We start from the raw sequence: 115,343 nt of genomic DNA, 5'->3' as shown, positions 1-115,343 counted from the left end.
GACGGGGACGGGCGAACCCGTGGTCACGACGTTCGAACACGAGCGCGTCGACACCGACGCGACCCACGGTTCGGGTTGTGCGCTTTCTGCCGCCATCGCGGCGCGACTCGCGCGCGGCGAGGGCCTCGAGGCAGCGGTCGAGGGCGCGACGGACTTTCTCTCGAAGGCGATCGAACGCCACTACGACGTCGGGCGGGGGCCGGGAGCGGTCAATCACTCCGTCGATCGGTAGCTGACGGGCCGTGATTCAGCCGGTTTTTACGGATCGGGAGTCTTACGGCGACCATGGTCGAGAACCCGTTCGACGCCGAGATTCGCGTCGGTGAGGTCCTGGAAGCCGAAGCGTTCCCCGAGGCGAACAAGCCGAAGATGACCAAGCTCTGGATCGATCTCGGAGAGGAGGGCGGCGAGATTCAGTCGGCCGGACAGCTGGACCACCACTACGATCCCGAGGAACTCGAGGGGCGGCAGGTGCTGTGTGCGACGACCCTGGGCTCGGTTCGGATCGCCGGGTTCGAATCGGAGGCGCTGACCGTCGGCGTTCCGGACGAGGACGGATATCCGGTGCTCGTCGAACCGAAGTCCGACGTGCCCCTCGGCGGGCTGTTGTTCTGATACGGCCGCGAGTCAGAAATAGCAGTAAAGCTATCCGTCCGGCGAGAGCACGGCCAGTATGGACGACGATCCGTCACCGGCCCCGGGACCGTCGGCCGAGGGAACCAACGTCGAGGGCGAGTCACCGCAGATCGAGCCGACGGTCGAGACCGAAGAGGCGACGATTACGGACGACGCCGAACTCGAGCGCACGCTCGGACTTTCTGGCGGGTTGGCGATCGGTATCGGGACGATGATCGGCGCGGGCATCTTCGTCTTCCCGGGACTGGCTGCGGGAAACGCCGGCCCGGCCGCATCGGTCTCGTTCGCCATCGGTGCCGTCGTCGCGTTACTGGTCGCGTTGCCGGCGTCGGAACTCGCGACGGCGATGCCGAAAAGCGGCGGCGGCTACTACTTCATCTCGCGCGGACTCGGGACGCTCGCCGGGACGGTCGTCGGTCTCTCGTTGTGGTTCGGGCTGGTGTTCGCCACGGCGTTTTACCTCGTCGGATTCGGCTACTACGCCGTCGACACGCTGGCCGAACTGGGTATCGCGGTCGGAGCGGAACTGGTGATCCCGATCGCGTTGCTGTTCGGCGCGGGCTTTACCGTGTTGAACGTCACGGGGACCGAAAACGCGGCGAAACTCCAGAACGGCGTCGTCGCGCTGTTGCTGTCGATACTGATCGTGTTCCTCGGTTACGGCGGGCTCGATGCTGCCGGGCTCCTGGGCGAGCCGACGGCTCCCGAACGGTTCGCCCCGGCAGGAATCTTCCCCGTGTTCACGACGGCGGCGCTCGTTTTTACCTCGTATCTCGGCTTCGCACAGGTGGCGACCGTCGCCGGCGAGATGAGAGATCCGGGCCGGAACCTGCCGCTGGCGATGGTCGGATCGGTGCTCATCGTCGGCGTCCTCTACGTGGTGACGATCTTCGTCGCGACGAGCGCGTTCGGAAGCGAGCAACTCGAGCAGTTCGGCGAAACCGCGATGGTCGAAGTCGGTCGCCACTATCTCGGGCCGATCGGCGCGTTCGCGATCGTCTTCGGCGGCCTGCTCGCCACCATGTCGAGCGCCAACGCGTCGGTGCTCAGCACGTCTCGAGCCATCTACGCCGTCTCCCGTGACGCGCTCTTGCCCCGGCGAGCGAGCCGGATCAACCTCCGGTACGGCACGCCCCACGTCGCACTGGGGCTGGCCGGCGGGCCGATTCTGGTGTTGACGGCGACCGGGCGCGTGCAACTGCTCGCCGAGGTCGCGTCGTTCCTCCATCTCATCATGTACGGACTGATCTGCGTGGCGCTCATCGCGTTGCGTCGCGACGAACCGGAGTGGTACGACCCCGACTTTCGGGTTCCCGGCTATCCGGTCGTCCCGGCGCTCGGCGCGCTCTGCAGTGTCGCTCTCATCGGGTTCATGCAACGCGAATCGCTGTACGTCGGCGTCGGAATCATGCTCCTGACCGTCGGGTGGTACCTCTACTACGCCCGCGACGTCGAGCTGAAAGGTGCACTATGACACGCATACTCGTTCCACTGGCGATACTCGAGGGAGGATCGGTCTCGGCCGGGCTGACGGAGTTGCTCGAGCCGATGAACGTGACGGTACTGGGCTATCACGTGTTGCCCGAACAGACGCCGCCGGATCAGGCGCGGCTGCAGTACGAAGAACGCGCCACGGACGCGCTCGAGGACCTCGCGACGGAGTTCGGGGCGGAAGACGGGACCGCCGACTATCGCCTCGTCTTCACTCACGATCGCAAGCAGACGTTCGATCGAGTCGCGGAAGCGACCGACTCGCCGGTGTACGCCATTCCCGGAGCGACCGGCCCCATCGATCGCATCCTCGTGGCGCTCACTGGCGACGTCGCCGTCGAACGGATCGTCTCGTTCGTCGCGGAACTGATCGGGGACCACGAGATCGGCGTCACGCTCTTTCTGGCGACCGACGAGGAGGCCACCGGTCGGGAACTCCTCGAGACGAGCGCGCGAGCGCTCGCCGGGAACGAAATCGACGTTCGAACCGAACTCGCGGTCGACCAACCCCCGCTCGAGGCGCTCGCCGCCGCCGCCGTCGACCACGACGCCATCGTCATGGGCGAACGCGCGCCGTCGCTCCGGACGCTCGTCTTCGGCGAGGAGGCCGAACGCGTCGCCGCCGAGTCGGTCGGGCCGGTGCTCGTCGTTCGACACCGCGAGGACGACGCAGATCGCGAGGATCCAGCGAGTACCGAGGAGCGCTGATCGACCGATCCCCGAAAACCGTTTGCGCGTCGCTGTCGCGAAATCAGGAGTCGCCGCCTCCGTCCTCTGGATCGGTCGATTCGTCTCCGTCCTCGACCTCGAGGTACTCCCCGCGGATGACCAGAACCGGATCGACGGTTTTTCTGGCGAGTTTCTTCGCCCGGTCGCGGAAGATGAACCGCCGAATCGAGGGGCGACTCTCGCCGACCACGAGGAGGTCGTACTCGCTCGCCACGTCCAGTATCTCTCGCGTCGGCGAGCCGTCGACGCTGAGCACCGTGTCGACTCGGTCGCGGTCGATTCCGTGCTCGATCAGTTCCTCGGTCGCGTCGTCGAGGAGTTCGGTACCGCGATCGCGGTCGTCTTCGTCGGAGACGACGTGGAAGAAGGTCACCTCGAGGTCGGTATCGGCCACGAGGGCGGCGAGTAACTGTGCGATGTACTCGAGGTTGACGTCGCTTCGGATCGCGACGAGGACCGACTCGAGAACGGGTGCCGGATTGACCAGCAGGACGCCGTCGCAGTCCGTCTCCACGGCGACCCGTTCGAACGTCTCGAGGCGGTCGTGCGTGAAGACGAGCCGAGTCGAGACGTCGAGACACCCGGCGTCTTCGAACGTTCGCTGCACGTCGTCGAGCTCGCTTCGCATGCGTGGTGCGTACTGGTCACGGGCCTGGTCGGTCCCGGTCTGATCGGGAATCTCGCGATAGCCGAGCAGAACCACGGGAACCGACGCGAACGCGTCGACGATCGTCCGGGGAACGGACTCGCCACCGAGGACGTCGATCGGGATCAGCACGCGATAGTCGCGGGGTGGTGCCATTGTGGGGGCTCGTCTCACGAGATAGGACGGCGACCGTAATAGAACCCGGTACGAACGCAGCGGTGAGTGTCACGACTCCCGATACGTGGTACGTGCCAGGGGCTTTTAGACCGACGGCGGCTCGCCTCGTTCATACTGTCGGTCAGCACTATTCGACGATCGGTCGCTCTCCTGCGGCCGTCTTCGACGGCGACGGCCGCGAATTCGCGATCGACATCTCACTGACTGCTGTCCGACAGTATCACTTCCACCGCGGATCCCGCAGGGTTTTTGTCGTGGCCCGCCAGTCACCGCACATGACCGAGGCGACGGGTATCGTCGGGGAGTTCCTCTCGCTCAAAGCGGAGACCGACGCCGACCTGCTGGCGATGCAGTGTGGCGACTTCTACGAGTTCTTCGCGGACGACGCGGAGGTCGTCGCCGACGAACTGGACCTGAACGTCTCTCAGAAGTCCTCGCACGGCTCGTCGTACCCGATGGCGGGCGTCCCCGTCGACGACCTCACGCCCTACCTCAAGGCGCTCGTCGAACGCGGCTATCGCGTGGCCGTCGCCGATCAGTACGAGACCGACTCCGGCCACGCCCGCGAAGTCGTCCGCGTCGTCACGCCGGGCACGCTGCTCGAGACGACCGACGCGGACGCCCAGTACCTCGCGGCCGTCGTCTGCGACACCGTCTCCTCGAGCGGCCGCTCCGGGGGCGCGGGCTACGGACTGGCGTTCGCGGACGTCACGACGGGGCGCTTTCTCGTCGCCGACGCCGCGGACCTCGAGGCGGCGCTGACGGAGCTGTACCGGTTCGACCCCGTCGAGGTGTTGCCGGGGCCGGACGTCCGATCGGACGACGACCTCCTGTCGGCGGTTCGCGAGCGCGTCGACGCGACGCTGACGTTGCACGAGACGGAGGCGTTCGCGCCCAAACGCGCCGGCCACGCGGTCCGCGAACAGTTCGGCCGCGAGACGGTCGACCGCCTCGGCGTCGGCGACGTAACGCTCGCGGCCGCCGGCGCGGTTCTCTCGTACGTCGAGGAGACCGGCTCCGGCGTGCTCGCGTCGATGACGCGCATCCAGACCCATCACGACGACGACCACGTCACGCTCGACGCGACGACCCAGCGCAACCTCGAGCTGACCGAGACGATGCACGGCGGCAGCGACGGCTCGCTGCTCGCGACGATCGACCACACCGAGACGAGTGCGGGCCGGCGACGCCTCAAGGAGTGGTTGTGTCGGCCGCGGCGGTCGCTCGAGACGCTCGAGCGCCGGCAAGCGTCGGTGGCCGCGCTCTCGTCGGCCGCCCTCGTTCGCGACGAGCTACAGGACGCTCTGGGGGATGCGTACGACCTCGAGCGGCTGGCCTCGAAGGCCACCCACGGCAGCGCCGACGCGCGCGATCTGCGTTCGGTCGCCGAGACGCTCGCCGTCCTCCCAACGATCACGGACGCGATCGCGGACGCGCCCGAACTCGCGGACTCGCCGCTGACCGAGATCGTCGAGCGGCCGGACCGCGAGCGCGCCAGCGAGTTGCGCGAGACGCTCGAGGCAGCGATCGCGGATGACCCACCGTCGACGGTAACCCAGGGCGGGCTCTTCCAGCACGGGTACGACGACGAACTCGACGAGGTGATCGAACGCCACGAGGGGCTAAAAGAGTGGCTCGACAGTCTCGCCGAACGCGAAAAGCGCCAGCACGGCCTGTCACACGTCAGCGTCGATCGGAACAAGACCGACGGCTACTACGTCCAGGTCGGCAAGTCCGCGGCCGACGGCGTCCCCGACCACTACGAGCAGATCAAGACGCTGAAGAACTCGAAGCGCTTTACGACCGACGAACTCGAGGAGAAAGAACGCGAAATTCTCAGGCTCGAAGAGCGTCGCGGCGACCTCGAGTACGAGCTGTTCGAGGAGCTCCGCGAGGAGGTGGCCGAGCGGGCCGAGTTGCTTCAGGACGTCGGCCGGACGCTCGCGACGGTGGACGTCCTCGCGAGCCTGGCGACCCACGCCGCCGAGAACCGCTGGGTCGAGCCTGCTCTTCACGAGGGCGACCGCCTCGACATCGATCAGGGTCGCCATCCGGTCGTCGAGCAGACGACGGAGTTCGTGCCGAACGACGTGGCGATGGACGAGAGTCGGTGTTTCCTGGTCGTCACCGGCCCCAACATGTCCGGGAAGTCGACGTACATGCGACAGGTCGCCTGCATCGTCTTGCTCGCACAGATCGGCAGCTTCGTGCCGGCGAACGACGCGGAAATCGGCCTCGTCGACGGCATCTTCACTCGCGTCGGCGCGCTGGACGAACTCGCACAGGGGCGATCGACGTTCATGGTCGAGATGAGCGAACTCTCGAACATCCTCCATACGGCGACCGACGACTCGCTGGTGATCTTGGACGAGGTCGGTCGCGGCACTGCGACGTACGACGGCATCTCGATCGCCTGGGCGGCGACGGAGTACCTGCACAACGAGGTTGGGGCGAAGACGCTGTTTGCGACCCACTATCACGAACTGACGGGCCTCGCCGAGAACCTCCCGCGGGTCGCCAACGTCCACGTCGCGGCCGACGAGCGAGACGGCGACGTCACCTTCCTCCGGACGATCCGCGACGGGCCGACCGACCGGTCGTACGGCATCCACGTGGCCGATCTTGCGGGCGTTCCGACTCCCGTCGTCGACCGCGCTCGGAACGTCCTCGATCGGCTGCGCGAGGAGAAGGCCATCGAGGCGAAAGGCGGTGGATCGTCGGAACCGGTACAGGCGGTCTTCGACCTTCAGAGCGGAACCATGCAGACGGCGAGTGGCGGATCTGGACGCGAAACGGCCGCGAAAGCCACGAGTGACGGCGGAACCACAGCGGAGCCGAAGGAAACTGTATCCAACGGGACCGGCGACGAATCGGTCGGCGCGGTGGCCGAATCCGATTTCGATCCCGAGACGCGGGCGGTTCTGGACGAAGTCGAGTCGCTGGACGTCGACCGGACGCCGCCTATCGAACTCATGTCGAAGGTCCAGGAGTGGCAAGAACGGCTCTCGGAGCCCGACGAATGAGGGGATGAGAGCCCAGTAGTTCACACGGGAAGTCCTCACTGTGTACCGGTGTGACGCGAGCGGTCACCGGTCACACCGGTAACGACTGCCAGCGGACCGTATCGGAAGCCGCCGCACTCGTGAGCGTTCTCGAGCGGGGCAACCAGGAATTGATCCGCTCGAATAGCACAAAATAGTTATATTCCTGTGAGTAGAAAAATACGTGATGAAAGTCCCCGCTCTCTCACGCCGCGCCGTAATCGCAACCGGTGGGCTCGCCGCCGGAGCTGGTATCGTCGGTGGCGCGTGGTTCGGTCGAGATCGAACCGATGACGGGCCCGGTGCTAGATCGTTCTCGGCTGGAACGGTACCCGGCGGAATAGATCGACTCGTTCACGCTCGAGTCGGCGAACTCGCGGACGACGACACCGCACGGGAAGCCACGACAACGATCCTCGAATCGGCTGCGTTCGCCGACGTGCCGGAGTCGCTCTCGGCGATCGTCGGCGGCGAGACGGAGACCGACGTCGATCCGTCGGGGCTGAGAAAGCTGGTGCTTTGTGGAAACGACGCCGACGGATCGGTGGCGATCGTATGGACGACGTGGGGGGAAGCCGATCTGCTCGAGGAACTCGAGACCGTCGCCGGCGTGACGGCTGAATCGAACGACGACGAGGCCGTCACGTACAGCCTCGGTGAGTCGACCGTGGCTTCGCTCACCGACGACGCGTTCGTCATCGGTGCCGAAGCGATGAGCCGGGCCGTCGTGGACGTCTGGCACGCCGACGCCGACCCGCTCACGGGCGATCTGTTACGAACGTTCGAGGGGGCGACGACGGACGCGCCCGTTCGGTTCGCGTTCGCTACCCCCGGCAGCGATTGTCCGGGACCGCTCGTACCCGACGACGACATCGCCGAGGCCGTCGAGTACGCGTTCGGATCGGCACACTCCGCAGATGGGGAACGAATCGTCGACGCGAACCTGTGGACGAACTCGCTCGACGCTGCACGCGACGTCCACGACGAGATCGGAGCCACACTGGACCGGGACGGCCAGAACGACGCGGACGATCCGTTCGACCCCCCGGAGGTGCGCGAGTACGTCGCGCTCGAGCGGGACAACCAGGTGGTGACCCTCGAGTTCAGAAGCGAGACGGCGGCGTCGCTGGCGTTGGTTAGATCGTTCCTCCGCACCGTCGGCTGTCCGGTTCGGTCCTGATACCGGACGCGTCGTTTCTAACAGTACCTGGTGTAGCTGAACGACTTATCGTCGCGGTGACTGTTCATCCATCCGATCCGAGGGAGGCGAAGCCCCCAGCGAAGATCGACGTCGATGTTCAGGGCGGTCGTGGGGATCGGCATCCCGCCACAGTCGGTGTCGTAACGCGAGACGCTGCCGACCTCGAACACCGCGGGATACTTCGCGGATTCGGCTCTCGAGCTGGTGATCTTGAACTCGTGGTCCGAGCGGCCGGATCTCTTGGTCGTCCTGTCCCGGAGGTACGCGCCGTTCATCGTAACGCTGCTGTTGTACCCGATCGAGAGGCCGGGATCTTTGCTCAAGTCGAGTCCCATACTCACCCCACGGGTCGTACTGACGTCTTCGACCTGTCCTTCCGGATCCGTACTCACAAGCAGGTCGTCCGTATCGACCGTGTTCCACGGTTGGTCCCAGTCGAGGTACACTCTCGCTTCCCGATTCCGCCAGCCAGTATGAACCGTGCCCGACGTACAGTATTCGTCGAATCCGTCCTTGCACAGCTCCCGGCCTGGTTCCATCCGGATCTTCGACCGGGCCGCGATCCGATCGTCCTCCCACGAGTTTCTGACCTCGTTGGTGAACTCCACGGCCCCCGGCTTCGCGTCGGAGATCTCCGTATCGGTGAACTCCTCGTGGTAGATATCGTCGGATCCGAAATACGACCAGTCGCTCCAGTCTACGTCCCAGTCGTTCTGGGTCGTGGCGTCCTCGGTGGATACGGCGTCCGTCGATCCCGCCCGCTCGAGCAACTCGTCGGCTTTCGAGTCGAGCCTCGAGTTGCCCGCCGACCGTACCCCGGGTCCGTCGGGAATGTATCGCTCCGGCCCGGCGGTTACGAACTGCTCTCGAACGTTCCCGGCATCGTCGGTCAAGATATTGTATCCGACGATACGAACGTCGGAAAAGCTCTCTTCGACGTCGAGATAGAGCCGCGACGACGATTCGGAGTCCATCGTGGTCCCGCCGTCGGAATACGAGTCTCGTAGGTCGTCGACGGCCGATCCGTCGACGGGTTCCTGTACGCTCCCGCGGAGCGTCTCGTAGGTACTGGGCGGGTTCTGGAGGCTCTGCTGTCGTGCAGTTGCACTCCCTGCCAGCGTAGCCGATGCACCGAGTGCGCCCACGCCGATCATTTTCAGTGCCGAGCGCCGATCTAGCGGATGGTTATTATCATCCATAACTGGTTGGGCTACAATACTGTATATATATCTATTGTATAATTATATACATTCCAAACTATCTCGAGTTGTATTCGAGAACGCGTCGCTCGAATCAGCGCCGGTGATCGCCAGCCAACGAGTAGCGAACGATCATCAATCAGCACGTTCGCCCGCTCTACAGCGGGATCCAGTTCGAACTGATTCGAGGAAGAACGGTCAAGTGCTTCGGAGCAGACTCCCAGGCAGTTCACCGCTGAACCCGTTTCGCGTCGGTCGACGCGAACCCCACCGAATCGCCGAACAGAGGTGTTTTGGCCATACCGCCGAAAGCACAGCCGAGATGGACCTTTCACGAGCACTCGAGGGAATGACAACCCCTCTCGTGACGCCTTTCGACCCGGAATCGGACGAGATCGACGAAGCGGCGCTCGAGGACGTCGTCGATCACCTCCTCGAGAACGGTATCGACGGCCTGTTCCCGTGTGGAACCACGGGCGAGTTCGCGAGTTTGACGCCCGATGAGCGAACGCGGGTCACCGAACTCGTAGTGAAGCACGCCGACGGAGAGGTGCCGGTGCTCGCGGGTGCGGCCGCGACGACGGTACCAGAGACGCTCACCGCGATCGAAGACGCCGCCGATGTCGGAGCCGACGCCGCCGCGATCGTTCCGCCGTACTTCCACACGGCGAACGCTCCGGCCGGCAACCGGCAGTTCTTCGAGTCGGTGGCCGACGAGTCGCCGCTTCCCCTCGTCCTGTACAACATCCCGACGTGTACCGGCCTGCGGATCGAACCCGAGACGCTCGAGTCGATCGCCACCCGCGAGAACGTGATCGGAATCAAAGACTCGAGCGGCGACCTCGAGTACTTCCGGACGGCCGTCCGTCGCACGCCGGAGGAGTTCCTCGTGCTTCAGGGGTACGACGCGTTGCTCGTGCCGGCGCTCCGGATGGGGGGCGACGGCGGGGTAAACGCGCTGTCTCACGCCGCGCCGACCCTGTTCGGCGAGTTGCTCGAGGCGGCCGACGAAGAGCGCGGACTCATCTTGCAGGACGCCGTTTCGACACTTTTCGAACCCTGCAACGAGTACGGGTTCGCGCCGGTCACCAAAGCCGCACTCGTCCACCGGGGAGTGATCCCCTCGGATTCGGTTCGGCCGCCGCTCGTCTCGGTCCCGGCGGACGGTCGCGAGGCGATTGAGACGGCGACCGACGACCTGCTCGAGACGGCAAGTCGGTCCGACCACGCGTAACACCTATTGAGGGGCGGCCGCAACGACAGCCCAGTATGAACGGGGACGGAGCGCGTATTCTGGCGAAAGCCGGTTCGCTCGAGGATCGTCGAAGAGACACGTTCGTCCGCGGGTGGCGATGACCGACGAGAGAGGGACCGGCGACGACGGCACCGAGATCCGCCAGCTCGACGAGGACACCGTCGCGCGAATCGCGGCCGGCGAGGTCGTCGAGCGGCCCGCAAGCGCCGTCAAAGAACTCGTCGAGAACAGCCTGGACGCCGACGCCGACAGCGTGGACGTCGCGGTCGAGGCGGGCGGGACCGAACTCGTCCGGGTCGCCGACGACGGCCGCGGGATGTCCGAAGCCGACCTGCGAGCCGCCGTCCGCCAGCACACGACGAGCAAGATCCAGAGCCTCGAGGACCTCGAGTCCGGCGTCGCCACCCTCGGCTTTCGCGGCGAAGCGCTGCACACGATCGGCTCGGTTTCGCGGACGACGATCCGGTCGCGCCCGCGGGCGGACTCGGGTGACTCGGGGACGGGGGCCGGAAGCGAAGCTGACGTCGGGACGGAGCTCGTCTACGAGGGCGGCGAGGTCGTCTCCGTCGAGCCGACGGGCTGTCCCGAGGGGACGGTCGTCGAGGTCGAGGACCTCTTCTACAACACGCCAGCCCGCCGGAAGTTCCTGAAGACGACGGCGACGGAGTTCGCCCACGTCAACCGCGTCGTCACCCGTTACGCGCTCGCCAACCCCGACGTCGCGGTCTCGCTTACCCACGACGGTCGCGAGGTGTTCGCGACGACGGGGCAGGGCGACCTCCAGGCCGCCGTATTGGCCGTCTACGGTCGCGAGGTCGCTTCGGCGATGATCCCCGTCGACGTCGACGAGGAACTCCCACCCGGCCCGCTCGAGTCGGTCACCGGACTGGTTTCCCACCCCGAGACGAACCGCTCGAGCAGGGAGTACCTCGCGACGTACGTCAACGGCCGCGCGGTGACCGCCGACGCGATCCGGCAGGGAATCATGGGCGCGTACGGGACGCAACTGGGCGGCGACCGCTACCCATTCGCCGTCCTCTTTCACGAGGTTCCCGGCGACGCGGTCGACGTCAACGTCCACCCGCGAAAGCGCGAGGTGCGATTCGACGACGACGACGCGGTCCGCCGACAGGTCGACGCCGCGGTGGAGGCGGCGCTGTTAGAGCACGGGCTGCTTCGCTCTCGTGCGCCCCGCGGTCGATCCGCGCCCGGCGAGGCGGCGGTCCGACCACAGGGGTCGCGGGACTCAGGTCAGCCCGCAAACGCTGGCGGCAGCGAATCTGCACCGGGGACTGCGGACGCCGAAGCCTCGAGGTCGGCGGACGACGATCAGCACGTGACTGCGACGGACGACACTCAGCACGTGGCGGACGAAACCGAACCGGAGACGTCGACGAACGGCGACGCGAGCGGATCGACGGCGTCGGGGTCGCCCGCGGACGCGGACTCGACAGCCGACGCGTCGTCGCTCGAGACCGACGCCGCTACCACCTCGAGCACTCGGTCGTCCGGGGCGACGAAGGCGGAATCGACGGCGAACACGAGGGCGGAGTCGTCGACCGGACTCGACTCGACCACCGAGGTCGCCAGCAGGGGCGGTTCGACCGACGACGCCAATCACGAAAGCGGGATCGACGACCTCGAGCCCGACCGGAAGTTCGCCGCCGCGACCGAGCAGCGAACGCTCGCGGGCGAACCGGTCGCCGACGAGCACACCGAGTACGATTCGTTGCCCCCGCTTCGCGTGCTCGGACAGCTCTCGGAGACGTATCTGGTCTGTGAGACGGCCGACGGGCTCGCCTTGATCGACCAGCACGCCGCCGACGAGCGGGTGAACTACGAGCGACTGCGGTCGGCGTTTGCCGAAGATCCGACCGCACAGGCGCTGGCCGAACCGGTCGAACTCGAGCTCACGGCCGGCGAAGTCGAGGCGTTCGAAGGCTACCGCGAAGCGCTCTCGCGGCTGGGCTTTTACGCCGACCGGATCGACGACCGAACGGTCGCGGTGACGACCGTCCCCGCGGTGCTCGAGGAGACCCTCGAGCCGTCGCAACTGCGGGACGTGCTCGCGTCGTTCGTCGACGGCGACCGCGAAACGGGCGGCGAGACGGTCGACGCGCTGGCCGACGAGTTCCTCGGCGATCTCGCCTGTTATCCCTCGCTGACCGGAAACACGTCACTGACCGAGGGGTCCGTCGTCGACCTGCTCGCCGCCCTGGACAACTGTGAGAACCCCTACGCCTGCCCCCACGGCCGGCCGGTGATCGTCCAGTTCGACGAGCGAGAGATCGACGAGCGCTTCGAGCGGGATTATCCCGGCCACGGTGGGTAGTAGCATCTGGAAACCGTCGACGGAATCGGTTATTTCGAAAAGAACGACGAAATCGATCCTGCTCGGCGAATCGAACGTCTCGTCGGGTCGGCGGGATGAACCTCGTCCTCGAGAAATCGAAGGGACCGACCGATCGGGTCAGCTCCGATCGGAACTCCCTGTGAACCTGTCCCGAACGTTCCCCGTGATACATGCCTCTGACTTCGGGACCGCTTTTCACTCTATTTCGAAACACTATCAATGTTCGTGGATCAGTCGGACGATGCGATGCGAACTCACCCCTGTCGACTGCCGTTCGAGCCCACAACGGTACGTCGATGGCGGTCGTAGCGGTATGCATGACGACCCGTCGACTCGATGGATCGAACGCCGGCGGGCAGTTCCTTCGGACTGCGCTCGGACTTTCGGTCCGCTACAACGAACCGATTCACATCGAACACGTCCGCGGCGACCGGCCGACACCGGGACTCGGTCACCAGCACCTCGCCACCCTCGAGACGGTGGCCGAACTCTGTGACGCCGACGTAACGGGAGCACAACTCGGCTCGGAGTGCGTCGAATTCGACCCGAATCGTTCCGTCGATGATCGTAGATCCCAGCCGGACGGCCGCCAGGAGAGGCCGCTCGAGGGAGGGCGCTATCGCGTCGACATCGGAACGGCTGGGAGTATCTCGTTGCTGCTCGACGCGTTGGCCCCCCTCGCAGCCGTCCTCGAATCGCCGCTTTCGATCACGGTGACCGGCGGAACGGACGTGAAGTGGTCGCCTCCTATCGATTACCTCCAGTACGTAAAGCTCCCGCTGCTTCGTCGGTTCGGTCTCGTCGCCGCCTGCGAGGTCGACCGCCGCGGATTTTGTCCCGACGGCGGCGGTCACGTGACGCTCCACCTCGCACCGTCGCGGTTCGACCGAATCGACCTCGTCGACCGCGGACCGCTCGAGGGCGTTCGAATCTACTCGACGGAGGCCGTCACACTGGCCGACAGCGACGTCGCGTCACGGCAAGCGGACGGAGCGCTCGAGCGCCTGCGACCGTTTTTCGACGACCGGCGGACCGAGGCGGACGCTGACCGGCGGCCGGAGGCGGACGCGGACCGACGGACCGAGGCGGACGTGGGAGGCGGCGAACTCGTCCCCATCGAGCGCCGTGAGACGACGGCGGCGAGTGACTGTCCGGGCACCGCGATCGTGATCAGGACGGATCACGAACACACAATCGGGGGGTTTACCGCTCTCGGCGAGCGCGGGAAGCCGGCCGAACGCGTCGGCGAGGACGCAGCCGACGCGGCGATTCGGTATCTCGAGGGGAACGCAGCCGTCGATCGCCACATGGCCGATCAGCTGCTTCCGGTCCTCGCGCTCGCGGGCGGCCGAATCCGAATTCCAGCGATGACCGATCACGTCGCGCTCGGAGCCGAGTTACTCGAGTCCTTCGGCTCCAGCGTCGAGTGTGAACGCGATGGCGACTCTCATCTCGTAACCGTCTCCTCGCCGTGAGGATGGCTCGAGTGAAACGGGCGAGCAACGGGGTGAGAACGGGCGGCCAATGGATGATGAATGACATGACTTATACTTCGGCCAAACGTTGAGCGACGCATGACCACGTCACGGACGACCGGTCGACCACGGAGGGCCGACCGGTGAGCGATCTCGTCACCTTTGGAGAGACCATGCTCCGGCTCTCGCCGCCGGACGAGCGACGACTCGAGGACGCCGACGAGTTCGAGGTGCTCGCCGGCGGCGCAGAGAGCAACGTCGCGATCGCCGCACAGCGCCTGGGAATGCCGGCGACCTGGCTGTCAAAGGTTCCGGAATCACCGCTCGGCCGACGCGTCGTCAGCGAACTCCGTGGGTACGGTATCGACACCGACGTCGTCTGGAGCCATCGCGGGAGACAGGGAACGTACTACCTCGAGCGTGCAGGCACGCCGCGTGGGACGAAAGTTATCTACGACCGGGACGACACCGCGTTCGCGACCGCCGAAGCCCGCGAATTCGACGTCGATCGCGTCCAGAACGCCCGCGTCTTCTTCACGACGGGAATCACGCCGGCGCTCTCCTCGACGCTTCGAGACACCACGGCCAGTATGCTCAAGGCGGCCCGGCAGGGCGGGACGACGACGGCGTTCGACTTCAACTACCGGCGAAAGCTCTGGTCTCCGGAGGAAGCCGAGGAGACGCTGACCAAACTCTTTCCGGGCATCGACGTCCTCGTGATCGCCGCTCGCGACGCCCGATCAGTACTCGGGTTCGAAGGCGATCCACGTCAACTCGCGCACAAACTCGGCTCCCAGTACGAGTTCGAGACGGTCGTCGTCACCCGCGGGTCCGAGGGCGCGATCGGCTGGCACGATAGCGTCGTTCACGAACAGGGTGCCTACGAGACCGATACCGTCTCGAAAATCGGAACCGGGGACGCGTTCACCGGCGCGTTCATCGCCCGCCGGGTGAGCGGCGACGACGTGCCGACGGCGCTCGAGTACGCCGCGGCGACGGCAGCGCTCAAGCGGACGATCCCGGGCGACGTCGCGCTCGTCTCCGAAGAAGAGGTCGAGGCAGTCGTCTCCTCGGGTGGTGAAGAGCTGTCGCGGTGACGGTATCCATCGGTCGTCGAGCGTCCGAACGGTCGTAGACACCCGCAAACGGACCCGATCGCGACGAGCGGCCTGCCGAGTCGTGAAGCGGATTCGATGGGGTCGTTCGTGATGGTCGAAGCGGACACGGGTCACCGGGTCGCTGCTCGGATCTCCCCACAATCCGGCCCCGAGCTTTTGGATAGCCGTCTCGTACACTCCGTATGGCTCGAGAGGTTCGGCAGGCGACGACCGGCGACGCGGAGGGGATCCACAAGACCGCACGCGCGAGCTGGCACGCAGCCTACGACGACGTTCTCGGTCCGGAAACGGTCGACGAGATCGTCGACGACTGGTATGCACTCGGCGACCTCGAGTCGTCGATCGCCGACGCGAGCCGCCGCGACGATGCGATGTTTCTGGTCGTCGACGCCGATGGCGAGGACGCCGCATCGGCGGTTCTCGATCGGTGTCGTGGATTCGCTCACGTCGTTCCCTGGCCCGAGGAGACGTCGGTGGCGTATCTCGTCCGGCTCTACGTCGATCCCGACGTCTGGGGTGAGGGAACCGGGACCGAACTGCTCGAGTTTCTCGAGAACGGCCTCGCGGATCGGTTCGACCGGATTCGCCTGGCCGTCCTCGCCGACAACCGCGTCGGCGTCTCGTTTTACGACGGGACGGGATTCGAGTGCGTCGAGACGAGAGAAAGCGAACTGGCGAACGGACTCGAGGAGTACGTCTACGAAAAGCCGATCTGAACGTCTGTGGCGGTGCGTCCCCGCTCTTTTCGTTTTTCTTATCCGAAGACCGCTGCGCGAGCGGTCGCTTATACTGTCGGACAGAAGTCAGTGAGAAGTCGGTCGCGAATTCGCGGCCGTCACCATCGGAGACGGCCGCAGGAGAGCGACCGATCTTCAAATAGTTCTGTCCGACAGTATTACAACGTTTTCTCGGCTTCGGCTTCGTCGACGACCTCGACTCCTCGGTTGTTGACCGCCATCGGATCGAGGCCAACTTCCTGGAGGAACGTCTTGTACTCGCGTTCGCACTGTTCGGCGTCCTTTTGCTTGTCGCTCGCGCGATCGCAGAGTTCGACCAGGGTTTCGGGGACGTCGTTCTGGTAGACGATCCAGTGGTTGATCAGATCGGAGAGGCGGCGGATCGGGCTGGTGAAGTGGCCGTAAATCTCGAAGTTCAGCGCGTGATGACCGCCGAACGGATCGTTCATGTACCGGGCACGCGGCATCACCTTCATCACCGCCCACTGGATCTTGTCGAGTTGCCGACCGGGGGCCTCCTCGAGCGTCGCGTTGACGGCTTTGCGCGGATCGTCCCAGGTGTCGCCGGGGATCGAGACGCCGTCTAGGTCCTGGATTTCCTGGAGCGCCTTCGACCACTCGTCGGGGCTGGGCTGAGGGTGGACTCGATACATTGCTTCGACGCCGCGGCTCCACATCAACTCGTGCGTGACGGCCTTGTTCGCTTTCAGCATGCACTCCTCGATGATGGTGTGGGCACGGTCCCGGGAGGGGTTCAGGACGAGCGAACCGTCTTCCTTGCGCTGTTCGTGCATCCGGTCGGCGAGTTCGTGGACGAGGGCGTTTTCCTCGTGAAGCGGCGCGTCGGGGTCCTCGAGGCGGTTTTCGGCCTCGCCGTAGGTGAGTCGTTCGTCCGACTCGATGACGGACTTGTAGATGTCGATCGTCTCGTAGGTGAGCGTCTCCTTGTCGAGGTGCATCTCGACGGTGTGGGCGAAGCGCTCTTCGTCGGGAACGAGCGAGCAGACGGATTCGGCGAGCACCGGCGGCAACATGTGGATCGTGTAGCCAGGGAGATAGACCGTATTGCTTCGCTCGACTGCCTCGGCCCACATCGCAGACTCGGGGTGAACGTAGTGGGTGACGTCAGCGATGTGTACCCAGAGGACGAACTCCTCGTCTCGCTCCTCGATGGAGATGGCGTCGTCGAAGTCCTGGGCGTCGATCGGGTCGGTCGTCCACGTCGTTAGCTCGCGGAGGTCCTCGCGGTCGTCGATCGCTGCGTCGATGTCGGCCTGAACGTCGCCGGTTAGCTCCGTGGCCTCCTCGAGTACCGCTTCGGGGAACTCGTCTCGGATTTCGAACTTCTCGAACAGTTCCTCGCGCTTGTTCTCCAGGTGACGGGAGAGGTCCTCGGAGATTTCGATGGGGCCCTGGCCTTCTGCCGTACCGGCTTCGGCCTGTTCGTCGTCGCTCATGGGGGGGTCTACGGACGTGGGTGTGAAAGTCGTGTCGGGAAAGGTCGATGCACCACGGACCGATACGGATTGTCGTACCGATTACCGGCGCACCCGCCCCCCAGATCGCAGGTGTGCCGGAAACGACGTACTGTAAATCGTATGAATGGATCAGCATCGTCACAATCATGAATGGATCTGCACCGTCACAATCAGGAGTGTGTCGCGATCGTGCCGGAAATCGGGACAACTGAGAGGTCAGGACTCCTCTTCGACCGTTCCGTAGCGGTCCTCGACCGCTGAGATGTATCCCGAAAGAAACGACTTCTGGCCCCGTTCGCCGGCCTCGAGTTCGACGAGGAGGTCCTCGAGTTCGTCTCGAGGCTGGCGACACAGGTCTGTATAGCAGTCTTTACAGAGGTGTTCGAACGTCTTATCCTCCCGATCCCAGCGATCACCGTACTTGTCGTACTCGCGGGCTGTCGATCGGGAGACCTCGTCCCCGCAGGCGAGACACGTGACCGTCGCCGTGCGATTTCGGGAGGGCCACATGGATGAACGAACGCCGTGCTACTATTTAGCAATTGTCACACGTTTCCGAGTCGTTCACAGTCAGTTCGGCCGATCAGTTTCCACGGGACCACGAGGGAATCGCTCATACGGATTGCTGTAACGATTCGCCGGCGCGACCGTAGGGTGGGACGCGGTCGCGCCGGTAATGACTTACAGTAAACCGTATCAGGAGTCGTCGAAGACGACGCTGGAGGGGGTTCGAACGGGGACTACCCGAGTTCGTCGATCAGCCCACCACCGTCGGCGTCCTCGGTCGCCCGCCGATAGTATCGCACCCACAGCATCTGGAGCGGGGCGATCAACAGGGGGACGAAGTAGGCGACGGAAACTGCGACCGCTGCGACGGGAATCGACAGCGCGAAGACGGTCGGCGTGATGAGCCCACGAATCGTAACCATTCGCGCGGTTCGATCGTCGATCCGGTCGTCGGTGAATCCCGCTCGAGCGGCGTAGCTCCAGACGGCCGTCAACAGTACGCCGACGAGAACGAAGTTGACCGCGTACAGCGTCCAGGCGAACGGCGTTCCGTACAGACCGAGCACCTCCGTCGGGTACGGAAGGAACGATATCGAAAGCAAAAACAGCAGGTTCAGCCACAGTAGGACCCGATCGTGGCTCTCGATGTATCGAAAGAGGTTGTGGTGGACGATCCAGTAGATGCCGACGACCACGAAACTGAGCAAGTAGCTGACGAGCAGCGTCTCCTGGTCGGCGATCGCCCCGGGAAGTGCCGCCGCCGGGACGTCGGGAACGTCGAACTGCAACACCAACAGCGTGAGCACGATCGCGAACAGCCCGTCACTCAACGCTTCCATCCGGTCCGTTCCCTCGCCGCCGAGCGTCCTGACCATACGGACCAGTCCACTCGAGGGACCGAATAATCACCTTCGCGTTTCACGCGGTGGAGGGTCGGGACGAGAGACGTCCCGCGGTGTCGCGATCGGTTCGACCTGGGACGAATCTAATCCGTTAAATGCGTCCGGAGGGAAGCAGTCGTATGCAGGTCAAGTCTCGACACCACCTTCGAAGCGACGCCGTCTCGGACATAGAGGAGACTCTCGCCGATCAACTCGGCGTTTCTCCGGACGGAGACGCCTACGAACGCGTCGAGTTCGAGGACACCGACTGGGAAGTGATCCTCATCGACGGCGAGCCCCAGGTCGCGTACTTCGACGAGGATCCGTTCCTGACGGTTCGCGGGGCAAACGCCTACGAGCCCGACGATCGGGTCGTGACTGTCGATACGGGCGCGATCTCGTTCGTCAGCGACGGCGCGGACGTAATGCGCCCCGGAATTACGGCGGCGACCGACGACATCTCTCCGGACGATCTTGTCGTCATCGCAGAGGAGTCTCACGGAAAGGTACTCGCGATCGGGCGCGCTCGAGTGGACGGGACCGAGATGGTCGGCGACGAGGGAAAGGTCGTCGACTCCTTGCACCACGTCGGCGACGACCTCTACGAGTTCGCGGGTTAATCCGACGAGCGTTCGGGTCCGATTCCTATCCATCCCCGTGACTGTGTCTGACGTAAGAACTATACTCGCCGCGACAGTGCCTACAGGCAATGGGAATTATGAGCAAGATCATCGGCGGGGATCAGTCCCGAACCGCCGAGGATTACGTCGAACTGGATCTCGACGACGTCGCGGCCGATTCGGCCGGCGCGAGCATGCAGGTACACATCGCGGAGGTCGGCGGACAGGCCGACGCGATCGACATCAAGGAAGCGATCTACGACGGCGACATCGTCATCGCAGACGTGACACGCCTGCGAACCAAAGACAGCACCGTCGAGCACATCGTCGACGAACTCCGCCAGGTCGCACAGGAGGTCGACGGCGACATCGTCCGGAAAGGCGACGATCAGATGATCATCACGCCCACCGGCATCCGGATCAGCCGCGAGAAACTCGGGCAGTCGTTCTGATCGCCTCGAGGGAATCCCTCATACGGTTTACTGTAAGCCATTGCCGGCACACCCGCGACCCAGGCGGCGGGTGCGCCGGTAACCAGTTACAATAATCCGTCTCAGCCAGCGGGACGAGTTTCCTCCGTTCGACGACGGACTCGAGCGGAGCGGCCGTCCGATTGGAACCGGCGGTGTGCGGAGTCGATTGGCCGTGTGAGTTCGATTCCGACGGGGAGGCCGGTGTCGCCTCCGGCGATCACCGCGGTGCGTCCGCGGCACCGACCGCGAGGCCGAACCCGTTCGCCCGATTCGGCTGGTGTTTCCACCCGGCGGGAATAACGGTGCCGTGTTATCCCGTCACGGCCGGTAGATCCGTGTATGTCAGGATTTCGTGCGACCGTCGTGATCCACGATCCCGCGGGTTGTCCGGTAGCGGGCGTGTCTGGGGCCGTCGAGGAACCGATCGACTCGGTGACGCGGACCAGATCGACGGCCGACGACGTCGTCGTCGAGGAGTTCGGCGTCAGCAAAGACGGCAGAGTCGAGGAACACGACCCGGTGGACGACGTCGAACTGACCACGGTCCAATCGAACGACCGCGAATCGGTGTACCGGTTCGAACGCGAATCCACGGCGGACTGCGCCTGCGAAGTCGTCGAGGACACCGGAACGCCGATCACGTCCGTCCGCGCCCAGGACGGGTCGTTACTGCTGTCGTTTCATACCCTCGAACTCGAGGAGATCGCCGAAATCGTCGACGATCTTCGAGAACGGTTCGACGGCGTCCTCGTCGAGGGGCTTACGCAAGATCACGAAAGCGCGTCGAAAGATCCGGTCGTCGTCGACCGAGACGTACTGACCGGACGCCAGCGCGAGGTCCTCGAGACGGCCCAGCGGATGGGATACTTCGAGTACCCGAAAGGAGCGAATGCGACGGACGTCGCGGACGAACTCGGCGTCGCTCGCTCCACGTTTACCGAGCATCTGGCCGCCGCACAGACGAAGCTGATGGGAGCGATCCTGAAAACATAACGGGACTGATCTCTTCTGCGGATACCGGTAGACGAATGTTCAATTCTCTGTCGGAACCAGCCGTTCAGCGGTGTGACGAGCGCGAGCAAACGCAGACATCGGACGCGTTCGGCCGTGAAGGCGACCAAACGACAATACTTTTCCATCGGGATGCGAAACTCCGAGTATGGTTGACGACCTCAGGAAAGGACTGGAGGGAGTTCTCGTCGCAGAGTCGGAACTCAGCTCCATCGACGGTGACGAAGGTCGACTGATCTATCGCGGCTACCGTATCGAGGATCTCGCCCGAGGCGCAAGCTACGAGGAGGTCCTCTATCTGCTCTGGCACGGTCACCTCCCGACGGCTGACGAACTCGAGGCGTTTTCCGACGCGCTGACCGGGGAGCGATCGGTCAGCGAGGACGTGCTGGTGACGATGGAACGGCTCGCCGACGCCGGCGAACAGCCGATGGCCGCCCTCCGCACTGCAGTCTCGATGCTCTCGGCGTCAGAACCCGAAACGGACGCCGACCCCGACGACCTCGAGGCGACGCTGCGAAAGGGACGGCGAATCACGGCGAAGATTCCGACCGCGCTCGCGGCGTTCGAGCGGTATCGCCTCGGCGAGGAGCCGGTCGATCCCGATCCCGAACTCGGCCTCGCATCGAACTTTCTGTTTATGTTGACCGGTGAGAAGCCGGACGACGTCGCAGCCGAGGCGTTCGATCAGGCGCTAATCTTGCACGCGGATCACGGGCTGAACGCGTCGACGTTTACGTCGATGGTGATCGGTTCGACGATGGCGGACATCTACAGCGCGGTGACCGGCGGAATCGGCGCGCTCTCCGGGCCGCTTCACGGTGGAGCCAACCAGGACGTCATGGAGGTCCTGATCGAAATCGACGAGAGCGATCTCGATCACCGGGAGTGGGTCGAACAGGCGACCGAGGAGGGACGACGCATTCCCGGCTTCGGCCACCGCGTCTACAACGTCAAAGATCCACGCGCGAAGATCCTCCAGGAGCGCAGCGAGGAACTCGCCGCGGAGGGCGAGGACAAGTGGTACAACTACACGACGACGATCGAGCAGTATCTCACCGAGGAGAAAGGGCTCGTCGAGAAGGGGATCGCCCCTAACGTCGACTTCTACTCGGGATCGGTCTACTACCAACTCGGCATCCCGATCGACATGTACACCCCGATCTTCGCGATGAGCCGCGCCGGCGGCTGGATCGCCCACGTCCTCGAGTACCAGGAGGACAACCGACTCATTCGACCGCGGGCCCGATACACCGGACCGCAGGACCAGGAGTTCGTCCCGCTCGAGCAGCGATAACGGCCACGGTTCGACACGGGACGTTACTCGCTGAGTTCCCTGACGAGCAAGGAGATACCGATCAGCGAGCCGAACATAACGACCAGATTGAACGCGGCGTGGATCAACGGCTGGTGTCTTGGTTCGACCCAGAGGTCGATCGCGGCAGTCACGCTCCAGTAAAACTGGATCAGGGCGACGAATGCGAGCAGCGAACAGATCGCCAGCCCGGCCCAGGCGAGGAACTGCCGGACGCGCCCCGATCCGAGTCCGGAGTCGCCTCCGTCCGGTGATCCGGTCCGGGACCGCGAGCGGTCTGCGTTCGATTCGATCGAGTCGTCGGTCTGTGTCGGCGTATCAGTCATCGTTTCCTCCGTATCGCTGCGAGTGCGAGTACCACTGCAGCCCCCACGGTCGCGCCGACGACGCCGAATCCGGGCGTCGAGTCGTACTCGTCCTCCGTATCGAGGTCGTCGTCGACCGGTTCGGGACGGTCGCTGTCCGCTTCGGCTGCCTCGAACCCGTCGTCGGTCTCGAAGTCGCCCGTATCGAGGTACGATTCGGTGTCGGTTTCGTTCGCAACGACGGATTCCGGGCGGAGATCGGCGACGCCCCGCTCGGTCGCCACGATCGTCCCGTCGAGCCAGAGCACCGCGTCGAGGTAGTAGCTGTACTCGTCGGTGACCTCGAGCGTCGCGGTCGGCGTCGCCGTCTCGCCGGACTCGACGTCCGAAATCGGCACCGTCTCGGAGTCAGCGACGATGTTCGAATCGGCCTGTCGAGCTTTCACCTCGAGTTCGAGCGAGTCGGCGGTCTCGTCGCCGGTGTTGGTGAGATAGCTCGTCACCTCGAGGGTCGCGTCGTCGGCCGACGTCGATTCGATCGAGTACTCGATCGCGGGGACGGTCGCGAACGCGCCGCCGTAGTCACCGCCGAAACGGTGGAACTCGAGGCCTGTGTCGGCGTACGCCGGCGTCAACGAGTCGACGCCGGAGACGCGGTGGGTCCTCGACTCGGTCCGGGTTCCGTCGACGTAGACGAGCGTCTCGATCTCGTGGCTCCCGTCGCGCGGGACGTCGATCGTTTCCGAAACCGTCGTCTCGATTTCGGCCTCGAGCGTCCCGACCTCTCGTTCGGTCGTGTCCTCGAGAAGCCCCGTGTCGGTGTTCGTCGCCCGGTGGACGACGGTCACGTTCTCGACGGGACCGCCACGCGCGTAGAGGTAGGTGTCGACGGCGAGCGTCGCCGACTCGCCGGAGACCTCGTCGGCAGCGATCGTCACTTCCTGGAGCGTTGCCTGGGAGTGGACCGACGCGTCCGCGTCGGGATCGGCGGGATCCGCGATCGCACCGGAGAGGGCGAGAGTCGTGAGCGCGGCGACCACGACCACGAGCGCGGCAACGGCAAGCGCGTACTCGCGGTTCATGACGGCTGATCTCGACCAATCATATAAGTGCTTTGTGTAATTCTGCGTGAACGAACGGTCGCCGTCGAACTCGGCGCAATCGGAAAGTGACGTCGGCTCGAATACGAACCTGTGTACGTCTTCGTCTACGGAACGCTGACCGAACCCGAACGGGCGGATACGGTACTCGGTGACGACCGGTACGAATTCGATGGAACGGCGACGCTCGAGGGACTCCAGCGCGTCGAGGGCCAATACCCGACGCTCGCTCCGGGCGGAGGCGTCGACGGTCGACTGCTCGTCGTCGACGAGGCGGGTCTCGAACGCCTCGACCGGTACGAGGGCGTCGACGATGGGCTGTACGTCCGCGTCTCGGTTCCGGTAGTCGACCGCGACGAGTCGGGGCACGTGTACGTCGGTCGACCGGATCGACTCGGCGTCGCCAGTCCCGTCGAGTGGCCGGACGCGGAACCGTTTCGGGACCGCGTCCGGCGCGGCCTCGAGCGTTCGAACGCCGTGGTACGCCCTCACGAATGACGACCGTCGTCCAGTCGTCTGACGAGGAGATCATCGCCGCCATGTACTGCGATTACACTTTCACTCTGGAGGGACAGGGTTTATATACTCCGCGTTCCCCTCTTCACTCGCACGTCACACGCCGTGCATCCCTGTATTCCCACCGGTGCTGTCCGCGTTCGACAGCCCGCTTCGTTCCGTCGGACGGACGACGGCCGACGGCTTCGATGAATTCGGTCGAAGCCCGTACTCCGTTCCGTTCGACGGTTTCACGTCACATCTCCCGAGCAGTGGCGCTTCGATACGGTCCGGTGCCCGTCAGTGTCGTGCGAGCAGGAATGGGACGGGATTTCCCCGGCAAGTCGGTACAGCGATCCGTCTGAAACGCGTTCTCGAGAGCTGCTACGCTGCCCGACACTATTACCGTCCGCGGCGAGTACACGGGGGTATGCTCGAACTCTCGGACGTTCTCGACGCCCGCGACCGGGTTAGCGAAACCTCCAGACACACGCCGCTGGAGTACTCTCACACCTACTCGTCGATGACCGGAGCCGAGGTGTTTCTCAAACTGGAGACGTTTCAGCGGACCGGCGCGTTCAAGATCCGCGGTGCGACGAACCGGATCGCGACGCTGACGCCGAAACAGAAAAGCGCAGGCGTCGTGACCGCGAGTGCGGGCAACCACGCACAGGGGGTTGCACTCGCCGCGACGCGAGTCGGCGTCGATTCGAAGATCGTCATGCCCGAACACGCCCCGATATCGAAAGTCAAGGCGACTCGAAACTACGGTGCGGAGGTCGTTCTCGACGGCACCGACTACGACGAAGCCACCGAGCGGGCCCACGAGATCGAACGCCAGGAGGCGCGAACCTACGTCCACGCGTTCGACGACGAGATGGTCATGGCCGGCCAGGGAACGATCGGCCTCGAGATCGTCGAAGACTGCCCCGACGTCGATACCGTCGTCGTTCCGATCGGCGGCGGCGGGCTGATAAGCGGGATCGCCACCGCGATCAACGAGCAAAAACCCGACGCGCGCGTGATCGGCGTCCAGGCGGAAGGTGCCTCGAGCGCCGCCAGTTCGCTCGAAAAGGGGGAACGCGTCTCGCTCGATGGGGTCGACACGATCGCCGACGGAATCGCCACGCGAACCATCGGGGAACGGACGTTCGAGCACATCCGCGAGCACGTCGACGAGGTCGTCACCGTCTCGGATCCAGAGATCGCCGTCGCGATGGTCTACCTCCTCGAGCGATCGAAGGTGGTCGTCGAGGGGGCGGCCGCGGTGACCCTCGCCGCGCTCCTCTTCGAGAAATTTCAGTTCGACGAAAACGAGACGATCGTTCCCGTTCTCTCGGGCGGGAACATCGACCTCAACACGCTCACGAACGTCATCGTCCGGGGTCTCGTCGAGACCGGACGGTACCTGCGGATTCGAACCGTCCTCGCCGACCAGCCCGGAGCGCTCGAGCAACTGCTCGACATCTTTACCGCCCATCGGGCGAACATCTACGCGATCCACCACGATCGGACCTCCCGAGACGTCGAGATGAGCGACACCGAAGTCGAGATCGACCTCGAGATGCGCGGCCCGGATCACGTCGACGCGTTTCTCACGGATCTCCGGGAGGCCGGGTACGAGGTCGACGTGTTGGTCTAATCGACTGGCGGCGGGGCGGATCCGGCCCACCGGGTCAACGAAACGGGACCCAGCTCTCCGCTACGATTTCGATCTCGGTCGCCGGGGTGAGGCCGGTCCCATCCAGTCTGCTTCCGTCGTCTTCCGCCTCGTTACTTGCGCCGTCTCCACTCTCATCACCCTCGTCTTCGCCACTCCCAACATCCTCGTCTTCGTCACTCCCGACATCCTCGTCTTCGTCACTCCCGACATCCTCGTCTTCGCCACTCCCAACATCCTCGTCTTCGTTATTCTCGCCGTTGCCGGTTTCGCCGCCGTTTTGCTCGTCCTCTGTGGCTGGATCGCCGTCTTCGGTCGTCCCGTTGTCGTTCTCGTCGTCCGGACGGCGATATCTGAGGACGTGATCGTCGCCCAGCCGACCCGAGAGTTCGTACGTGGCGTCCCGCACGACCTCCTCCCCGGGGATTTCGTAGGGGACCGAGATCAGCTCGTCGGGGAAGAGCGTCATCACCAGCTCCTCGCCGTCGACGCGCATGCCGTTCGGCCGCACGTCCACGTGTGGGCTCTCTTCGTACTCGTCGCTCCAGAGGTTGATCCACGTCTCTCCCGGGTGGTCCTCCGGCTCCGCGCGCAACTCGAGGGTGCCGAAGGGGCGAATCCCCATGCTGACCAGTTCGATCGGCCCGTCGTCGACGTTTTCGACGGTGAGTTCGATCACGCCGGGGGAGTCGACGCGGATCGCCGGATCGACGACCTCGAGGTCGAACGAGATCGGCGCGTCGTCGACGGGGTCGCTCGAGGCGTCGACGACGGTGTACTCCGTATCGGCCATGCAACCGGCGAGCGTCGCGGTCGACGCGGCGACGGTACCGAGAAGCGTTCGCCGACGGAGCGTCGACCGTCGCTTCCGACCGCCGACGCGGTCCACGCTGGCTTTCCCTTCGGCGGTCACATCGGGTTCGTCATTCCGTCCGTCGTGACCGGCCGTCATCGCAACTCACCTCCGTCTGCCGCCTCCTCCGTCTGTGCGACGAAGATCGACTCGACGGAGGGCTCCTCGAGATCCGCTCGTCGAATCGCTACGCCCGCCTCCTCGACGGCCGCGATCACGTCCTCGCGGCGGTCTGTCGACTCGAGTCGAACGACGACCGTGTCGGCGGCTGGCGCAGTCGCCGTCGTGGCCGAAGGTGTCGGTTCGCCGTCGACGTCGGCCGACGGTGGGCCGGCCTCCACAGAAGACGACTCGTCGCTCGAGGGGGCTCCGGCCATCGCGACCGATGCATCGACGACGCCCGAGACGCCGCTCGCCGCCCGACGGGCGCGCTCGGGATCACCGTCGACGACGAGTTCGAGTTCCGTCGTCACCGGCGCCTCCGCGCGTAACTCCTCGAGAGTTCCCTCCGCGACGAGTTCGCCCTCGTGGAGAATTCCCATCCGATCGCAGACGAGTTCGACCTGGCCGAGGACGTGACTCGAGAAGAAGATGGTCGCGCCGCGCTCGTTTTCCTCGTGGGCGATCTCGCGGACCGTGCGGACGCCGTGTGGATCGAGCCCGGAGAACGGTTCGTCAAGAATCAGCAGGTCGGGTTCGCCCACGAGCGCCATCGCGAGCGCAAGCCGTTGGCGCATCCCCCGGGAGTAGCTTCCGGCGTCGTCGTCGATCGCTTCGGCGAGACCGACCCGCTCGAGCAGCGCTTCGGGGTGGTCGTCGGTCCCTTTAGTGTCGATCACGAGTCGCAGGTGGTCGCGGGCGGTCCGGTTCTCGTAGACGCTGAAGCCATCGGGGAGAATGCCGACGCGCTGGTGGACGTCGACGACGTCGGCGCGGGGATCCAGTCCGAGGACGCGGATCGAACCCTCGGTCGGTCTGACGTAATCCATCAGGAGGTTGATCGTCGTCGACTTGCCGGCGCCGTTGGGGCCGAGGAAGCCGTAGATCTCGCCCGATTCGACGGACAGCGAGAGGTCCTCGACGGCCGCGTCGGGGCCGTAGCGCTTCGTCAGACCTTCAGTTTCGACGACCAGTTCGTCGCTCGCGTGCTCGAGCGTTCCGTCGTTGCCCGTCCGGTCGGACGCACCGCCGTTTTTCGTCCGGTCGGGCGTACCGCCGTTTTTCGTTCGCTCGATCCCGTCGTCCCCACCGTTTGCGGGACTCACGCGAGATCACCCTCGTCGAAGCGGAGGTAGGCGATCGACAGCGGGACCACGATCCACGCGACGAGGATCACGACGCCGCCCGCCTCGTGGAGGTAAAGCGGGGCAGTCCCGGGGTCGAACGCCTCCCCGACTGCGAGGGCGTTGGAACTGTGGCTGGGTTGCAGGGCCCAAATTGCGCTCGGGTGGTGCCAGGCGGAGTTTCCGGCGTCGAGGATGCCGTTCGTCGCGACGTTGTACGCGCCGGTCGGGGAGAGTCGATCCATGAGAAACAACCCGCCCTCTGCCGGCGGATCGTACGGGTTGACCGGGACGCCCGCGAGCCGGGAGTAGATCCCCGGCACGAACATCTGCCAGCCGATATCGAGGAGCAGTATGAATCCGATAAACAGCATCGCCGCCGCCGTCGTCGTTCGACGGACGATCGCCGAAACCGAGATCACGATCGAGACGAGCGCGAGGAGATAGAGCACCGTCACCGCGAAGACCGCCAGATACCGACGCGGCGAGAACAGGCCGTACTGGACTACCCCGGCGGCGGTGACGATCCCGAGCGCGAGAACCATCGGAATCGCGATCCCCGCGAGTCGGCCAACGACCTTTCCGGCGAGGATCTCGCCTCGAGTCAGCGGCAATCCGAGGAGGAGCTTCAGGCTTCCCGACGCCCGCTCGCCGGCGATCGCGCGGTAACCGAGGATCACTGCGGCGATCGGGACCACGATTCCGCCGGCGAACTGGAGGAATCCGATCGTCATGTCCGGGCCGAGTTCGTTCCAGACGGTGTAGGAGGGGCGATACGTCCACAGCAGGAGAGCGAGCGCGAGCAGCCAGACGCCTTTCGACCGAAGGAGGGCCCTGGCTTCCTCTCGCGCGAGCGGATACCATCGCATTAGCTTCCTGTGAACAGTGGAGCGTGATAAAGGAGATCTATCGTTCTCGAGGTCGGAAAACGGAGTCGAGAACACCGATCGAGGGCGACGATCACCGTGAAGTCGTGTTACAGACGGTCGACGATAGCGTTCGTCACGTCCTCGGTCGAGGCGTCGCCGCCGAGGTCCGGCGTCCGCGGCCCGTCCTCGAGAACGCCTTCGACGGCGTCGCGCACGCGAAGGCCTTCCTCGTCGTGGCCGAGGTACTCGAGCATCATCGCGGCGGAGACGATCGTCGCCGCGGGGTTGGCGACGCCCTCGCCGGCGATGTCGGGGGCCGACCCGTGGACGGGTTCGAACAGCCCGCGATCGGGGCCGATGTTGGCGCTGGGGAGCATTCCGAGGCCGCCGACGAGTCCGGCTGCCAGATCCGAGAGGACGTCGCCCGCGAGGTTCGGGCAGACGACGACGTCGAACTGGGTGGGATCGAGACAGACGTGGGTCGCGAAGGCGTCCATCAGCACCTCCTCGGTCTCGACGCCGCGTTCGTCGGCGACCGAGACGACCGTATCACGAAACCGGCCGTCGGTCTCGCGCATCACGTTCGCCTTGTGAGCGACGTGGAAGCCGTCGTAGTTGCCCTCGTCGACGAACTCGCAGGCGAACTCGGCGAGTTGCTCGGAGGCCGAGGACGTGACGACGCGGGTCAGCGTCGAGAGATCGTCGCTCAACCGATCCTCGTGGCCGGAGTAGACGCCCTCGGTGTTCTCGCGGAGAAAGACCAGGTCGGTCTCGGGTCGAAGCGCGTCGACGCCCGGGTACGCCTTGGCGGGTCGGACGTTGACGAACGAGTCGACGGCCGTCCGAAGTGGCAGGATGACGTCCGCTGCAGTCTCGCCGGCCGCACCGAACAGCGTCGCGTCCGTCGACGCCGCCAGTTCGTACGTCTCCTCGGGAAGCGCCTCGCCGGTTTCCGCTTCGACGTGGTCGCCCGCGTCGGCCTCGTGAAACTCGAAATCGATCTCGAGCGAGTCGAGAACCTCTACTGCGGCGGGTATCACTTCCTGTCCGATGCCGTCGCCGGGAATGACGGTGATTTCGTCTGTCATGCCCGAACGTCTGCGACACGCCGAAAAGAGGGTATCGATGTCTCGAGCGCGAACGGCGCCTCGGGGGAAGGAGGCGCTCGCCCGGACAGTACCCCGTATCAGTCGCCCGTCGCGGCGAGGAGTAGCCGGAGGTTCGTGCCGAGTTGGGTCGCCAGCGCGCGCGGAAACCGCCGCCGCGAGCCGGCGAGCGCGTCCCGCAACGCCTCGTCCGCATCCTCGAGGATCCCTTCGCCGTGACCGAAGAGGATCCGCTCGGGCTCGAGGTCGCCGAGGGCGTCCCGCGGCGGAAACAGCCGGTGGGAGAGAACGATGCCCACTCGCTCGTCGCCCGCCGTGTATCCGGGCCCGGTACCGAGCAGGTCCGGGACGATCAGCGTGCCGTCGTCCTCGCGGTAGGCGACCGCCTCCTGCCACATCGAGAGCGGTTCGAATCGCATAATTCGAAATCCGGAGTCGCCGAGCGTGGTTTCGAACCGCTCGACGGGCGCACCGGTGCGCTCTTCGACGCGGTCCATCCAGCGAGGGACGAAGACGGGAACGTCGTGGCGGCTCGCAACGGCTCCAGCATCCCTTGCGTGGTGACTACAGAGCACCGCGACGCCGACGACGGGGCCGAGGTCCGCCAGGCGTTCGTCGAGTCCCGGGGCGTCTACCGGATCGATCACCCAGACGCCGTCGTCGGCACGAACCGCGTGGCTGGCTCGTCGCCCCGTCTCGTCGGGATGGGCGAACCAACCGAATCCGTCCTCCCACCGATCGATCTCGTGTAGTTCGTCCGATGGAGATCGGTCGTAAACTGGCATTCTATATCAGTGACACGTGTACTGTTCGAGCCCTCATATGTAAAATCGGTGCAAGGCGTTCTGCATCGACGAACTCGTCCGAGAGCGCCTCACCGACGAGGCAGTCCCGGTCAACGTCGGCGTCTCCCTGGCCCCGTCGAAGAAGGCGACCGGATGGTTCGCGATCCGGGTTCGGGTTTATATACGAACGGGCAGGTACGACTCCTATGTCTCCGGACGGCACCCCATCGCTGCGTTCGATCGTCGGCGAGTTCGGCCTCGAGGACGTGTTCGACGTCGATCTCCTCGAGTTGGGATCCGATGACCGCTGTTCCTGTCGTCCGACGTTCGAGGGCGACAGTCTGGTTCTCGAGGCGACCGATTGCGACGACGACGGCGATATCGCCGGGTCGAGTCGCTGTCGGCGGACCGTCGTCCAGTTGCTCACGGAACGCGACGTCGACGCGATCACCGTTCGAACCCACGGCCTCGAGTATCGGTACGACGACCGTGCGGTGGCGCTTTTGTCGGCCGCCGGTCGGTTCGTCGAACTCCTCGGGGACCGCGACGAACGACTCGCGGCCGCTGCCCACGAGGATCCGCTTTCCGTCGCGACCGAACTGACTCGTCGCGTCGGACCGATCGCTGACGTCGGTCTGGAGTCCGGGTTAACGCGGATTGGCAGACAGATATCGAATTCCGAGGACGTGTTCCAGTCGACCGTCGGACTACGGATCGCGTACTACTATCTGGACCGAGAGGTTCCCGACGAGGCGACGCTTACGGACGTGACGGAACTCGAGACGGGAAGCGTCGTGCGACTGTACGACAGGCCCGACAGCGTCCCGCTGTACGCCCTCGACACCGTCGATCTCTCGCTGGCGGCGGCGAAACGACGCGACCTCGTCGACGGCTACGGGCGATCGCGAACGGAGCCGTAGACGGAGACCGCGCCGCCTCGAGAGCGATCGAGCGCAAGAGCGACGACCCGATCGATCCGGAACTGACTGCGATTCTGTCGAAGCACACGAAAGGCTACGGCGTTCTCGAGGACCTGTTCGCGGACCCGCGAGTCACCGACGTGTACGCCACGTCGCCGGTCTCCCGAAATCCGATTCGGGTCGTCGTCGACGGCCAGTCGGCGACGACGAACGTCCACCTGACCCCCGACGGCGTCGAAGCGCTCGCCTCACGCGTCCGCCGGACCAGCGGCCGAGCGTTCTCCCGTGACGCGCCGACGGTCGACGCGACGGCGAACCTGGTCGACGGTACCGGGATTCGAATCGCGGGCGTCACGGATCCCGTCGCCGACGGAATCGCCTTCGCTTTTCGGGAGCGAGCCGACGACCAGTTTACGTTGCCGGCGCTCGTCGAGAACGGGACGATGTCGGCGGCCGTCGGAGCGTTCCTCTCGGTCGCGGTCGAACGAAACGCTGCGACACTCATCGCGGGAACGCGGGGGTCGGGAAAGACCACGCTCCTCGGAACGCTTCTGTACGAACTGACGCCGGATACGCGTACGGTCGTCATCGAAGATACGCCCGAACTGCCGGTTCGATCGCTCCAGGCGGTCGACAGGGACGTCCAGGCACTTCGAACGGGTACCGGAGAGGGACCGGAGATATCTCCGGCGGACTCGCTCAGAACGGCGCTTCGGCTCGGCGACGGTGCGCTCGTCGTCGGCGAGATACGCGGCGAGGAAGCGCGCGTCCTCTACGAGGCGATGCGCGTCGGTGCAAACGCGAACGCCGTGCTCGGAACGATCCACGGCGACGGTGCCGAAGACGTGTACGAACGAGTCGTCTCGGATCTGAAGGTCGAACCGTCCTCGTTCGCCGCGACGGACCTCGTGGTCACCGTCCAGTCGTATCGAACGGATCGGGGTCGCCGCAGACGGATCTCGCGGGTCGAGGAAGTGCTGAAAAGCGGAGACGAGATTCGATTCGAGGCGCTTTACGATCTCTCGGCGGACGGAAATCCGCGGGAAGTCACCAGCGGGAAGCGAGCGGCGGCGACCGGGCGCATCGACCGCGGTGAGAGTCGGCTCGTCCAGCGGCTGGCGGAGCCAGACGAGAGCTACGCGGACGTCCGCCAAGCGATCGCGGATCGAACAGCACAGCTCGATCGGCTGGCAACGGACGGCCGAACGACCCCGCGGGAAGTCGCCGCGGCGTACGGGAGTCGCGGCCTCGAGTGATCCGGTGATGTATCCGATGATCGTAATGCGAGCGTTCGCGTCGCTGTATCCCTGGACGGTCGACCCGAGCGACGAACTCGAGGAGTCGATTGCCTTTCTCGACGATCGAATCGAGCCGGAGACGGTGATCCGGGCCGGATACGGTGGCGGCGGCGTCGCGGCGATTCTTCCGTTGCCGCTGTTTCTGACCCCGTTGCCCGAACTCGTCGTGATCGGGGTCGTGCTCTGTCTCTCGATCAGCGTCGTTCACGGGATTCACTCGGCTCCCCACCTCGTCGCTGCGTTCCGGCGAACGGAAGCGCTCGGGGACACGCCGAACCTCATCGGACGGGCTGTCCTTCGCATGCAGGTTCAACCGGCGCTCGAAAGCGCGGTCAGGTTCGCAGCGGAAACGGGTCACGGTCCGCTCTCCGTGAGTCTCGGTGCCCACGTCGACCGGTCGATGGGAACCCCCCGGACCGGACTCCTGACGTTCGCCGACGAGTGGTCCGAGCAGTTTCCGGCGCTCCGGCGATCGGCACACCTTCTCGCGACGGCACAGGATGCCCCCGAAGCCGAGCGAAATCGCACACTCGATCGATCGCTCGCCGCGATACTGAACGGAACCCGCAATCGGATGGCAGCGTTCACGTCGTCGATTCGCGGACCGACGACCGCGCTGTTCGCGTTCGGCGTCATGCTTCCACTCGCGCTGGTCGCTCTCGTTCCCGCCGCCCCGATGGCGGGCATCTCGGTCAATATCTGGACGTTCGTCGTCGTCTACAACCTCCTGTTGCCTCTCGTGCTCGTCGCCGCGAGTCTCCGACTGCTCGTCAGACGTCCGGTCGCGTTTCCACCGCCGACCGTCGGGCGGGATCATCCTCGCGTCCCCGATCGGCTCTGGATCCGGAGTCTGTGGGGCGTCCTCACTGCGCTCGTGGCATACGCGCTCGTCTCCGCGTTCGGTCCACCGCATCTCGCCTCGCTTACGGCCGTCGGTGTCGGAGCCGGAACCGGACTACTCGCCGTGTATCGGCCGATACTCGAGGTCAGACACTACGTTCGCGACGTGGAAGAACACCTCACCGACGCGCTCTATCTCGTCGGTCGCCAGGTCGCCGAAGGCGAATCCGTCGAGTCGGCGATCGAACTCGCAGCCGACCGCGTCCCGGGCGAAACGGGGACAGTCTTTACGAACGTTGCGGGACTTCAACGCCGACTCGCGATCGGCGTCGAAGAGGCGTTTCTCGGCGAGTACGGTGCCTTGAAAAACGTCCCGAGCGATCGGGCACGCGGAACTGCAGCATTGCTCGCGATCGCCGCAAACGAGGGGCGACCAGCCGGCCGAGCGATCGTCGCGATGGCCGACCACCTCGAGGAACTCGAGGAGGTCGAGGCCGGGACGAAACGCGATCTGGCCTCGGTGACCGATACGCTCGACAGTACCGCAGCGTACTTCGGCCCGCTGGTGGCGGGGGCAACGGTCGGTCTGGCCGGAATGATCACCGGCGATCTCCTCCATCTCGCCGACGTGGCGGCGTTACCGACCGACACACTCGGCATCGTCATCGGACTCTACGTCGTGACGCTGTGTTTCATCCTGACGCCGCTGTCGATCGCGCTTCGTCACGGGATGGATCGAGCCCTCCTTGGGTATCACGTCGGACGGGCGCTCCTCTCGAGCGTGGTTCTTTACGTCCTCACGGTTACGCTCGTCGGAGCGATCGGCTGATACTCGCATTGCGCTCGTCAGCGAACCGAGCCGACACCGACGACGGAACGGAGCTACCGTTTATATACGAATACGAGGCAACCGCGGGACATGGATCTGGAAGCGCCCGTCGACGCGTGGTACGTCTGGTTCGGGGTTTCGGCGGCCAGCGTCGTTATCGCTGGCGTCGTTCTGGGACTGCCGACGGGCCCACCGCCCGATGCGAGCGGAGCCGCGAACTCCGTCGACAGAATCGCAGGGAGCCCGTACACCGCCAGTACCGTCCACGAACACGATGCGGCGGAACTGCGACTCCAGGAGGGGACGACCATCGAGTTGCGAAACGAACACGGACGGGCACACTCGAGTCTCGCATACGGTACCGTCGTTCTGATTACGGACGACGACCGCCTCGAGAACGTCACCTACGGAACGGCGTTTACCGACGAGTTCGAATCCGAACTCGAGCGAGCCGACGTCGACGCCACCGCCGAGTTTCTCGGACGGATCAACGAGTCTCACGAAACCACCGACGGCGAGTGGTATCCGGCCGGCGAACGCCTGGTCGTTCGAACGGTGACAGCCCAACCCGACGACGCCACCACGAAGCCGCGAGTCACCGCCGAAGTAACCGAGGGGCTCATGGGCGAGAGCACGACCTTTGCTACCGGCGTTCGGTTCGATTACGACGGAGAGGGTAGCAAGCGGGCCGACGTCTCCGTGGAAGGCCAGGAGTACGGCTCACCAGAAATCGTCGAACGGGGTGAATCGACGTGGTTTCGTGACGGGAACGACTCGACGACACTCAGTCTCGAGCCCCTCGAATCGGTCGCGATTCCGCTGACGTTGACCGCCGATTTCGACGACGGCGTCACGTGTGAGGCGACCGGAATCTCCGAATTTGGCGAGGAGATCGTCCTCTGTGAGGGAACCGATCCGGAGGATCCCGACCAGATAGCCGACGAAACGACCCAGATCACCGCCGACGAATCGGCGGGGGAGTACCGTGTTACGCTCGTCGTCGCGGAATAGCGGACAGACAGAACCGCTCGCCGCTCTGGTAGCGATCGGGCTCGTCTGTACGGGCGTCGTCCTCTACACCGGCGTCCTCGCCACCCTCTATCCGTCAACGACCGCGAGCGATCCGGCCGACGCGACTCTCGAGCAGGTCTGGAACGCCGTCGGATCCGACGGCGTCTACCACGAGACGATCGATCGGAGCGACCTTCACGAGGGGGTCGAACTGCCGGACGGCTACACGGTGGTGATCGAAGTCACGACCGTCACCGACGAGGGGCGAACCATCGTCGTCGACAGCGCCCTCGTCCGTGAGGACGGCAGCATCCAGTACGATCGATCGGACGTCGAACGGCCCGAAACGACCGGAACCGCGAGTCGATCGGTCGGCGTCCAACTCGAGGCCGATCCGGCCGGCGACGTCCGCGGCGGAACGCTTCACGTGGAGGTATGGCGCTGATGTGCGTCCGGTCGTCCAGCGAACGGACAGAGACGAGTCCTCCGAACAGAGCCGGCGACGATCCCCGGAGCGACGGCTTTCGTCGGCGTAATCGCGCCGTTAGCACCGTCGTCGACGTCTCACTCTGTCTGCTCTGTATTACCGCATCGATCGGCGTCATCGCGGTCTTTCTCGCCGAAGACCTCGATCGCCACGATCCACAGATCGCCGACGAGACCGCACAGACGATCGCGACGTCGACGACGACGGTCGAGTACTCGATCCAGTCGGTCGAACGCCACGATGATACCGGCGTCTTCGACGACGCTCAGTACGACGACGATCGGTACGAACGGGTGAAACACGGACCCCTGGCCCAGTTGCTCGCCTCGGCGGCCATCGCGAGCCTCCACCTCGATGGAGAGCCCCTCTCTTACGCCGGCACGGAGTTTCGCGAGGCGGTCGACGTCAGCGTCGGAAGTGAGTTGATCGGCGCAAACGACAACGTCCACGTCCTCGCGACCTGGGAACCCTACGAGGATGCGTCGATCCGTGGGGAGACCGTCGCCGGCGATCGGCCACCCACGGACGCCGACGTCAGTACCGCGACGTTCACCGTCGCAAGCGACTTTCCGTCGGTCTCCGAGGCCGAACTCGAGGGGAGCTACGACGCCACAAATCGAAGTTTCGACCGAACTGCGGAGCCGATCGCCGACGCTATCGTTTCAGGGATGTTCCCGAACGAGTCGACGACGATCGCCCTCCAGGGTACCAATCTCGATCGGGATCTGGCCCTGTACGAGTACCATCGAACCGGCGATGCACTCGGCGTCGAGTACGATCCGGAATCCGGGGCCCTCAACCGGACCGACGTCAACGTCTCCGCCGCCAACGAACGACTGGTGGAAAACCTCACGGAGACGATCGCGAACGATCTCGAGCGAACCTACGACGAGGAGATCGACGACATCGAGACCGAGATCGACGCGACGTACCCCGAGGACGAGGCTGCGGTGGCAGAGGGCGTAGAAGACGTCGTCACACCGACCGTTGGGACCGACGAAGTGACGATCACCGTGCGGGTGTGGGACGAATGAAACGGACCAGCGAATCCCGTCCGTCGACGGTGTCGGTTACGCTCGATGAACGCGGCCGTATCCCGTTTGCCATCATCGGCGTGCTGTTGCTGGTGACCAGCGTCACGTCCGTTGCAGTTCTCCAGTCACGAGTGCCACCGGAGCCCGCAGTAGACGCCTCACTGGCGATGGATCGCACCTCCGCGACGGCTCAGACGGTCGTTCGAAACGCCGCCGCCAACGCCGCCGAGCAGTCGGCACGGGAGCCGTTGATGGACCCGAACGAGAGCCATTCGTGGGGCCAGGCGATCGCGGCCACCGATTCGAACGATCCACCCAGATGGATCGGCGAGATGCCGGGTGAGTATCAGGACGGCCGACACGACGTCGATCCCGACCACGCGTTCGGACGGTATCTCAAGCTCCGGATCTACAACGCAGTCGAACGCGACCTTCACCATCTCGACGGCGAGTTCCGGGGAGATACGACGACGAACGTCTCGCTCCCACCGCTTGAGGAGAATCGGAGTTCGGCTGTGGACGCGATCGATCGCGTGAAACTCGATCCCGGAATCGACTCCGAGAACGACCTCGAGCCGGGACAGCTCGAGGTGACGATCGAGGACGTCGAAATAACGGTCGAACGGAACGGACAGCGGGTCGCCCACAGAGTCGAAGACGTAACCGTCGTCGTCGGAACGAACGTCTTCGTCCTCCACCAGAAGACCCGCGAGTACGAACACCAGCTGAACATGAACGTCGTCGAGGGCGGACTCGGAGATCCGACCAGCCTCAACGGCTTCGGGCAGCACTTCGCCGCACGGATCTACCCGCTCACCTGGGCACGCGGACTCGCCCAGTGGGGTGGCGCACCGATTTCCGAGGTGATGGCGAACCGACACACCGAGGTGATGGCCAACGACGCCGCATTCGACATGCAGGAGTCGACGTTCGGGACGGCCGATCCGAATCAGGAGGCGGTCATGCGAAACGCCTGGGGTTGTCTCGCCGCTCAGGACGCCGAAGAGCTGTACGAAGGCCAGACCGGTGACGAACCCGTCGTCACCGATGCCGAAGACTTCTGTGCTGGACTCGAGTATCTCTACGGCGATCAGAACGCGAATCTGGCTGAGCCGATCGATACGAGAGAGGTCATGGAGTCGACGGCGAACGCCGCGGGTGAGGGGGCGGGTATCGACGCGGAGCAGACCATCGACGTCGATCCGTTCGCCGACCTCGCGTACGCGCAGACACTCGCCGAGATGGAGATGACCGACTCCATCGAGGACGTACACCGCGTCGAATCGCAGGCGGACCTCGAGACCGGCACCGACAGGCAATCCCTCCCGAGCGGTTCCAGACCGGCGCTCACCGACTCGAGCAACTGGACGAGGACGACCGACGAGTTGCGGACGGATTCGGACGTGTCGGCGGTGTTCGAGGAGGGCGACCCCGACACCGGCGAGGCGGTAACGAGCTACTCGTCCGCGACGGTCGTGGTGACTCAGGAGCACACGCGAGACCTTGCGTGGAGTTACGACGGCCCGGAGGACGTGAACTCGCCCGTGACGGTCACTCGAACGTCGTCTTCGACGTACGAAACCGAGATCGACGTACGTGCCAGCCATCCCGACAGAAGTGCCATCGAATATCGCGGCATCGAGAACGGGTACGACGAATCGGCCGCGGACGAGTGGCCCCACAGTCTCCCCGACGGCTACTTCGAAGACGACGGTGGCTGGGAGACGAAACTCGCAGAGAACGTTACACTCGACAACTACGCCGCATTCCCGGACGAGAGTACCGAGGCGTTACTGGGCGTCGATCCACACGGCGACGTCGAGGCCCAACTCGAACGCCAGGTCACGAACGCCGAGGACATTCGAAGCGAACGGGACCTCCGAAACCGTCTGTCGGTAGCCGACGGGGATCGGACGACCCACGAGGCGGATACGTCGACGGAGTTGATCACGGCGGCGATCGCCCTCGACCTCTACTACATCCGCGCACAACTCCAGCATGAGACGGATACGGTTACGTTCGAAAACGGGGACCTCTTGACCGGCGATCCGTTCGGCGAGTTGAACGAGGAAATCGACGATCAACTCGTCTACCACCGGGTTCCCGATCGATATCCGACGGTCGCGGATAAAGCTCGAGTCGAAGCGCGCCAGACCTACGTGGACAACGTCAAAGGACAGATCGGGATGGCCAGCGATGCGAACGGAAAGGTCCAGGACGAACTCGACGATCGGCTCGGCGACGAACTCGATGCCGGTGACGACGTCCTCGAGGGACTCAGCGATTTCTCCCGCGAAGTGGCCGGCGGCGACACGGAGTACGAACCTGCGACCGTCGACTCGCCTTACAGCGACGAGATGGAGTATACGCCCGCCGGCTCGCCGACGTACCTCTCGCTCGAGCAGGTCGAGGCCGAAGAGGTGCCGGCGACCGGCAACGCGACGCACACGCCGCTTGCAGCCCGGAACAACAACTGGTTCGCGATTCCGTACAACGAGATGGAACTCGGCGTTATCGGGGACATCTTGAGTTGGTTGTTCGAATCTGACGATTCAGCTTTGACGCTTCGAATGGCAGGTGAACTTCTCGAGGCTGCGAGGTTGGCAGACGTTTTGCTCGAGGAAGAAGACGAGAAACTCGTCGACAACGAACAGGCCTACGAGGACCTGGAGGAAGCTGTCGATGAGGAAATTAACGATCTTGCTCTGGAAACGACCCGCGAACTCAATAAGTTAGAACACGGAATCGACCTGGACGAGGATCGAACCGAATACCTTGTAGACGAGGGAATCGACGAAATTGGGGATGGAACACCGGGTCAACAGGCAGCGATGCTCGGGAGCGGAGAGGGAGTTGATTACGTCGAACGACACGTCAGGGAGGAGATCGACGTCGACAACCACGGCGAAAACCCCTACGACAACGGCGAGGTGTTCAAACAACACGCAGGTGCGAGCGTCAACTACGCGTTAACCGAGGCAGTAAATCAGACTACTGTTGATGGGTTCGAAACGACTAACGTCGATTATCTAAACGAGAGCGTTCGCGACGAACTCGAGGAACGAAGCGAGGAAGTGGTCGCCCAGCGAATGAACGAAACGATCGACGAAGCCGACCTCGAGCACGACTGGTTGCGAAACAACGAGAGTGGCTTGTTGGACGAAGATGGCGATTTCAACCTCTCGCCGAACCGCGTTCCGGCGGGGTTACCGATCGTTCCGTTGCCCAAAGGGTGGGTCGCGACGACGAACGTCTGGGACGTCGAGGTCAAAGGTGAGTACGCCAGATTCGAACTCGAGTCGAATACGGGAACACCGTCGACGGTACAGGGTGAAAACTACGTCCGCGAAGAGGGGCGGGTGACGCTTGGCGGCGACCACGTCGGTTCGACGAGACCGATCGCTTTCGAGTCACGAACGATCGTCATCGTCGTCGTCCCACCGCAACGACTCGGCGTCGGTGATCGGACCGGTGGCTGGGCTGAAGAGTCCGAAGGATGGCCAGAAACAGGTTCAGATCGGTGATCTTCTACGACAAAACTCCTCCATAGTAGTGCTTTCCGCGGTATTCAAGCTTCTTCGAGAGCGTATAGGTGGTGATCTCTAGACGGAAGATAGGCAACCCTATCTGCGACGGAAAGAGTCCCACCAATCGTTTCGTCTTTGTCGGGTGTGAATGACCAATGCACCCCTCCATCGGACCGATCGAGTCCATGTAGAGTTTTGCCGTCAATAAAATAGATCATGCTCTCCGTGACAGCAGGTTTCTGTTGTAACTGGAATTCGTAGTCGACAGACCACTTCTGTTCGCGGCTATTAGCATCTATGGCGTAGACATGCCCATCCCGCGAGGGCAAATAAATTGTATCATCAGCCACAGACGGTCCAGCAGAGATAGAATCATCAGTTTCAAAAGTCCATTTTTCTTCGCCACTTTCTACATCAAGTGCATATAGTTTTGAATCCGTACTCCCGGTGTAAAGCGTTCCGTCCACCACTGCAGGCGTTCCGTTCGACATGTGCTCGGTGTTTTCGTTTTCAAACTCCCATTTCCGTTCCATCTGCTCGAGGTCATGGGCGACAATAGAACGTCGTCCACCACCGAACAGGACTCCATCTTTGATCGCGGGTGCTGTTGGGGTCTGGCTGTAACCCTCGAATAGAACTGAAGATGTTCCAGAAGTGCGATCGGTTTCGATGAGCCAACCAGAGTGATATGTATAGATTACATCACCATATGGGGCCGGACTGTGTGCCGAATTTCCGAGTTCTTCCGCCCACAACTGTTCGCCAGAATCAGCCTCAAGCGCATGAATTTTATCTGGAACACCATGGCTCGAGACGTAGACGACTCCATCAATGACTGTTGGAGGAGAGCTCACTCGTTGATTCAACTGGGTAGCCCATTCGATTTCTCCCGTCTCAGCATCGACTGCATAGAGATATCCGTCACGACAGCCAGCGTACACGATTCCATCTACAATCGCTGGACTCGAGACGAACCGATCTCCACCCTCGAGTCGCCAGCGAACCGTCACGTCATCGACTGGCCCGTCGCCGTCCGGTTGGTAGCCGGTGTTCTGGAGGTCCGCGCCGAACATCGGCCAGTCGCCGTCGGAATCCGATCCGAACTCGAGGAGTCCGTCGTCGGACGTCCCGGTGTCGTCGGTATCGTCGGTTGTTTCTTCGTCGCTCGAGCAGCCGGCGAGTATCGTCGCTCCGGCGGTGCCAGCACACAGTCCGAGCCACGTTCGGCGGTTCGTGTGTCGTCTCCTACCCATACTTACAATACTATACGATTTAGAATAAAGTTTATTATTCCTGGAACACACTCCGTAGAAACATCTATCAAATACACAGCTATGATATCTGAATTAGTTATTAGTATAGTTGGGTATTCGACTCGTGTCCCAGTAGAGCTAACAGAGGGATGTAAAACGCTGCCCCTTCCCAACCGAATCGATCGATCGCGTCTTTACTCGCCTCACGAGTGATACCGTCGGACAGAACTATTTGAAGATCGGTCGCTTTCCTGCGGCCGTCGCCATCGGAGACGGCCGCGAATTCGCGATCGACTTCTCACTGAGTTCTGTCCGACAGTATGAGCGAGGCGCTCTCGCTGTCACTCGAACGCCACGCCAGCACGCCACGAAATTGGACGAGAACTGCCCACGCGGTGTACGGATCTCGAGGTCGGATGGAGAACCACACCAATCTGGACGATACGGTGTGAAAACTCTCGGCCGGGAAATCGAGATACACCGAGACGAGTGGGGTTGCGGATCTGGGCTCGACAGCCATGCCAATATCGCGCCAGGAGCCCGAACCATACCGTTCCACCGAGGCGGAGTTGCTGTACAGCCCCTCCGATCACACTGAGTGCAACCTGCGTGACGAACGGCATTCGACGGACCAGAACAAAACATACACCATCTGTTAGTTATGTCCAAGTATCAGTGAAGACATGCTTTAGCACATCAGAAGAAGGGGCAAACTGCTGAACGTGATTCCAGGTAAAACTGCGAACCGTGCTAAGACTACACCCGCACAGTGGTACGGGAGAACGTACACTGACCCGCATAATCCGCATACGGGGGGAAATCAGTTGATCGAGTCCGAAGCTCAACTGTATTCTTGCTCCTGTACCTTCTCCATAGACCATTGGCATGAATTCGATTGCCTGCTATCGAGTTCCGGTCGAAACGGCCGGCGGACTACTCCTCGCCGAACGCCCCGCGTTCCTCGAGTTCGTCGATGTCTGCGTCGTCGTAGCCCAGTTCCTCGAAGACGCTCCGGTTGTGTTCGCCCAGTCGGGGTGGCGGTGATTCGAAGCCGCTGTCGGCTCGAGCGTAATTGAGCGGATGCTCGACGACCGGAATCTCGCCGCGGTCCGGGTCCTCGAGTGTCGTCGTCGCCTCACGCGAAGCGGTCTGTTCGTTGTACAGCGCGTCTTCGACCTCGAAGACGGGACCGGCCGGGACGCCGGCGTCCTCCACGAGGATGGACATCCACTCGTCGGTCGTCCGCTCGCGCAACGTTTCCTCGAGTTCCGCCTCGAGTTCGTCCATGTGTTCGACGCGGTCGCCGTTGGTTTCGAACCGATCGTCGTCCGCGAGTTCCGGTCGGTCGATCGCCTCACAGAGGGTTCGCCAGAGTTTCTGGTTGAGACAGGCGACGTTGAGGTAGCCGTCGGCGGTCTCGAACGTCTGGTAGGGTGCGAGAACGGGATCTTTCGTCCCCATTCGGGAGGGAGATTCGTCGGCGAACACTTTCCCGGCCTGTTTGGTGAGCCACGGGAGAACCGCATCGAGCATCCCGAGATCGATGTACTCACCTTCGCCGGTTCGTTCGCGCCGATACAGCGCGTTGGAGATCCCGAAGGCGGCCCACATTCCGGTGATGAGGTCGGTCATCGGCAGGCCGACTTTTACCGGCCGGCCGTCGGCCTCGCCGGTGACGCTCATGACGCCGCTCATTCCTTGGATCATCAGGTCGTACCCGGGCCGTTCCCGCCACGGGCCGGTCTGACCGAACGCCGAAATCGCACAGTAGACGATCTCCTCGTTGTGCGACCGGATCGTCTCCTCGTCGACGTCGAGCCGTTCGGCGGTGCCGGGCCGATAGTTCTGTAGAAAGACGTCGGCCTCGCTGACGAGATCGTAGAGTGCCTCGCGACCGGCCTCGCTTTTGAGGTCGAGTTCGACGCTTTGCTTGCCGTAGTTGACCGTCCAGAAGTACGGCGATTCACCGTCGATAAACGGCGGTCCGGAGTGTCGGTTGTCGTCGCCGACGCCTGGCCGTTCGATTTTCACGACGTCCGCTCCCTGATTTGCAAGCATCAGAGAACAGAACCCGCCGGTGACGAACGTCGTGAGATCGACGACGCTGACGCCCTCGAAAATGCGATCGTCGGTTGCCATGTGCTGTCGCAGTGATAGGCGCGTCGGGAGAAAAACCTTCGGTCCGCGGTCGTTCGGAGACTTCTGCGAAACGACGTTCGCCGAACTTTCGACAGGTTGCTGCGCGATCGATCACGTTCTCGAGTCGACTGTTAGATCGGACAGAGAAACGACATTCGACCTGGTGACAAAAGCGTTCGTGACCACGTCCCAAGCCACGTAGTGGGCCCGAAGCGGCTCACGAACTGTCGCCGTCCTTCTCCGCCGTCCGACTGCGAGTTTGGGTACCGTCCTGGCCCCCGTTTCGATCCCGTTGGGCCCTGGCAGTCTCGATCGCAGGCTCGAGTTCGTCGTACAGGGCGGCTGCGTCCTCGGGAAAGACCTCGATCGGTTTCGGCTGGCTGTGCGTGTGAATCCGGACGCGGTCGCGGTGGCGGTACGACCGATAGATACTCCAGAGGCCGAACAGTGCGAACGCGATCCCGAGTATCGCATTTTGGGGAATCGAGTAGAGTCCGAAGAGAACGAGCGCGCCGCTTAAGATAGCCAGAAACCAGTTGAACGTCTCGTTCGAAACCTCGCTGACGTTCGTGTAGGGAACGCTCGTCAGTTCGTCGGCCGAGGTGACCAGCAGTCGTGATTCAGTGACGGCAATTTCGCCGCCGCCACGAAGGGTGCCGCGGTAGTGCAACCGTTCCCCACGCTCGAGCTCGAGACCTCGTCTGCTCGACATTGGCGGTACTGCGTCCGGCCGACTATTGAACGTTTCCCCGTGGCCGAAACTCCTGGTCGAAAACTCCCGATCGAAATAACCCTTCGGAAAAGATACCCGAAAACCCCGTCAGTTGGAGCCAGTCGCGATGGTGTCTGTCTACCGGTGGCCCCGCAAACCGTCCGCAGGCACACAGGAATATGGGGCCACAGGCCGTATCATACGGTTTACTGTAAGTCACTGCCGGCGCACCCGCGACCCGGGCGGCGGGTGCGCCGGTACACAGGTACAGTAATCCGTATCAGTCGGCGCTGTCGACCGGCGCGGGTTCGTCGGAGCGGAACCGTTCGAAGACGGTCTGGAACTCCGATTCGTCCTCGGAGAGGTCTTCCCACTGGGCCAGTCCGCGTTCTTCACGCGACCCGCTTACGGTGTTGTCGAGGATGAAGGCGATCAGTCCACCGACGGCCATCGTCGTCGAGCCGATGACGAAGATCGTATCGGAGACGACCTGTTGGCCGAGGACGGGACCGATCACCGCCGCACCTTCTGCGAGGGCCTGGAAGTCACCGGGACTCTCGAAGTTCGCGAAGTAATTCGGTAACGCGAGTCCGAGGAATAGCGCGATACCGATAATGAAGACGTTTCTCGAGGCGTCGAGATCGACGAACTTCAGGTTCGACAGTCCGACCGCGGCGATCTGGCCGAACATGGCGATATACAGCGCGCCGACGATCGGACTCGGGATCGAGACGATGAGCGCGCCGAACGGACCGAGGAAGCCGACGATGAGCATCACGATCGCGCCGATTTGGACGACGTAGCGCGAGGCGACGCCGGTGATACCGATCGCGCCGATGTTCTCCCCGTAGGAAGTCGAACCGTTACCCGTCCCCATGATGCCTGCGAAGATGTTGCCGAGACCTTCCATCCCGATCCCGTGATTGATGCGCTTCTCGCTCGGCGCACCGAGTCCCGAGATGCGGGCGACGGCGTAGTAGTCCCCGATACTCTCGACCATCGAAGCGACGACGCCCGCGAATATCCCGATCGCGAACGCGAGCGTGAACTCCGGTATCCCCCACTGGAGCGGATAGATCGGCTGTACCAGCGGTGCTTCGGCGATCAGCGAGGTGTCGATGTAGCCGAGACTGCTTCCGTCCTCGGCGACGTGTGTCTCCTGGGTGTAGATCCCGGCTGCCGTCAGAATCCCGGCGAGTATCCACGCAGTCGCGATTCCGAGTAAAACCGGGAACAGTTTCGCGTACCGGCTGTACTGATCGAGGTACTGCGAGAACAGGATGATCAGGAACAGCGTCAGCCCGAGCAGCCACCAGTTTTGGCCCACTCGAGTCACGTCACCGACGTCGACCAGCGAGAGACCGATCAGGACGATCACCGGTGCGATCACGACCGGCGAGAGGTAGTACTTGAGCTTGCCCAGCAGGCCGGAGTAGCCGAGAACCACCTGGATCAGCGCGGCTGCGATGATCGCTCCCTGTAACTGGAGGATCGTCGTCTCCCACGGGCCGCCGTGTGCGAGGATGATCGCAATCGCCGGCGCGAGCAGTGCGAACGTCCCCCCCTGGACGATCGGGTATCGGTTTCCGATCGTCGTCTGTGCGAGCGTCGCGACTCCGGAGACGACGAAGAACGTCCCGACGAGTCGGGCGGTCTCCGCCGGCGGCATCTCCATGAGTCCCGCCAGGATCAGCGGAATCGCGACGGTCGCACCGATCATGGTGAGATAGTGCTGTACCCCGAGGAAAATCGATTCACCGAGCGGTGGCTTGTCTTCGATACCGTACTCGACGAACGACGCCTCCTCCCGCGAGACGTCCCCGCCATCCGTTCTGAGTTCGTCCGATGTATCGCGTTGGTCTGTCATGGATTCGCTCCCTGAGTTAGCTCGCACACTGTGTCGAGTGTTCACACCCGCACAGGTCTACGAAGTAAAACCAAAGCGTATACATATAAAGATACCGCCGGTAAACCGCGTGCGGGCGCCGTTCAACCGTCGATTATATAAATAATCAGTGACCTTTCACGGGTGGAAAGAGTGGCAAATGAGTAACACCGGGAGAGAACGTCCCGTCAAGGAGACGTATCACCGGCTCACCAGGCGGGAAACGGTGACTTTCCAAGCGTTCAGACGGCGACTCACTCGAGTGTGATCACCGGGACCGCGGTCAGTTCGTGCTAACGTGGCCAGGTAGTTCGTGCTGTTGCGGCCAGTTCGCGCTGATACGGCCAGTTCGTGCGAACACGAGTCGTTTCGTCCGACAGTATATTACTGTTCGAGTACGTCCGTTTGGCTGATGGTCTCTCAGCCTGAGTACGCAGTCGCGGCTGAACTAGACGTGATGGTCGAAACCCGCGACGGCGTCGAACTGGCGACCGACGTGTACCGGCCCGCGGATCCGGACACCGGCGAACCGATCGACGAGCCGAAACCCGCGCTACTGGACCGGACACCGTACGGCAAGCGGGGGCGAATGGAACGTCACGGCGAGTGGTACGCGAAACGCGGCTACCTCGTCGCGATCCAGGACTGCCGTGGCCGGTTCGAAAGTGGCGGCGACTACTACATCTTCGTCGACGAACCGGAAGACGGCTACGACACCGTCGAGTGGCTCGCCGACCGAGAGTACTGTGACGGTCAGGTCGGAACGTTCGGCACATCCTACGGCGCGTGGGTCCAGTCCGCGCTCGCAACGCAGGATCCGCCCCACCTCGAGGCGATGTTCGTCAACCAGGGCGCGGCGAACGGCCGGAAGGCGACGTTTCGACACAACGGCGCGTTCGAACTCCGCTGGCTGTGCTGGGCGTACACGCTCGGCGGCGGCTTCGCAAAGGGCGCGCTCGAGAACCCCGAGATCCAACAGCGGCTGGCGAACGTCGACGTCCGAGACGTACTGGCGAACGGCCCTGTCCAGCGGGGTCAATCGGCGCTCCGACACATTCCCGACTACGAGGAGTGGGCGTTCGATATCATGACTCAGGGGGCGGCGAGCGACGAACTGTGGCAGGAGCCCGGGATCAACTTCGAGGCCTACTACGACGAGATGGCGGACGTGCCGACGGTCTACGCCGGCGCGTGGTACGACTCCTACACGAAGGCGACCTGCGACAACTTCGTCGCCCTCGCCGAGCGCATGGAGAGCGACCACTACCTGTTGATGGGGCCGTGGACCCACGGCTGGAACAGCTATCCGCTTCCCTCGTGGAACAAGTCCTACTCGGGCGAACTCGAGTTCGGCGAGGCGGCGCTGCGAGAGTACCAGGAGACGCGGCTGCGCTTTTTCGATCACTACCTGAAGGGCAAAGATACCTGGAGCGACCAACCGACGGTCCAGTACTTCCAGATGGGAACCGGCGACGGCTCGCAGACCCGCGATGGCCGACTCTTCCACGGCGGTGAGTGGCGCTCTGGCGAGGAGTGGCCCCTTCCGGACACCAAGTTCGAGACCTACTACGTCCACGGAGATGGGCGACTCTCGACGGACGCACCGACCGCTGAGGAGTCCTCGACGACCTACGAGTTCGACCCCAACGATCCCGTGCCGACCATCGGCGGCAACTGCTCGTCGTACATCACCTACGAGCCACGCGAGGAACCGATCCTCGAGTACCCCCTGAGCGAGCGCAAGATGCAGGATATCACCGGCCGAGGCGGGTTCGACCAGCGGACGCGCCCGGACACGTTCGGTGCCGACGAGCCCTACGGTCCGCTCGAAGAGCGAAACGACGTGCTCGTCTATCGGACGGAGCCGCTCGAGGAGGACCTCGAAATTGCGGGGCCGATCCGGGTTCGGGTGTACGGCTCGACCGACGGCCCGGACACCGACTTCACGGCGAAGCTGATCGACGAACATCCGCCCAGCGACGAACACCCCGACGGCGCGGCGATCAACCTCTGTGACTCGATCTGTCGCGGGCGCTATCGTGGCTACCGCGACGAACCCGACCTGCTCGAGCCGGGCGAGGTGTACGAGTTCGAGATGGAACCGTATCCAACCGCGAACGTGTTCAAAGCGGGGCATCGAATCCGCCTCGACGTCTCCTCGTCGAACTACCCGCGCTACGACGTCAACCACAACACCGGCGGTCCGCTGTACGGCGACCGCGAGTACCGGACTGCGACGAACACCGTCTACCACGACGCCGAGTTCGCGACCCACGTCGAGTTGCCGGTCCAGCCCAGAAGCTGATACGGTCTGCTATGAGTCTTTACCGGTCGATCGTACAACGGTGGGTGATCGACCGGCAATCAGTCATAGCAAACCGTATGAAACGGGTATCGACGAACGGCGATATCGAGCGGTGACTCGGCGAAAAACTCGACTCGAGACGACCGGTCACTCATACGGTTTACTGTAGATCGTTTCCGGTGAGACCGCCGCCCGGGTCGCGGTCTCACCGGTAAATCGCTACAGTAAACCGTATCACGCCAACGGCTGGCCAAAGTATATGTTTCTCTACGTCAAATGTCAGCTATGGTCGAACGAGTTCTGGTACCAGTCGACGGCTCGGATCGGTCCAAAGACGCACTCGAGTACGCGGTTGAAACGTTCCCCGACGCACAGATCACGGCGTTTCACGCGATCGAGGCGGGACAGGGGGATCTCGGGACGTTCTCCGGAATGACCGGCGACGTCCCGGACGACGAACCCGAACTCGAACACTCGGAGGACCTCCTCGAGGCGGCCCGTCGTCGCGCCAAAAAGCAGGGTGTCACGATCGAGACCGAACGCGGACGCGGTCGGCCCGACAGGTTGATCGTCAACCGTGCCGAGGATGGCGATTACGATATGGTCGTCATCGGTAGCCACGGCCGTGACGGTGTCGCGCGGGTGCTACTGGGCAGCGTCGCCGAAAAAGTCGCACGCCGATCGCCGATTCCTGTGCTCGTCGTGCGTTGACTTCCGGCGAGATATCGTCGCACGCCGAAGAGGGAGTCGATTACTGCTTTTCGAAAGCGACGCACCGACAGACGCTCGATTCCCCGCCCCGGAATCGCCACGGGAAGGTGCCGATCTGGACGCGCTCGTTCAGCAGTGTCTCGGGAACCTGGGCGTTCTCGACGTGGATGATACCCTCCGGGAAGAGTTCGGTGTGCATCAGCTGGTACCCCTCCGGCGGGAAGATCTCGTCCAGGTCGTCGACGCCGAGATGGTCTCTCGCCTCCGCCGCGAGTTCCGGTCGAATGTCGCGGACGACAGTGTTCATCGGGTGATCCGCGCTCCCGCAGTCGAGGATCAGGTAGTTGAGATCCATCTCTTTACACCACTCTGCAAACTCCGCGTTCGGACCGGGATGTTTACAGAAAAACCGGTGTGGATCCGCGTTCTCCCTGTGCCAGGCGTACTCCTGATAGCCCGTATGGACGAACAGGATGTCTCCCTCCTGGACGTCACAGACGTCCTCAATCATGTCGCTCGTGTAGACGTCGTAGTCGCCGACCTTCTCGGAGATGTCCGCGACGACGGCGTCCCCGACGAGTTCGTCCAGCCCCACGGATTCGATGTCCCGTCCGCTGGCGACGAAGTGTTTCTCGCCGTCGAGGTGGGTGCCGGTGTGGTTCATGAACTCGATCTTCTGTCCGTTTACCTTCTCGGTGTCGAGGCTCTTTTCGTACCACACCTTGGGATTATCGTAGGTCGGCCACGCCGGCGTATCCTGCGACCACGGCTGTGTCAGGTCGTACATCTCGTAGCCATCGAGCATAAACGTCAATTCTCGGCCGCTCACTTAAACCTACGTGGCGCGACGGTCGAACCGGCCGCCCCATCGAACCGATTCCCGGTCACGGTGACCACGATCGCCGGTCACAGTGACCAACATTTATTAGTACGGTTGGGAAACTCATATGGTGTCTGTGTGAACGACCCATGACTCTCCATACCAATCACCGGCACCGTTCCCGGGCCATCCGTCGGCTGGCCCCTCTCGAATTCGCACGCTCTCACGCCCCGAGTCCATGAAACCGGCGCCGTTTACCCACCACCGGCCGGAGTCACTCGAGGAGGTCCTCGAGTTGCTCGTGGAACTCGAGGAGGCCGAACTCCTCGCCGGCAACCAGTCGCTCGGTATCGTGATGGCGAACCGGCTGGCGACGCCCGACCATCTCGTCGATCTGAACGGCGTCGACGACCTCGCGTACGTCGAGGAGACCGACGACGAGGTTCGGATCGGCGCGATGACCCGCCACCGGACCCTCGAGCGGTCGGACCTGCTCGCGGAACGCCTGCCGATGCTCCCCGAAGCGGCGGCCCAGATCGCCGGTCCCGCGGTTCGAAACCGGGGAACGATCGGCGGCAGTATCGGTGAGGCGGACCCTGCTGGAAACTATCCCGCGGCGCTGGTCGCCCTCGAGGGAACCCTCCACCTGCGCTCTGGCGACGGCAGCCGAGACGTCCCCGCTGACGAGTACTTCATCGCGTACATGTTCACGGACCTCCGCGAGGACGAACTGATCGAGTCCGTCTCGGTGCCGACCGATCCGTTCCCGCCCGCTCGAACGGGCATGGCGTTTCTCGAACTCAAGCGTGCAGCACAGACCTGGCCGACCGTCAGCGCGGCGACCGCGATCAGGGTCGACGATCCGGACGCCGACGACCCCGTCCTCGAAGACGTCCGGATCGCGCTGGCAAACGCCGCCGACGTTCCCCTCCGCGTGCCGGACGCGGAGGAGGCCCTGGTCGGTGAACCGCTCTCAGATGCGGGCCTCGAGGAAGCCACAACACTCGTCACGGCCGCGGTCAAGCCGGAAGGCGAGATGCACGCGGATCGGGAGTACAAAGAGGAAGTGGCCGGCGAGTACGCCAAACGCTCGCTCGAAACGTCCTACGAACGCGCGATCGAGACGCAATGACGGTCTCTGCCGTCGAACCCGAAATCCAATGTTAGAATTTACCGGCGAAAACGAGATGGAACAGTCGCCCGACGAACTCTGGCCGTACTTTACGGACACTGACGTGCTTGCCGAGTGTGCACCGGGCTGTAAGGAGATGACCCTCGAGTCACCTCACGAGATCGAAGCGGTACTCGCCGTCGGCGTCGGGAGCGTCAAACCCGAGTTCGACGTCGACGTCGTCGTCACGCGTGCCGACCGGCCGGACGTCCTCGAGATGCAGGCCGTCGGTCACGCCCCTCGAAACGAGTTCGAGACGACCGCCGAGATGGAGTTACGGGAGACCGACGACGGCGGAACGACCGTCGTCTGGTCGGCGACTGCCGACGTCTCGGGGACGATCGCGAGCCTCGGTGGCCGCGCGCTCAAAAGCGTCACGAACCGACTCGTAAAGAAGTTCTTCGCGGACCTACAGGAGAAAGCGGACGAGGGCGTCGAGGCGACCGCCGAACTCGAGGCCGCACCCGAGGACGTCACGCTCGAGAACGACGGCTAAACGCCCCGGTCGAACGGCTGAACGTCACGCTCGGACGGCTCTGAACCGGATGCTCGAAATCGACGGCTAAACGGGATGCTCGGACGCTAAAGTCCCGCTCGAGAACGACGCCGAATTTTCTCACAGGTTCGTTTCCGTCGCACCTCTCCGATCGAGATTGGTGATGGCGGACGTTCGACTCCGGGCTACTCCTCGGCGTCTCGGATCTTCGATCGCAGGTGGTCCGGCGCGACCGGGATCCGGTCCGCAGGTTCGTCGAGCGATAGCGGCTCGAGGGCGGCGTTGATGGACGTGGCGATGCTCGCCGGTGCGTCGATCATCCCGCCCTCGCCGACGCCTTTCGCGCCCGTCTCGGTGTACGGCGACGGCGTCTCGGTGTGTTCCATCTCGATCTCGGGAACGGTCTCGATCGAGGGCAGGAGGTAATCGAACAGCGTGATCGCCTGGGGCTGGCCGTCGGCCTCGTAGCCGAACTCCTCCAGCAGGGCCGCGCCGACTCCCTGGGCGATGCCGCCGTGGGCCTGCCCCTCGACGATGGTCGGGTTGAGCATGGTTCCACAGTCCCGGACCGTGTGGAATTTAAGGATCTCGACCTCGCCGGTCCCGACGTCGACCTCGACGATAGGCGCGTTCGCGCCGAACGCGGCGGTCGGGTAGACCGGGAACTTCCGGCGGAACGCCTCGTCGAACTCCTCGTGTTCGAGGGCCGGATGGTCGTAGTTGTAGCTCACGCGGGTCAGTCGCTCGTCGCGCTCGGCGTCGAGTTCCGCGAGGTCGGCGAGCGAGAGCGAATCGCTGCCGTCGATCAACTCGACGGTCCCGTCCCGGTAGGAGACGTCGTCGGCCGGGACGTCCCAGTGGTCGGCCGCGAGTTCCTCGGCGCGTTCGACGAGCCGTTCCGCGAGACCGACCGTCGCGCCCGAGAGCATGACCGCCATTCGCGAGGCGGCGCTGCCGTACTCCGTCGGGGCGTCGACGCTGTCGAGGTAGTCGACGTCGATCTCGCTGGGCAGGATCTCGAGTTCGTCTGCGAGCAGCTGTGAGACGAGCGTCTGGTGGCCCTGCCCGGACGAGTCGGTCGCCAGATACGCGCGGACGGTGCCGTCCTCGCGGAGTTCGGCGCGCAGGTGTTCGGGCAGTTCGTCGACCTCCTCGCGCGACCTGCTCTCGAGCGCTTCGCGGTTGGACCGCTGTCGGTCGGTCCAGTCGGAGCCGCTGACGCCGGGTTCGATGATGACGCTCGTCTGGACGCCGCGGTACTTGCCCTCCTCGCGCTTTTCGGCGACGACGTCGGGATCGAGCAGCCCGCCGTCGCGTTCGTCCTCGATGATCTCCTCGATTCGATCGAGCGTCGCGGGGTAGTCCCCGGAGTCGTAGACGTTCTTCGAGGGGAGGGTGTAGGGCATCTGATCCGGCGTGATCAGGTTTCGACGGCGGAACTCGGTCGGGTCCATCCCGATCTCCCTGGCCGCCGCATCGACGACCATCTCGAGGGCGTAGATGTGGGGATCGACGCCGAAGCCGCGGTAGGCGGTCTGTGAGGTCTTGTTGGTGAGGACGAGGTCGTACTCGTAGGCGACGTCGTCGATCACGTAGGAGTTCGTCACCACGGACAGCGGCTTCAGCACCTGATTGATCGGATATCGGGGGAACGCGCCGAAGTCGTCGACGAACCAGACGTCGAGCCCTCGCATCGTTCCATCGTCGTCGACGGCCATTCGGATCTCGTACTCGCGGTCCGAGGAGTGTACGTCGCCGCCCTGGAGGTTCTCGATGCGGTCCTCCTCGAACTTGACCGGGCGATTCAACTGCTGGCTCGCCATCGCGGCCAGACAGCAATAGCGGTGGATGGCGATCTTCGTCCCGTAGCTCCCGCCGACGTCCGCGGGTACGTTCACCCGGACGTCGTCGGCGTCGTAGCCGAGCGTCTCGTAGATCGTGTCGTCGACGAGCGTGTGCAACTGGATGTTGCAGTCGACGTCGAAGCTGTCCGTCTCCTCGTCGTACGTCGCGACGACGCCTGCGGTCTCGAGGGGGACACCGGAGATGCGCCCCCACGAATACTCGCCGGAGACGACGTGATCGGCGTCCTCGAACGCCGTCTCGGGGTCGCCGAACTCGATGCGTTCGTGGTCGACGACGTTCGTCCCGATCGACTCGTGGACGACCACCTCGTCTTCGCGGGCGGCCATCCCGTCCGCGACGGCCTCGAGAGTGTCGTACTCGACGGTCACGAGGTCGGCGACGTCTTCGGCCGCGTACCGGTTCGAGGCGACGACCAGCGCGACTGGCTCGCCGACGAACCGCACCTTTTCGTCCGCCAGCGACCACTCGGGGAGTTCGACGGCTTCGCCGCTCGCTCCGATTTCGATGCGGCCGACGCCGGTCGGCATCGGATTGTAGTTCGCCTTGAGATCCTCGGCGGTGAGCACCAGTTCGCAGTCGGGGTGGTCCTCGGCCTCGCTCGCGTCGATGTCGACGACTTCGGCGTGGGCGTGCATGCTCCGGACGAGCGCCATGTGCAGGCAGTTCTCCGGCGTCACGTCGTGGATGTACTCGGCTTCGCCGGTCAGGATGCGGTGGTCCTCGACGCGGGGGAGCCCCTGGCCGGTGAACGACTCGGGCTCCGACTCCGGTTCGGCGTCGGCCTCGGTCGGCTGTGACTGGGACACGATTACTCCCTCATCTTCGCCGCCGCGCGTTCGACGGCCTCGTAGATGTTCTGGTAGCCGGTACACCGACAGATGTTGTCCGCGAGCCCGCGTTCGATCTCCTCGCGGGTCGGATCGGGGTTCTCCTCGAGCAGTTCCTTCGTCGCGACGACGAAGCCGCTCGTACAGAACCCACACTGGAGCGCGTGAGTCTCGTGAAACGCCTCCTGTATGGGGTGAAGCGAGCCGTCGTCGTCGGCCAGCCCCTCGACCGTCTCGATCTCCGCGCCGTCGGCCTGGACCGCGTACGAGAGACAGCTCTTTACCGCCCGACCGTCCTGCTGGACGGTGCAGGCACCGCAGACGCCGTGCTCGCAGCCGACGCGGACGCCGTTGAGACCACACTCGGTCCGGAGAAAATCGGAGAGCTTCAATCGGGGTTCGACCGCGGCGGTCACGGACTCCCCGTTGACGGTGACGGTGATCTCCCTGGGTTCGGGAGCGTCGTACTCTCCTGTGCTATCCGTACTCATGGATACGTACTACGTCTCTCGAGCGGGGCATAAACGTTGTGCCGAGACAGCGGCGGAAACGTCTCGACGCGACGACGGGCTAGACTCAAGTAGATCGCCGAGAGAGAGGGGATATGGTCGAATCGACCGTAGACCTTCGAGTAGTCAACGCACGAGTTGTCACGCCGGAGGGGACGATCAGCGGCGGCGTCGCGGCGGACGACGGCATCGTCGTCGGCGTCGGGACCGAATCGAACCTCCCCGATGCGGAGCACGAGATCGATGCCGACGGGAACTACCTGATCCCCGGCTTCATCGATCCCCACGTCCACTGGGGACTCTCCCGGTACGAGTACGAGTACCACGAGGGGTTAGAGCACGACTTCGAGACCGAAACGCGAGGGGCGATCCACGGCGGCGTCACGACCGTCGTCAACTTCCTCTTACAGAAGGAGCCGTATCTCCCCGATATGGAGTTCTTCAGGCGGGCGGGCGAGGAAAACTCCTACATCGACTTCGCGTATCACGCCATCGTCCACCAGGACCACCACGTCGAGGAGATTCCCGACCTGGCCGAGGCGGGCGTCCGGTCGTACAAGGTGTTTTTCAACTGGTACAAACACGCCTCCCCCGAACTCGGGATCGACCACTCCGATGCGGGGCGGGTCTTTCGGGTGCTCGACGAGGTGTCCGATATTCCGGGCGGCGTCGTGATGTTCCACGCCGAAAACGAGGACCTCGCGATCGAACGCCGGAACGACCTCCAGGAGGAGGGGCGAAACGATCTGCCAGCCTGGACGGAGGCCTCACCGAACGTCGCCGAGGCGATGCAGATCGAACAGATCGGCCAACTCACCGAGTACACCGACTCGCGGGCCTACGTCGTCCACATGAGTACCGGCGAGGGCGTCGACATCTGCGAGCGCTACCAGCAAAAGGGAGTCAACCTCCACGCCGAGACGTTGCCGGCGTTTCTCTCACACACCTACGAACAGGAAGACCTCGGCGTCTGGGGGAAAATCTCGCCGCCGCTTCGCGGCGAGGCGAGCAAGAAACGCCTCTGGGAGGGCCTTCGGACCGGCGTCGTCGACTACCTCGGCACCGACCACTGCCCCCACAAGATCGAGTTCAAGGAGAAAGGCGAGGGCAAACACGGCGATATCTGGGAGGCGATTCCGGGCGACAACAACGGCATCGAGTACTTCCTGCCCGTCATGATGAGCGAGGGCGTCAACGAGAACCGCATCAGCATGGAGCGACTCGTCGAAGTCTGTGCGGCGAACAACGCAAAGCGCTGGGGGCTGTACCCGCGAAAGGGGGCGATCGCCGAGGGATCGGACGCCGACATGGTGATCGTCGACCTCGAGAAGAGCGCGGTCGTCGACGACGACTTCTATCACACCATGGAACCCCGCTACTCGACGTTCCACGGCGAGGAGCTAACCGGCCTCCCGACCCACACCATCGTTGGCGGCGAAGTCGCCGTCGAGGACGGCGAACTGCTCGTCGAACCCGGCGACAGAACGTACCTCTCTCGCGGCCCGGAGGGCGTCACGCTAGAGCACGATGGGTGAGCTCGTCGGCGTCCTCCTCGCGGGCGGGATGGGGACCAGGTACGAAGAGGGCAACAAACTGCTCGCGACGGTCCCGGGAGACGACGAACCGATCGTCCGTCGCGCCGCGCGCTCGCTCGAGACGGCCGTCGACTACACCGTCGCGGTGCTCGGCTACGAGTCCGATGCCGTCGCACGTACCATCACGGGTGCGGTCGACGAGACAGTGTACAATCCGGACTACGAGCAGGGACAGAGCACGTCCGTTCGAGCAGGTGCTCGGACGGCACGCAAACGCGGCGCGGATGCGGCGGTCTTTCTCCCGGGAGATATGCCCTGTGTCGATCGAACAACCGTCGATCGGATCGCCACCACACACCGCGAGACCGATTCGGACGTCGTCCTTCCGACGACCGATGGGCAGCGGGGGAATCCGGTGTTGTTCGATTCCGCGATGTTCGACGAATTGCTCGAGCTCTCGGGCGACACCGGCGGTCGGGTTCTGTTCGACGACGCAGACGTTCGTCGCATCGACGTTGCGGACGCTGGGATCCACGTCGACGTGGATACGGTTGCGGATCGCGACCGGCTCGACTGTAACGGCGACACTCACGGTTCGACGCCCTCCTTCTAGTATCGTTCGGCGATGCTGAACGCGATTGTCGGCTGTCTCCGGACGACTCGATCGACTCCCAGACACGAATTGGTCGGTGATCCGTTCTCCTCGAGATTCGCCGGTCGATTCGAGAGCAGACCGGTGACACGGTCGTCCATTCGAGACTATACCGTCCCTCGATACTGAACATTTATATCGGTGCGCATACCATTGGTATGGTATGGCGAAACAGGAGTCGATCGGGATACAGGCGGTCGATCGGGCGTTCGACATCGTGGAAGCCCTGACCGAACTCGACGGTGCTGGGGTTTCGGAACTCGCGAGACACGTCGACTTGCCCAAAAGCACCGCACACAACCACCTTCGGACGCTCGAGCAGACCGAGTACGTCGTCCACGAGGACGGCGAGTATCGAGCGGGCCTGAAGTTCCTTCGGATCAGCGAAACCGCTCGCAAGCAACACGAACTGTACCAGGTCGCCCGGTCCGAGGTCGATCATCTGGCCGAGAAAACCGGCGAGATATCCGCGCTCATGACCGAAGAGCACGGTCGGGGCGTCTTCGTCTATCGGAGTCGTGGCTCCGAAGCTGCCCGTATCGACACGTGCGTCGGCGACCGGGTCCCCATTCACTGCACGGCACTGGGGAAAGCCATCCTGGCATTTCTCCCGGCGGACCGTCGAAACGAGATCGTCGAGCGACACGGCCTGACGGCGGTCAACCACAACACGATCACCGACCGCGACGTTCTCTCCGAGGAACTCGAAGACATTCGAGAACGAAAGATCGCGTACGACGACGAAGAACGGTTGAACGGGTTGCGAAGCGTCGCTGCCCCCATTCTCGACGGATCGAACTCGGTGATCGGCTCCATCAGCGTTGCCGGACCCACACACAGAATGCAGGGCAATCGCTTCGAGACGGAACTCCCCGAGACGGTACTCGGCATCGCCAACGTCATCGAGCTCAACATCCAGCACGCGTAGTACCGTTCGACGATGCTGAACACCGGACGTGGGGGCTGGGGTCGCGTTACCGGCGACGTTCCCCAGCGGCCAGCGCACGATCCGTGACTCCTTGCTCTCAGGCGGGTAGACGATGGGTCTACGACCGGTTCAGTTGTCTGGTGGTCTCGGTTCCGAAACACTTAGTTTACGAATGTATGGGTGTAATGTTCCGTCGGCACGTATCGCCGGAGCCGGGACCAGATGATTCTCTGCTGACCGAATCACGAAGTCGTACTGATAAGGGGAACAAACCCGGACGAACGGGGAGTGTACACAGTTCCACAATAGAATACGTCTGGATAAAGTACATGAGTTCAATATGTCAAAACGCCACCGGTCGACGGACAGTGATTTCCTCTTCCGAAACACCCAGTTCGCGGTTGTTTCCGGATAAATATCTCAAAGATCGGAAATAGCCACCATGCGCTCCTCGACCTTCTCTTGCGTTCGAATTTCTCCTGTCGAAAGATCGTACGAACGACACCCGCTGTGAAATCGGTCGAACGTTGTGTTGCCGCTTCGACGAACGAGAGCAGTGGGACGCAAGAACCATCGAGAAGTCCGTATGCGCTGATTTTCAGCGGCGGGCAGGTAGCGAAGAAGTCCGATCGGGAGAGGGTGAGGGGTATCCGAAGACGACGAGGGTAGCAGGGTGACCGTCGATCACTGGATTCTATCCAACCGCGTACGCCTCACCAGTAGTATCACTCCGATTACTGTTCTGTGGATCGACGATTCCGATCCGAGTCGGCAGTTTTGCGAACTGGTCGCGTCCGGATACCGGTTCGCGACCGCAGTTAGTGAACGCTCGACCGAGCGTACCGGATCGGTTCGAAACGCACCGATCACCCGAATACGACGAACAGTCGGTCCGATGGGCGCGTGAAAATACGCCCGACGGTGGCGGTCACTGCTTGACACTTCCGGACGTGAGTCCGTCGACGATCGGCTTCTGGAAGAGGATGAAGATCACCACCAGCGGGATCGTCGCAACCGTGGAGGCGGCCATCATCTGTCCCCAGTACGTCTGTGTCTGGGTTTCGAACCGCTGAATTCCGATCGCAAACGGCGTCACGTCGCTCGAGGCGAGGACGGACGCGAACAGGACTTCGTTGAACGCGGTGAGAAACACGAACATCCCCGTCGCGGCGATCCCTGGCGCGGCGAGCGGGAGGACGATCCGTATCAACGCCTGAAAACGCGTACAGCCGTCGACGCGCGCTGCGTCCTCGAGCGATGCAGGAATGTTCGCGAAGTACCCACGGAGCATCCAGATTGCAAACGGGATGGCGAAGGTGGTGTAGACGAAGATCACGCCGTGGTAGGTGTTGGTCATCGGGAGTCCGACGTTCGTCTGTACGTTGACGAACAGCAGGTACATCGGGAGCAAGATGAGCACGCCTGGGATCATCTGCGTGCCGAGAATCGCACCGCCGAACGTCGCTTTGCCCGGAAACGAAAAGCGCGTGAACGAGTACGCCGCGAGGCTCGCGATGAACAGCGCGAGCGCGGTCGTCGTCAGCGCGATGATCAGGCTATTGATGAAGTAATCGACCAGCGGGAATCGCTGCCACATCAGGACGTAGTTCTCGAGGTACAGCGAGTCGAGTAGCAGATTCGGATTCGTCGAAACCGCCTCCTCGCGTGGGCGCATGCTGACGACGAACATCCAGTAGATCGGAAAGAGCGCAAAGATGAGTACCATCGCCATCGCGAAGCGTTTCGTTAGTCCGACCAGCACGTCCTCCAGGTCGCGGTCGAGCGTCGTCCAGTCAGTCATCGCCTTCACCCTCGAACGTTCCGCTGACCGCGTACTTGTAGTAGATCAGGGCGATACCCATCGCGAACAGGAAGAGAACGACGCTCATGGCGCCACCCAGTCCGAACGCGTAGTTCTGGAATGCGTAGTTGTAGATAAACAGCATCGACACCTCGCCGGATCGGGTCGCACTCTGGCCGAGCAACACGAACGGAACGGTGAAGTTGATGAACGACCACAGAATCAACAGCAGCGAGATCACGACGCTGATCGGTTTGAGCTGTGGAAGCGTGACGTATCGGAACTGCCCCCAGCGGCCCGCACCGTCGATCCGAGCGGCTTCGTAGAGGTGATCGGGTATCGACTTGAGCGCCGCGTACAGCATGATCGTCGCCCAGGGGAAGTTGATCCAGATGTTTACCAGAATCATCGAGTAGATGGCGTTGGGGCCGATCAGCCAGACGAGCGGATCACTGATGACACCCGCCGACAGTAACACGTGATTGATGATTCCGGTGTCCGACAACAACATCATCCGCCAGACGAGCAACACGACGACGGCCGGACAGATCCACGGCAACAGGACCAGGATCCGCGCGACCCCGCTCCCTCTGAACTCACTATCCAGAAGTATCGCTGTGAGCAACCCGAGAGAGTAGCTCCCGAGAACGGTTCCGAGAGCGAATATCGCCGTCTGGCGCATCGAGAACCAGAATCGCGATCCGACGGTCGTATCGAAGTCGAACAGCTGTCCGTAGTTCTCGAGCCCGATAAACGGGGCGTTGTACCACTGTGAAACGTAAACAGCGTCGATCTGCATGATGCTGATGAGAGCTCCCCAGAGGATCGGGAGGAAGTGAACGATAGCCATCATCACCGCTGCCGGCAACAGCAGTTTGTACGCGTATCGAGTTTTCTCGTCCTCCGATACACGATCGGTGATTCGCCGTACGAAAACCCGGGTTCGGGCTCTCATCGTCGTGTCTGAATCCATGAGTGTTCGAATGAATGCGTGAGGAGTGTTGGACTATTCCTCCTCGAGTTCCGGATCCGCGTCGTCGATGATCGACTGCACCTGCCCGGCCGCTTCCTCGAGTTGGGCCTCGGTGTCACCGGGCTCCCAGTTGCCGGTCGCCGCGTCGGTGATGATCTGTTGCATCGTCGAATTGAGCACGTTCTCGATCTCACCCCAGCCGTAAAACTGCGGGAACGTCCGACCCGTCGGCAGAATCTCGTCTCGGAACGACTGGAAGATCGGACTCTGGAAGGCGTCGTAATCGAACGATTCCTCGACCGCAGGCAGCATCGACACCGTCTCGGCGAGTTCGGCGTTAACCTCGGGTCGTGCCAGGTAGTTGACCCACTGTGCGGACTCTTCCGGGTGATCCGTCCAGGGGTGGATGCCGACCAGTTCCAGGCCGTAGAAGACGGCCGATTCGCCACGGGGGCCGGCCGGGAGCGGATTCGCGGTGAAATCGTCGGTCGAGACGCCGTCCTGATCGGCGTACTCGAAGATAAACTGAAGCGTTCCCCACGTACTCGCCATTCGCTGATCGATAAACGCACTCTGGGCTTCGTCGGTTCCCCACTCGGACGCGCTCGATTCCATCACGTCGTGTTCGTAAAACAGGTCCTTCCAGAAGTTCGCCGCCTCGATACCCTCCTCGTGGTGAAACAGCGGCTCGGAGTAATCGTCCGAGAGCAGGTCGCCGCCGTTTTGCCAGAGCATCGTCGAGAAGAACTGGCTGCCGGCGTTTTGGAGCGTCGAGAGCCCGAAGAGGTATTGATCGTCGTCGTCGTTTTCCTCGTTGAACTGCTCGCCCATCTCGATCAGTTCGTCCCACGTTTCGGGACTGCCGCTCAGCCCGGCCTCCTCCATCATCGGTTCGTACTGGATGTGTGCTCGCGGCCCCCAGTACCACGGCGAACCGACGATCATCCCATCGTACTCCGCGATTTCCACCGGCGGCTCGAAGTACGTGTCCGTCCCGACATCGATGTCGTCGATCTCCCGGAGGTCCATCCAGCCGTTCGCTTCGGCTTGCTGTGGGAGCCAACTCGAGGCTATCTCTTCCACGTCGGGCCCCGATCGACTCGTGATACTCGTGAGTTGCTGGGAGAACGCACCGTTCCACCCGATCAACTCGACTTCGACCTCGACGCCGGTTTCCTCTTCGAACGCCTGCGTGTGTTCGTCGAAGAAGTCCTCGAATCCCGGTGCGTCCATAAAGCGCGCCGAGATCGTCACTGAACCGCCGGTGTCGCCGACACAACCGGCGAGTCCGAACGCAGCTGTTCCCCCGGCGGTGGTTTTGAGAAAATGACGTCGTCTAACTGTGTTGTTGGCTGTCATACCACACCCTACAATTTACCCAATAGTATTTAAAAATACTGCTGATAGATGGTTATATATTCACAGATTACTACTGGATCGAGCGGTGACTGGCTACTGACGGCTCACATCTCGAGCACAGGAACCGGCTGCACAGTGTTTGATTGCGTTGGCAGTGTCGATACAGCCACCACAGACGAGGAGAGATCGCCTTCTATAGTGGCCGTTGAACGTCACTGCACAGATCTCACCTGTGAAGCAGTTCAATCGCCGTCTGCGCTCACCTGCGTACCTGGAGACGGTGCCCGCGTACTTGAGGAGATACAGAGGGAGACGAGCGCGACGACGATCCCGAGACCAGCTAACGCTCCGTACATCTCCTGCGGACCGACGAGGTCGACGAGGCGGCCGGCGAGCAGTTCGCCGATCGCCGTACCGGAACTGACACCGCCGACCATCAACAGGCTCTGGGCGGTCGATTTCAGCCCCGCCGGCGAGAGGGAATAGGCGAGGTTCACCGACGCCAGATTGAAAAGCGCATAGCCCGCTCCAAGCAACACCTGTGCGAACACGATCAGCGTGACGCTTCCGGTCGTCCAGAGGACGACGTACGTAGTCGTATAGAGGCCGCCCGCGATCACCATCAGTCGGCGGTAAGATCCGCCTCGGCGCGCGATGTAGATGAACGCAGCCGCTTCTGCGACCGTCTTGATCAGCCACGCGACCCCCGTGATCGAATCCGGGTGCCCGACCGACCGAACGTACACCGAAAAGAACGCGGAACTGGCGGGCGTCATCAACCCGAGTGCGAACGCCGCCCCGAGCAATAACAGAAACTGCCTGTTCAACAGCGGTCGGATCGCCTCGAGTGAGAGGTCGTTACCGAGGGCGTCCGGTTCGTCGATCGGTAACAGAACGAGCAGACCGACGACGAGGGCCATTCCGGCGCTGTACGCGAAGAAGATGAGATCCGTCTCGAAGATTCCGATGAGATAGCCGATCCCGAGGCCGACGATACCGAAGGCGATCGAACCGTAGGCACGGACCCCCTCGTAGGACATTCCCGTCGAAAGCACCAACGCGTTAGCGATCGGCGTCACGGGCGCACGAAAGGCCGCGAACAGCACCGTCCCGACTACGATGACGCCGAACGTCGCGGAGACGAGTGGAGCAAGCGGGTACAGAAGGACCGATATCCCCGCGACGATCGAGGATACGTAGAGGATGAGTTTGCTCACACCCTTCCAGTCGGCGATAATACTCCACACCGGCTGGGCCAGTATCGTACACAGCGGGAAGAGAAATCCGACGAGACCCATCTGCGTTCCCGACATTCCGATATCCTCGAGAAAGACGTTCCGGAACATAACGTAGCCGCTGTAGGACGCGAACAGCAGGAAATACAGGAGTTTGAACCCGCGCTGTTCGTTCATCGTTTGCGCCAGATCAATGACTGACCGGTGTCGTTTCGGTACTCGAGCGTATCGCTTCCCATCAACTCGAGTGACAGTCTCGGTCAGGACGGGTTAAGAATTCGGTTGTGGGCAAACCCGGTGGAGTTGGATTTCGATAAGTGATTTAAACTCGAATCGAAGGTCAGATTTGACTTCTCGTCATTAGTTTGTATTATCACAGAACATTATACGGAAGTTCCATCAATCTTGAACCTCAGTTAGAGGTGTTGGAGCAATAAAGAACCCCACAACGACGAGTATTTGGACTATATTGGTTTTTAGTCCCTTATACTCTATCTATCAAATCGATAAATTGTCGATACACTTTCCGATTCGCATGGAAGAGAATACGGTACACAGTAGATAGTGTGTGAAAATTCCAATTATCATGTATATCTCCGAATCGAAGTAGAATTATAATTCTTTAGACATTGGATGGCGAACACTCTATGTCACACTTCGTGTCCTCGAGCACTCCGAGTGTGCTAATTTCTAACATCGGATGTCACTAGTTGTATTCAATAAGGCTCATCAAATTTCAATAGTCACTTGAACGCACGAGACGTGTGCTTAACAAGTTCCTCAGGGAGTACGACTGAGATAAGGACGCTTCAACAGAAAACGAACTAGTCCAGATTACTAACGAAACCTACGCGGTTTATATCGAGAAAAACTCCACCAATAGTAACAACTGAACCGATTCACACACCGATCGCCGATCCGTCTGGTGATTGGTGTGCAGTGACGTTCAATGGCTACTATATCCACTGTGCTTTCGACTCTACGAGAAACAGCAAAACCCAGTCAACTGGCGAAAGAACTCGTCAATAAGCACATCAAAGTCGAGGATTCTTTTATCTGAACATCACGTTCGCGATTACAGCAAGCATCAAGATTATTCCCTGAGCAACAAGTTGCGCCTCGGTACTGACGCCCATTAGATTCAGACCGTTGGACAGAACAGCGAGAATAAGTACACCAATCAGTGTGCCGTACATATGTCCTTCGCCTCCAAACAGGTCAGCCCCTCCGAGAACAACGGCTGCAATGGGTGGAAGAAGATATCCAACTCCCATGGTGGGAGTGGCCGATCCAATGCGACCGAGCATAAGCAAACCAGCAAGCGCTGCAAAGCCACCGGATATCATGATGACGCCCATCCTGATTCGCATTACATTAACACCCATCCTCGCTGCTGCTTCCCTGTTGCCTCCGACTGCGTACACATGCTGTCCAAATCGAGTATATGAGAGAATAAGCTGACCCAACACAATACATGCTATGAAAACAATGACAAGAACCGGGACGGATAATATTGACTCTCCACCGAAGAACACTAATTCACCAGGAAGTGATAGAACAGGCCTACTGTTCGTAGTTATAAGCCCAAAGCCACTAGCGAGAAAGAGCATCGCAAGTGTTGTCATAAATGAGGGCACATCAAATCGACTCGTAATGTAACCGGAAACACCGCCGAGGCCAACACCGACGAGTAGACCAATTATGATTGCAACGAGTGGAGGCAATTGTGGCCACATGAGCATTCCCGTTGCGAGCGCAGCTATTAACAATCCGACAAATTGCATGATTTCTGCCACACTCAGGTCGATCTCGCCACAGAAGATGGCGAAACTCATCCCGATCGCAAGAACACCGATTATCGCAGATTGATTCAGTACGTTAATCTGGTTAGAGACTGTCAAAAAGTTTTCAGTGTATATCCCAAATAAGGCATACATTCCAATAAGACCAACAATCGGCGCATGTCTTCCGATCGAGCTTGAATCGATGTTCGCGAACCGTTCACCAATGGATTGATTTCCTTCTATCATTGTTTACCTTCTATGGATTAAGCTGTTTGTTGAGGCTGTCCTGCAACCATACGACTGACTATTTCGTCACGTTCGGCATCAGATGGAAGCACACCAGCATTCGTCCCTTGATACAGTATCTGCATCCGATCAACCACCCGCTTGACAATTTCGAAATTATGTGATATGAGGATTATAGAAATACCCTGCTCACGTAGCCCTTCAATCAGGTCAATAACCTGTTCAGCACCTTCAACTGACAGCGCACTTGTCGGCTCGTCAAGAATTACGATATCGGGATCAGAAAGGAGAGTTCGTGATATCGCTACTAACTGTCGTTCACCTCCGGACAGGTTTTTTACCTTCTCGTCGGGAGAAATATCGATATTAACACGATCTAGTAGTTCTTCCGTTCGTTGTTTCATCTTCCCTTTGTCCAAGAATGGAAGGATACCACCGACGTGTTGGACTTCTTCTCTACCGAGGAATATATTTTGGGTCACAGTCATATTGTCAGCGAGAGCTAGATCCTGAAATGCAGTCTCGATCCCTTTATCTTTAGCATCACGCGGGTTTGATAGATTGGCTGCCTCACCCTTGATCCGAATTTCGCCACTATCAGGCTGTGTCACCCCTGACAAGCACTTGATCAGTGTTGACTTTCCAGCCCCATTATCTCCGACAAGTCCGACAATCTCTTGACTGTTTAGTCGAAAATCAACTCCATCTAAAGCTGTCACTTCACCGTATGTAACTGTGATGTCTTCTGCCGTTATCAGTACCTCTCTATCGGGCATATATTCTTCGTCGGGGTAATCCTATTAAATAGTTTCTATAACTCTCTGCCACGCATCTGCCAAGGATTCTCACCCACTCAATTGAAATAAATACCCACAATGGTCACAACGGTATGGGTAATGTAGCGAACCTATAGGACGCGAGAAACTCAAGCGAAGAGTTAGATTCTATGGCACGCTATTGGGAGGTGGTGAATCTACACGACTGCTCTGTGGACACCCTTAATCACGTTTAGAGAGGGGGCTAGCTAGACAGCTCGACTAAACTCATCCCAGCGCTCAGCGTTTACATTTCTGCGTCAGGGAAGAATTCGGCGAGGTAATCTTCGGCGTTTTCCGAGGTCACTCGGATTCCAGGGATCGGGTAGTAGTCCTGAATGTCGATATCATTTGCAACCATGAGAGCCTTCTCGATGCCAAGTCTGGTCATGTTCTCTGGCTGCTGTGCGATACTGCCATAGTACTCATACTCATCAAACTTGGTGACCCAGAGTTCAGATCCATCGATGCTGGTGGTTGGAAGTGGTCCCATGTCGCTGCCTTCTAATGCTTGATATGCACCTTCGGCCATAAAGTCGTTGTGTGCGTACACACCGTCAATATCCTCTCCGTGACGAGTGATCATATCTTCCATTGCATCAAGCGCTTGCTGTGCTGCCCAGTCAGCATGTTCGTCACCGATTACGTCAACGGAGGAATCCTCCAGCGCTTCTCTAAACCCGGAGTGTCGTTCTCTTGTACCGACGTCACCCGCGGCTCCCTGGAGCTCGACCACATTATAAGAGGACTTATCGTAAGCATCATCCAGGAATTCGAGCAGGAGTTCACCCGCCCGTCGACCTAGCTCGATGTTCCGAGACGCGATGTATGTATCGGGCTCAAACTCGGTTATTTCTGTGTCAATATTGATTACTGGAATATCCTCTTCGCGGTACTCTTCAAGTGCGGGATTAGCCCCTGTCGGACTGACTGGGTTGATAATCACGGCGTCCGGATCACGGGAGAGAAAGGTTTCGAGTTGATCTATCTGGCTAGACTCGGACATTTCTGCATTGAACGTCGAACCGTCTAATGAAGGAACCTCAATGCCTGCCCCTTCGATCTCGCTGGCCTCCAAGTGCGACGGGTGATCGGCCAGGTCAGTTTCGACAGCCTGATGGAATCCATCCTCTTGACGGGCAAAAAACGGCACTCCAAGCGTTTTATTTGCAAATCCAATCAACATCGTATCATCGTCACCGTTATCGGATCCACCGCCATTTCCTGAGGATTCATCCCCATTTACTGGGGATCCATCACTATCCTCGTCGTCATCACCAACACAACCGGCCAAACCACCAAGGGCCACCGCCGAACCGAGTGTTAACAATTTGCGTCGTCGGTACTTGTGATCATTATCGCTAGGGCCTACCACCATACACACCACCAGATACATTCCACACATATATAATCTTTGATTTGGACGAATGCTGTCATCGGTATTGACTTGCCTACGGAGTAGACTGAGTACTCAAAGAATTCGATCATCGTTGTGGTCAGTTGATCAATTCGGCAATCTAACGGTGTTCATCGGCCGACTGAGTTCCTCTACTACGTTGCCAATATCAGTAGTACTTTGCAGTGGTTTTCATCGGGAGATATTCCTCGAACCACCAGACCGAACAACCTACCTGCAACATGGCGCAATACCGGGGTCTTGCTGTCATAGTTAGTTTACGCGCCGGAAGCGCCATCGATGCAAGTTATGCTGACGTGTGGTTTTTGATTCTTCCCAGGTCGGCTGAGTTGCCCATTCTGAATCAGCCGTCCTTCGTAGATAGAAGTGCTTTCGAGTATTCCCACCCCACCTCAATATTATTGAGATGTCGGCCTCTTTCAGGTGTGTCGCTTCCAACTGAATCGCACGATTCGATGGTCTCGAATTACACATGTACATGTGTAATTTCTGGGTCGACCTGGAACCGAGAATATAAACGATCAGGGTTACACGGACCAGTAGCGGTAATATCAACATAGTTGAGATGAGTGGTCACACGCATCCCTACTTCTATAGCAAAATTGCATTCCAAATACCTGATACGGTAGACACTCACCGTATTACATGGGCACATATGTAATTTCCAGGAGTTACTCGTAAATTCTGGCCAGGAAGGCCATACATATAAGCAATTGATTTGTAGTACCCCTCAATATAGTTGAGATTGCCTTCTGTGTGTTTTTGTTTTACCACCTTTGATCTGGAGTCGGTTCGGTGTTTGCTGTGCCAGCCGGAATCCCTCTCAACCCGAAAGGTATAAATACTGGCAACATGCCGGTATAGTTATGGCTTCAGATGAGCCGCAGCCGCCCCAATATAGAGGGGTATCCGCTCGATCACGGAGTGTTGACCGATCAAGTATTCGAATAATGTTTGATCGAGCAGCTGATTATGACGGGGATCTCGTTCACCTCGAAATCGGCGAACCAGATTTCGATACGCCAGAACATATTGTCCAAGCCGGAGCTCAAGCCGCTGAAGCGGGTAAAACGGATTACACCGCCAATGCGGGTCTATTGAATCTCCGCGAGGCAATTGCTCGACATGGTAAACTCGGAGCAGATTATAACCCTGCCACAGATATCGTCGTGACGAACGGCGGTATGGAGGCGTTGTACCTCGCGATGCTGACTGTTGTTGATTCAGGAGATGAGGTCATTATTCCAACACCTGCTTGGCCAAGTTACCAAGCACAAACGAAGATGGTTGGCGGGGTTCCGAAAACAGTCCCACTATCCGGTGGTTCATTTGAGATCGACCTTGACACAATTGAGGAGACAATCTCGGATGACACAAGTCTCGTCGTTCTGACCCGCCCGTCGAATCCAACAGGTAGAATATATGATGCCAGTAAGGTAGAACAGATCGCCGATCTTGCAGAAGAACACGATGCGTATCTCCTCGTTGACGAGGTTTACAACACCATCGTATATGACGACGAGTCGGTCGCAATCGCCGATACAATCGGCAAAGCCGATCACCTCCTAATTGTAAATTCCTGTTCCAAACGATTTGCGATGACTGGATGGCGAGTTGGCTGGCTTGCAGGCCCCGAAGATGTCATCTCACAGGCTACGAAACTCCACGAAAACACCACTGCTTGTGCGTCGAACGTATCCCAGCACGCTGCAATCGCGGCACTAGAGGGGCCAAAAGAGCCAGTCCGTCGGATGAATGAGAAGTATCGTGAGCGCCGGGATCGTGTCGCCGACCGTGTCGATTCACTTCAAGGGGTCTCATGTCCCGTTCCCGAGGGAAGCTTCTATGCCTTCCTTGATATGCGAGATACAGGCCTGTCAAGCGAAGAAATATCCGAACGGCTTCTGTTAGACCACGGCGTCGTCACTGCCCCAGGGAGCGGGTTCGGTGATGCTGGTGACGGGTTCGTTCGGATCAGTTTTGCGAACAATATCAACCGCGTCAATGAAGGACTTGATCGTATCGAAGCGTTCCTGAATGAAGTGCTCTAAACTCCAGTCTGATTAATTATCATTACTTGGTCGCGAGTTCGTGGACCGTACGAGCGAACACCTCTGTTCCTGCGACAACGTCCTCCCACCGAGTGAACTCGTCTTCAGAGTGGCTTTTCCCGTCGACACTCGGAACGAAAACCATCCCTGCGTCGGTGACATCGATCATATACATTGCATCGTGCCCCGCTTTACTCACCATTTCGGTGGCACTGTACTCTCTGTCCTGGGCCGAGCGCTGGATTGCTTTTCTAATTCGTGGACTGAATGTCGAGGACGACGTATGATACACCTCTTCGAACGTCACGTCGACGTCCTCTCGGTCAGCGGCTATCGTTAATTCCTCTTTTAGCCTGCTGACAGCTTCGTTCCTAGCATCGTCATCATAGCTTCGGATATCAAACTTACACACCACCTCTCCAGGAATGATATTGGTCGAATTTGGTTGGACAGTCACTTCTCCTGCCGTTATGACCGTGTCGCTTGGGAGCTTTGCAGGAATAGTATTTGCGTTTCCGATCCCACGACTCGCAGCGACCATGGCGTCCTTCCGATCGTACATGGGAGTGGTTCCGGCATGATCTGCCTCACCCTGGAACGTGGCGTTCAGCCACGACAATCCGACAATTCCAGTGACAATTCCAACATTTGTTCCGCGGCGTTCTAATTCGGGTCCTTGTTCGATGTGTAATTCGAGGTAGGAATCAATATCGAACGGTTCACAGGGTTCAGTGCCGTCATATTCGATCCGCTCTAACTCTTCTTTGACCGTCGTGCCATTGTCATCAGTGGAACTCAGTGCTTCGTCTAAGGAGTACTTGCCGGTAAAAACGCCAACGCCCAGCGGTGCGAGATCAAATCGCGCCCCTTCTTCGTTCGTCCAGTTAACCAACTCAATGGGATGTCGCGTCTCGATTCCCTCCTCCTCAAATGTACGGAGCGTTTCGAGCGCTGCTATAACCCCTAACTGGCCATCGTACCGACCGCCATACGGTTGAGAATCGAGATGGGACCCAATGAGGATCGGATCCGCATCGGGATCAGTGCCTTCACGCCGGCCGAAGATATTGCCGACCCTATCGATCCGAACTGATGCATTGACTGCCTCCAGGTCCGAAATCAAGGTATCTCGAGTCTTCTTATCAGCATCGGAAAGTGCAAGTCTGTGGAGGCCTCCGTCTTCAGTTCCGCCAATTTCGGAGTATCGTTCGAACGTTGATCGGAGACGATGCTCGTCTAGTTGTATGTCCATACCAATTGGCGATTTCCACCCGTATTAAAAGTAGTGGAAGAAGGAAAACGATGTGCCTTACCCCTATTCGGTGATTCTGTCTTCCCATTGTGTGCATTAATGATGATAAACGGGGGGCGATATTTTTATTATACATAGGTGATAAGTGCCAGGTATGCCGGTAGACACGGTTATTAAAAACGGAACACTAGTTACCGCAGACAGTATATTAGAAACTGGAATAGCGATCGACGGAGAAAAAATTGTAGCGGTCGGTGACGAATCAACGCTTCCCAATTCGTCGCAAACAATAGATGCAAGCGGTTATCTCGTGCTACCGGGTATCGTCGATCCACACGTCCATTTTGACGGGACGAATCCGTTCATCGATGACCCCCTAGAAACGTACGATACTGGTAGCGCTGCGGCCGCTCTCGGAGGAGTAACGACAATTATCGATTTTGCATGGCAGGGGGCCGAAAAAGGGGCAGACGACCCTGAAACGGGGACGTTGTTAGACGGGATTGAGTATCAAAAAAGCACAGCAGGCGAGTCCCTGATCGACTATGGCCTTCATGGGACGATAATTCGAGAAGACCCAGATCTTTTTGAAGAATTGTCAGAGGTTATTGATGAAGGTGTAACGTCGTTCAAGATGTTCTCGGTTTACGATTGGGGGGTATCGAACGGGTTCATGGGGCGAGTATTCGATCATCTCTCTAACTTAGACGCTGTTGCTGTTCTACATACTGAAGATGAATCCGTCTGCGAAGAGCAAACGAAGATACTCAAAGAACAAGATCGAGGTGATCCCACAGACTATCCTGATTCCCGACCCGACTATGCCGAAGCGATGGCTGCGGATGACGCACTCCGAATGGCCATGGAGGCCAACTGCAAGTACTACGGGATTCATACGAGTTGCCAGAAGGCTGGCGAGGTGATCAAACGGTATCGGGGCGAATACGGAAGCGAGCTTGTTCGTGGTGAAACGTGCACGCATTACGCCGCGCTTGATGACTCGGTCTTTTCCGAAATCGGAACCCTCGCACAACTGTCGCCTCCGATCAGATCGCCGAGTGACGTGGAGTCAATGTTCGAGTATCTATCGGAAGGGACGTTAGATGTTGTGTCTACCGACCACGTTGCATATACTCGTGATAGGAAATCCGTAGAAAACTGGTGGGATTGTCCGTACGGTGCGAATAGCCTACAACGATCGTTGCCCGTATTTTACGATGAAGCTGTCAATCGCAGAAACTACTCGCCATCCTTTGTCGTCAAAGTGATGTCAACACAGCCAGCCCAGATCTTTGGTTTCTCGAATAAGGGTACACTCGAACCGGGAACTGATGCTGACCTCGTGTTCTTCGATCCAAGTAAGCGTCATACGATCACATCCGAAGATAATGCATCTAAATCGGATTATTCAATCTATGACGGGAGAACGATTCAGGGTAGCGTCACTCATACGATGGTCCGTGGAGAGTTTGTCGTCCGTGATGAACACGTCGTCGGAAGCCCTGGTCATGGAAAGTACGTTGCTCGCGAAGTCCCAGATTGGCAGAACTAACATCACAATCAACAACCAGTATCCAGTAATAACTTATCACAATGATAAAAATCAAAGCTATAAACCCAAATACGACAGAAGAAATGACGCAGAATATCCAAGAAGTTGCCAACAAATATACTTCACCAGAGACAGACGTTGTTGGCGTCTCTCCTGACCATGGCCCAGAGAGTATTGAATCGTACTATGACGATTATTTGTCTATTCCTGGAGTGCTAGAAGAAATTCTAAAATCAGAGCGGGAAGAGGATTCGGCATATGATGCATATATTAATGCTTGCTGGGGAGATCCCGGTATCAATGCTTGTCGCGAGATTACCTCAAAACCGGTCGTCGGGATTGGAGAGGCGTCCATGTATATCGCAAACATGCTTGGGGCAAACTTCTCTGTAGTTACCGTTCTTCCTCGAGCACGAAATCTTACCGAAGGAACAGTAAAGAAGTCAGGACTCGAAGATAAGTGTCAATCTGTCAGATGCACAGATTTAACAGTTGTTGAAACAGAACACGATCGAGAAGCTACTGTTTCGGCACTCCTTGAAGCGAGCAAAGACGCGATTCGCGAAGACAACGCAGAAGTCATTTGTCTGGGGTGTGCCGGAATGGGGGGCCTGGATCGTGAGCTGGAAGCGGAACTACCAGTTCCAGTCATCGACAGTACTGCTGCTGCCTCCGTGCTTACTGAATCACTAGTACGGTTAGGAAAGACTACAAGCAAAGTGATGACATATAAACAACCAGAATCGAAGCGCATCGAGGGGTACGAACAGCTCTACCAATTCTAATAACTCAGTCAAGAATATAGTAACAACTGGAACTAATTGCACACTGATCGCACCGCTCACGGGTAACTGCGTTCCCCGTTCGAATCATCGCGGTTCTCGCCCGTGTCCACTCGCTCACGGTTCCGGTCGGTAGCCGTTCGCCAGTCCGCGGTTCTCGCTCACTTCGTTCGCTCACGAGTCGTCCCTCCCCGCTCGCTGTTCCGCGGTTCTCGCTCACTTCGTTCGCTCCGAACCGCGTACGCTCCGAACCGCGTACGCTCCGAACCGCGCGCTCGTCGTGCGATCAGGTGTGCGGTGACGTCCTGTGGCTACTATAGTTGCATATCTCACTCTAACGCAGGCATTACTCAGAATCAATTATAATTGTATTTTAACTCGATTATATTTATCGACTCGTTTAAGTATTCCGCCAACTCACTGATTCGATCGTCGTGGAACCGATTCTTTGGTCCCGAAATCGACAGAGCACCAGGCGCCTCCTCAGACGATTGATCCAATATGGGCGCCGCTATCCCTTTTACCCCCAATCGACGTTCCTCATCCTCGATGGCGAATCCCCTTTCACGGATTTCATCCAACCTATCAAATAGCGTAGATTCTTTCGTAATCGTATATTCTGTTGCCTGTGGCAGACCGTGCTGAGAGACGATCTGTTTCACCCGCTCATCGGACTGTTGGGCAAGAAGAACCTTCCCAAGTGCAGTCCAATGCATATTCGTATATTCGCCGATTGGGGGATTGTCATATATCCCTTCTTTCCCTTCAGATTTGTAGATTAACACTCGCTGTCCGTCTTCTTCTACGCCCAGGTCCACAATTTCTCCAGTCTCTTGAGCTAGTTCGTCAATCTTTTTTCTTGCTGTCTCAAATATGGCTGATCTTTGTCTGTACTCCCCCCCATAGTGGAGGAACATGTAACTCAAGTCGTACTCGTTATCGGTTCTGATAACAGAACTTGATTTGACCAGAGTTTGTAAATAAATATGTGTCGTGCTCCACGGGAGATCCAATTCTTCTGATACTTCTGAAACGGTCATTGGGCCACTATTCTTCAAAAGTTCCAGAATTTCGAACCCCCGTAAAACAGAAGTTATCTCCCCCTCCGAATCTCCGGTGTCGTTTCCGGCCATATCTTCTAAACGGGAATAATATACTTTTCTCTTGCGGACCAGGGAAATGGATTACAGCAGATCCTGTGGAACTGCAGATGGTTTGATCGGCCACCCATATCAGTACCAGAGAAAGTATAGAGAGTTATAGTAGCCACTGAACGTCATTGCACACCGGGTCCGGGACGGATCGGCGATCGGGTGTGCACTGACTTCCGGTGGCTACTATAGCAACAACTGATAGCGTGGATTCGGTTGGTGCACGGTGGTCGTTAGTTCGGAAGTATGCGACCGCCACGCGAGATGCGAGCGGGTAAAGTGTCTCGACCCCGTGAAGCCGATAATGAGTGACACTCGAGGCCCGCTGCAACCGGATCGCCCCGACGTCGACCGCCCGTTCGAGGTCGACGCACCGTTCGATCCCGCCGGGGATCAACCGGAGGCGATCGCGGAACTCGCGGAGGGGTTCCGTGCGGGACTGGACGAACAGACGCTGCTGGGAGTGACCGGATCGGGGAAGACGAACACCGTCTCGTGGGTGATCGAGGAGATACAGAAGCCGACGCTCGTCATCGCACACAACAAGACGCTCGCGGCCCAGCTGTACGAGGAGTTTCGGTCCCTGTTTCCGGAGAACGCGGTCGAGTACTTCGTCTCCTACTACGACTACTACCAGCCCGAGGCCTACGTCGAGCAGACCGATACGTACATCGACAAGGACGCTTCGATCAACGACGAGATCGACCGGCTCCGTCACTCCGCAACCCGGTCGCTGCTCACCCGCGAAGACGTGATCGTCGTAGCGTCGGTCTCGGCGATCTACGGCCTCGGTGATCCGCGTAACTACGTCGACATGGCGATGCGACTCGAGGTCGGCGAGGAGGTCGGCCGCGACGAGTTGTTGAAGCGGCTGGTCGACCTGAACTACGAACGAAACGACGTCGACTTCACGCAGGGGACGTTTCGCGTTCGCGGCGATACGATCGAGATCTACCCGATGTACGGCCGGTACGCCGTCCGCGTCGAGCTCTGGGGTGACGAGATCGATCGCATGATCAAGGTCGATCCCCTCGAGGGCGAAGCCAAAGGCGAACAGCGGGCCGTCCTCGTCCACCCGGCCGAGCACTACTCCATTCCGGAGTCGAAACTCGAGCGCGCGATGGACGAGATCCGCGAGGACCTCGACTCTCGCATCTCGTATTTCGAACGCAAGGGCGATATGATCGCGGCCCAGCGCATCGAGGAACGGACGACGTTCGACCTCGAGATGATGGCCGAAACGGGCTACTGTTCTGGAATCGAGAACTACTCGGTGTATCTCTCGGATCGGGAGTCGGGCGAGGCTCCGTACACGTTGCTCGATTACTTCCCGGAGGACTTCCTGACCGTCGTCGACGAATCTCACGTCACCCTTCCCCAGGTTCGCGGCCAGTACGCCGGCGATAAGTCACGAAAGGATTCGCTAGTCGAAAACGGGTTCCGGTTGCCGACGGCGTACGATAACCGACCGCTGACGTTCGAGGAGTTCGAAGAGAAGACGAACCAGATGCTGTACGTCTCGGCGACCCCCAGCGACCACGAGCGCGAGGAATCGGATAAAATCGTCGAACAGATCGTTCGGCCGACACATCTAGTCGATCCTGCAGTCGAGGTCTCGCCGGCGAGCGGGCAGATCGACGACCTTCTGGACCGGATCGACGGGCGGATCGAACGGGACGAGCGGACGCTGGTGACCACGCTGACCAAGCGGATGGCCGAGGATCTCACCGAGTACCTAGAGGAGTCCGGCGTCGACGTCGAGTACATGCACGACGAGACCGACACGCTAGAGCGCCACGAGATCATCCGCTCGCTGCGACTCGGCGAGATCGACGTTCTCGTCGGGATCAACCTCCTGCGGGAGGGGCTTGACATTCCCGAAGTGAGCCTCGTTGCGATTCTGGACGCCGATCAGGAGGGCTTTCTCCGAAGCGAGACGACGCTCGTCCAGACGATGGGGCGGGCCGCCCGAAACGTCAACGGCGAGGTCGTCCTCTACGCCGACGATCCCTCGAACGCGATGGAGTCGGCGATCGAGGAGACCCAGCGTCGCCGCCGGATCCAGCAGGAGTACAACGCCGAACACGGCAACGAACCGACGACGATCGAGAAGGAAGTCGGCGAGACGAACCTTCCCGGATCGAAGACCGACACCTCGAGCGTCTCCGGCCAGGACCTCGCCGACGAGGACGAGGCCGCCCGCTACGTGGCGGACCTCGAAGAGCGGATGGAGGAGGCCGCGAGCAACCTCGAGTTCGAACTGGCCGCGGACATTCGGGATCGGATCCGGGAGGTGCGCGAAGAGTTCGACCTCGCAAGCGACGAGGACGAGGGAATCGCCCCGCCAGCCGAGGAATTCTGACCGGATGAGGGGGCCGAATCGATCCGGCCCCTTGTCGCATCAGGTCGGCTTCGTGCCCCGCTAGCGCGCTTCGTCGAGTTCGACGAACGACTGCGGGTCGACCGACGGCCAGACCGTTAGTCACTTCTCCGCGGTACACTCTCGCGGGACAACCGTCCACCGGTCGGTTCGGTCGTCGTACGGACGACGATCGACCTCGAGGTCGGTCGACGGTCGGGAGTACGCCGTCGCCGTCTCCAGACGTTCCCGCCGCTGCGGTCGTCGTAATCGCGTGCTGTGTCACTCCAGATCATCGGACCGACACCGTCTACGGTCGACTCCCTTTGACTCGAGCCGTCGACTCGGTCACAATCGGCGCGTCCCGGAGGCGGCTCGCCGAGAGTCGGCACAGCCACCGCTCCACCGGATCCGCGTTCGGTGGCGTCTCGAGGGTGGGAAGGCCGTCGACGGGAACGAACGTAACCGCGGTTCCGGACGGGGTTACATCGAGCAGGAGATACCCGCCCGGTGGCGTACACAACGGCGGGGCGACGACCTGCCGGATGCCACCGGATCGGACCGCATCGAGCGTGTGGACGTGTCCGCACAGCGCCACCGCGACGTTTCGACGACGACAGATCGCCAGCAGCCCCCCGTGGTTGGTGACCGGATCGGTGATCCGCGTCTCCGCTGGCGCACCGTCGGCCGCGCCCCGAAGGTTCGCGACGGGGCCCGGAAGCGCGTGGTGGAGCGCAACGATCGACGGGCTCGACGCGGACGCGAGCGCCCGATCCAATCGCCGAAGCTGTCGGTCGGTCACTCCCCCACGGCTGTCGATTCCGACGACCGTCACGCCCCCGATCCGTTCTACGACCGGGGAGGGCCCAGCTTCTGCGTACGGCTCGAGTCGCGGGGAAATGGGGGAAGGGTCGTGGTTCCCCGGCACGCCGACGACGCTCCCCTCGAGTCGCCCCGCGGCGCGATCGAACGCCGTCGCCGCAGCCGCCGATCCGTCCGTGAGATCGCCGAGGAAGACGACGCCGTCGGGTGCCAGCCGGCGAATATCACGGACGGTCCGTCGCAAGACCGCTTCGCGTCCCGACGACGAACTCGTTTCGGGCGAGTCGAGCGTGAGGTGAACGTCGCTGACGACGGCGATTCGAGTCGATCTATCCGTTCGTGGGGTATCGAATCGGGCGATCGTTCGTCGGTCGGCGATCGCGTGACGGTCCATACGGGTTCGCTCCGCGCTGGAACCAAACCCGTTCGTCTTCACCTGTTCGTGCATTGAGTTCGACGTCGAGGCGAACGGTGCAATCGATCGGCTCCGTCAGTCCGTTCAGACACCGCAACAGCGTCGACTTGCCCGATCCTGAGACGCCAAGAACGATCACGAACTCGCCGTCGGAAATCTCGAAGGAGACGTCGTCGAGCGCGTCAGTTCCGGCGATCGCGATCCGGTCGTATCCCGCGACGTACGGCCGATTCGATCCGTCGTTTCGTGACCTCGAGGCCCGTCAACGTCGCATCCACGGTAACCGAACGGGTCCGGTCCGAGACCGTTCCCGTGGCGGCGATCAGCCAATCGTCGTGCGGGTAGAGATACATCGAGTGTCCCGACTCGAGGTCCTGTGATCTGGCCCACTCCTTCGGGAGCGAAACGACGAACGTCGAGTTGCCGGCGAGTTGAACCTTCCGTTCGACCGGTTCGAACTCGTTCGAGAGTCGTCCCTGACTCATCAGTAGATCAGCTCGTCGTCGTTCTCGACCACGTACAGCGTTCGAGCGGCGATATTCACCGCGTGATCGCCCACCCGTTCGAGATCGCGAATCGTCAACAGCATTCGCGAAACTTCCTCGAGGAGATCGTCGTCGACAGCGTCGATCCGGACGAGGTCGCGAGCGACGATGCGACTCGCACGGCCACAGAGTTCGTCGATCTCGTCGTCGGTTGCGGCGATCTCGTACGTCGCGTCGGCATCGTCCGTCGCGTACGCCCGCATGGCGTCTTCGACCAGCATCACGGTTTCGGTGCCGATGTGGACGACGTCGATCTCGGGGTAGCGATCCCGATCGCCTCGCTTCGCGTACTCGGCTAAGTTGACCGCGAGGTCGGCGATCCGCTCGAGGTCGGTGATGATCTTGAACGAGGCGGCGACGAATCGGAGGTCGCCCGCGACCGGCTGCTGGAGCGCAAAGAGGTCGATACAGTCGCTCTCGAGGTCGAGGTACAGTTCGTTGATCCCGTGATCGCCCGCGATCACGCGATCCGCGAGCGCGGCGTCGGCCGTCTCGTAGGCCTCGAGCGCCCGGCGCAGGCGCTGACAGACGACGTCGCTCATCTCGAGGACGTCCTCTCGGAGGGCCTCGAGCTGTTCTTGGTACTCGATTCGCGCCATGGATCAGCCGAACTTGCCGGTGATGTAGTCTTCGACGCGGTCGTCGGCTGGGTCCTCGAAGATCGTCGCGGTGTCGTCGAACTCGACGAGTTCGCCGCCGGTGAGAAACACCGCCGTCTTATCGGAGATGCGAGCGGCCTGTTGCATGTTGTGGGTGACGATGACGACCGTGTACTCCTCGACGAGTTCGTCGATCAGGTCCTCGATCTTCGACGCCGCGACGGGGTCGAGCGCGCTCGTCGGCTCGTCCATCAGGATTACTTCCGGATCGGTCGCGATCGCCCGCGCGATACAGAGACGCTGTTGTTGTCCGCCCGAGAGGTCGAGTCCGCTCGAGTCGAGTTTGCCCTCCACTTCGTCCCACAGCGCTGCGCCGCGGAGTGCGCGTTCGACGGCGTCGTCGAGGTCGAGTTTGTCGTCAAGCCCCTGAACACGAAGCCCGTAGGCGACGTTGTCGTAGACCGACTTGGGGAACGGGTTCGGTTTCTGGAACACCTGACCGATTTTGCGCCGCAGCGCGACCGGGTCGACGTCGTCGTCGTAGACGTTCTTCCCGTGGAAGTACAGTTCGCCATCGACACGACAGGCGTCGATCTGGTCGTTCATGCGATTGATCGAACGCAAGAACGTCGACTTCCCACAGCCCGACGGACCGATGATCGCGGTGACCTTGTGTTCGGGGATTTCGATCGAGACGTCCGAAAGCGCCCGTTCGTCACCGTAGTGGACGTCGAGACCCCGGGACTCGAGGACGGTCTCGTCGGGTCGATCGGTACGCGTCGTGTTCTCGGTCTGTACCTCGGTCGTAATCAGCGATTGTTCTTCGGTCGACATGTTAAATCTCCGTCTCGTACCGGTGGCGGATGTAGATCGCGATCAGGTTCATGACGAACAGGAACGAAAGCAGCACCACGATCCCGGTCGCGGCGAGGTGGATGAAGTGCTGGCTCGGTTCGTTCGCCCAGTTGTAGATCTGGGTCGGCATAGCGCTGAATCGGTCGAACGGTCCCCTGGGCATCCGGTTGATGAAGATCGCGCCGACCATGATCAGCGGAGCAGTTTCGCCGATCGCGCGTGCGAGAGCGAGGATGGTTCCAGTCATGATGCCGGGCATCGCCGCCGGGAGCACGACGTTCCGGATCGTCTGCCACTGGGTCGCACCAGTCGCCAGCGAGCCGTTTCTGACGCCGTCGGGGACCGCCCGCAGCGCCTCCTGTGCGGAGACGATGATGATCGGCATGACGAGCAAGCCGAGCGCGATCGCCCCGGCCAGCAGGATCGGTCCCATACCGACCCCGTTGACGAACGCCGCCAGCCCGAGCAGTCCGTAGACGATCGAGGGGACTCCCGCGAGGTTCGCCAGGTTCGCCTCGATGAGTCGCGTGATACGATTGTCCGGCGCGTACTCCTCGAGGTAGATCGCGGAGCCGACGCCGACGAAAAACGCCAGGAATGTGACCAGGACCATCAACATGATCGACGCGACGATCGCGCCCCTGAACCCGGACAGTTCCTCGCGGCGGGAGCCGTCTCGGGTGAGGAAGTCGACGAGGTTGATGTTGTACTCGGTCAGCCCGACGTAAAGGTCGGTGGCGACGTCGAACAATAGCAACGCGAGCATGACGACGCCGAACATCGACGCCGCGAAGATTATCCCGAGGAAGATCCGGTTTTTCCGGTGCTCCCAGCCGAGGTCGACGTCGGCGAACAGGTCGTGGTCCGTTTCGGAACTCATCGGTACTCCTCCTGGAATCGGCGTTTGAACCAGTCGTTTAGTAGGTTCATACTCAACGTCATGACGAACAACAACAGGCCGACGGCGAACAGCGACTGGTACTCGACGGTTCCGACGGCGGTCGTTCCGCGCGCCATCTTCACCATGTACGCCGTCATCGTCATGATCTCGGCGAAGGGGTTGGCCGTGATCTGAGGTTGCATCCCGGCGGCGAGCGTGACCGCCATCGTCTCACCGATCGCCCGGGAGACGGCGAGGATGTACGACGCGAAGACCCCCGAAATCGATGCCGGGAGAACGATTCTCGTCGAGACGTCGAACTTCGTCGCGCCGAGGGCGTACGCACCGTTTCTGAGATCGTCCGGCACGGCCGACATGGCGTCCTCGCTGATCGAGGACACCATCGGAATCGTCATGATACCCACGACGAGCATTCCCGAGAGCAGGCTGTACCGGCCCATGTTGATGTCGAACACCGTCTCGGCGATCGGTGCGACGATCATCGGATTGATGAACGCGATCGCGAAGTAGCCGTAGACGATCGTCGGAATCCCGGCGAGGATCTCGAGGGTCGGCTTGAGCTTCGAGCGAACGCCCTTCGAGGAGTACTCCGAGAGATAGATCGCCGTCGCCGTCCCGATCGGGATCGAGACGAACGCCGCGCCGACGGTGATCGCGAGCGTCCCGAAGACGATCGGTAACACGCCGTGACCCGGCGTCGCGTGGTCTGGAGCCCACCGCGTTCCGGTGAAGAACTCGGTGAACTTCACCGTTCGCTCGACGCTCGCTCCGAGTAGCATCTCGGTGAGTTTCGCGCCGAAGAAGTAACTCGCCGCGTTGTCGATCAACACGAAAAAAATCGCAAGCGTGGTCAGGACCGTGATCACGGCACAGCCAAAGAGGAGTCGGCGGACTCGCCGGTCGGTCGCATTATCTGCACCGACCGCCCCGTCGCCGCGTATCCCCGGCCCTGATCCGTCGGTTACGTCCGTACTCATTGGGTTGGGAAGCTAGTCGCGTTGGACGGTGAGGTCGTCCGGCGATGCGCCGACCTGGTCGAGCCAGTCGTCGATCTTGTCGTGGTTTTCCGCCTGCGCCTCGTCCGTCGTCGCGTAGAAGCCTTCGTCGCGAGCGAAATCGTGTTGGCCGTTGGTGTAGAACCGGGCGAACGAGCCAATAAGATCCGTTCGTTCTTCGAGGCTCGCGACGTTAACGAACGCAAACAGTGGCCGGGCGAGCGGCGAGTACAGCCCTTCTTCGATGTTTTCCTGCGTCGGAAGGTAGAACTCGCCGTCGGCGTCGCTCTCTACCGGAACAGCTTCGATCGGCTGGTCATCCTCGATCTCTCGGAGGTATCCCAGTCCACCCCAGCCAAAGCCATGTTCGTTGTCCGCGACCGCGGCCATGATCTCGTTGGTCTGGCTCGTCGCGGAGTAGTCGTCGCGAACGTTCCCCATCTCGCCGTTGATCTCGCGAGTGAAGTAGTCGAACGTCCCGGACGCGCTGTCGCGGGCGTGCAGTTGCATCTCCTCGTCGGGCCACTCGTCGCGAACGTCGCTCCAGTGAGTGATTTCGTCGGTCGCTTCGAACTCCCAGATCAACTGGAGTTCGTCGAGCGTGATATTGTCGACCCAGTCGTTCGCGGAGTTCTTGACGACCGAGAGGCCGTCGAGGCCGACCTCGAGGAAGCCGTAGTTGACGTCGTTTTCCTCACAGAGATCGATCTCCTCTTCGGTAATCGCTCGGCTCGCACTCTGGACGTCGGAGTTAGCCCGGCAGAACTCCTGAAAGCCCGCGCCAGTACCCTCCGGCGCGACGTCGACGAGGACGTCCGGGAACTCGTTCGAGAAGTTCTCGCCGGCCCACGAGGTGATCGGGGCGACGGTGTTGGATCCGGACGCGTCGATGGTACCCGAGAGATCACCACCCCCGTTTCCGCCACCACTGCCGCCGCCGTTTCCACCGCCGTTGCCGCCGCTTCCGCCGTCGTCACTACTACAGCCAGCGAGGCCGATGATCCCCGCCGTCGCGCCGATAGCCACGAAGTTACGCCGCGATACCCCACTGAAACCGGTTCGACCGGACTGGTTGTCCGTCATCGAATAGACGACGATCGAACGCGAACAAGTAGGCTTCTAATATCTATATATCCGGATACTGCGCACGATATGGAGCTATGTACCGGACAGTATATCTGCCATTACTGATCGAATCCAGAATGCCCACAGAAGCATTTAACGGGACTATTGGAGAGTTTCGCGATGAGAATTGGTAACGACGAAACGATATCGAAATACCCCCTCGGTCGAGGCCACCCCCACACTATTGATTCCTATATATTCATACGTTTGCGAGAAGCCCTCCCACAGAATCCGTTTCTGATGGTCCTACTGCACGATAGCACACTGTTTCGAGGTCGGGAGCCGAGGCCGTAACCGGACGACTCTATAGATTAAGACAATTTATATGCAATCCGTAGTAAGCGCGCCGTATGGAGACCCGAAAGGTCCAGGTGACCGGCGGATCGACGTACACCGTTTCGCTCCCGAAGACGTGGGCGACGGAAAACGACGTCAGCAGCGGAACCACCGTCGAAATCTACTCGGAGGAGGATACGTTGCTGGTGACGCCACAGAGCGACGAAACCCATCAGGAAGGAACCCTCGACGTCTCGAGTCTCGAGGACGAACAGCTGATCCGGGCCGTGATGACGATGTACGTCGGTGGATTCGACGTTATCACGCTCGAGGCGGGCCGTATCACGACCGACCAGCGCCGGGCGATCCGGAGCGCGATCCAGGGGCTGATCGGCGTCGAAATCGTCGAGGAAGGCTCGGACCGGGTGGTCGTTCAGGATTTGCTCGACTCCTCGGAGCTGTCGATCGTCAACAGCGTCACCCGGATGCGACTCATCGCGGCGTCGATGCTCGGGGACGCGGTGACCGCGCTCGTCGAGAACGACGACGACGTCGCCCGCGACGTCATCGAGCGCGACGACGACGTCGATCGGCTCTGGCTGGTCGTCTCCCGGATCTTCCGTGCGACGCTGCGTTCTCCCCGCGCAGCCGAAGAACTCGGCGTCCACCGCGAGGACTGTTTCGACTACCACTCGAGCGCCCGCCAGCTCGAACGGATCGCCGACCACGCCGTCAAGATCGCCCAGCTCGCGCTCAAACTCGAGGAGATCCCGGAAGACGTCGCCGACGCGTTGCTCGACCTCCACGCGGACGTCGCCGACGTAATCGAGAAATCGATGGACGCGCTGTTCGCCGAGGAAGCCGACCAGGCGAACGATCTCGGCCACGACGCCCTCGAGTCCGTCCTCGAGATCGACGAACACACCAGACACATCGACGATCTGTTACGCGAACTGGATCCGATTCAGGCGCAATCGCTCGGGCTCATCCTCGATTCGCTCTCTCGGAGCGCCGACTACGGCGGCAACGTCGCCGAGACGGCGCTCCAGAAAGCCGCACCACGTCCGTAGTTTCCGTGTCCTCGACTGGAACCGAAGGCGTGAGTCAGTCGGGCGATCGAAGTCGAGGCACGATTCGTCGTCCCGCTCGATTGCGCCGACTCGACGCCGACCCAGTGTGGTTCCGATCGTCGAGACTGTGGATCTTGGTGGTAGGAAATATAGTTGTCACCGCGCGTCATCCCACACCTGATCGCCAGACTGATCGGCGATGGGTGTGTACATCGTTGCAGTTGTTACTGTAGACGAGTCGTCTCGAGAACGGCGGCTCGGGAAAATCCCTCGTCACACGGGGCTCGGTGGGGGTAACTCCTCGTCACTGCCGCCGTCTCGACGGAGGCCCTCGAGGGGTTTCGCTCTGTCGCTTCGGCGTTGTGGCTCACCCGCACTGTCGCTTCGGCGTTGTGGCTCACCCGCACCGTCGCTTCGGCGTTACGGCTCGCCCCCGGTGGACTCGCCGTCCCGCCAGGACTCGAGGCGCTCCAGCGTCTCGGCGACGGCGCGAATAGCCGCGGGCTCGAGGCGGCCGTCCTCGGTGACGACCTCCTCGACGCAGTCGGCTGGCGTCACGTCGAACGTCGGGTTCAGGACGTCGATGGCGGCGTCCCCATCGTACACCGCCGTCTGATCGCCCGACTCGAGGTTCACGCCCTCGCGCGTCGAGACCTTGTCCGTCGCGGCGACGGCCGTCACCGGGACGCCCTCTCGAGCGGCCGCGACAGCGAGCGTTCGGGTACCGGTCTTGTTCACGACGGAGCCGTCGGGGAGGACGGTGTCCGCGCCGACGACGACACGGTCGATTTCCTCGTCCGCGAGGACGTGAGCGGCGGCCGCGTCGGTGTGTACCGTCACGGACGCGTCGACGGCCGGATCGCTCGCCAGTTCCTCGGCGACGTCGACGCCCTCGCGTGCCGGCCGCGATTCGGCGACGAACAGCCGAGACGGGGTTCCCTTCCGGATCGCCGCACTGACCGTTCCCGACCGCGAGAGGGTCGCGATACGGCCGTCGACGCGATCCGCCGCGTTCGCCGCGGCGTCGGCGTCCGCCGCGAGCGCTCGGTCGATTCCGTCGACCGTCGACGCGAGGACGGCCGGCGCACCCTGCTCGTCCCTGCCGTCGGCTTCGTCCGCTTCGGCCATCGCACGGCTCACCCTGTTCCGGAGGACCGCCATCGAGGGCCGCGCCTCGAGCAGTCGGGCCGCGAGTGCGGCGAGTTCCTCCCACTCGCCGGCCGGATCGACGTTCGTCGGGTTCGCGTCCGACCGATTCGCGTTCGTCGGGTTCGCGTCGTCCGTCGTTCGTTCCGAGACGAGCAACCCCGCCCTGTCCCGAAGGACCTCGAGCGCTCGGATCGAGAGCGACGCCGCACCGTGGTCGTCGTCGGCCGCGATCGATCGAACCGTCGGTGCGACCCGTTCGTAGGCCGTCCACAGTCGAGGGACAGTCTCGCGGTCGCCGCCGTGATCCCCACTTCCAAGATCGTCTACGAGCATCTCCGTCGGTTGAATCCACTCGAACGCGTCGTGTTCCTCGCTCAGTTCGACCGCTCGTGAGGTGCAATCGAACAGAGAGGGGTGGACGACCCACTCGCGCTCGAGTGCCGGATCCTCGACCGAGACCGGCCGACCAGACCTGACGAACGAAACGTCGTCCTCGAGGCCGGTCTCCTCGGCGATTTCGACGCGAACCTGTTCGTCGGGATCTCCCTCGGCGTATCCGGAGACGCCGCCCCACCGGCCGGCGTAGGTTCCGACCGCGTCGCTGCGACGCATCAACAGCACGTCGCCGTCGTTGCGGAGGAACGCGGTGACGACGTGCGTCGGTCCATCGTCGCCGTCTTCACCCGCTAGATCGTTCATGTGCCACCACACGAGTGCGCTCGCTGATACGGTTTACTGTACGTCATTGCCGGCGAACCCGCGACCCGGGCGGCGGGTGCGCCGGGACACAGGTACAGTAATCCGTTTGAATCGCTTTCGGAGGCGGACTGTCGCAACCCCGGGCCGAGCGCGCCTCGAACGATCTCCGGCCGGTGACGGGGACGCTTTAAGCGTCTCGGCTCGAAAGCGGACGTATCGATGGCAAGCGAGGAACTGACAGACGACGGGGCCACGCCCCGATCGAAGCGCAGCGACAATGCGGTCCGGGTCGGCGTCGACGTCGGCGGGACGTTCACCGACGTGGCGCTCTCGATCGACGATCGCCTCGTCACCGCCAAGGTGGCGACGACCGACGACCAGCACGTCGGCGTCCTCGAGGGCGTCTCGAAAGCCTGCGACGACGCGGGGATCGATCCGGGCGACGTCGAGGACTTCGCCCACGCGATGACCGTCTCGGTCAACGCCCTCCTCGAGCGCGACGGGGCGAAGACGGCGCTCGTCACCACCGCCGGCTTTCGCGACGTCCTCGAGATCGGCCGCCAGGATCGGCCGAGCCTCTACGACCTCGAGGCCGAGAAGCCCGAGCCGTTGGTCCCCCGCGAGCGTCGGTTCGAGATCGACGAACGGACGACGCCGGCGGGCGTCGAGAAACCGGTCGACGAGGGTGACGTCCGGGAACTCGCAGAGACGCTTCGCGAACGGGACGTCGAAGCCGTCGCGGTCTGTCTCCTCCACGCCTACGCGGATCCGACGAACGAGCGGACCGTCGCGAACGTTCTCCGCGATCGGCTCGCAGTTCCGGTGTCGGCCTCCCACGAGGTCCTCTCCGAGTTCCGCGAGTACGAACGCACGTCGACGACAACCGTCGACGCTTACCTCCGGCCGGCGATCGACGGCTACGTCGGACGGCTGGTCGAGGAGGCCGCCGAATTCGGCCTTCCGGCCCCGTGGATCATGCAGGCAAACGGCGGCATCGCCGATCCCGAGACGGTCCGCGAACGCGCCGTTACGACGACGCTGTCGGGACCTGCGGCGGGAGTCGTCGGCGCGGCGGCGACGGTCGACGAGACCGCGGTCGAGGGACTCGTCACGTTCGACATGGGCGGCACCTCGAGCGACGTCAGTCTCGTCCGGGAGGGGCGGGCCGAACGGACGACCGAGGCCGAGATAGACGGTCTCCCGATCAGAACGCCGATGGTCGACGTCAACACCGTCGGCGCGGGCGGCGGCTCGATCGCGTGGGTCGACGACGGCGGTGCGCTCCGCGTCGGGCCACGGTCTGCGGGTGCCGAGCCCGGGCCCGCATGCTACGGCCGCGGCGGAACCGAGGCGACCGTGACCGACGCGAACGTGGTTCTCGGGTACATCGGTCCCGACACCGCGCTGGGCGGCGAGATGACCCTCGACGTCGAAGCCGCTCACGCCGCCCTCGAGGGGCTGGCCGACGAGGCGGGCCTCGAGAGCGCGCTCGAAGCGGCCCACGGCGTCTACCGCGTGGCGAACGCGACGATGACGAGGACGATCCGGAGCGTAACCGTCGAGCGCGGCCACGACCCCCGCGAGTTCGCGCTCGTCGCGTTCGGCGGCGCGGGGCCGATGCACGCCGCGGCGCTGGCCGACGCCCTCGAGATCGACCGCGTCGTCGTCCCGCGGCCGAGCGGCGTGCTCTCGGCGTTCGGCCTCCTCGCGGCCGACGAGAGCTACGACGCCGCCCGAACGGTAGGTCTCGCTCTCGACGGGACTGCGAGTGAGCGGTCGGGGGACAAAGCAGCCGACACCTCGAGCCCGCGAGCGGAGACCGACGCGGGTCCGGAGAGAGCCGAGCGGGACGCCGTCGAGCCCGTCTACGACGACCTCGTCGCAGAGGTTCTCGCGAACGCCTCGGACCCCGGCCGGGCACGCCTCGAGCGAGCGGCCGACTGCCGGTACGCCGGTCAGAGTTTCGAGTTGACCGTCCCCGTCGGCGACCCCTTCGACGCCGACGCGGTCGCAGACCGCTTTCACGAGGCCCACGAGCGGACGTACGGCTACGCGATGGACGAATCGATCGAACTCGTCACCCTCCGGGCAACGGCGACCGTCCCCGGGACGGAACCGGCCGTCGCCCACGACGGCGACGGCGGCGCGCTCGTCGGCACCCGGCAGGTGCACTTCTCGGAGACCGGCGCGTGGGAGACGACCGTCTACGATCGCGACGGGCTCGAGGCGGGAACGACGGTATCGGGACCCGCGATCCTCGAGCAGGCAGAGAGCACGACCGTCGTCCCGCCGCAGTGGTCGGGTGAGATCGACGCGGACGGAGCGCTCTTTATGACGCGAGGGGAGGTGGCCGACCGATGACGGGACCGGATCCGGAAGACCGGACGGGGACGGAGACGCCGGGTTCCGACACGAGCGGCGACCTCGATCCGGTCACGCTCGAGGTGCTTCGCAACCAGCTCGAGGGGATCGCCGAGGAGATGGGACGAACGCTCATTCGCGGTGCGTACTCGCCGAACATCAAAGAGCGCCGAGACTGCTCGACGGCGCTGTTCGACGCCGACGGGCGGATGATCGCACAGGCCGAACACATTCCGGTTCACCTGGGCGCGATGCCCGCCGCCGTCGACGCGGTCCGCGAGTGCGATCCCAGCCCGGGGGACGTCTTCGTCCTCAACGATCCGTTCACCGGCGGCACTCACTTACCGGACGTGACGATGGTCTCGCCGCTCGCGCCGGCGGGCGGGCGGCCCGACACGGAGGGTGGCGGGACCCGCGGCGAAAACGGCACTGCAGATGGGACAGGTGGAGACCGGATGGACGGTGACGAGACGGACGGAGACGAGGAGGACACCGAAGACGACGATAGCGTGCCCGATATCGTCGGTTACGCCGTCTCTCGAGCACACCACGCGGACGTCGGCGGGGCGACGCCGGGGAGCATGCCCGCGGACTCGCGGGAGATCTACCAGGAAGGGATTCGAATCCCGCCGATCCGCCTCGTCGCCGACGGCGAGGTCCGCGAGGACGTCCGATCGCTGGTGCTGGCGAACGTTCGGAATCCGCGGGAGCGACGTGCAGATCTTCGGGCCCAACTCGCGGCGAACGACCGCGCAGAGACCAGACTCGCCGCGCTGTTCGACGAACACGGCCGAGAAACCGTCCGGGACGGCTTCGACGCAGTGATCGAGTACTCGCGCGAGCGGATCGAATCCGAAATCGAGGCGCTTCCGGACGGCACCTACGAGGCGACCGACGTCCTCGAGGGCGACGGGGTGACCGACGAAGATATCGAACTCGAGGTCGCGGTGACCATCGACGGGGCGACGATCGACGTCGACTTCGAGGGAACCGCAGATCAACTCGAGGGGAATCTCAACGCGCCGCTTTCGGTCGCAAAGAGCGCGGTGTACTTCGTCGTCCGATGTCTCACCGATCCGGATATTCCGCCGAACCAGGGCTGTTACGAGCCGATACGGGTGAGCGTGCCGAAGAGGTCGTTGCTCGATCCGCAGCCGCCAGCGGCGGTCGTCGGCGGCAACGTCGAGACCAGCCAGCGGGTGACCGACGTCGTCTTCGCCGCGTTCGCCGAGGCCGCACCCGATCGCGTCCCCGCACAGGGACAGGGGACGATGAACAACCTGACGATCGGCGGGCGCGACGACTCGTTTACCTACTACGAAACGATCGGAGGCGGCTTCGGTGCTCGCGCCGACCGCGACGGGATGGACGGCGTGCAGGTCGGCATGACCAACACGCTCAACACGCCGGTCGAGTCACTCGAGACGGAGTACCCGCTCCGGGTCGATCGGTACGCGCTCCGGCCCGACAGCGGAGGCAACGGAACGTATCGAGGGGGACTCGGCCTCGAGCGCTCGGTCACCGTCGAGACGGACGCGACGGTGTCGCTGCTCACCGAGCGGCGACGATACGGGCCGAAAGGCGTCGCGGGCGGCGAGGACGGCGCGCCCGGCGAGAACCTGATCGACGGCGAGTCGGTGCCGGCGAAGACGACGGTCGATGTCGACGCGGGAACGACCGTCACCGTCCGGACGCCGGGCGGCGGCGGTCACGGGGATCCGGCCGACCGCGAGGAGTGACGGTCGCGAGTCGACACCAAATCGGGTGTGCGTGCGTCACGCACATTCGAACACGTATTTTATCCTTCGGCTACACGTTTCAGACATGGTCCCGCCGATCACTCGTCGCGCTCTCGTCGTCACCGCAGGGGCCGCCGTCGCTCTCGGAGGTTGTCTCGAGGCCGAATCCGGATCCGAGTCCGAATCCGAGTCCGCAGACGCGGACGCGGACGGTGACGACTCGGCGGAGGCGGTGGACTGGCGGGAAACGACCCTCGAGGACGTGACGACCGGCGCGTCGTTCACGATCGCGGGCATCGATCAGCCGGTCGTGGTCCACACGTTCGCACCGTTCTGTCCGACCTGCAACAGCCAACAGGAGGAGATCGCCGAGAGCCACGCGGCGGTCGGCGACGAGGTCCGGTTCGTCGACCTCGTGATCGACGGCAACGACGATCCAGCGGATATCAGAACTCACGCCGAGGAGAACGGGTACGAGTGGACCTTCGGAGCCGCTCCCGAGCCGTTCACGGAGGCGCTCGTCGACGAGTTCGGACGGGAGATTTCGGTCCACGCCCAGTCGCCGCTGGTCGTCGTCTGTCCGGACGGAACGACCGGGACGGTCGAAAAAGTCGCGTCCGCAAGCGAGATACGGAACGGGATCGACGACACCTGTCCATGACGCTCGCCGGGTTCGTCGAGCACTTCCTGCTCGGCGTCGCGACGCCGCTTACCGCGGCCTGTGTGATCCCGCTCTATCCCGCGTTTATCGCCTACCTCGCGAGCACCGACGGCGGCGAGCGCAGTCGGTCGGTGGCGCTTCTCGGTCTCCTCGTCGTCGCCGGCGTACTCGCGTTTATGGCGGCCGTCGGCGTCGTGTTCACGTACGTCCTTCAGGAGTCGGTCAACCGGGTCGTCGCGGACGTCTCGCCCGTCGCGTTTGCCGTCCTCGCGGTCGTCGGGGGGGTCTTGCTCGTCGATCCCACGCGATTCTCGAGGCTGCCGTCGTTCGAGCCGCCACAGTCGCGCTATCCCGCAGCGTCGGCGTTCAGCTACGGATTCTTCTTCGGCGCGATCGTACTCCCCTGTAATCCGGCGACCATCTCGCTGTTTTTCGCCCGCTCGCCGGTGCTGTACGACACCCACCTCGAGAGCGTGCTCGGATTTCTGGCGTTCGGGCTCGGCATCGGTGCGCCGCTTCTCGCGTTCGCGCTCCTTTCCGAACCGTTCGGCCGGCGGGTAACGAGGACGCTCGCCCAGTATAGCGGCCCGATCAACCGCGCTACCGGCGGAATACTGCTCGTAGTCGCCGGCTACTACCTCGGGTTCGTCTTCGAGGTCATCCCGCAGGTGGGCTGATCACCACCGGCTCCAGCTCTCATACGGTTTACTGTACGTCGGTACCGGAGACCGGGCGCGCCACCGCGGTGCTCCGGTAACCGGGGACAGCAATCCGTATCACACCGCCACCATTGGCCGGTGACGGTGCGTTTTTCACGCCGCTCGCCCACCCTCCGATATGCACCTCGAGCCAGTGAGGGATCTCCCCGAGATCAGAAACGGTGACGACCTCGCCGATCTGATCGCGGATCGGGCTACCCTCGAGTCGGCCGACGTACTCACCGTCGCGAGTACGATCGTCTCGAAAGCGGAGGGACGAACCGCGGACCTCGACGACTACCCCGAAAGCGGTCGCGCACGGGAACTCGCGGATCGGATCGAAGCGATCACGGGCGAAGAGAAAGATCCGCGCTTTGCACAGGCGGTCCTCGAGGAGAGTACGGAGCTACTGATCGACGCACCGTTCTTGCTCACCGAGACGCGCTTCGGTCACATCTGCGTCAACGCGGGGATCGACCGATCGAACGTGCCGGATCACGATCTCCTCCTGTTGCCGAAGCGACCGACCCACAGCGCCGAACGGATCAGAAACGGGCTCACGGAGCGCGGAATCGACGACGTCGCGGTGATCGTCACCGACACCTGCGGCCGGCCGTTTCGCCACGGCCAGCGCGGCGTCGCCCTCGGCTGGGCGGGGATGCCCGCGAGCCGGGACTGGCGCGGCGAACGCGACCGCGACGGACGCGAACTCGGCGTCACCGTCCAGTCGGTGGTCGACGAACTCTCGGCGGCGGCCAACCTCGTCGCCGGTGAAGGAGCCGGGGGCACGCCCGCCGTCGTCGTCCGGGACTGGGAGTTCGGCGACCTCGAGGGAAGCGACGAACTGTTCAGGTCGGTCGACGACGATCTCGTCCGACAGGCACTTCGCCGCTGGGAGTGGAGGGGAGACGAATGACCGAACCCGACGGGACCGAGATCGGTTCGACCGACGCGCCCACGTGGGGTATCGAACTCACGCCCGAACACCCGCCGGACCGGGTGGCCGAAATCGCGGCCCACGCCGAATCGGAGGGGTTCGACGTCGCCTTCTCGAGTTGTCACTACTTCAATCGCGATCCGTTCGTGGCGCTCTCGCGGATGGCCGGCGCGACCGAGGAGATCCGACTCGGGCCGGGCGTCGTCAACCCCTACGAGTGCCACCCGGTGAAACTCGCCGGGCAGGCGGCGACGATCGACGAGGTGAGCGACGGGCGGGCCGTCTTCGGCGTCGGGGCCGGCGACCGGTCCACCCTCTCGAACCTCGGAATCGACCGGGACCGACCGCTGCGCCGGGTCCTCGAGACGTTCGACGTCGCTCGTGATCTCTGGGCCGGCGACACCGTCACCCACGAGGGGACGTTTACCGCACGGGACGCCTCGCTCAACCTCGAGCCCGCGGAGATCCCCGTCTACGTCGGCGCGCAGGGACCGCACATGCTCCGGATGAGCGCAAAGCACGCCGACGGCGTCCTGATCAACGCCGCTCATCCGCGGGACCTCGAGTGGGCGGCAGATCAGATCGCCCAGGGAAAAGCGGATCGACCCGCCGAGCACGGCGAGTTCGAGGCGCTGGCGTTCGCGAGCGTCAGCGTCGCCGCGGACGAAGCCGACGCCCGCGAGGCGGCACGCCCCCCGGTCGCGTTCATCGCCGGCGGTGCGGCCGACCCTGTCGTCGAACGCCACGACGTCGACCCCGACGCGGTGAGCGCGGTGAGCGAAGCCTTAGAGCAGGGGGACCTCGGAGCGGCGTTCGACCGGGTGACGCCCCCGATGATCGACGCCTTCTGTATCGCGGGAACGACGGAAACCGTCGCTGAACGGTTCGAAGCGGCCCTCGAGTACGTCGACGGAATCGTCGTGGGATCGCCGTTAGGCCCCGACCTCGAGGACGCCGTCTCCCGCGCGAGCGAGGCGCTCGAGCGAGCGACCTGACCCAAACGCCGGAGAATTCGATTTATACGGACCGCTTTCGTCTCTACCGGTGAAACAACGACAAGTCTACCGACTCAGCCGGAAACAGGGGCAGCGATCCGTCTCAGTTCGGGGTGAGGAGGCTGCCGACGGCCCCGAGCGTCAGTGCGCCGAAGACGCCGAGCGAGAAGACGATAATGAGCGTCCCAGCCAGGACGAGCAGCGGCGCGAGCCCATCACCCATCGCGACGTCGCTGAAGAGTTCGTTCATCTCGACGATGTTGTCCACGATGACGTTCAACGCTACGGCGGATTCCATGTGCGGGGATTGTCGTCGGTGGTACTTGGCCGTGCCGGTCCAGCTTCGCGACGGACGGTGTCACTGTGATCCGACGTCAGACGGTCTGTTGTCCGTCACTGCCGTCCGAGCGCGACTCCGTCAGACCTGGCCGTCGGTCGAACCGTATAAGCCGGCCCCGTCCGTACGTCGGCGCGTGACCGAGGACGCGACGCTCTCCGAGTTCGGCATCGACTCGAGCGACGAGGACGACAGCTTGTGTGCCGAAGACGACGGCTCGTGTGCCGGGGGAGACGGTGAGAACTCGAGAGACGTCGAATCCGATGGCGACGATACGAGCGATAGCCGACCGGAAACGTCGCGTTCGACGTACGCCTGGGGGACGTACACCTGTGGGAACTGCCAGGACGAAACCGACCGTGTCTGGCGCGAGGACGGCGGATTCGTCTGTTCGGCCTGCAAGGAGTGGTAGCCATCGGTCGGTTCGGGTTCACATCCCCACGTTCCGGACGCTGTCGTTCGTCTCCCCCGAACATTTATATCTCAGTCGTGGTTCTGTAAAGGTGCAATGGCGAAAGGTACGGTCGCATTCTTCAACGACACTGGCGGTTACGGGTTCATCGAGAGCGAGGATTCGGACGAGGACGTGTTCTTCCACATGGAAGACGTCGGCGGTCCCGATCTGGAAGAGGGACAGGAAGTCGAGTTCGACATCGAGCAGGCCGATAAGGGCCCGCGCGCAACGAACGTAGAACGACTGTAGTATCCGTCCAGACTGAACTTCCGGGCGAACCGATACCCACCTCGAGTTCGTCCGGATAGTCGACGTCTGGAACGGGACGAGTCGGTCCGGGCGAACGAGAGAGTACCGGCTTTCGGCTCTCTCACCGGTATCGGTAGCGACTGCGTTTTTCGGCTCGAACGAGGGGGTATTCTTTTCACCGTCAGTGCCGTAGCCACACCGAACGTACGTACCCGTGTTTCCACCGGCAGCCGTTTCGGTGGCACAACGCATATGGTACGCAATCACCGAACACGGACGAACGCGAATCGAATCGCCGTCCGGAAACGCCCTCCACGCAATCGATGACTGACGTCGACCCGACTCACGACATGACCGCCGAATCGCCCACCGACGACCCACTCTCTGTCTCGAGCGCCGCGAGCCTCTGTCGCGACCTCGAGGCGAACGTCTCCCGGGTTATCGTCGGTCACGACGACGTGATCGAGCACGTCATCACCGCCATCCTCGGACGCGGCCACGTGCTGCTCGAGGACGTTCCCGGCGTCGGTAAGACGATGCTCGCCCGCTCGATCGCGACGTCGATCGACTGTTCGTTCCGTCGCGTTCAGTTTACCCCGGATCTCCTCCCGTCGGACGTAACCGGCGTCAACGTCTTCAATCAGCGAACCCGCGAATTCGAGTTTCAGGCCGGCCCCGTCTTCGGAAACATCGTACTCGGCGACGAGATAAACCGCGCGCCGCCGAAGACACAAACCGCGCTGCTCGAGGCGATGGAAGAGGGGCAGGTCACGGTCGACGGCGAAACCCGGACGCTGCCGAATCCCTTTACCGTCATCGCGACCCAGAACGCCGTCGAGCCGAATCGAACGTACGATCTTCCGTTCGCCGAACTCGACCGGTTCATGAAGAAACTCCGGCTCGGCTACCCCGATCCGGACGAGGAAACCGAGATGCTCGAGCGGACGGTCGGTCATCACCCGATCGAGTCGCTCGAACCGGTCACCGATCGCGAGACGGTCGTCCGTGCCCGCGAAACGGTCACGGGAATCCGTATTGAGAAACCAGTTCGGGCCTACGCCACCCGCCTGGCCGGGTACACCCGAGAGAACGCGGAGTTCGGCGTCAGCCCCCGCGGGACGATCTCGTTGCTTCGGGCGGCCCAGGCGCGAGCGGTCACCGACGGCAGGGAGTACGTTATCCCCGACGACGTCAAGCGCGAGGCACCGGTGGTGCTTTCCCACCGAATCCAGACGACGGATCGCGGCCGTGATGGCCGTGACGTCGTCAGGGAGGGTCTGGAACGCGTTCCGGTCGAGGAGGTAACTGAGGGATGCGACTGACGAGACGAGGCTGGACCGCCGTCACCGTCGTCGGCTTCGCGCTCGTAATGAGCTGGCAGTACGGCCCGCGGTCACTGAACGCCGTGGTCGTCCCGACCTCGATCGCAGTGGTCGCGGGACTGCTCGCGATCGGCCGAATCGGCGCTCCGACCGTCGGAAAACCCGGCGTCGACGACGGATTCGTCGGCGACGTGCGGACGGTGCAACGACGGGTCGAAGCCGACGAGACGATGTCGGCGACGATCGAGGTCGACGTCGGCGACGGGCTCTCGACCCCCGAGACCACCCGACTCGAGACGACGCTCGAAGCGGGCGAGGAGACGCGACTGGCGTACGATCTGACGCTCGAGAAGCGGGGGAAACAGTACGTCGGCGGGGTGTCGATCACCGTGACGGACGTTCTCGGCCTGGTCGAGCGCCGATTCGACTACCGGTCGGCTGCGTCGGTCGTCGTCTATCCACGCGTTCGCGACCTCCGTGGAGGCGGCGTCGATCGATTGATGGCGCGATCCGCGACGGCGGCTCGCGGCCATCGGGGGGAGTTCGACCGGCTCCGCGAGTACCGCCGCGGGGACCCCCTTCGGGACGTTCACTGGAAGTCCGCTGCCAAGCGACCCGACGGCGGACTGCTCGTCACGGAGTACGCAGACCAGACACACGAGGAAGCGGTCACGGTCGCCGCCACGGCCGCGTCGGGTCACGAAGAGGAACTGGCGACCGCCGCCGCCAGCGTCGTAGACCACCTGCTCGAGGCGGGAGCCGAGGTCGGCCTCGCGCTTCCGGGTGACGACCAGCCGGCGGGGTCGGGGCGGAAACACCGGCGGACCCTGCTGGAGATGCTCGCCGTCGTCGAGGCCGGCGAACTCGACGACCGGACTCGGGCCGACGCCGACGTTCTCGTCGAGGCCGACGTCGGAGGAACGACGGTCGTCGTCGACGGCGAGGAGATTCCGTTCGATCGGCTGTGCGCCGACCCGGAGAGGGGGAGCCCCGAGGACGCCGACCGTCGTCCAGCACATCTCGCGGAAGACGATCACGAAACGTCCGGAGACAGCGAACGAGCCGACGACGATCGACGGGGGGCACTGGCGTGAGTTCCGGTCACGGATCCGATCCGGGAACCCGCGGGTCGACGGTGCGGGTCGATGCCGACGGAACGGTCGGTCCCAGTGTCTTCCGACTGCTCGCGCTCGGGTGCGTGTTGGTCCTGACGGCGTCGTACGTAAGCGTCCTCCTCGACGTGACGCGCGTCGTCGGCGGCTCGCGATCATTGCTCGCTCTCGTCGCGACCGTGCTCGTCGGGGCGACGGTTCTGGCGCGGGCGATTCGGCCACGAACTGCGACGATCGCCGCTGCCGTCGCCGCCGTGGTCGGATTCGCCTACTACTTCGAAACGAGCGGCGTCGGCGCTGTGACCATGGTTTCGCAAGCGGGCGCAGTCGTCGAAGACGCGTTACAGATCGCGACCGGTCTCCCCGTGCTCCGAATGATCGACGCGGGCGTCTGGTCGCTCGCGTTCGTCCCCGCCCCGGTCTTTCTCTCGTGGTATCTCGTCTTGCGCGGGCGGTACGGGGCGAGCGTGATCCCCGGCGGCGCCGCGTTACTGTTTCTCGTCCTGACGGGCGACGCGGGGACGGGAGTCACGTTACTCGGCACGCTCGGCGCGATCGGTGCCGTCGGCTTCGGCGAACTCGAGCGTCGCGGTGGCTCCGTCGCCCAGGCCGATCTGATCGCGGTCCTCTTTGCGCTCACCGTCGCGCTCTCGCTTTCGGTGACGTTCGTCCCGGCCGGACCGGCGACGCCGTCGACGGCGGGTGGAACGACGGACGGAACCCTCGAGGGGACGGTCGACTCGGCCTCGGAGCGATCGGCGATCGCCGGTCAGGTCGATCTCTCTCCGGAAGTCAGGTTCACGGTCGAGTCGGAACGGCCGTCTTACTGGCGGACGGGAGTGTACGATCGGTTTACCGGCGACGAGTGGGTCCGAACGGGGATCGAGCGACCGTACGCAGGTGAACTCGCGTCGCCGCCAGGAGCGACCGATCGCCACCAGCACGTCGTCACCGCGGAGACCGAACTAGGGGTCATGCCAACGGCACCGCACCCGGTTTCGATCGAGGGAGACGTCACCGACTACACCGAGGTATCCAGACACGGTCAGGTTCACCCCACGACGACGTTGATCGAAGGCGACAGCTACGTCGTCGAGAGTGCAGCCGTCGATCGCAACCCCGACCAACTGCAGCGGGCCGGAACCGACTATCCACCGGAGGTTCGAGAATACTACCTCCAGACGCCGGAAGGAACCTCGAGCGAGTTCGAGGAACGGACGGCCGAAATCACGGCCGACGCCGAGACACCGTACGAAAAAGCAGCCATGATCGAGGGATACATGCGCTCGTCCTACGAGTACTCGCTCGACGTCGAGAAGCCGGACGGCAACGTCGCCGAGGAGTTCCTCCTCGAGATGGACGAGGGCTACTGCGTCTACTTCGCGACGACGATGGTCCAGATGTTGCGAGCTGAAGACGTCCCGGCCAGGTACGTGACGGGATACACGAGCGGCGAACCGGTCGACAACGACGAGTATGCCGTCCGCGGGCTCGACGCTCACGCGTGGGTCGAAGTCTACTTCCCCGAGAAGGGATGGGTCGCGTTCGAACCGACGCCGAGCAGCGAGCGCGATTCGGTCCACGACGAGTACCTCGAGCAGGCCCTCGACGGCGCTGAAGACGAAGACGAGGAGGTCGAAGACGACGCCGACGAGCCCGACGCTTCGACAGACGAAGACGAGGACGGGGACGAACCGACCGACCCCGAACCGGACGAGGACGAATCCGACCAGCCACCGGACAACGACACCACCGACGGCGACGAGGGCGATCCGGAGTCACCGCCGGAGGCCCCCGCCGAGCTCATCGACACGTCGACCGAACGCGACGACGAAGACGAACGCGAGTCGATCCTCCCCGACGTCACGATCACGCGCGAAATGGCGACGATCGCCCTCGTTCTCGCAGGTGGGCTGGTTGCCGGCGTCCACCGGACGGGCGCGACGGCGAACGCCCGGCGGACGATCGGGTTGTTCTGGCACGGACGGCGCCGCGATCCCGACCGTGACGCCGAACGCACTTTCCGTCGACTCGAGGGACTGCTCGCACGCGAGTACCGCCCTCGCCGACACGACGAGTCGGCACGGGAGTACCTCGCTGACCTCGCAGAAAAACGGGACGGCGGGCTCGCGGCCGATCCGCGCGCACAGACGGTTCTCGAGTGTTACGAGCGTGCGGTCTACGGCGGTGGGGTCGATCGCGATGAAGCAGACGCGGCGATCGCAGCCGTCGACGAACTGGTCTGGCAACGCCTGTCGATCGGCGACTGATACGGGTTACTGTACGCCAGTACCGAAGACCGCGGAACAGCACTCGGTTGCTCCGGTACACAGATACAGCAATCCGTATCGTTCGTACCGTTTGCCCCCGGTGTCGTGCGAGCGGCGATGAGTCGCCCTCTCACGGTTCATCGGGACAGTTTACCGTATCAGTCGGCGGTACACTCCTCGATGGTTCAAAAAGAACCGCACGACGGCGCGCAGGTCCCGATAGTGTTTAATATGGCCATTTCGTACTGACGGACGTAATGTCGGAAGTCTGCTCGACGTGCGGGCTGCCCGAGGAACTCTGCGTCTGTGAAGACGTGGCCAAGGGACAACAGCAACTCACCATCCGCATTGACGAGCGCAGATACGGAAAAGAGGTAACGATCATCGAAGGATTCGATCCGAAGGACGTCGACCTCGACAGTCTCTCGTCGGATCTCAAGTCCAAGTTCGCCTGTGGCGGCACGGTCGAAGACAGCCACATCGAACTCCAGGGCAACCACTCCGGCCGCATCGAGGATTTCCTTCGGGATCGCGGCTTCAACGTCGCATGAGCCCGCGATGATCTGAAACGACTTCCGATCCCAACGCACGCATCGACGTCTGACCGCTCCCGTTTTCCGGACAGCAGCCGATCGAAAGCTGCGTCTTACCGATTCGACGTCTCACGAGACTGTCCGTATTCGGGTTCGGACTAGAACGGTGATTCGGTTTCTGCGCTCGAGTCGTCCGTCTCGACCTCGCGGGCGAGTCCGTACTTCATGCCGTACTCCTCGAGTCCGCCCGCCATGCTCTCGACGGTGGCGTCTGCGCTCCCCTCGTAGGAGCCGATAAGTTTCGCTGCCTGGACGCTTGCCTTGCCGTGCGGGCAGACGGTCACGATTCGATCCGCGTCCTCGAACTCCTCGATGCGCGCCGTGAGTTCGTGAAACGGGACGTTCTCGCTGCCGGGGATGTGGCTGTGTTCGAAACTTCGCTCGTCGCGAATGTCGACGACGTGTACGTCGGCATCCGCCTCGAGGAGTTCGTTGACCTCGTCTGTCGAGATTTCGCCGTCCATCACGCCCACGTTCGAACTCCGTCAGGTTAAGACCACTGTTGGCTTCGGTCGGCTACGATAGTGAGAAGAACCCCATGGTTTACTGGGAGTCGTTACCGGAGCGACCGGGTGCTGTTCCGCGGTCGCTCCGGTACGCAGTTATAGTAATCCGTATCAGAATCCGTCGAGTCGCGTCTGCCCGCTCCCGTTGCTCGCGTCGACGTCCGCCAGCTCGGCCGCCCGCTCGAGCGCCGCCGCGAACGTCTCCTCCTGGCTTCGGTCGTACAGCGTCGCCGCCGGGTGGACACAGATCAGGAGTCGTCGAGGCGTCCCCTCGATACGGACGTCCTCGAGCGAGCCCGCCTCCTTCGTGACGGCGACCGACCGGTCCAGGAGGTGTTCGGTGGGTACTTTCCCCAGCGTGACGATCACGTCCGGATCGAGACGATCGATTTCGGCCTCGAGGTACTCCCGACAGTTCTCGAGTTCGTCTTTGGTCGGGTCGCGGTTCTCCGGCGGTCGACACCGGACGCAGTTCGTGATCCGGATCCGGTCGCGGTCGAGTCCGACGATCCGGAGTTGCTCGTCGAGTACAGAGCCACTGCGACCGACGAACGGTTCACCCTCTTCGTCTTCCTGTGCGCCGGGTCCCTCGCCGACGAACAGGACATCGGCGTCCTCAGGCCCCGCCCCGTTGACGATCTGACTCCGAGAGTCGACCAGCTCCGGGCAGCGCGTACACGCACTGACACGGAGGTCCTCCATCGATCCCATACCGGTAGGACAGACGGCCGACTACTACGTCTTTCGGGTCCCGACGACGGACCGATACGGATCGGTCTGATCGGACAACCCGTCGTGACGATCGGTCCCTCGAGTGCGGTCGGTATCCGAGATCGCGAGTTCCAGACCGCCGCCACACCGACTGCTGTCCGCCGGTCTTACACTCGATCGTTCGACGGCGCGTACCGATCCGCCGCGCGTGCGGCCAGTCGCGCGATGCGGATCGGCTCCGGCCGACCGCCCGCCGACGTGAACGCCCTCACGACCTCCTCAGCTTCTTCGAATTCGCAACCGACACACCGGACGTAGACCGTCTCACCGTCGATCGACACCGGCCGACGGTCGGGAAGTTTCCGGTAGATCTCGAGGCGGGCCTCGAGTTCCCGACCGGAAAACGCCTCCCGGAGTCCGGACTCGAGGCCGTCGCTCGCTTCGAACGTCACGGCGATCGCTGGGCGCTCGCACGCCTCCCGGACCCGCGAGAGGTCGACGACGTTGTACCATGCGGGGGCGATAGCGCCGAGCAGGACGTACCGGGCGTCGGGTCGCTCGAGGTCGGCGACGAGCGTGACGACGGCGTCGGTGGCGTCTGTGCCGCCGACGGTGCAGGGTTCGTAGGCGAGTCCGTCGAGCACGCCATCGGCACGCACGACCGCCCCGGCGAGCGTGCTGTGGTCCCGACCGCCCCGGTACGATTCGGCGACGCCCAGCGCCCGCACCCCGGACTTCATCACCCGTCGTCGTCTTTGATCTCTTTCAGTCGGTCGAGTAGTTCGTCGCTCGAGGCTCCGTTTTCGAACTCGATCGTTCCGTCGTGACTGCTTTCTCCGGATTTGACTCCGTCGTCTTCGTCAAAATCAGCGTCCACTTCCTGTTGCTCGGATTCGTCGTAGCTCCCGAATCCCATACACGATTGTCTACGGGCCTCCAGTTGAAAAATTCCGCGGTGATGGGTGTGGGGCCGTCGTTCGTGAAAAAAAAGAGAGTCGAGAACGCGTCGAGAAATCGTTGCCACCACCGTCCGCTTCGAACAGCACCATTTTGGCGTCCGCTCTCGAGTGTCCGACTATGGAAGTTCACCACGTGACCGACGATGCGGAGACGTTCACCTGCAACGCGTTTCTGGCAATCGGCGAGCAGACGACGCTCGTGGACGCGGGCGCGTGGGACGGCGTCGTCGACGAGATCCGATCGCATACGGACCGCGTCGACGCGATCGTCCTGACTCACCAACACGGCGATCACGTCGAGCAACTCGAGGCCGTCGTCGACGCCTTCGATCCGGACGTCTACGCCTACGCACATCACCCGGCGCGGACGGAGTCACTCTCGGACGGGGAGACGGTGCCGATCGGCGACGAGACGTTCGACGTGGTCTACACGCCCGGCCACGCGGACGATCACCTCTCGTTCGTCTCGGAGTCGTCGCTGTTCTCCGGCGACGTCGTGGTCCACGACGACGGGGCGTTCGATTACGGCAGTTTCGGCCGCACCGACATGGCCGGCCAGTCCCGCGAACGGCTCATCGACAGCATCGAGACGCTACTCGAGCGGTTGCCCGACGGCGTCTCTCGGATGTACGCCGGTCACGGAGACGTCTTCTCCGGTGACGTCCGTGACGTCGTCGAGACGGCCCTCGAGCGCGCCAGGGAACGAAAACCGAAGTACGACGATTGAAGCAAACGATTGAGACACCGATCGTACAGCGCCGGCTGGCGAACGGGTGTGCGACGACGACCAGCGATCCGTCTCAGTCGTCGGCCTGATCGTCGCCGGCGACGTCTTTCGAACTCTCGAGCCAGCCGTCGATGTTCTCGCTCACGTAGTCCTTTCCACCCCAGCCGAAGGCGATGCCGATCGCGATGGCGGCGGCGAGGCCGAAGGCGAAGGCGAACGCCTGCGCGAACGTGTAGAGGATGGCGACGGGGACGCCCATCGTGTCGAGACCGATGACGACGACGACGAAGTACAGAAACACCTTCGTCCCGGCGGCGAGAGCGGCCGAGAAACCGGACTCGCGAGCGACCTCGGAGCGCCGAACCGTGTTCGCGACGTGGTCGGCGACGAAGAAGCCGACCAGCAGGATGACGACGCCGGCGACCAGCGACGGCAGGTACGAAATCGCACTCTCGAGCCAGGTCGTCACGAACTGGAGTTCGATCCACTCCGCCGCTGCGAAGATCGCGATCAACAGGACGTAGTACTTCACGATCGCCCCCAGCGCGTTCGACACCGCTCCCTCCTCGTCCGGGAACAGCGGCCCGAACGGGGTCTGGCGAACCTTTTCGTCGAGTTCGATTCGGCGGGCGGTTCGGCTCACGATCGGCTGGAGGAACGTTCCGACGGCGAAGCCGGCGAGGACGATCAGAATCGCCGCAAACAGCGTCGGCAGGAAGTCGATGAAGTTGACGATGTTCGCCTGGATCTGCTCGAGGACCCCCTGGATGAAAAGCGGTTGCATCTATCGGGCACCCCCCGAGACCGGCGCGCGCGCTACTTCTTCGATACGAGACAGTCCGCTAATCGTGAAATTCATACTCGATGGATGTAACAGAAACGGATTAACTCCTTTGATCCGATCCGACAGTCGGCTCAGGCTCGAGAAACCAGTCGAAATTCGATCGAGCGTCTCGACCGGCTCGGTGTCGAATATCTGTTAGGTAATAGTTGCCAGCGAGAAAGAGACGATTCCGAAGGGACGAGACGGCGAACTCCCGTTACGCTGCTCGGGCTTCTTTCGCCTTCGGTCGAAGGTTTCCGTAGCCGCACTTGCGGCAGTTGTCGGCGTCTTTCGGGTTGCGGGCGTTACAGCGCATACAGATCATCTTCTCGAGCGTTCGTTTCTCAGCGGCGTCGAAACTGGCCATACCCGCCGTTGGACCGACGCGCATTTAACCGCTGTGATCGCCGTCTTCGTCGGCGAGGTAGTCGTCCTGGACGGCGACGACCTCGCTCGAGTCGGCACACTCGGCGTACCGACGAAGCGGCTCCTCGTTGAGGGTCAGAAACGTCTCACCCCACCGGAACGGCTCGAGGATCTCGGCCGCACGCTCGGGTTCGCCGAGGATGGAGAGCGCGCCGGCGAGCGCCTCGACGGTGGTCAACTGGAACGGGCGGCCGTAGTTGACCGGGTTCGCGGCGACGAGAAAGGGGAGCGCCCGATGGAGGCCGTTCATCCGAAACGAGGCCGCTTCGGCTGACTCCCAGGAGCAATCGAGCGCCACCAGCGTTCCGAGACCGTCTTCGACGTCCGCCGGCGAGAGCGCCTGCTCGGCGTGGGGGTTGAGGACGACTCCGTAGGGAACCTGATCCATCGTCCGGTAGAGAATCGCCTCGTCGAACTTCTCGAGGCGACGGGCGGTACACTTCTTGGGATCGTCGTCCCCCTCGTAGTAAACGTGACACTCCACGAGCGTTCGTAGGGGGAGCCGGAAGAAAAGCGCCGCGGACCGCCGCGGGTGACGCCCTCTCGACGCCCGGGTACCGCCAAGAGCGTCGCTCTCTCGAGTCGCGGCGAATCGTTACTCCTCGTGGATGGACTCGCCGCGGTTGAGTCGCGCGGCGATGGTGAACGTCTGCTCGGCTTCCCGCCGCGTCGGGGTGTGTGCAGCCAGGTATCGGGCGGTGGCGACGAGGGGAACGGAGCGCCGGCGCTCGAGCATCTCGTCGTCACCGTCGTCACCCGAACCGGCCGCGGCCTCCGCGAGGTCGAACTGGCGAAACGCCGCCTCGACGTTCTGTAGCGTGTGAAATCCGGCGTCCTCGCACAACAGCGCGTGACCGAGCGTTCGCTTCAGCGAATCGGGGTCGCCGCCGCAGTCGAGGAACTCGGCGACCAGTCGTCCCGCCTCGTTCACCTCGCCGTCGACGTCGAACGTCTCGCGCAGATCCTCGAGGACGCGGTCCGGATCCCGGCCGCTGTCCTCGTCACCCGGCTCCGGAATCGGCGCGGGCGGCGTGTTGAGAAAGCGATCGAGGTACACCGAGAACGCGGCGTCGAAGACGCCGCGATAGAGTTCGATCGCGTCCGTCCGGCGGGTCGCCACGTGGACTGCGTTGGCGTAGGTGAACGTGTGGTGGACGGTGTTCCAGTCGCCGAACTCGTTCGCCGTCCCGAACTGGGCGACCCGCGTCGCGGCCGCGTGAGCGACCTCGGCGGCGAGTTCCTCGCTCGTCGCCCCCTCGGGCACCGCCGTCGCGAGCGCGTCGACGATGGCTTCGGGGTCGTCCTCGAGCAGGATCGACTGGAATCCGTCGGGTCGGGACCAGGACGTTCCCGCACCCTCGTCGACCAGTTCTTCGAGACCGCTCGTCTCGCCGACGTCGCCACCGTAAACGTCCTCGAGCAGGGCGACGAGGTCGACCGGCTGTCGCCACGACGACCGCTCGTCGCTGCGCGTCGCACTCGCGAGCGGTTCGACGAGCGCCGCGAGCGCGTCCCCGGCGACCGACTCCGACGCCGCACGCGAGTCGGCGGTCGTCGCTCCGCCGCCGACGTGCTCGAGCGTCTCGAACGCCGTGTTCGCGAAGTCGAGGACGTGGCCGTCCGAGAGGTACGGGTGGTCGGTGGCCGCCGAGAAGACGAGTTCGGCGAGTTCCGCTTCGCTCCGGCCCGTCGCGACGGCGGTGCGGAGACAGCGTTCCGCCCCGTCGCGGTCCCGAACTTCGATGCAGTCTCGGAACCACGTCTTCAGACGGTCGAACGCCACCTCGTCGGTGGAAAACGACGGCTGATCGAAGTTCGGCGGCTCGCCCGCACAGTCGTCGGCGACGTGTCGGACGCCGGTGTACAGCGCCCGCTTTCGATCGGTTGGCTCGAGGTCGTCCATCAGGTTGGCCATACATCCGAGGATCGTCAGGCCGGACCCCCAGCCGGACTCCCTGTATCCGGTGCCGAACGAGAGCGCCGTCGCCACGGGCTCCCGGTAGTCGACGCCTGCGTCGAGCAGTCCGATCGTCGATTTCGCGACGACCAGCCGCACGTTCTCCTCGAGTCCCGTCTCGAGGCGGGCGGTCCAGTGTTCCTCGGGCGGCAGGTCCCGGGGTGGATTCGGATTCACGTAGACGGTTCCGTCGCGAACCTCGACCGGATACGTCGGCACGTCGTCGGCCCACGGATCGAACGTATCACCACAGGAGAGTTCGAACCGCGCGTGGTGCCAGTGGCAGGTGAGAACGCCGTCGTCGACGGTTCCCTCGACCAGCGGAAACCCCATGTGTGGACAGCGGTTGTTCACGGCCCGGAACTCGCCCTCGTGGAAGAAGACGGCGATCGGCGTGCCGTCGATGCTCGTCAGCTCGCGGCCCGACTCCGTTATCTCCTCGACCGACCCGATCGGCTCGAAGTCGTCTGTGGTCGCCATACGACATCGAACACGTCGATCGACGTAAGGGTTCGCTGAACGCCGTTTTTGTAGCTGAAGATGTATTTTCCAGCGGGCGGGCCGTATATGGTACGCTTTTGAACGTGGCCGCGAAACTGCGATCCATGGACTCCGTCGACATCGTCGAGCGGTACTACGACGCGCTCGACGAGCACGAGTACGACGCCCTCGAGGAACTCCTCGCGCCGGGATTCGTCCAGCGACGACCCGACCGAACGTTCGCGGATCGCGACTCGTTCGTCGAATTCATGCGAGAGGACAGGCCGAATCCCGACACGACTCACGAACTGGTTTCGATCGTCGACGGCGGGGAGACGGTCGCAGCCCGGGGCCGGGTGCTCGAATCGCGTACCCAGTTGTTCGAGTTCGCCGACTTCTTCGAACTCGAGGACGGGCGGATCGTCGAACTCGAGACGTACTCGCGGTGAGTTTGGAGCGGAACCGCTCTCCGAGCGCTTGCTATTCCGCAGAATCGCCCGTGAGCCCGGCCAGGGAGTCCTCGCCGATCTCCTCGAGGACGCGTTCGTGAAACGCCTGCAACGCGGCGCTTTCGTCCTCAGCGAGGACGACGTCGCTCGCAGAGAGCGTCGCGAGTCCGAACGCACGAGGCGTCGGCGAATCGAGGAGCCGTCGCTCGAGATCGATCTCTCCGTCGTCGATGGCTTCGACGATCTCCTCGATCTCCGGGACGTTGAGTTTGTCGTCGAGGAGTTCGCGGTAGGTCTCTTCGATCACCGCGAACTCCGACAACTCCTCGGCGAATCCGAGCAGCATCTCGCTCGAGACCTGCTGTTCGCTCGCGGACTTCTCGTAGCCCTTGTAGCGTTTGAGGATCATCAGCGACCGCGTCGCGTTGATCCGGAAGTACCGCTTCAGGAGGTCGGTGCCGGCGAGTGACGCGCGGACGTCCGCACGGACCTGATCGGCCTCGAGATCCGCGAGTATCCCCTCGAGGTCGACCTTTCGGTTGAGCGGCATCGAGAGCACGAAGCCGTTGTCGGCGACGGCGACCTGTACGTTCGCCGTCGCCTCCTGTGCACACCGGTAGGCGAGCAGCCGCGAGAGCCCGTCGTTCACCCGCCGCCCGTACGTCGAGTGGACGTAGTAGCGCCGTTCGTACTCCTCGCGGTCGCGTTGGACCTCGATCGCGAGTCGATCGGTCGTGCTGACGCTCTCCGGGCCGGCGTACCGGAGCTGGTACTCGAACAGTCGGGAGATCGCCCGAACGCTGTCGTCGTCGAGCGGAAACTCGCGCAACCAGGCGCGGACCCGCGGCGGGCCGCCCGCCTCGTAGTGCTCGAGCAGTTCCCCCTGGAATGCGAGGATCTCTCGAGCCAGATCGTACGACAGGGGCAATCGTTCGGAGTACCAGGAGGGAACAGTCGGCGACGCGCTCGTCCGGTCGGCGTACACCTTCGATCCGCGGCGGTAGCGGTACTCGAAGTGGTCGCCGCCGAGGACGAAGACGTCGCCTTTCTCGAGCGTATCGAGGTACTCCTCGTCGAGTTGGCCGACCCACTCGTCGCTCGCGCGGGTGTGGACGTCGCAGGTGAACGAGTCCGGAATCGTCCCGATATTCGTCATGTAGATCATCCGCGCCAGGCGGCCGCGCTTGCCGATCAGCGTTTCGCCGACGGGAAACGCCTCGTAGTGGTGTTCGCCGTCTGGTGGGTCGTTCTCGTCGCGCCAGATCTTCGCGTAGACGTTTTTCTCCTCCATGCCGCCGTACTCGGCGGTGAGATACCGAATCAGCGACTCGTACTCCTCTTCAGAATAGTTCCGGTACGGGTAGGCCCGTCTGAGGGTCGCTTTCAGCTCCGCCTCCGGTCGAACCTCCGCGATTGCCATCCCGTAGACGTGCTGGGCGGCGACGTCCTGTGCGTTCTCGGGGATCGACACCGAATCGACGAAACCCTCTTCTGCCTTTCGGAGCATGACCGCACACTCGAGCAACTCGTCCCGGTCTAACGCGATCACCCGCCCCGTCACCGTCTGGCCGACCCGGTGGCCCGCGCGGCCAACCCGCTGGAGGAGCGCCGCCACGCTCTTTGGCGACCCGACCTGGACGACGAGGTCGACGTGGGGCATGTCGATCCCCAACTCGAGGCTCGTCGAGGACGTGACGACGTCGAGTTCGCCCTCCTTGAGCCGCCGTTCGATCCCCTTCCGGACGTCCTTCGAGAGGCTGCCGTGGTGACAGCCCGAGTTCTCCTCGTCGTAGGCGTCGAAGCGCTCGCGCAGGTTGTGCAACACCCGTTCGGCTCCGGATCGCGTGTTCGTGAAGACGATCGTGTTCGTGTGCCCCTGTACGTGCTCGTGGAGCATCCGGTAAAAGCGGTCCTGGACGACTTCGCGGGGCGTGTTGACGAGGTCGTCGGTCGGACACTCGAGGCACAGGTCGAACTCGCGGGCGAATCGGGCGTCGACGACGTCGTACTCGCGCGGTTCGAAGCTCGCTTCGCTTCCCGTCTGCTCGCGGGACTGCGATCCCGATTCGCCCGCCCCAGTGGAGTCGTGCGACCGCTCGCAGCCGACCAGAAACTCGGCCACGCGGGAGAGCGGTTCGATCGTCGCCGAACAGCCGATCCGCGTGATGTCGTGGGTGACCATCGACTCGAGTCGCTCGAGGCTGACCGAGAGGTGGGTCCCGCGTTTTCCCTCGGCAAGCGAGTGGATTTCGTCGACGATGACGTACTCGACGGTCCGGAGTTTCTCGCGAAACTTCGGCGAGTTGAGCAGGATCGCGAGCGTCTCTGGCGTCGTGTTGAGGATGTGTGGCGTCTCCTCGAGCATCTTCTGACGCTCGCTCGAGGGGGTATCGCCGTGGCGGATCGCGTGGCGAATCTCGCCCATCGATCCGCCCCGTTCCTCGACGATCCGTTCGATCCCCTCGAGTGGGACCTCGAGGTTGCGGTGGATGTCGTTCGCGAGCGATTTGAGCGGCGAGACGTACAGACAGTACACCGAGTTCTCCAGCCCGTCAGCGGACTCGCGGTCCCGGCGGTAGAGTTCGTCGATGATCGAACAGAAACTCGCCTGCGTCTTGCCGGATCCCGTCGGTGCAGCGATCAGCGTGTTCGTCCCCTCGGAGATCTTCGGAATCGCGCCGCGCTGAGGTGGCGTGAAAAAGCCGCCGTTCTCGGGGACGAACGCGCCGAACTCCTCGATCCACCACTGCGTTACCGCGGGCTCGAGCAACTCGAGGACGTCGCCGTCTTCGATCTCGACGGCGTCCGGATCGAACGGGAGGTCCTCGTCGGAAACCGGCAACTCGAGGCCGTCGAACCCAGCCATTGTCCCCGCCTGGGGTCCCGGCGGGTAAGAGGGTTTGGACAGCGGGGTGAAAGTGAAGCCGAGACCACGTGGGCGGTGAAGATCAGTCGCTCACGTCGGGAGCGGACGGGTTGGGATCGGCGGGAACGACAGACCGATCCGACAACCCCGGAGACGGCTCCCGACCGATCGAAGTCGTTTCCACCATCGCACTCCCGTACGTGTTGGAGTCCGTATCAGACCGACGCGGCCGCGTCCTCCGTCGGGACTCCGCTTCGCAGACGATAGAGGCCGAACCCGAGAAATCCTGCTCCTGCGACGATCATCGAAACGCCGAGAACCGAGGCCAACGAGGACTGGGTGAGGCCGGAAACGGCCATGTATACACCGAGAGCGGCGAACCCGACGCCCTGAAACTCCCACCACTCGATCGTCCGTCCGGCGACCGTGAGCCGGTCCGAGACTCCGGCGAGAACGAACGCGACCCCGCCGACGAGAATCAACGCGCCTGCAACGACGAGGGCAACGCTCGTCGGCGACGTGGGATCGGCGGCGATCACATCGGCGGTGTCCGGCACCGACCAGAGGAAGAAGACGACGATCAGGGCACCGAGAAGGAGACTCCCTCGACGATTGGATCGAGACATACGTCGCTCAACCGCGTGGGTAACAATAAAATTGGCTACCCATCCGCGCAGATATCGACGAAGTTTCGCAGGATCCGAAGCCCGGTCTCGCCGCTCTTTTCGGGGTGAAACTGGGTGCCGAAGACGGTGCCGTCGTCGTTGGCGACGATGGCGGGAAACTCGCGTTCGTAGTCGGTCGTCGCCACTGTCGCGTCCTCGTCGTCGGGATTCGCGTAGTAGGAGTGGACGAAGTAGGCGTACTCGCCGTCGACGGACCCGCCCGCGGGCCCGTTCGCCCGTCGCGCCTCCGATGTGACGCCGTCGACGCCCTCTACCAGTGGGTGGTCCCGCTCGACCGAGAGTTCGTTCCAGCCCATGTGTGGGACCTTCTGGCCGTCCGCAAAGCGGACGTTCGTTCCCGGAATCAGATCCAGCCCACGGACGGCCGACTCGCCCTCGTTGTCGCCCTCCTCGCTCGTGGTCAACAGCATCTGCATCCCGAGACAAATACCGAACAGCGGTGTCTCGCTTTCGGCGACCGCGAGCAGTTCGTCGCGGATCGGATCGGCGTTCTCGACGCCCTCGCGGAACGCGCCGACGCCGGGGAGGACGACGCCGTCGGCCGTGGCGAAGGAGTCCGGATCGTCGGTAATCTCGACGTCGGCACCAGCCCGCTCGAGGCCGCGGGTGACGCTTCGAAGGTTCCCGAGCCCGTAGTCGACGACGACCACGGAGGCGAGGGTTTCCTCGCTATCGGACGTGGTAATGCTCATACCGATACTCGAGGCGGTGTGCTAAAGTGCGTTACCTTTCGTGCAACGGGAGGTGACTCGTCACCCGTCGGGTCAACTCGGCAGGGGATACATATAGTAACAACTGAAACGATTTACACATCGATCGCCGATCCGTCTGGCGATCGGGTGTGCAATGACGTTCACTGGCTACTATAAACCGGACGGTGCGCCGAACGGTTGAAGGGACCGACGCCGAACTATCCGGTATGGAACTTACGGGAACGATCCTGCGGGGGCGGGAGTTCGACGCGATCGAAGGGCGACTCGTCGTCGGCGACGACGGCCGAATCGCGTCGATCGAAGAGGAATCGGTCGAAAGCTCGGACATCGTCGTTCCGGCGTTCGTCAACGCCCACACCCACATCGGCGACTCGATCGCGAAAGAGGCTGGCCGCGGACTCTCCCTCGAGGAACTCGTCGCCCCGCCGGACGGCCTGAAACACCGTCTGCTTCGGGAGGCGACGGAAGCACAACTCGTCGACGCCATGCGGACGTCGCTTCGGTTCATGGAACGAAGCGGTACGGCGGCCTGCCTGGACTTTCGCGAAGGCGACGTCGACGGCGTTCGAATGCTCCGGGAGGCCGCCGACGGTCTCGAGATCGACGCGCTCGCGTTCGCCCGCGGCTCGATCGACGCGATGGAGGTGGGCGACGGGTTCGGTGCGAGTGGCGCAAACGACGACAGCTTCGACCGGGAGCGAACGGCCACCCGCGAGGCCGGAAAACCGTTCGGCATCCACGCCGGCGAGGTCGACGAGAGCGACATCAACCCGGCGCTCGATCTCGACCCGGAGTTTCTCGTCCACGTCGTCCATCCCAAAGAGATCCATCTCGAGCGAATCGCAGACAGTCGGGTTCCGATCGTCGTCTGCCCGCGGTCGAACCTCGTCACCGGCGTCGGCCTCTCGCCGTACGCGGAACTGTCCGAACGGACGACGCTCGCGCTCGGAACGGACAACGTGATGTTGAACTCGCCCTCGATGTTCCGCGAGATGGCGGTCCTCTCGAAGGTCTCCGATCTCTCCGCGCCGGAGATTCTCCGGATGGCGACGATCAACGGGGCCGAGATCGCCGGCCTCGAGTGTGGCCTGATCGAACCCGGATACGAGGCCCGATTGCTCGTCCTCGACGGCGAATCGAATAACCTCGATGGAGTCCGTGACCCGGTTCGCGCCGTCGTTAGGCGGGCAGGGGTCGACGACGTCAGCGAGGTTATCCTCGATCCGTAGCCGGTGACTCACCGCGGCGCGTGGTCGCCGATCATCTCACGATACTCTTATTAGGGTATCGCGTGTTATGAGAACATATAGCACGATGTACGACTGCATTCTCGTCCCGACCGACGGCTCGTCGGAGGTCGAACACGCACTCGAGTACGCGTTCGATCTCGCGGCCGCCCACGACGCGACGATCCGGGCGATCTACGTCGTCAACGCGGCCGGGTACGGTGGGCTGCCGATGGAGACTGCGTGGGAAGGAATCAGCGACGCGCTTCGCGAAGAGGGTCGGGCGGCAGTCGAACGCGTCGAGAAAATCGCCCCCGAAGACGTCCACGTCGAGACCGCCGTCCTCGAGGGATCGCCGAGTCGCGTCATCGTCGAGGAGGCTACCCCTGGGACGTGCGATCTGGTCGTCATGGGGACACACGGCCGCGGCGGCATCGACAGACTCCTGCTCGGCAGCGTCACGGAACGAGTCGTGCGAAACGCACAGGTTCCGGTGCTGACGGTGAACGTCGATCCGAAACGCGTCGGCGACGGGGCCGATCAGCCACAGGTTGCGGTCGAGTAACCTCGAGCCGGTTTCGCTGTCGGACGGATCCCGAAGCCGTCAGATCGGTCGAAGGTGTTCACAATCACCCGCGGAGACCACCACTCGTTCGTCGTCGCTCTCGACGACGAGCGCACCGTTCCCGGTGACGTCGACGGCCTCGCCGATCACCTCGCCTGCGGGCCGATCGACGCGAACGCGCTGGCCGAGTGTCAGCGTGAGCTCTCGCCAGGCGGAGACGACCCCCTCGAGGTCGTTTCGATAGCGGTCGAACTCCTCGAGCAATCGCTGGACGAATCGTCGACGGTCGACGTCACCGGCCTCCTCGCGGATGCTGGTGGCCCCGTCGGGGAGCGCCTCCTGGTCTAGATTTGCGTTGATGCCCACTCCGACGACGAGCCACTCGATACGATCCGTCTCGCCTTCCATCTCCGTGAGTGCACCCGCGAGTTTCCGGTACTCGCCCGATTCCCCGACCGGGACGACCACGTCGTTGGGCCACTTGATCCGCGCGTCGACGCTCGCCTCTCGAGCGGCGCGCGCCGTGGCCACGGAGGCGGCGAGCGTAAAGAGAGGTGCTCGAGAGGGAGAAATCTCCGGCCGGGTAACGACGCTCACCCAGACGCCGCCGGACGGTGAGGCCCACTCGCGCTCGAGGCGGCCCCGGCCGCCGGTCTGTTCGTCGGCGAGAACCGCGACGTCCGCCCGGCCCTCGACCGCGAGCGCTCTGGCGCGTTCGTTCGTGCTTCCGACGGAGTCGTGGTACTCGATCGAAAACGGGGCCTCGAGACCGTACTCGACGGCCGGGCCGTTGTAGGCGTCGACCGCCACCAGTTCGTAGCCGTTCGGCCCGCTCTCGATGTCGAACTCGGCGTCGCGGAGCCCCTCGATATGCTTCCAGACGGCCGCGCGGGAAATCTCGAGGTCTGCGGCCAGATCGGGTCCCGAAACCGGGCCGTCGCCGATTCGCTCGAGGATCGTGCGTCGCGTCTCGTTCATGCCCTCGAGAGGGGGCCGATCGCACTTCAATCGGAAGGATCGATCCCGATCGTACACGTCCTCGTCTCTTTTCGTCGTCTCGACCGCGGAGAACGATGGAGATACTGCGAGACGTCCGGTCGGGAAGTGCGCGACCGATTCGAGGAGTACGAGACGACGTTCGCGTGTCGACGGTGTGGCACCGAGCTGTGGATCGGCGCAGTCGAACTCTGTTTCTGTTTCCTTCGCCGATGGTCGTCTCGCTCGAGACCCCGATCAGGACGACGGTTGGTGGTTCACGGTGGGCGACGGTTGGTGGTTCGCGGTGGGCGACAGTCGACGTCTTACGATCGGAGTTCGCGAAGTTTCTCCCTGCCGGGTGCGATCAGTTCGTCGAGGTAACTCGCGAGTGTGCCCTTCGCGTCCGCCGGATGGAGCTCGCCCGACTCGAGGTCCGCGGCCAGGGTCTCGTAGTCCCCGTACGTGAGGTCCCCACCGTACTTTTCGGGTCGCTCGACGACGACTTCCTCGAACCGCGGGAAGACGTGGTACTCGAACAACTCGAGCACGGGGTTCTCGAGGTCGCCGTCGGGCTCTCGAGTTGGCGGGCAAAAGGCCGAGTTGACCTTCTCCTCTAAGTCCTCGGTCGAATCTTCCATCGAGATCGTCACGCCCTCGCTCGAGGACATCTTCCCTTCGCCGCTGGTGAGGTCGGCGATGATCGGGGTGTGGAGACAGGGTCGCGCCTCGTATCCCAGGTCCGGAATCTCCTCGCGGTGGAG

The 115,343-nt window shown here is 62.6% G+C and carries 98 protein-coding genes and 3 pseudogenes (2 of these 101 cut by a window edge); 51 read left to right on the top strand and 50 right to left on the bottom strand.

Going from position 1 to position 115,343, the window contains the following annotated elements; translation table 11 throughout:
- The 4 genes and pseudogenes from thiD to EA473_RS05405 all read left to right on the top strand — a co-directional run.
- A pseudogene (gene thiD, locus EA473_RS05420) lies at positions 1-226 on the top strand (bifunctional hydroxymethylpyrimidine kinase/phosphomethylpyrimidine kinase); its annotated part reaches 596 nt to the left of the window's first position; the annotation flags it as partial.
- Positions 227-285: 59 nt separating this feature from the next.
- Positions 286-615, top strand: coding sequence for a tRNA-binding protein (locus EA473_RS05415; RefSeq protein WP_124194644.1), 330 nt, complete (start codon positions 286-288; stop codon positions 613-615).
- A gap of 58 nt (positions 616-673) precedes the next feature.
- The gene (locus EA473_RS05410) at positions 674-2,110 is read left to right on the top strand and encodes an APC family permease (protein WP_124194643.1); all 1,437 of its coding nucleotides are present in this window, start codon (positions 674-676) and stop codon (positions 2,108-2,110) included.
- Positions 2,107-2,835, top strand: a complete 729-nt coding sequence (locus EA473_RS05405) for a universal stress protein (protein ID WP_124194642.1) — start codon at positions 2,107-2,109, stop codon at positions 2,833-2,835. The genes EA473_RS05410 and EA473_RS05405 overlap by 4 nt, the downstream gene beginning before the upstream one ends.
- 43 nt (positions 2,836-2,878) lie before the next feature.
- Here the strand turns inward: EA473_RS05405 and EA473_RS05400 are convergent, their stop codons facing one another.
- Positions 2,879-3,658, bottom strand: a complete 780-nt coding sequence (locus EA473_RS05400) for a universal stress protein (RefSeq protein ID WP_124194641.1) — start codon at positions 3,656-3,658, stop codon at positions 2,879-2,881.
- 296 nt (positions 3,659-3,954) lie between these two features.
- Here EA473_RS05400 and mutS point away from each other — a divergent pair, with 296 nt between their 5' ends.
- Both mutS and EA473_RS05390 read left to right on the top strand, forming a co-directional pair.
- Positions 3,955-6,702: a DNA mismatch repair protein MutS gene (gene mutS, locus EA473_RS05395; RefSeq protein WP_124194640.1), complete on the top strand. Its 2,748-nt coding sequence runs from the start codon at positions 3,955-3,957 to the stop codon at positions 6,700-6,702.
- A gap of 205 nt (positions 6,703-6,907) precedes the next feature.
- Positions 6,908-7,900 (top strand): hypothetical protein, encoded by a 993-nt coding sequence (locus tag EA473_RS05390; protein WP_124194639.1) that lies wholly within the window; start codon positions 6,908-6,910, stop codon positions 7,898-7,900.
- A 17-nt stretch (positions 7,901-7,917) separates the two neighbouring features.
- Here the strand turns inward: EA473_RS05390 and EA473_RS05385 are convergent, their stop codons facing one another.
- Complete coding sequence (locus EA473_RS05385; RefSeq protein ID WP_124194638.1) at positions 7,918-9,120, bottom strand: hypothetical protein; 1,203 nt, start codon at positions 9,118-9,120, stop codon at positions 7,918-7,920.
- A gap of 322 nt (positions 9,121-9,442) precedes the next feature.
- Between EA473_RS05385 and EA473_RS05380 the strand changes: the two genes are divergently transcribed.
- From EA473_RS05380 to EA473_RS05360, 5 genes are all read left to right on the top strand, one after another.
- On the top strand, positions 9,443-10,354 hold the full coding sequence (locus EA473_RS05380) for a dihydrodipicolinate synthase family protein (protein ID WP_124194637.1): 912 nt from the start codon (positions 9,443-9,445) through the stop codon (positions 10,352-10,354).
- 118 nt (positions 10,355-10,472) lie between these two features.
- A complete protein-coding gene (gene mutL / locus EA473_RS05375) occupies positions 10,473-12,707 on the top strand; it encodes a DNA mismatch repair endonuclease MutL (protein ID WP_124194636.1) in 2,235 nt (744 codons plus the stop codon).
- 338 nt (positions 12,708-13,045) lie between these two features.
- On the top strand, positions 13,046-14,203 hold the full coding sequence (gene rtcA / locus EA473_RS05370; protein WP_124194635.1) for an RNA 3'-terminal phosphate cyclase: 1,158 nt from the start codon (positions 13,046-13,048) through the stop codon (positions 14,201-14,203).
- Positions 14,204-14,346: 143 nt separating this feature from the next.
- A complete protein-coding gene (gene kdgK1 / locus EA473_RS05365; RefSeq protein ID WP_124194634.1) occupies positions 14,347-15,300 on the top strand; it encodes a bifunctional 2-dehydro-3-deoxygluconokinase/2-dehydro-3-deoxygalactonokinase in 954 nt (317 codons plus the stop codon).
- 203 nt (positions 15,301-15,503) lie between these two features.
- Complete coding sequence (locus tag EA473_RS05360) at positions 15,504-16,037, top strand: GNAT family N-acetyltransferase (RefSeq protein WP_124194633.1); 534 nt, start codon at positions 15,504-15,506, stop codon at positions 16,035-16,037.
- A gap of 179 nt (positions 16,038-16,216) precedes the next feature.
- Here the strand turns inward: EA473_RS05360 and EA473_RS05355 are convergent, their stop codons facing one another.
- The 3 genes from EA473_RS05355 to EA473_RS05345 all read right to left on the bottom strand — a co-directional run bounded on the left by EA473_RS05355 (position 16,217) and on the right by EA473_RS05345 (position 18,918).
- On the bottom strand, positions 16,217-17,515 hold the full coding sequence (locus EA473_RS05355) for an RNB domain-containing ribonuclease (protein WP_124194632.1): 1,299 nt from the start codon (positions 17,513-17,515) through the stop codon (positions 16,217-16,219).
- Positions 17,516-17,752: 237 nt separating this feature from the next.
- Complete coding sequence (locus EA473_RS05350; RefSeq protein ID WP_124194631.1) at positions 17,753-18,046, bottom strand: DUF7562 family protein; 294 nt, start codon at positions 18,044-18,046, stop codon at positions 17,753-17,755.
- 230 nt (positions 18,047-18,276) lie between these two features.
- Entirely contained in the window at positions 18,277-18,918 is a 642-nt protein-coding gene (locus EA473_RS05345) for a TMEM175 family protein (RefSeq protein WP_124194630.1), read from the bottom strand.
- A gap of 146 nt (positions 18,919-19,064) precedes the next feature.
- Here EA473_RS05345 and EA473_RS05340 point away from each other — a divergent pair, with 146 nt between their 5' ends.
- The 4 genes from EA473_RS05340 (at position 19,065) to citZ (ending at position 22,325) form a co-directional block, all read left to right on the top strand.
- Positions 19,065-19,544 carry an RNA-binding protein gene (locus tag EA473_RS05340; protein WP_124194629.1) on the top strand — a complete coding sequence of 160 codons (480 nt, stop codon included), beginning with the start codon at positions 19,065-19,067 and terminating at the stop codon, positions 19,542-19,544.
- An 89-nt stretch (positions 19,545-19,633) separates the two neighbouring features.
- Positions 19,634-19,996 (top strand): cell division protein SepF, encoded by a 363-nt coding sequence (locus EA473_RS05335; protein WP_124194628.1) that lies wholly within the window; start codon positions 19,634-19,636, stop codon positions 19,994-19,996.
- A 360-nt stretch (positions 19,997-20,356) separates the two neighbouring features.
- Positions 20,357-21,010 (top strand): helix-turn-helix domain-containing protein, encoded by a 654-nt coding sequence (locus tag EA473_RS05330; protein ID WP_124194627.1) that lies wholly within the window; start codon positions 20,357-20,359, stop codon positions 21,008-21,010.
- Positions 21,011-21,176: 166 nt separating this feature from the next.
- On the top strand, positions 21,177-22,325 hold the full coding sequence (gene citZ / locus EA473_RS05325; RefSeq protein ID WP_124194626.1) for a citrate synthase: 1,149 nt from the start codon (positions 21,177-21,179) through the stop codon (positions 22,323-22,325).
- Between the two features lie 23 nt (positions 22,326-22,348).
- On the opposite strand, the gene EA473_RS05320 is transcribed toward citZ, so the two are convergent.
- Complete coding sequence (locus EA473_RS05320; RefSeq protein WP_124194625.1) at positions 22,349-22,669, bottom strand: hypothetical protein; 321 nt, start codon at positions 22,667-22,669, stop codon at positions 22,349-22,351.
- Complete coding sequence (locus tag EA473_RS05315) at positions 22,666-23,730, bottom strand: DUF7490 domain-containing protein (protein WP_124194624.1); 1,065 nt, start codon at positions 23,728-23,730, stop codon at positions 22,666-22,668. The genes EA473_RS05320 and EA473_RS05315 overlap by 4 nt, the downstream gene beginning before the upstream one ends.
- 111 nt (positions 23,731-23,841) lie before the next feature.
- Here EA473_RS05315 and EA473_RS05310 point away from each other — a divergent pair, with 111 nt between their 5' ends.
- Together EA473_RS05310 and ilvA are read left to right on the top strand one after the other, a co-directional pair.
- Positions 23,842-24,246 (top strand): gamma-glutamylcyclotransferase family protein, encoded by a 405-nt coding sequence (locus EA473_RS05310; RefSeq protein ID WP_124194623.1) that lies wholly within the window; start codon positions 23,842-23,844, stop codon positions 24,244-24,246.
- Positions 24,247-24,673: 427 nt separating this feature from the next.
- A complete protein-coding gene (ilvA, locus tag EA473_RS05305; RefSeq protein ID WP_124194622.1) occupies positions 24,674-25,885 on the top strand; it encodes a threonine ammonia-lyase in 1,212 nt (403 codons plus the stop codon).
- A gap of 34 nt (positions 25,886-25,919) precedes the next feature.
- On the opposite strand, the gene EA473_RS05300 is transcribed toward ilvA, so the two are convergent.
- The 5 genes from EA473_RS05300 to EA473_RS05280 form a co-directional block, all read right to left on the bottom strand.
- Complete coding sequence (locus EA473_RS05300) at positions 25,920-26,855, bottom strand: hypothetical protein (protein WP_124194621.1); 936 nt, start codon at positions 26,853-26,855, stop codon at positions 25,920-25,922.
- The gene (locus EA473_RS05295) at positions 26,852-27,868 is read right to left on the bottom strand and encodes an ABC transporter ATP-binding protein (protein WP_124194756.1); all 1,017 of its coding nucleotides are present in this window, start codon (positions 27,866-27,868) and stop codon (positions 26,852-26,854) included. The genes EA473_RS05300 and EA473_RS05295 overlap by 4 nt, the downstream gene beginning before the upstream one ends.
- A 149-nt stretch (positions 27,869-28,017) precedes the next feature.
- Positions 28,018-28,908 carry an ABC transporter permease gene (locus EA473_RS05290; RefSeq protein ID WP_124194620.1) on the bottom strand — a complete coding sequence of 297 codons (891 nt, stop codon included), beginning with the start codon at positions 28,906-28,908 and terminating at the stop codon, positions 28,018-28,020.
- A gap of 107 nt (positions 28,909-29,015) precedes the next feature.
- Positions 29,016-29,996: a 3-isopropylmalate dehydrogenase gene (leuB, locus tag EA473_RS05285; protein WP_124194619.1), complete on the bottom strand. Its 981-nt coding sequence runs from the start codon at positions 29,994-29,996 to the stop codon at positions 29,016-29,018.
- A 98-nt stretch (positions 29,997-30,094) separates the two neighbouring features.
- The gene (locus EA473_RS05280; protein WP_124194618.1) at positions 30,095-30,799 is read right to left on the bottom strand and encodes an MBL fold metallo-hydrolase; all 705 of its coding nucleotides are present in this window, start codon (positions 30,797-30,799) and stop codon (positions 30,095-30,097) included.
- Between the two features lie 206 nt (positions 30,800-31,005).
- Between EA473_RS05280 and EA473_RS05275 the strand changes: the two are divergent.
- The 6 genes and pseudogenes from EA473_RS05275 (at position 31,006) to EA473_RS05250 (ending at position 40,742) form a co-directional block, all read left to right on the top strand.
- Positions 31,006-32,975: pseudogene (locus EA473_RS05275) on the top strand (ATPase, T2SS/T4P/T4SS family).
- A 16-nt stretch (positions 32,976-32,991) separates the two neighbouring features.
- A complete protein-coding gene (locus EA473_RS05270) occupies positions 32,992-34,686 on the top strand; it encodes a type II secretion system F family protein (RefSeq protein WP_394341298.1) in 1,695 nt (564 codons plus the stop codon).
- Between the two features lie 90 nt (positions 34,687-34,776).
- Positions 34,777-35,697: a DUF7283 family protein gene (locus tag EA473_RS05265; RefSeq protein ID WP_124194616.1), complete on the top strand. Its 921-nt coding sequence runs from the start codon at positions 34,777-34,779 to the stop codon at positions 35,695-35,697.
- Complete coding sequence (locus EA473_RS05260; protein WP_124194615.1) at positions 35,672-36,142, top strand: DUF7285 family protein; 471 nt, start codon at positions 35,672-35,674, stop codon at positions 36,140-36,142. The genes EA473_RS05265 and EA473_RS05260 overlap by 26 nt, the downstream gene beginning before the upstream one ends.
- Complete coding sequence (locus EA473_RS05255; RefSeq protein WP_124194614.1) at positions 36,142-37,218, top strand: DUF7284 family protein; 1,077 nt, start codon at positions 36,142-36,144, stop codon at positions 37,216-37,218. The genes EA473_RS05260 and EA473_RS05255 overlap by 1 nt, the downstream gene beginning before the upstream one ends.
- Positions 37,215-40,742, top strand: coding sequence for a DUF7286 family protein (locus EA473_RS05250; protein ID WP_124194613.1), 3,528 nt, complete (start codon positions 37,215-37,217; stop codon positions 40,740-40,742). Before EA473_RS05255 ends, EA473_RS05250 begins: the two co-directional genes overlap by 4 nt.
- A gap of 44 nt (positions 40,743-40,786) precedes the next feature.
- Here the strand turns inward: EA473_RS05250 and EA473_RS05245 are convergent, their stop codons facing one another.
- From EA473_RS05245 to EA473_RS05230, 4 genes are all read right to left on the bottom strand, one after another.
- The gene (locus EA473_RS05245; RefSeq protein ID WP_124194612.1) at positions 40,787-41,998 is read right to left on the bottom strand and encodes an outer membrane protein assembly factor BamB family protein; all 1,212 of its coding nucleotides are present in this window, start codon (positions 41,996-41,998) and stop codon (positions 40,787-40,789) included.
- Between the two features lie 933 nt (positions 41,999-42,931).
- A complete protein-coding gene (locus tag EA473_RS05240) occupies positions 42,932-44,137 on the bottom strand; it encodes a CaiB/BaiF CoA transferase family protein (protein ID WP_124194611.1) in 1,206 nt (401 codons plus the stop codon).
- A 217-nt stretch (positions 44,138-44,354) separates the two neighbouring features.
- The gene (locus EA473_RS05235; RefSeq protein ID WP_124194610.1) at positions 44,355-44,849 is read right to left on the bottom strand and encodes a hypothetical protein; all 495 of its coding nucleotides are present in this window, start codon (positions 44,847-44,849) and stop codon (positions 44,355-44,357) included.
- Between the two features lie 280 nt (positions 44,850-45,129).
- Positions 45,130-46,716 carry a uracil-xanthine permease family protein gene (locus EA473_RS05230; protein ID WP_124194609.1) on the bottom strand — a complete coding sequence of 529 codons (1,587 nt, stop codon included), beginning with the start codon at positions 46,714-46,716 and terminating at the stop codon, positions 45,130-45,132.
- Positions 46,717-47,146: 430 nt separating this feature from the next.
- Between EA473_RS05230 and EA473_RS05225 the strand changes: the two genes are divergently transcribed.
- Both EA473_RS05225 and EA473_RS05220 read left to right on the top strand, forming a co-directional pair.
- Positions 47,147-49,039: a CocE/NonD family hydrolase gene (locus tag EA473_RS05225; RefSeq protein WP_124194608.1), complete on the top strand. Its 1,893-nt coding sequence runs from the start codon at positions 47,147-47,149 to the stop codon at positions 49,037-49,039.
- A 285-nt stretch (positions 49,040-49,324) separates the two neighbouring features.
- Entirely contained in the window at positions 49,325-49,750 is a 426-nt protein-coding gene (locus EA473_RS05220) for a universal stress protein (protein WP_124194607.1), read from the top strand.
- A gap of 40 nt (positions 49,751-49,790) precedes the next feature.
- Here the strand turns inward: EA473_RS05220 and EA473_RS05215 are convergent, their stop codons facing one another.
- Positions 49,791-50,555: a cyclase family protein gene (locus EA473_RS05215; protein WP_124194606.1), complete on the bottom strand. Its 765-nt coding sequence runs from the start codon at positions 50,553-50,555 to the stop codon at positions 49,791-49,793.
- 253 nt (positions 50,556-50,808) lie between these two features.
- Between EA473_RS05215 and EA473_RS05210 the strand changes: the two genes are divergently transcribed.
- Both EA473_RS05210 and EA473_RS05205 read left to right on the top strand, forming a co-directional pair.
- Positions 50,809-51,702, top strand: a complete 894-nt coding sequence (locus EA473_RS05210) for an FAD binding domain-containing protein (protein ID WP_124194605.1) — start codon at positions 50,809-50,811, stop codon at positions 51,700-51,702.
- Between the two features lie 28 nt (positions 51,703-51,730).
- Complete coding sequence (locus EA473_RS05205) at positions 51,731-52,237, top strand: CoxG family protein (protein ID WP_243645190.1); 507 nt, start codon at positions 51,731-51,733, stop codon at positions 52,235-52,237.
- 185 nt (positions 52,238-52,422) lie between these two features.
- On the opposite strand, the gene EA473_RS05200 is transcribed toward EA473_RS05205, so the two are convergent.
- Both EA473_RS05200 and EA473_RS05195 read right to left on the bottom strand, forming a co-directional pair.
- Positions 52,423-54,909 carry a xanthine dehydrogenase family protein molybdopterin-binding subunit gene (locus tag EA473_RS05200; RefSeq protein ID WP_124194604.1) on the bottom strand — a complete coding sequence of 829 codons (2,487 nt, stop codon included), beginning with the start codon at positions 54,907-54,909 and terminating at the stop codon, positions 52,423-52,425.
- 2 nt (positions 54,910-54,911) lie between these two features.
- Complete coding sequence (locus EA473_RS05195) at positions 54,912-55,421, bottom strand: (2Fe-2S)-binding protein (protein ID WP_124194603.1); 510 nt, start codon at positions 55,419-55,421, stop codon at positions 54,912-54,914.
- 113 nt (positions 55,422-55,534) lie between these two features.
- Between EA473_RS05195 and EA473_RS05190 the strand changes: the two genes are divergently transcribed.
- From EA473_RS05190 to EA473_RS05180, 3 genes are all read left to right on the top strand, one after another.
- Positions 55,535-56,974 (top strand): dihydroorotase, encoded by a 1,440-nt coding sequence (locus EA473_RS05190; RefSeq protein WP_124194602.1) that lies wholly within the window; start codon positions 55,535-55,537, stop codon positions 56,972-56,974.
- Positions 56,967-57,587 carry a nucleotidyltransferase family protein gene (locus tag EA473_RS05185; RefSeq protein ID WP_124194601.1) on the top strand — a complete coding sequence of 207 codons (621 nt, stop codon included), beginning with the start codon at positions 56,967-56,969 and terminating at the stop codon, positions 57,585-57,587. The genes EA473_RS05190 and EA473_RS05185 overlap by 8 nt, the downstream gene beginning before the upstream one ends.
- Positions 57,588-57,789: 202 nt before the next feature.
- Positions 57,790-58,554, top strand: a complete 765-nt coding sequence (locus tag EA473_RS05180) for an IclR family transcriptional regulator (RefSeq protein ID WP_124194600.1) — start codon at positions 57,790-57,792, stop codon at positions 58,552-58,554.
- Positions 58,555-59,482: 928 nt separating this feature from the next.
- Here the strand turns inward: EA473_RS05180 and EA473_RS05175 are convergent.
- The 7 genes from EA473_RS05175 to EA473_RS05145 all read right to left on the bottom strand — a co-directional run bounded on the left by EA473_RS05175 (position 59,483) and on the right by EA473_RS05145 (position 68,145).
- Positions 59,483-60,355 (bottom strand): carbohydrate ABC transporter permease, encoded by an 873-nt coding sequence (locus tag EA473_RS05175; protein ID WP_124194599.1) that lies wholly within the window; start codon positions 60,353-60,355, stop codon positions 59,483-59,485.
- Positions 60,348-61,310 (bottom strand): carbohydrate ABC transporter permease, encoded by a 963-nt coding sequence (locus tag EA473_RS05170; RefSeq protein WP_207890143.1) that lies wholly within the window; start codon positions 61,308-61,310, stop codon positions 60,348-60,350. Before EA473_RS05170 ends, EA473_RS05175 begins: the two co-directional genes overlap by 8 nt.
- A 51-nt stretch (positions 61,311-61,361) precedes the next feature.
- Positions 61,362-62,687 (bottom strand): substrate-binding domain-containing protein, encoded by a 1,326-nt coding sequence (locus EA473_RS05165; protein ID WP_124194753.1) that lies wholly within the window; start codon positions 62,685-62,687, stop codon positions 61,362-61,364.
- A gap of 242 nt (positions 62,688-62,929) precedes the next feature.
- Complete coding sequence (locus EA473_RS05160) at positions 62,930-64,099, bottom strand: MFS transporter (protein ID WP_124194598.1); 1,170 nt, start codon at positions 64,097-64,099, stop codon at positions 62,930-62,932.
- Between the two features lie 875 nt (positions 64,100-64,974).
- Entirely contained in the window at positions 64,975-65,952 is a 978-nt protein-coding gene (locus EA473_RS05155; RefSeq protein WP_124194597.1) for an ABC transporter permease, read from the bottom strand.
- A 17-nt stretch (positions 65,953-65,969) separates the two neighbouring features.
- The gene (locus EA473_RS05150; RefSeq protein WP_124194596.1) at positions 65,970-66,728 is read right to left on the bottom strand and encodes an ATP-binding cassette domain-containing protein; all 759 of its coding nucleotides are present in this window, start codon (positions 66,726-66,728) and stop codon (positions 65,970-65,972) included.
- Between the two features lie 286 nt (positions 66,729-67,014).
- On the bottom strand, positions 67,015-68,145 hold the full coding sequence (locus EA473_RS05145; RefSeq protein WP_165875206.1) for a substrate-binding domain-containing protein: 1,131 nt from the start codon (positions 68,143-68,145) through the stop codon (positions 67,015-67,017).
- Positions 68,146-69,050: 905 nt separating this feature from the next.
- Between EA473_RS05145 and EA473_RS05140 the strand changes: the two genes are divergently transcribed.
- Positions 69,051-70,235 (top strand): pyridoxal phosphate-dependent aminotransferase, encoded by a 1,185-nt coding sequence (locus EA473_RS05140; RefSeq protein WP_124194594.1) that lies wholly within the window; start codon positions 69,051-69,053, stop codon positions 70,233-70,235.
- Positions 70,236-70,257: 22 nt separating this feature from the next.
- Here EA473_RS05140 and EA473_RS05135 read toward each other — a convergent pair whose 3' ends face one another.
- Complete coding sequence (locus EA473_RS05135; protein WP_124194593.1) at positions 70,258-71,487, bottom strand: Zn-dependent hydrolase; 1,230 nt, start codon at positions 71,485-71,487, stop codon at positions 70,258-70,260.
- Between the two features lie 154 nt (positions 71,488-71,641).
- Here EA473_RS05135 and EA473_RS05130 point away from each other — a divergent pair, with 154 nt between their 5' ends.
- Both EA473_RS05130 and EA473_RS05125 read left to right on the top strand, forming a co-directional pair.
- Positions 71,642-73,039 (top strand): dihydroorotase, encoded by a 1,398-nt coding sequence (locus tag EA473_RS05130; protein ID WP_124194592.1) that lies wholly within the window; start codon positions 71,642-71,644, stop codon positions 73,037-73,039.
- A gap of 41 nt (positions 73,040-73,080) precedes the next feature.
- A complete protein-coding gene (locus EA473_RS05125) occupies positions 73,081-73,824 on the top strand; it encodes an aspartate/glutamate racemase family protein (RefSeq protein ID WP_243645189.1) in 744 nt (247 codons plus the stop codon).
- 353 nt (positions 73,825-74,177) lie between these two features.
- Here the strand turns inward: EA473_RS05125 and EA473_RS05115 are convergent, their stop codons facing one another.
- Positions 74,178-74,954, bottom strand: coding sequence for an IclR family transcriptional regulator (locus EA473_RS05115; protein ID WP_124194591.1), 777 nt, complete (start codon positions 74,952-74,954; stop codon positions 74,178-74,180).
- A gap of 322 nt (positions 74,955-75,276) precedes the next feature.
- On the opposite strand from EA473_RS05115, the gene uvrB reads away from it, so the two are divergent.
- Positions 75,277-77,334 (top strand): excinuclease ABC subunit UvrB, encoded by a 2,058-nt coding sequence (uvrB, locus tag EA473_RS05110; RefSeq protein ID WP_124194590.1) that lies wholly within the window; start codon positions 75,277-75,279, stop codon positions 77,332-77,334.
- Positions 77,335-77,641: 307 nt separating this feature from the next.
- Here the strand turns inward: uvrB and EA473_RS05105 are convergent, their stop codons facing one another.
- From EA473_RS05105 to EA473_RS05070, 7 genes and pseudogenes are all read right to left on the bottom strand, one after another.
- Entirely contained in the window at positions 77,642-78,547 is a 906-nt protein-coding gene (locus EA473_RS05105; protein WP_165875205.1) for a metallophosphoesterase family protein, read from the bottom strand.
- 81 nt (positions 78,548-78,628) lie between these two features.
- A pseudogene (locus tag EA473_RS05095) lies at positions 78,629-79,053 on the bottom strand (ATP-binding cassette domain-containing protein); the annotation flags it as partial.
- Positions 79,053-79,712 carry a phosphate signaling complex protein PhoU gene (phoU, locus tag EA473_RS05090; RefSeq protein ID WP_124194587.1) on the bottom strand — a complete coding sequence of 220 codons (660 nt, stop codon included), beginning with the start codon at positions 79,710-79,712 and terminating at the stop codon, positions 79,053-79,055. The pseudogene EA473_RS05095 and the gene phoU, both read right to left, overlap by 1 nt.
- Positions 79,713-79,715: 3 nt before the next feature.
- Positions 79,716-80,546: a phosphate ABC transporter ATP-binding protein PstB gene (pstB, locus tag EA473_RS05085; protein ID WP_124194586.1), complete on the bottom strand. Its 831-nt coding sequence runs from the start codon at positions 80,544-80,546 to the stop codon at positions 79,716-79,718.
- 1 nt (position 80,547) lies between these two features.
- Entirely contained in the window at positions 80,548-81,447 is a 900-nt protein-coding gene (gene pstA, locus EA473_RS05080) for a phosphate ABC transporter permease PstA (protein ID WP_124194585.1), read from the bottom strand.
- Positions 81,444-82,445, bottom strand: a complete 1,002-nt coding sequence (pstC, locus tag EA473_RS05075) for a phosphate ABC transporter permease subunit PstC (RefSeq protein ID WP_124194584.1) — start codon at positions 82,443-82,445, stop codon at positions 81,444-81,446. Before pstC ends, pstA begins: the two co-directional genes overlap by 4 nt.
- A 12-nt stretch (positions 82,446-82,457) precedes the next feature.
- A complete protein-coding gene (locus EA473_RS05070; protein WP_124194583.1) occupies positions 82,458-83,546 on the bottom strand; it encodes a PstS family phosphate ABC transporter substrate-binding protein in 1,089 nt (362 codons plus the stop codon).
- Between the two features lie 392 nt (positions 83,547-83,938).
- Between EA473_RS05070 and EA473_RS05065 the strand changes: the two genes are divergently transcribed.
- Entirely contained in the window at positions 83,939-84,934 is a 996-nt protein-coding gene (locus EA473_RS05065; RefSeq protein WP_124194582.1) for a phosphate signaling complex PhoU family protein, read from the top strand.
- Between the two features lie 420 nt (positions 84,935-85,354).
- On the opposite strand, the gene EA473_RS05060 is transcribed toward EA473_RS05065, so the two are convergent.
- On the bottom strand, positions 85,355-86,782 hold the full coding sequence (locus tag EA473_RS05060; protein ID WP_124194581.1) for an NUDIX domain-containing protein: 1,428 nt from the start codon (positions 86,780-86,782) through the stop codon (positions 85,355-85,357).
- Between the two features lie 219 nt (positions 86,783-87,001).
- Between EA473_RS05060 and EA473_RS05055 the strand changes: the two genes are divergently transcribed.
- From EA473_RS05055 to EA473_RS05030, 6 genes are all read left to right on the top strand, one after another.
- The gene (locus EA473_RS05055; RefSeq protein ID WP_124194580.1) at positions 87,002-89,143 is read left to right on the top strand and encodes a hydantoinase/oxoprolinase family protein; all 2,142 of its coding nucleotides are present in this window, start codon (positions 87,002-87,004) and stop codon (positions 89,141-89,143) included.
- Complete coding sequence (locus EA473_RS05050; RefSeq protein ID WP_124194579.1) at positions 89,140-90,882, top strand: hydantoinase B/oxoprolinase family protein; 1,743 nt, start codon at positions 89,140-89,142, stop codon at positions 90,880-90,882. Before EA473_RS05055 ends, EA473_RS05050 begins: the two co-directional genes overlap by 4 nt.
- An 85-nt stretch (positions 90,883-90,967) precedes the next feature.
- Positions 90,968-91,543: a TlpA family protein disulfide reductase gene (locus EA473_RS05045; RefSeq protein ID WP_124194578.1), complete on the top strand. Its 576-nt coding sequence runs from the start codon at positions 90,968-90,970 to the stop codon at positions 91,541-91,543.
- Positions 91,540-92,220 carry a cytochrome c biogenesis CcdA family protein gene (locus EA473_RS05040; protein ID WP_243645187.1) on the top strand — a complete coding sequence of 227 codons (681 nt, stop codon included), beginning with the start codon at positions 91,540-91,542 and terminating at the stop codon, positions 92,218-92,220. Before EA473_RS05045 ends, EA473_RS05040 begins: the two co-directional genes overlap by 4 nt.
- Before the next feature lie 160 nt (positions 92,221-92,380).
- On the top strand, positions 92,381-93,157 hold the full coding sequence (locus tag EA473_RS05035) for a coenzyme F420-0:L-glutamate ligase (RefSeq protein ID WP_124194577.1): 777 nt from the start codon (positions 92,381-92,383) through the stop codon (positions 93,155-93,157).
- Positions 93,154-94,173, top strand: coding sequence for a 5,10-methylenetetrahydromethanopterin reductase (locus EA473_RS05030; protein ID WP_124194576.1), 1,020 nt, complete (start codon positions 93,154-93,156; stop codon positions 94,171-94,173). The genes EA473_RS05035 and EA473_RS05030 overlap by 4 nt, the downstream gene beginning before the upstream one ends.
- Positions 94,174-94,276: 103 nt before the next feature.
- Here the strand turns inward: EA473_RS05030 and EA473_RS05025 are convergent, their stop codons facing one another.
- On the bottom strand, positions 94,277-94,471 hold the full coding sequence (locus EA473_RS05025) for a hypothetical protein (protein ID WP_124194575.1): 195 nt from the start codon (positions 94,469-94,471) through the stop codon (positions 94,277-94,279).
- Between the two features lie 175 nt (positions 94,472-94,646).
- Between EA473_RS05025 and EA473_RS05020 the strand changes: the two genes are divergently transcribed.
- From EA473_RS05020 to yciH, 6 genes are all read left to right on the top strand, one after another.
- Positions 94,647-94,922: a DUF7573 domain-containing protein gene (locus tag EA473_RS05020; protein ID WP_124194574.1), complete on the top strand. Its 276-nt coding sequence runs from the start codon at positions 94,647-94,649 to the stop codon at positions 94,920-94,922.
- Positions 94,923-95,018: 96 nt separating this feature from the next.
- Positions 95,019-95,213, top strand: coding sequence for a cold-shock protein (locus EA473_RS05015; protein WP_124194573.1), 195 nt, complete (start codon positions 95,019-95,021; stop codon positions 95,211-95,213).
- A gap of 323 nt (positions 95,214-95,536) precedes the next feature.
- Positions 95,537-96,535, top strand: a complete 999-nt coding sequence (locus tag EA473_RS05010; RefSeq protein WP_124194572.1) for an AAA family ATPase — start codon at positions 95,537-95,539, stop codon at positions 96,533-96,535.
- A complete protein-coding gene (locus EA473_RS05005) occupies positions 96,526-97,629 on the top strand; it encodes a DUF58 domain-containing protein (protein ID WP_124194571.1) in 1,104 nt (367 codons plus the stop codon). Before EA473_RS05010 ends, EA473_RS05005 begins: the two co-directional genes overlap by 10 nt.
- Positions 97,626-99,917 (top strand): transglutaminase TgpA family protein, encoded by a 2,292-nt coding sequence (locus tag EA473_RS05000; RefSeq protein ID WP_124194570.1) that lies wholly within the window; start codon positions 97,626-97,628, stop codon positions 99,915-99,917. Before EA473_RS05005 ends, EA473_RS05000 begins: the two co-directional genes overlap by 4 nt.
- Positions 99,918-100,174: 257 nt before the next feature.
- Complete coding sequence (yciH, locus tag EA473_RS04995; RefSeq protein WP_124194569.1) at positions 100,175-100,468, top strand: stress response translation initiation inhibitor YciH; 294 nt, start codon at positions 100,175-100,177, stop codon at positions 100,466-100,468.
- A gap of 140 nt (positions 100,469-100,608) precedes the next feature.
- Here the strand turns inward: yciH and EA473_RS04990 are convergent, their stop codons facing one another.
- The 4 genes from EA473_RS04990 to EA473_RS04975 all read right to left on the bottom strand — a co-directional run bounded on the left by EA473_RS04990 (position 100,609) and on the right by EA473_RS04975 (position 102,643).
- Complete coding sequence (locus tag EA473_RS04990) at positions 100,609-100,974, bottom strand: rhodanese-like domain-containing protein (RefSeq protein WP_124194568.1); 366 nt, start codon at positions 100,972-100,974, stop codon at positions 100,609-100,611.
- 153 nt (positions 100,975-101,127) lie between these two features.
- Complete coding sequence (locus tag EA473_RS04985) at positions 101,128-101,727, bottom strand: uracil-DNA glycosylase (protein WP_124194567.1); 600 nt, start codon at positions 101,725-101,727, stop codon at positions 101,128-101,130.
- A 167-nt stretch (positions 101,728-101,894) separates the two neighbouring features.
- Complete coding sequence (locus EA473_RS04980; protein ID WP_124194566.1) at positions 101,895-102,467, bottom strand: endonuclease dU; 573 nt, start codon at positions 102,465-102,467, stop codon at positions 101,895-101,897.
- Positions 102,467-102,643, bottom strand: a complete 177-nt coding sequence (locus EA473_RS04975) for a DUF5786 family protein (RefSeq protein ID WP_124194565.1) — start codon at positions 102,641-102,643, stop codon at positions 102,467-102,469. Before EA473_RS04975 ends, EA473_RS04980 begins: the two co-directional genes overlap by 1 nt.
- 161 nt (positions 102,644-102,804) lie before the next feature.
- On the opposite strand from EA473_RS04975, the gene EA473_RS04970 reads away from it, so the two are divergent.
- Positions 102,805-103,413, top strand: a complete 609-nt coding sequence (locus EA473_RS04970; protein WP_124194564.1) for an MBL fold metallo-hydrolase — start codon at positions 102,805-102,807, stop codon at positions 103,411-103,413.
- Between the two features lie 73 nt (positions 103,414-103,486).
- Here the strand turns inward: EA473_RS04970 and EA473_RS04965 are convergent, their stop codons facing one another.
- From EA473_RS04965 to EA473_RS04950, 4 genes are all read right to left on the bottom strand, one after another.
- Positions 103,487-104,197, bottom strand: a complete 711-nt coding sequence (locus EA473_RS04965) for a mechanosensitive ion channel family protein (RefSeq protein WP_124194563.1) — start codon at positions 104,195-104,197, stop codon at positions 103,487-103,489.
- A gap of 256 nt (positions 104,198-104,453) precedes the next feature.
- Positions 104,454-104,603 (bottom strand): 50S ribosomal protein L40e, encoded by a 150-nt coding sequence (locus EA473_RS04960; RefSeq protein WP_124194562.1) that lies wholly within the window; start codon positions 104,601-104,603, stop codon positions 104,454-104,456.
- Between the two features lie 24 nt (positions 104,604-104,627).
- Positions 104,628-105,146, bottom strand: a complete 519-nt coding sequence (locus EA473_RS04955; RefSeq protein ID WP_124194561.1) for a DUF367 family protein — start codon at positions 105,144-105,146, stop codon at positions 104,628-104,630.
- 111 nt (positions 105,147-105,257) lie between these two features.
- Positions 105,258-107,099 carry a Rieske (2Fe-2S) protein gene (locus EA473_RS04950; RefSeq protein WP_124194560.1) on the bottom strand — a complete coding sequence of 614 codons (1,842 nt, stop codon included), beginning with the start codon at positions 107,097-107,099 and terminating at the stop codon, positions 105,258-105,260.
- Between the two features lie 125 nt (positions 107,100-107,224).
- Between EA473_RS04950 and EA473_RS04945 the strand changes: the two genes are divergently transcribed.
- Positions 107,225-107,548, top strand: a complete 324-nt coding sequence (locus EA473_RS04945) for a nuclear transport factor 2 family protein (protein WP_124194559.1) — start codon at positions 107,225-107,227, stop codon at positions 107,546-107,548.
- A gap of 31 nt (positions 107,549-107,579) precedes the next feature.
- On the opposite strand, the gene EA473_RS04940 is transcribed toward EA473_RS04945, so the two are convergent.
- The 3 genes from EA473_RS04940 to hisH all read right to left on the bottom strand — a co-directional run bounded on the left by EA473_RS04940 (position 107,580) and on the right by hisH (position 111,792).
- Positions 107,580-110,414: an ATP-dependent helicase gene (locus EA473_RS04940; protein WP_124194558.1), complete on the bottom strand. Its 2,835-nt coding sequence runs from the start codon at positions 110,412-110,414 to the stop codon at positions 107,580-107,582.
- Positions 110,415-110,629: 215 nt separating this feature from the next.
- Entirely contained in the window at positions 110,630-111,040 is a 411-nt protein-coding gene (locus EA473_RS04935) for a hypothetical protein (RefSeq protein WP_124194557.1), read from the bottom strand.
- Positions 111,041-111,075: 35 nt separating this feature from the next.
- Positions 111,076-111,792, bottom strand: coding sequence for an imidazole glycerol phosphate synthase subunit HisH (hisH, locus tag EA473_RS04930; RefSeq protein ID WP_124194556.1), 717 nt, complete (start codon positions 111,790-111,792; stop codon positions 111,076-111,078).
- 227 nt (positions 111,793-112,019) lie between these two features.
- Here hisH and EA473_RS04925 point away from each other — a divergent pair, with 227 nt between their 5' ends.
- Positions 112,020-113,042: an amidohydrolase family protein gene (locus EA473_RS04925; RefSeq protein ID WP_124194555.1), complete on the top strand. Its 1,023-nt coding sequence runs from the start codon at positions 112,020-112,022 to the stop codon at positions 113,040-113,042.
- A gap of 85 nt (positions 113,043-113,127) precedes the next feature.
- Positions 113,128-113,604 carry a universal stress protein gene (locus tag EA473_RS04920; protein ID WP_124194554.1) on the top strand — a complete coding sequence of 159 codons (477 nt, stop codon included), beginning with the start codon at positions 113,128-113,130 and terminating at the stop codon, positions 113,602-113,604.
- 39 nt (positions 113,605-113,643) lie between these two features.
- On the opposite strand, the gene EA473_RS04915 is transcribed toward EA473_RS04920, so the two are convergent.
- A complete protein-coding gene (locus EA473_RS04915) occupies positions 113,644-114,582 on the bottom strand; it encodes a biotin--[acetyl-CoA-carboxylase] ligase (protein ID WP_124194553.1) in 939 nt (312 codons plus the stop codon).
- A gap of 323 nt (positions 114,583-114,905) precedes the next feature.
- Positions 114,906-115,343 carry the end of a tyrosine--tRNA ligase gene (locus EA473_RS04905; RefSeq protein WP_124194551.1) on the bottom strand. 543 nt of this gene lie beyond the right edge of the window, so the window shows 438 of its 981 coding nt (coding positions 544-981); its start codon lies beyond the right edge, outside the window; its stop codon occupies positions 114,906-114,908.

The sequence above is a fragment of the Natrarchaeobius chitinivorans genome (assembly GCF_003841505.1).
GTDB lineage: Archaea > Halobacteriota > Halobacteria > Halobacteriales > Natrialbaceae > Natrarchaeobius > Natrarchaeobius chitinivorans.
The sequence above is the reverse complement of the archived record's forward strand: the minus strand, read 5'-3'. Positions and strand labels throughout refer to the sequence as shown.

What these genes read in the sequence shown, in the direction of transcription:
- EA473_RS05330 (WP_124194627.1), top strand. Translation starts at nt 20,357, where the DNA reads ATGTCAGGATTTCGTGCGACCGTCGTGATCCACGATCCCGCGGGTTGT.
- EA473_RS04965 (WP_124194563.1), bottom strand. Translation starts at nt 104,197, where the DNA reads ATGCAACCGCTTTTCATCCAGGGGGTCCTCGAGCAGATCCAGGCGAAC.
- EA473_RS05105 (WP_165875205.1), bottom strand. Translation starts at nt 78,547, where the DNA reads ATGGACCGTCACGCGATCGCCGACCGACGAACGATCGCCCGATTCGAT.
- hisH (WP_124194556.1), bottom strand. Translation starts at nt 111,792, where the DNA reads ATGAGCATTACCACGTCCGATAGCGAGGAAACCCTCGCCTCCGTGGTC.
- EA473_RS05050 (WP_124194579.1), top strand. Translation starts at nt 89,140, where the DNA reads ATGACGGGACCGGATCCGGAAGACCGGACGGGGACGGAGACGCCGGGT.
- EA473_RS05215 (WP_124194606.1), bottom strand. Translation starts at nt 50,555, where the DNA reads ATGCTCGATGGCTACGAGATGTACGACCTGACACAGCCGTGGTCGCAG.
- EA473_RS04980 (WP_124194566.1), bottom strand. Translation starts at nt 102,467, where the DNA reads ATGAAGTCCGGGGTGCGGGCGCTGGGCGTCGCCGAATCGTACCGGGGC.
- EA473_RS05010 (WP_124194572.1), top strand. Translation starts at nt 95,537, where the DNA reads ATGACTGACGTCGACCCGACTCACGACATGACCGCCGAATCGCCCACC.
- EA473_RS05005 (WP_124194571.1), top strand. Translation starts at nt 96,526, where the DNA reads ATGCGACTGACGAGACGAGGCTGGACCGCCGTCACCGTCGTCGGCTTC.
- mutS (WP_124194640.1), top strand. Translation starts at nt 3,955, where the DNA reads ATGACCGAGGCGACGGGTATCGTCGGGGAGTTCCTCTCGCTCAAAGCG.
- EA473_RS05210 (WP_124194605.1), top strand. Translation starts at nt 50,809, where the DNA reads ATGAAACCGGCGCCGTTTACCCACCACCGGCCGGAGTCACTCGAGGAG.
- EA473_RS05025 (WP_124194575.1), bottom strand. Translation starts at nt 94,471, where the DNA reads ATGGAATCCGCCGTAGCGTTGAACGTCATCGTGGACAACATCGTCGAG.
- yciH (WP_124194569.1), top strand. Translation starts at nt 100,175, where the DNA reads ATGTCGGAAGTCTGCTCGACGTGCGGGCTGCCCGAGGAACTCTGCGTC.
- EA473_RS04975 (WP_124194565.1), bottom strand. Translation starts at nt 102,643, where the DNA reads ATGGGATTCGGGAGCTACGACGAATCCGAGCAACAGGAAGTGGACGCT.
- EA473_RS05280 (WP_124194618.1), bottom strand. Translation starts at nt 30,799, where the DNA reads ATGCCAGTTTACGACCGATCTCCATCGGACGAACTACACGAGATCGAT.
- EA473_RS05150 (WP_124194596.1), bottom strand. Translation starts at nt 66,728, where the DNA reads ATGCCCGATAGAGAGGTACTGATAACGGCAGAAGACATCACAGTTACA.
- EA473_RS05230 (WP_124194609.1), bottom strand. Translation starts at nt 46,716, where the DNA reads ATGACAGACCAACGCGATACATCGGACGAACTCAGAACGGATGGCGGG.
- EA473_RS05265 (WP_124194616.1), top strand. Translation starts at nt 34,777, where the DNA reads ATGGATCTGGAAGCGCCCGTCGACGCGTGGTACGTCTGGTTCGGGGTT.
- EA473_RS04915 (WP_124194553.1), bottom strand. Translation starts at nt 114,582, where the DNA reads ATGAACGAGACGCGACGCACGATCCTCGAGCGAATCGGCGACGGCCCG.
- EA473_RS04950 (WP_124194560.1), bottom strand. Translation starts at nt 107,099, where the DNA reads ATGGCGACCACAGACGACTTCGAGCCGATCGGGTCGGTCGAGGAGATA.
- EA473_RS05015 (WP_124194573.1), top strand. Translation starts at nt 95,019, where the DNA reads ATGGCGAAAGGTACGGTCGCATTCTTCAACGACACTGGCGGTTACGGG.
- EA473_RS05240 (WP_124194611.1), bottom strand. Translation starts at nt 44,137, where the DNA reads ATGGCAACCGACGATCGCATTTTCGAGGGCGTCAGCGTCGTCGATCTC.
- EA473_RS04920 (WP_124194554.1), top strand. Translation starts at nt 113,128, where the DNA reads ATGTACGACTGCATTCTCGTCCCGACCGACGGCTCGTCGGAGGTCGAA.
- EA473_RS05170 (WP_207890143.1), bottom strand. Translation starts at nt 61,310, where the DNA reads ATGAGAGCCCGAACCCGGGTTTTCGTACGGCGAATCACCGATCGTGTA.
- EA473_RS05225 (WP_124194608.1), top strand. Translation starts at nt 47,147, where the DNA reads ATGGTCTCTCAGCCTGAGTACGCAGTCGCGGCTGAACTAGACGTGATG.
- EA473_RS05390 (WP_124194639.1), top strand. Translation starts at nt 6,908, where the DNA reads ATGAAAGTCCCCGCTCTCTCACGCCGCGCCGTAATCGCAACCGGTGGG.
- citZ (WP_124194626.1), top strand. Translation starts at nt 21,177, where the DNA reads ATGGTTGACGACCTCAGGAAAGGACTGGAGGGAGTTCTCGTCGCAGAG.
- EA473_RS05235 (WP_124194610.1), bottom strand. Translation starts at nt 44,849, where the DNA reads ATGTCGAGCAGACGAGGTCTCGAGCTCGAGCGTGGGGAACGGTTGCAC.
- EA473_RS05220 (WP_124194607.1), top strand. Translation starts at nt 49,325, where the DNA reads ATGGTCGAACGAGTTCTGGTACCAGTCGACGGCTCGGATCGGTCCAAA.
- phoU (WP_124194587.1), bottom strand. Translation starts at nt 79,712, where the DNA reads ATGGCGCGAATCGAGTACCAAGAACAGCTCGAGGCCCTCCGAGAGGAC.
- EA473_RS05290 (WP_124194620.1), bottom strand. Translation starts at nt 28,908, where the DNA reads ATGCGATGGTATCCGCTCGCGCGAGAGGAAGCCAGGGCCCTCCTTCGG.
- EA473_RS05040 (WP_243645187.1), top strand. Translation starts at nt 91,540, where the DNA reads ATGACGCTCGCCGGGTTCGTCGAGCACTTCCTGCTCGGCGTCGCGACG.
- uvrB (WP_124194590.1), top strand. Translation starts at nt 75,277, where the DNA reads ATGAGTGACACTCGAGGCCCGCTGCAACCGGATCGCCCCGACGTCGAC.
- mutL (WP_124194636.1), top strand. Translation starts at nt 10,473, where the DNA reads ATGACCGACGAGAGAGGGACCGGCGACGACGGCACCGAGATCCGCCAG.
- EA473_RS05065 (WP_124194582.1), top strand. Translation starts at nt 83,939, where the DNA reads ATGGAGACCCGAAAGGTCCAGGTGACCGGCGGATCGACGTACACCGTT.
- EA473_RS05060 (WP_124194581.1), bottom strand. Translation starts at nt 86,782, where the DNA reads ATGAACGATCTAGCGGGTGAAGACGGCGACGATGGACCGACGCACGTC.
- EA473_RS05300 (WP_124194621.1), bottom strand. Translation starts at nt 26,855, where the DNA reads ATGACGGCCGGTCACGACGGACGGAATGACGAACCCGATGTGACCGCC.
- EA473_RS05130 (WP_124194592.1), top strand. Translation starts at nt 71,642, where the DNA reads ATGCCGGTAGACACGGTTATTAAAAACGGAACACTAGTTACCGCAGAC.
- EA473_RS05180 (WP_124194600.1), top strand. Translation starts at nt 57,790, where the DNA reads ATGGCGAAACAGGAGTCGATCGGGATACAGGCGGTCGATCGGGCGTTC.
- pstC (WP_124194584.1), bottom strand. Translation starts at nt 82,445, where the DNA reads ATGAGTACGGACGTAACCGACGGATCAGGGCCGGGGATACGCGGCGAC.
- EA473_RS05135 (WP_124194593.1), bottom strand. Translation starts at nt 71,487, where the DNA reads ATGGACATACAACTAGACGAGCATCGTCTCCGATCAACGTTCGAACGA.
- EA473_RS04925 (WP_124194555.1), top strand. Translation starts at nt 112,020, where the DNA reads ATGGAACTTACGGGAACGATCCTGCGGGGGCGGGAGTTCGACGCGATC.
- EA473_RS05160 (WP_124194598.1), bottom strand. Translation starts at nt 64,099, where the DNA reads ATGAACGAACAGCGCGGGTTCAAACTCCTGTATTTCCTGCTGTTCGCG.
- EA473_RS05035 (WP_124194577.1), top strand. Translation starts at nt 92,381, where the DNA reads ATGCACCTCGAGCCAGTGAGGGATCTCCCCGAGATCAGAAACGGTGAC.
- EA473_RS05190 (WP_124194602.1), top strand. Translation starts at nt 55,535, where the DNA reads ATGGTCGAATCGACCGTAGACCTTCGAGTAGTCAACGCACGAGTTGTC.
- pstB (WP_124194586.1), bottom strand. Translation starts at nt 80,546, where the DNA reads ATGTCGACCGAAGAACAATCGCTGATTACGACCGAGGTACAGACCGAG.
- EA473_RS04960 (WP_124194562.1), bottom strand. Translation starts at nt 104,603, where the DNA reads ATGGCCAGTTTCGACGCCGCTGAGAAACGAACGCTCGAGAAGATGATC.
- EA473_RS05125 (WP_243645189.1), top strand. Translation starts at nt 73,081, where the DNA reads ATGATAAAAATCAAAGCTATAAACCCAAATACGACAGAAGAAATGACG.
- EA473_RS05415 (WP_124194644.1), top strand. Translation starts at nt 286, where the DNA reads ATGGTCGAGAACCCGTTCGACGCCGAGATTCGCGTCGGTGAGGTCCTG.
- EA473_RS05140 (WP_124194594.1), top strand. Translation starts at nt 69,051, where the DNA reads ATGGCTTCAGATGAGCCGCAGCCGCCCCAATATAGAGGGGTATCCGCT.
- pstA (WP_124194585.1), bottom strand. Translation starts at nt 81,447, where the DNA reads ATGAGTTCCGAAACGGACCACGACCTGTTCGCCGACGTCGACCTCGGC.
- EA473_RS05030 (WP_124194576.1), top strand. Translation starts at nt 93,154, where the DNA reads ATGACCGAACCCGACGGGACCGAGATCGGTTCGACCGACGCGCCCACG.
- EA473_RS05340 (WP_124194629.1), top strand. Translation starts at nt 19,065, where the DNA reads ATGCAGGTCAAGTCTCGACACCACCTTCGAAGCGACGCCGTCTCGGAC.
- EA473_RS04990 (WP_124194568.1), bottom strand. Translation starts at nt 100,974, where the DNA reads ATGGACGGCGAAATCTCGACAGACGAGGTCAACGAACTCCTCGAGGCG.
- EA473_RS04970 (WP_124194564.1), top strand. Translation starts at nt 102,805, where the DNA reads ATGGAAGTTCACCACGTGACCGACGATGCGGAGACGTTCACCTGCAAC.
- EA473_RS05255 (WP_124194614.1), top strand. Translation starts at nt 36,142, where the DNA reads ATGTGCGTCCGGTCGTCCAGCGAACGGACAGAGACGAGTCCTCCGAAC.
- EA473_RS05155 (WP_124194597.1), bottom strand. Translation starts at nt 65,952, where the DNA reads ATGATAGAAGGAAATCAATCCATTGGTGAACGGTTCGCGAACATCGAT.
- rtcA (WP_124194635.1), top strand. Translation starts at nt 13,046, where the DNA reads ATGACGACCCGTCGACTCGATGGATCGAACGCCGGCGGGCAGTTCCTT.
- EA473_RS05335 (WP_124194628.1), top strand. Translation starts at nt 19,634, where the DNA reads ATGGGAATTATGAGCAAGATCATCGGCGGGGATCAGTCCCGAACCGCC.
- EA473_RS05380 (WP_124194637.1), top strand. Translation starts at nt 9,443, where the DNA reads ATGGACCTTTCACGAGCACTCGAGGGAATGACAACCCCTCTCGTGACG.
- EA473_RS05145 (WP_165875206.1), bottom strand. Translation starts at nt 68,145, where the DNA reads ATGGTGGTAGGCCCTAGCGATAATGATCACAAGTACCGACGACGCAAA.
- EA473_RS05055 (WP_124194580.1), top strand. Translation starts at nt 87,002, where the DNA reads ATGGCAAGCGAGGAACTGACAGACGACGGGGCCACGCCCCGATCGAAG.
- EA473_RS05045 (WP_124194578.1), top strand. Translation starts at nt 90,968, where the DNA reads ATGGTCCCGCCGATCACTCGTCGCGCTCTCGTCGTCACCGCAGGGGCC.
- EA473_RS05185 (WP_124194601.1), top strand. Translation starts at nt 56,967, where the DNA reads ATGGGTGAGCTCGTCGGCGTCCTCCTCGCGGGCGGGATGGGGACCAGG.
- EA473_RS05345 (WP_124194630.1), bottom strand. Translation starts at nt 18,918, where the DNA reads ATGGTCAGGACGCTCGGCGGCGAGGGAACGGACCGGATGGAAGCGTTG.
- EA473_RS04935 (WP_124194557.1), bottom strand. Translation starts at nt 111,040, where the DNA reads ATGTCTCGATCCAATCGTCGAGGGAGTCTCCTTCTCGGTGCCCTGATC.
- EA473_RS04945 (WP_124194559.1), top strand. Translation starts at nt 107,225, where the DNA reads ATGGACTCCGTCGACATCGTCGAGCGGTACTACGACGCGCTCGACGAG.
- EA473_RS05165 (WP_124194753.1), bottom strand. Translation starts at nt 62,687, where the DNA reads ATGACAGCCAACAACACAGTTAGACGACGTCATTTTCTCAAAACCACC.
- EA473_RS05205 (WP_243645190.1), top strand. Translation starts at nt 51,731, where the DNA reads ATGTTAGAATTTACCGGCGAAAACGAGATGGAACAGTCGCCCGACGAA.
- EA473_RS05270 (WP_394341298.1), top strand. Translation starts at nt 32,992, where the DNA reads ATGATCGTAATGCGAGCGTTCGCGTCGCTGTATCCCTGGACGGTCGAC.
- EA473_RS05385 (WP_124194638.1), bottom strand. Translation starts at nt 9,120, where the DNA reads ATGGATGATAATAACCATCCGCTAGATCGGCGCTCGGCACTGAAAATG.
- EA473_RS05245 (WP_124194612.1), bottom strand. Translation starts at nt 41,998, where the DNA reads ATGGGTAGGAGACGACACACGAACCGCCGAACGTGGCTCGGACTGTGT.
- EA473_RS04985 (WP_124194567.1), bottom strand. Translation starts at nt 101,727, where the DNA reads ATGGGATCGATGGAGGACCTCCGTGTCAGTGCGTGTACGCGCTGCCCG.
- EA473_RS05350 (WP_124194631.1), bottom strand. Translation starts at nt 18,046, where the DNA reads ATGTGGCCCTCCCGAAATCGCACGGCGACGGTCACGTGTCTCGCCTGC.
- EA473_RS04940 (WP_124194558.1), bottom strand. Translation starts at nt 110,414, where the DNA reads ATGGCTGGGTTCGACGGCCTCGAGTTGCCGGTTTCCGACGAGGACCTC.
- EA473_RS05405 (WP_124194642.1), top strand. Translation starts at nt 2,107, where the DNA reads ATGACACGCATACTCGTTCCACTGGCGATACTCGAGGGAGGATCGGTC.
- ilvA (WP_124194622.1), top strand. Translation starts at nt 24,674, where the DNA reads ATGCTCGAACTCTCGGACGTTCTCGACGCCCGCGACCGGGTTAGCGAA.
- EA473_RS05175 (WP_124194599.1), bottom strand. Translation starts at nt 60,355, where the DNA reads ATGACTGACTGGACGACGCTCGACCGCGACCTGGAGGACGTGCTGGTC.
- EA473_RS05070 (WP_124194583.1), bottom strand. Translation starts at nt 83,546, where the DNA reads ATGACGGACAACCAGTCCGGTCGAACCGGTTTCAGTGGGGTATCGCGG.
- EA473_RS05355 (WP_124194632.1), bottom strand. Translation starts at nt 17,515, where the DNA reads ATGAGCGACGACGAACAGGCCGAAGCCGGTACGGCAGAAGGCCAGGGC.
- EA473_RS05195 (WP_124194603.1), bottom strand. Translation starts at nt 55,421, where the DNA reads ATGAGTACGGATAGCACAGGAGAGTACGACGCTCCCGAACCCAGGGAG.
- EA473_RS05360 (WP_124194633.1), top strand. Translation starts at nt 15,504, where the DNA reads ATGGCTCGAGAGGTTCGGCAGGCGACGACCGGCGACGCGGAGGGGATC.
- EA473_RS05315 (WP_124194624.1), bottom strand. Translation starts at nt 23,730, where the DNA reads ATGAACCGCGAGTACGCGCTTGCCGTTGCCGCGCTCGTGGTCGTGGTC.
- EA473_RS05115 (WP_124194591.1), bottom strand. Translation starts at nt 74,954, where the DNA reads ATGGCCGGAAACGACACCGGAGATTCGGAGGGGGAGATAACTTCTGTT.
- EA473_RS05320 (WP_124194625.1), bottom strand. Translation starts at nt 22,669, where the DNA reads ATGACTGATACGCCGACACAGACCGACGACTCGATCGAATCGAACGCA.
- leuB (WP_124194619.1), bottom strand. Translation starts at nt 29,996, where the DNA reads ATGACAGACGAAATCACCGTCATTCCCGGCGACGGCATCGGACAGGAA.
- EA473_RS05400 (WP_124194641.1), bottom strand. Translation starts at nt 3,658, where the DNA reads ATGGCACCACCCCGCGACTATCGCGTGCTGATCCCGATCGACGTCCTC.
- EA473_RS05410 (WP_124194643.1), top strand. Translation starts at nt 674, where the DNA reads ATGGACGACGATCCGTCACCGGCCCCGGGACCGTCGGCCGAGGGAACC.
- EA473_RS05250 (WP_124194613.1), top strand. Translation starts at nt 37,215, where the DNA reads ATGAAACGGACCAGCGAATCCCGTCCGTCGACGGTGTCGGTTACGCTC.